Source organism: Ensifer sp. SL37, assembly GCF_026672675.1.
Taxonomy (GTDB): domain Bacteria; phylum Pseudomonadota; class Alphaproteobacteria; order Rhizobiales; family Rhizobiaceae; genus Ensifer; species Ensifer adhaerens.
On sequence record NZ_JAPPRN010000001.1, the window covers coordinates 1,412,501 to 1,527,843 of the forward strand.

The window sequence follows — 115,343 nt, forward strand, 5'->3', positions numbered from 1 at the left end:
GATAGCCCCTTACACGTAGAACACTCATTGTCCTTGAGTAAGGCGGGACACGTGAAATCCTGTCTGAACATGGGGAGACCACTCTCCAAGCCTAAGTACTCGTGCATGACCGATAGCGAACAAGTACCGTGAGGGAAAGGTGAAAAGCACCCCGACAAGGGGAGTGAAATAGAACCTGAAACCGGATGCCTACAAACAGTTGGAGCCCGCAAGGGTGACAGCGTACCTTTTGTATAATGGGTCAACGACTTAGTGTGACGAGCAAGCTTAAGCCGATAGGTGAAGGCGCAGCGAAAGCGAGTCTGAACAGGGCGTTCAGTTCGTCGCATTAGACCCGAAACCGAGTGATCTAGCCATGAGCAGGTTGAAGGTTGGGTAACACCAACTGGAGGACCGAACCCGCATCTGTTGCAATAGATTGGGATGACTTGTGGTTAGGGGTGAAAGGCCAATCAAACTCGGAAATAGCTGGTTCTCCGCGAAAACTATTTAGGTAGTGCGTCGACCGAATACCCTCGGGGGTAGAGCACTGGATGGGCTATGGGGACTCACCGTCTTACTGATCCTAACCAAACTCCGAATACCGAGGAGTACTAGTCGGCAGACACACGGCGGGTGCTAACGTCCGTCGTGAAAAGGGCAACAACCCTGACCTCCAGCTAAGGTCCCCAAGTCATGGCTAAGTGGGAAAGGATGTGAGGATCCCAAAACAACCAGGATGTTGGCTTAGAAGCAGCCATCATTTAAAGAAAGCGTAACAGCTCACTGGTCTAAATAAGGGTCTTTGCGCCGAAAATGTAACGGGGCTAAAGCCATGCACCGAAGCTGAGGATACGTCGCAAGACGTGTGGTAGCGGAGCGTTCCGTAAGCCTGTGAAGGGATACCCGTGAGGGGTCCTGGAGGTATCGGAAGTGCGAATGTTGACATGAGTAACGATAAAGAGGGTGAGAGACCCTCTCGCCGAAAGACCAAGGGTTCCTGCTTAAAGTTAATCTGAGCAGGGTTAGCCGGCCCCTAAGACGAGGCGGACACGCGTAGTCGATGGGAACCACGTTAATATTCGTGGGCCTGGTGGTAGTGACGGATCGCTTAACTTGTTCACACTTATTGGATTGTGTGGGCGGGGACGCGGTTCCAGGAAATAGCTCCACCGTATAGACCGTACCCGAAACCGACACAGGTGGTCAGGTAGAGTATACCAAGGCGCTTGAGAGAACTATGCTGAAGGAACTCGGCAAATTGCACGCGTAACTTCGGAAGAAGCGTGACCCCAAGGGACGCAAGTCTGTTGGGGTGGCACAGACCAGGGGGTAGCGACTGTTTATCAAAAACACAGGGCTCTGCGAAGTCGCAAGACGACGTATAGGGTCTGACGCCTGCCCGGTGCTGGAAGGTTAAGAGGAGGGGTGCAAGCTCTGAATCGAAGCCCCAGTAAACGGCGGCCGTAACTATAACGGTCCTAAGGTAGCGAAATTCCTTGTCGGGTAAGTTCCGACCTGCACGAATGGCGTAACGACTTCCCCGCTGTCTCCAGCATAGACTCAGTGAAATTGAATTCCCCGTGAAGATGCGGGGTTCCTGCGGTCAGACGGAAAGACCCCGTGCACCTTTACTATAGCTTTACACTGGCATTCGTGTCGGCATGTGTAGGATAGGTGGTAGGCTTTGAAGCAGGGACGCCAGTTCTTGTGGAGCCATCCTTGAAATACCACCCTTATCGTCATGGATGTCTAACCGCGGTCCGTTATCCGGATCCGGGACAGTGTATGGTGGGTAGTTTGACTGGGGCGGTCGCCTCCGAAAGAGTAACGGAGGCGCGCGATGGTGGGCTCAGACCGGTCGGAAATCGGTCGTCGAGTGCAATGGCATAAGCCCGCCTGACTGCGAGACTGACAAGTCGAGCAGAGACGAAAGTCGGTCATAGTGATCCGGTGGTCCCGCGTGGAAGGGCCATCGCTCAACGGATAAAAGGTACGCCGGGGATAACAGGCTGATGACCCCCAAGAGTCCATATCGACGGGGTTGTTTGGCACCTCGATGTCGGCTCATCGCATCCTGGGGCTGGAGCAGGTCCCAAGGGTTTGGCTGTTCGCCAATTAAAGCGGTACGTGAGCTGGGTTCAGAACGTCGTGAGACAGTTCGGTCCCTATCTGCCGTGGGTGTAGGAATATTGACAGGATCTGTCCCTAGTACGAGAGGACCGGGATGGACATATCTCTGGTGGACCTGTTGTCCTGCCAAGGGCATAGCAGGGTAGCTATATATGGAATGGATAACCGCTGAAGGCATCTAAGCGGGAAACCAACCTGAAAACGAGTATTCCCTTGAGAACCGTGGAAGACGACCACGTTGATAGGCTGGGTGTGGAAGTGCGGCAACGCATGAAGCTTACCAGTACTAATCGTTCGATTGGCTTGATCGTTCCCATTGCTCATGCTCATCTTCAGATGAGCGACGTGTTCAAAACAAAACGAGTGAAGGCGATAAACCGCAAGCGGTTTACGCCGACCTCACCAGCTTCTCATCCGGTTTGCGTCCGCTAGACGCAAATCTTGCGCTTTGCCGACCTGGTGGTTCTGGCGGGGTGGCTGCACCCGTTCCCATTCCGAACACGGCCGTGAAACGCCCCAGCGCCGATGGTACTTCGTCTTAAGACGCGGGAGAGTAGGTCGCTGCCAGGTCTGCAAAGCGCAAGAAAATCCGGAAAACAAAGATCACCTTCTCTTCATGCCTCGGCCCAGCCGAAACACGGGCCGCCACCAAGCGGCCCTTTTGTTTTGCTAAGCTCGGAACAGACAAACAACGGGATTTTGCCTCCGGCAAAACCCGGAATAAGCGGATAAACCGCAAAGCGGTTTACCGCGATGGCGCGGGGTGGAGCAGCCCGGTAGCTCGTCAGGCTCATAACCTGAAGGCCGCAGGTTCAAATCCTGCCCCCGCAACCAAATCAAAAAAAGCCCGCATGGAGAAATCCAGCGGGCTTTTTGACGTTTAAACGGCAGGGAAAAGAACCCAGACGGGCGCAAGCGGGCAGACCAGGCAACGGTCAAAGAGCCGATCAGACCCGTAAGGATCGCATTCAGCGCAAACGCACGCTCCAGTGGGACATAATGGCCGCAAGCCGGGAGGACGTGCACACGGCCATCGATCGCGGCTGCGGCCTGTGAGGCGCCCTCACTCCGGCGGCTGCAGGCGATCCTTGGGGACGATCAGGCGTATGATCAGGCCTTGCGAGTGCCACTCGCGAAGAATTTCGCCGCCGAACTGTCTTTCGATCGTCAGTTTGGCGAGCTTGGTGCCGAAGCCCTCGGTCTCGGTCCGGGTTACCTGAGGCCCGCCCTGTTCGGTCCAATTGAGTTCCAAGGTTTCGCCGCGATCGATGCATTCGATGTCGAGGGAACCGGTGGCGGTCGAGAGGGCGCCGTACTTGGCGGCGTTGGTGGCGAACTCGTGCACGACCAGCGAAAAGCCGGTAATCGCGGCGCGCGAGATGCCAAGATCGCAGCCTCGCGTCGTGACCCGGCGAAGGCCCTGTGGCGTTTCGCCGTCATAGGGCGAGAGCAATGTCGAAAGTAGCGCCTGTAGGTTCGCTCGGCCTTCGCCTGCGCCGTCACGATCCGCCGTCGGCAAGGTGAGCACGTGTGCGCGCGCCAGCGACCCCAACCGCGCGACGACGGCAGACGCCAGCTCTTCGGCAGATGCGGCGGCCTTGGCGCTCAGCGACACGACGCTGCTTGAAACCATAAACAGGTTCTTCACCCGGTGCGCCATCTCCTGGATCAGCAGGTCCTTCTGCTGCTCGGCCTGCCGGCGCTCGCTGATGTCGCGGGCGATCTTTGAGGCGCCGATGACCACGCCGGCATTGTCGCGGATCGGCGAGATCCGCAGCGAGATCGGGATGAGCCCGCCATCCTTGCGCTGTCTGAAAGTTTCGAAGTGATCGACGCGCTGGCCGGCGCGAACCTTTGCCAGGATCTCCAGTTCTTCGCCGAGGCGATCCTCCGGGATCAGCAGCGTGACCGGGCTTCCGACCGCTTCTTCGACCGTATAGCCGTAGAGGCGCTCGGCGCCGATGTTCCAACTGGTGATGATGCCGTTCAAATCCATCGACAGGATCGCATCTTCGGAGGATTCGACGATTGCCGCCAGTTGCTGGGCGGCGCGTTCCGTCGTGCGACGCACCATCAGTTCATGTTCGGCCGCCTTGAGCAGATGGGCGTTGTCGATGGCGATCGCGGCATGCGCGGCGATCGAGGTAACGGCTGCCTCGGTCTCGGCGGTAAAGACGCCGGGCAGATCATGGCCAAAGAAGAGCCCGCCGTGAACATCACCGGACCGTGAGACCACGGGAACCGCGAGGTAGCTTACCACCGGCAGGTGCCCCTTCGGCATGCCGAAATGTGGTGCGGACTGTCCGTAGCGCGGGTCGGTTCGGATGTCGTCGGAGCGTACGATGCCGAGACCGCGAAAGGTAGGCTCGAATACGGCGGTGTTGCGGGGCAACTGGAATTTTTCGAAGGCCGCGCGCGGTACGCCTGAGAGGGTGTAGAGCGTGTAGCGCTCGCCGTCCGGGTCGGCGAGATTGTAGAAGAACGCGCCGAACTTCGCCCCGGCAAGCTCGGTGGCGGCGTCGGTCACCGTCTGAACTATGTGATCGAGATCAAGGTTGCTGGCGATCGCCTTGGCTATGCGGTCAACCGCCTGCAGACGGCGCTCCGCGGCCTTGCGCTGGGAGATGTCGAGGATGCTGACATAGGTGCGTTCGCAGCGTGCGCCTTCAAAGGTGACGGTGAAGACCACATCCAGCCGCCGCCCACGCAGCGTCTGCACGACGGCTTCACTGCCGAAGCGCCTGTGGCCCTGCCAGAGCGCCATCAGTTCTTCTAAGAAGATCGGCGCCGTTTCCGGCAGAAAAACGTTCGAGAGCGAACGCAGCAACTCGTCCTTCTCGGTGGCCTCGAACAGTTCCACGGTGAAAGGATTGACGTCGACGATACGCACCTGCGCGATCGCTTCGTCCAGGCGGTTGGGGTGAGCCTTCAGGTGGGCGCGCAGATCCTCGACGCCCTCCGAGCGAAGCTGATCCAGCAGATCGCAGACTCCGGAGAAGTCTTGCTCCCACACCGCGACGCCGGCGTTTTCGAAGATCTCGCGGAACCGCGCCTCGCTCTCGCGATACGGCTGTTCGGAGGCGTTCGCGCTACTATTGTCGACCAGCATATTGATCGCTCCCACGAACCCGAAGTGGAACCGCATCGGTGATGGCCACACGTTGCGAAACGCCGCCGCTGCTTTGCGGGGCGTTCTGAAAAGCTACCGCAAGCGAGCCGAAATGCAACGGTGTCCGAAGGAAAGAAGGCTCGATCAAGCGCGCTCCCTCAGTGCCGGAAACGAAGGATGGCCTTGGGCTCGGTGACGAGCAGGGCCGCGGCCTCGAGCAATTGTCGAGGGTTGAACGGCTTTGCCAGCAGAGCGGTGTCGGCAAAGCCCGGGGGCAGTGCCTCGCGACCGTAGCCGGATACGAAGACGAAGGGGACTTTCTTGTCGGCCAATGCAGTGGCGATCGCGTCAACCGGCTGGCCGCGCAAATTGGCGTCGAGCAGGGCGGCATCCAGCGCCATCTCGTCGATCAGGCGTAGCGCATCGCCGGGTGTCGCCGCCGGTCCGGCGACCTCAGCATCCTCATCCTCGAGAATCGCGGCAATTTCGAAGGCGATCAGCGCTTCATCCTCCACCACCAATATTCGCTTTCCCTTCAGCTTCGTCGACGCGGCCGGGGCATCGGCCGCCGGTGCTTCTCTCACAGGCTCCTCCAAGTTGGACAGGGTACTCGGCGGAACATGGGCTTCGAGCGGCAGCCGCACTTCCCAGCGCATGCCATCTGCCTCGGTCGTCAGGCGGGCGCTTCCGCCGCCGCCCGTCGCGACCTTCTCGATCAGGCTGGTGCCGAAGCCTGAACCGAGCGGCGTCTTGAGTGGTGGTCCGCCCTGTTCTGTCCAGTTGAGACAAAGCGCATTGTCGCTCACGCTCCAATCGATCGACACCGTTCCATTGCTTAAGGAAAGCGCACCGTGTTTTGCTGCGTTGGTCCCGAGTTCGTGCAGGACCATCGCCATATGCGTTGCCGTCTGCGCATCGAAACGCACGGGTGGTCCGGAGGTCGTGACTCGGCGCTCGTCGGCAGTTCCCCACAAGAGCTGATCGCGAATGATGTCGCCGAGGTCAGCCCCTTCCCAAGCCGTTCGGGTCAGAAGCGAGTGCATGCGCGACATTGACTGCAGGCGTCCGCTGAAGCTGGCGGCAAAGTCGGCGGGGTTCTTGGCCGAGCGCAACGTATGCTGGGCGATCGCCTGGACGGACGCGAGCATGTTCTTGACCCGATGGCTGAGCTCGCTGAGCAGACGTTTCCGGGTCTCTTCAGCCCGCTTGCGGTCGGTGATGTCACGCGCCGCACCGAACCACTCGGCGATGTCCCCGTTGCTGTCGAGCATCGGTATGGCGCGCGAATGGGTCCATCCAAGGCCGCCGTCGCGGCGAATGACCCGGTGCTCCATTTCAAAAGCGGCCTTGTTGTCGATGGCATCGCCGATGCGCGCGAGCATCAGCGTCTGGTCTTCAGGCGGAATGTAAGTTTCGAGCCAACTGTCGCTTGGCTCGTCGGTGTCGGCAACGAAGTCCTTGCCTTGCAGAAACCGCATCTCGTGCCAGTCGGGACCCATGCGGTAGACGATATCCGAACTCGCGGTGACCAGAGCACGGAAACGCTCTTCGCTCGCGCGCAGGGTCTCCGCGGCTTCCATGCGATACTGCGACATCTTCAGGTGCGCCTCGATCCGGGCCAAAAGCTCGCGTGCGCTGAAGGGCTTGATCAAGTAATCGTCCGCGCCCGCCTGCATGCCCTCGATACGGCTCTCCTCACCGGCTCGCGCCGACAGAACGATGACCGGCACGGTGTTGGTACGCGCGTCCGTGCGCAGGCGCCTGAGCAGTTCGATCCCATCGAAGCCTGGCATCATGATGTCCGTGAGGATCAGGTCCGGCTTTTGCGACCCGACGGCGGCGAGCGCGTCTTCGCCGTTGCCAACGATCTTGAGATCGTATTGCGCGCCGAGAAGGCGGCGTAGGTAGTCGCGCATATCGGCGTTGTCATCGACGACCAGCAGGGTTCGGCGGCTGCCGTTTCGTTTTTCCGGCGGATGCGGCGCCGGGTCGACCTCAGGCAGACCCGCATCCGAGGACGGATGATCTGGCAGCCATCGCAGCGCCTCCTCCACGAACGGCGCGGCGCCGACGGTCGTCGACGAGCGATCCTCGCCATTGCCGTTGCGGTGATGCGCAGGAGCGCGACTGCCTTTGGGGATTGTCACGCTAATGGTCGTGCCTTCGTCGAGGCGACTTTCGGCCGAGACCGTTCCATCATGAAGTTTCACCAATTCCTGGACGAAGGCGAGCCCGATGCCTGAGCCCTCCTGGCTGCGACCCCTTGCGCCTTCGACGCGATGGAAGCGCTCGAAAAGGCGGGGCATCTCGTTGGCAGGAATGCCGATGCCGGTATCGCGGACCGTCAGGACGAAATTGTCGCCATCGTCCGCGAGTTTGACGGCGACATCGCCCCTGAGCGTGAATTTAAGGGCATTGGAGAGCAGGTTGAGGACGATTTTCTCCCACATCTCGCGATCGACATAGGCCGGTTCTGGCAGCGTCGGCGTATCGACGGTCAGGTTCAGCCCGGCCATTTCCATCGCCGATCGAAAGGCGCTGGCAAGCTCTGCCGTCGTCGTTGCAAGGTTCGTCGGCTCGAAGCGTGCTTGGAGGCGCCCGGCTTCGATGCGCGAGAATTCAAGCAACATGTTGACCAGCTTGAGCAGGCGCAGCGAGTTGCGATGGGCAATGAGCAGACGGTCGTGATCGTCCGGACGCTCTCCGCTACGGGCCAGCAGGTCCTCGATGTGACCGAGCATCAGCGTGATCGGCGTACGGAACTCATGGCTGACATTGGAAAAGAAGACGGTTTTCGCCCGGTCTATCTCCGCGAGTGCCTCGGAACGTTTACGCTCGTCCTCATAGGACTGGGCATTGGCGATGGCGCTGGCGATCTGCGCTCGCATGAGATGCAAGAAATCGTGGTAGTGCTCGTCGAGCTTCAGGCGAGGATTGATGCCGACCACGAGAAAACCGGCGGCATCGCGGGCATTGGCCGCGGGCAACGGAAGCACGGCCGCCGTATGCGGCAGGTTGGGATGGTTTTTGCTCGCGGAGGCCGGGAAACGGCGTCCGAGATCATCGACAAGGCTGGGTTTCAGGTCGGCACCGAAATGCCAACCTGCAGAACTGTCCTTTAGCGCCAACTCTACCTCTGCCGGGCACAGCGCGTGATTCGGCTTAAGGCCTGCCAATCCGGAAAGCCTTGCTCGTTTGCGGCCGGGCTCCACGAGGTAGAGAAGCGCGAAGGGCACGTCTCGTTCGTGCTTCTTGAATGTTTCCGTTGCGATCGCGCAGGCCTCGTCGGGCGATCGTGCATCGCCCGAGCGAGAAGCAAGATCCCGAAGGACGACGATACGGCGCTCGCCGATCACCTTCTCGGTAATTTCGGTCACAGTGGCGAGCACGCCGCCGATCCCGTTTTCTGCGGTTTCGTCCGGCACGGGGCTGTAGGCGATGGTGAAATGGGTTTCTTCCAGGAAGCCGTGCCGATTGATTTCGAGCTCGATGTCATCGTTCCAGGTGGCAGGACCGCCATTGAAGGGCGTGTCGATCAGCGGCTTCAGGACATGCCAGATCTCGCTCCAGCATTCGCTGACCGGTTTGCCGAGTGCCCAGGGGTGTTTGGCGCCGAGCACAGGGCGATAGGCCTCGTTGTAGATCGAGACATACTGTGGCCCCCACCACAGCAGGAGCGGAAACCGGTTGCGCAGGAGGAAGGGGATCATAATCTTCAGCGTCGGCGACCAATTCTCCATCGGTCCGAGAGGGGTCGGCGACCAGTCAAAGTTGTCGATCAACGACCGCATCTCGTCGTGAGATGCCGGCCACACATTTCCCTTGGCTACTACATCGCTGTCGGACGTGTTTTCGGCGTCTGACATTGCGTTGATCCCCGATAGATGACGCTCAAGCAACCTAAACGCCCGGTTTGGGGAAGGGTTCCGTGCGGTCGGCGCGTATGATGTCGAGACGTCTGGCAAAGCGGGGGAGGGCTGGCGGGCCAAAAGCATGACCGCCTCCCGCCGAGGGCGGCCATGCGTAGTGCGCGTGGTGGCGAAGCTAGCCGTTCAGCATCGCGCCGCCTCGCGGACCTGCGGGTTTCGTTATCAACCAGAACAGCAGGGTTATGAGGCTGAGTGCCGCTCCCATCAGGCAGACGCCATGCCATCCCCCATAGGCATAGGCGATGGTAGAAAAGGAAGATCCGAGCCCACTGCCGAGCGAATAAAAGAGCATGTAGGCGGCGGTGAGCCGGTTCTGGGCTTCCGGACGGACGCGATAGATCAGTGCCTGGTTCGTCACGTGCACCGCCTGAAGGCCGAAGTCGAGGACGAGGACGCCGGCAACGAGCCACAGGAGCGATTGGTCCAGCAGCGCAATCGGCAACCACGCGGCGAGCATCAACGCCAGCGAGATACCGGTCGTGCGCTGACCGAATCCGAGATCGGCCCAGTGTCCGGCGCGAGAGGCAGCAAGTGCTCCGGCAATCCCTGCCAGGCCAAAGAGGCCGACCTGGGTATGCGACAGTGAAAAGGGCGGCACGCTCAGCGGCAGGACAAGCGGGGTGAGCAGCGTCGTCACATTGGCGAAGATCAGCATTGCGATGATGCCACGGACGCGCAGAACCGGCTCCTGGGCGATTAGCGTGAAGGTGGAGGCGACGAGGCGGAGATAGCGGAGCTTGCTCGTTTCCCGCTGCTGATCCGGCAGCAGCTTGTAAAGCAACAGAGCGATCAAAAAGGTGAGCGCAGAGGATACAATATAGACCGCCCGCCAGCCGGCCAGATCGGTCAGAAATCCGGCGACGGCGCGAGCCGAAAGAATGCCGATGACGATGCCGCTGGTGACAAATCCGACCACCCGACCCCGTTCCGCCTGATGAGAGAGGCTGGCCGCATAGGCCACCAGCGCCTGCGTGAGGACAGCAAGCATGCCAACTGCGGCGATGGAGACCATGAGCATTTCGACGGTGGCTGAAAGGGCGACGAAGCCAAGGGCTGCGACCGACAGCAGCGACTGAAAGATGATGATCTTGCGGCGATCGAAAATGTCTCCGAGGGGGACAAGCAGGATCAGGCCGAGCGCGTAGCCGAGCTGGGTCGCGCCGACGATCAGGCCGGCGCGGGTTTCCGACAGATGGAGATCGGCGGCCATCACGTCGAGCAAGGGGTGGGCGAAATAGGCGTTGGCGACCGCGAGGCCGGCGGCGAAGGCAAAGAGCGTCATCATCGGACGCGTCAGCCGCGATGCCGGGCGGGCGCTGGCGACCGGGCACGGGACATCGTTCGCAGCGCCGGCCGGCGCCGCAGCAATTTTACCATCCATTGGACGTATTCCTTGTTATGGTTTAATAATGAAACCAAGGAATGGATATCATTTTGGTTTCATAATGCAACCAAAAATCCAAATGGAGATCATGCATGGTGGCCCGCAGACGGCTGAAGGAAGACTATTGCCCCAGCGCGCGATCACTGGATGCGATCGGTGACTGGTGGTCGCTGCTGATCGTGCGCGATGCGTTCGATGACGTCCGCCGCTTCAGCGATTTTCAGAAGAGCCTTGGCATTGCCAAGAACATCTTGACGGACCGCCTGAGAACGCTTGTCGAGCGCGGCATTCTCGAAACGGTTCCGGCAGGCGAGGCGAAAACGAGGGTCGAGTACCAGTTGACGGCGAAGGGCCGCGACCTCTTTCCGGTCATGGTCGCCTTGCGGCAGTTCGGCGAAAGGCACTTGTTCCAGCCCGGCGAGGAGCATTCTTTGCTGGTCGAGAAGGAAACGGGCCTGCCGGTTAAGCTCGATATCCGCACGCAGGATGGCCGGCCGATCGATGCGGCAGGGACGGTGCTGATCAAGGTTCCCGAGGCGTGACGTCGCTTCAGGCCGGCCCGCGCGCCCCGGGCAGTGAACCGTTCTAACTTTAGACGAATATTCAGCTTTCTCTGTTAGTCTGTAGCGAGTCTTTCCGCTGTTCGGGAAATAGGCGATGGGCGTTGTGACGCTAGACCAGGTAGAAGGCCAGATCGCGCGGGGCTTTCGCTATCTGCATTTTTCGCCCGAAATAGAAGAGCTCGTCCGCAAGGACTATGCGGCAGAGCGCGTGCGGCTCGCCGCAATCTGGGGCGTGATCGGTATCTTTATCTACGATCTCGTCTATTTCGGCGACCACACCATGTTGCCGGATGTCTTCACCGGGTTGTTCACCGTTCGCTTCCTGGTGTTCACGCCCTTCGTTATCGCCTGCATCCTGGCGGTGCGGCGCTGGCCGGATGCCCGTCTTTACGATGTCCTGGCGGTGGCGATCGCGGTGCTGGGCGTGACCCTGCCCATGGCCGTGGCCACGCAGAGCGCCAGCCCTTACCTTTTCGTCTACCAGAACGGCAATTCCGCTGCCTTCCTGTTCTTCGTCATCGCGCTCCGGCCGCGTTTCTTTGCCGTTCTTGCGGGGCTTGCGCTGATGTGCGGGTCGCACTTCACCACGACGCACCTGACCGGCGCCTTCGACGACGTAACCTATTCCGGCATCATCACCTTCTATCTGACGCTGTCGATCTTCCTGGCGGTGAGTGCCTATTTTCTGGAACAGAAGGACCGGCAGAATTTTCTCAATCAGTTGAGGGGCAGCCTCCTTTGCCAGCAACTCGAACGCAACGCCGAACGGGATGAACTGACGGGGCTATTGAACCGCCGGTCGCTGGCGCGGATCGGCGGCATGCTGTGGAACGAAGCGTCGGGGGAGACCGCAATTTCGGCGATTCTGCTCGATATCGATCACTTCAAGCGGTTCAACGACGTTCATGGCCACATTGAAGGTGACGCCTGCATCCGCGCAGTCTCGCAGTGCATCCGCGCCGCCGTCGACGAGGCCGCCTTCGTCTTCCGTTTCGGCGGCGAGGAGATACTGGTGCTGGCGCCCGGACGGGAGCCGCTGCAGGCTTTGGCGATGGCAGAGAGGATCAGGTCTGCAATCGAAGGGCTGCGCATACCGCATCGCGGCCTGACCGATGGCTGCGTGACCGCGAGCCTCGGGACAGCGTCGGCGATCGCCGCGGATACGACGCTTGAGCGACTGCTGCAGAAAGCAGACGACGCGCTTTATGAAGCCAAGCGCATGGGTAGGAATACGGTCGTGCTGGCCACGGACGCAGAGCCCGACGCGCAGGTTGCCTAAGCGGCAGCGGAGCCGGGAAAAGTACGGCCTCCCGGCCTCCAAATCAGCGAAAGGACCGGGGTGCCCTTCCATCAACATGGGACGGCGATGACCCGATCGGTCGAGCGTCGAATTCTCCATGATTTGGTTCGGCGGGCCACGGGCGATGAGCCGGCCGGTGCCCGGCGCTGGGCACCGGGATAGCGGGCCACAGAGCCAAGCGCAATAGTGGAGTTCAAATCTCATGTTATAGGCGTGCGCGGAGATAGGGATTGCGGCGCCAGCGGTGAGAAGGCTCGGCGAACGCGCGACGATCCTGACAGGTCTTGCCGGCGCGTGCGTTGGCTTGGTCGTCATGGCATTTGCGACGGAAGGCTGGATGATCTTCGCCATCATGCCGGTATTCGTTCTTGGCGGCATCGGCGCGCCGGCCTTGCAGTCCTTTGCAACCCGACAGGTCGATGAGACCCAGCAAGGCCAGTTTCAGGGCGTGCTGGCGTCGGCGGTAAGCCTGGCATCGATTGTCAGTCCGCTCGCATTCTCGAGCTTCTATTTCGTCTTCAGGCAGGAATGGCCAGGCGCCATCTGGCTGTCGGTCGTCGCCGTCTATCTGGTGGCCGTACCGCTCGCTCTCAGTCTGCGATTTGGGCGGCGCGCCGAGGGCTAGGCGCCTGCATCAGGCCGCTGGTCGCGCGCTACCGGCGGCCGCCTGCAGCCAGCCTGAAAGGTCCTGCTTCAGAAGCGCGCCGAGCCTTTCGGTTTCCGGCGCGTAGAATTCGACCAGCCGGTTGCGCAGGTCCGTCGGCAGCGGCACATAGTCGAGTTCGCGGGCGACCATCGAGCGCAGGCCCTTCACGATGGGGTTGCTGCGGAACGGTGCCGCGATCGGCTTTAGCGGCTGAAGAAGTCGGCGCAGCTTCGGCGGCACGACAGGCACCGTCTTGTCCTTGACTTTGTTGACGACCGGATAAAGCGGCGAGGACAGCTGCAGAAAGCCTCTGACCGCGTCGAGATGCGCCTGCGGGTTCTGGCGCATATGCTCATAGAGGAGAACCTGCAGGTTTTCGGCTGGAAACAGATCGAGATAGGCTTCGAGCTGGCGGCAATAGAGACCGCCGACCAGGAAACGTCCTCCCTTTGCCTGGCGTGGATCGAGATACCGGGTGATGTCGGTGCCGACTTCCCCGCGGCGATAAAGCATGCAGTAGTCGGAATAGGCGCGGTCGACGGGATTGCGCAGCTGCGCGATCAGCCGTGCGCGCGGCAGCGCCTTCTTGATGCGGGCAGCTGCTTCCGGCTCGTCGAGGTAGGAATTGGATTTCTCGCCGACGATGGTCTGTTCAGGTTTGGGCTCGAACTGCCCAAGATACCAGCCGTCGCCCTTTTCGAAGTTGCGGCTGAAGAAGTGGAGCTCGGGATCCGGCATGTAGACGGAAGGGTTCTGCTGCAGCGACTGCTGTAGCCAGGTGGTCGCGCTCTTGGCGGCGCCGATGATCAGGAAATCGATATCCGAGAGCTGCATGTCGTTCTCTTTCTTTCCGCTGTCGGTGTGCTCAGTGCGCGGCGTGTGCCGAGATGTCGGACGGCCGTCTTCCGAGAATTCGCTGATAAATGCTGACGATGCCGTCGACATGGGGCTTGATGCCATAGGCGGCGAGCGTCGATGTGCGTGCCGTTTCGCTGATGCGCTGCCACTCGTTACGGTCTTTCAGCAGGCGCTCCATCGGGGCGACGAAAGCCTCTGGGTTTTCCGGCTCGACGAGAAAACCGGTCACGTCGTTCTCGATCGCTTCGGGATTTCCGCCGTGATTGGTGGCGACGACCGGGGTGCCGTACATCATGGCTTCGATGAGCGTTCTGCCGAACGGCTCGCTCATAGCCGGCACGAGGAGAATGTCGACGGCGCACATATAGGGCGCGACCGGATGGCGAAATCCCATGAGGTGAATCTTGTCGGCGATCCCGAGCGCGCGCGCGCGTTCTGCTGTCTCAAGGTCGAGCCGCGGCCCTGCCTGTTCGGGTGCGCCGAAAAGCAGGCCGGCTATCGGGAAATCCGGATTGCTGCGGTGAAAGGCGTGCACCGCCTCGACGAAACGGAGAGGGCGCTTGCGTTCGTTGAGAAGCCCGAAGTAGCCGACGAACCGCGTCTCCTCCGGCAGGCCGAGTTCGCGCACCAGCGCGAGCCTGCTTTCCTCCCGATCGGGGACCTGATCCGGATGCCGGAAGGGGCTGTGCAGTACCGAGATACGCCCCTCAAGCGGGAGCAACGGCTTTGCCGGCTGCGCAAATCGCGAAACCGTGACCACGTGCTTGGCAAGAAGCGGCGCAAGCATGTTGACCGCCCGGGCGCGGGGGTCGCCACGGTGGTGCCACAGAAGTTTGGCGCCGGCCAAGTAAGTTGGAAGCGCCCAGGTGGTATGGATCGCGCCGTCGTTGGTGTGCACGATGTCGATCTTGTGCCGTCTCAGGAGTTTGATGATCTTCACAATCGAGATCGGATAGCGCAGCGCCGAGAAGGATTGCGTCGCGAAAGGACGATCCCGTTGCGGCGAGAGGATGTCGATGTCCTCGATCGTGACATAGTCGATCTTGTTTTCGTCCAGATATCTGGAAAGCGCCCTGCGCGGATGATGCACGAAGACGATGGGGTTTATCCGGTCCCTATCAAACGACGATATGAGGTTGAGCGCGGAAATATGGCTCCCCCCGATATCATCACCCGAAAATGGAAATCCGACGGTAATGGCTTTTTGAGACACGAAACGAGGTCCCGAAAGTAAACTAAATATCGCAAGACTGTAGCACCGTCTCAATGCTACTTCGAGAGGTCAAAAGCGCGAGTTATATACCTAATTCGGGTGATGCAAATAAATCGAATTGACGAACTATAACAAAAGTGGAAAGCTTCGCCCCGAATTGCGCGAAAAATATTCTTTTGATTGACGATATAGGGCGGAATGAATTGCCCTGCACGAGCGTTTTCAAGCTTCTGGAGCGGGGCCTCGCCAAAAGGCTTTGGGAGTAACTATATGCCGATTGAAATTTTCATGCCGCGCACATCGCCAGGTGCGCCGCAGCCGGCCGGCCATTTCGGTTCTCGGTCTTTCCAGCAACAGACTCGACGCGCAAAGGCTTTTCAGCATGGTGCGCGCACGCTTGCCCTGCTTTCCGCCTTCTTGGGTGTCGCGGCTTCCGCCAGCGAGCCACAGATGGTCGCGTTTCCCGGTGCCGAAGGGCACGGCAAGATGGCGCAGGGCGGCCGCGGCGGCCGCATCATCCAGGTGACGAGCCTTGAGGATTCTGGCCCGGGCACGCTGCGCGAATGCATCGAGGCGACTGGAGCTCGAAATTGCGTGTTTCGCGTGTCCGGCATCATCCGGCTCAAATCCTCGCTCGTGATCGGTGATGATGGCAACTCGGTCTCGATCCTCGGGCAGACAGCGCCGGGCGGTGGCATTTTGCTGACCATCGACCAGACGAATGACGAACTAAGGCATACCCCGCTTGTTGCCAAACAGACGCACGACGTGATCGTCCGGCATCTGCGCATTCGGCCGCGGCTGCCGAACTCCGTCAAAAACGTCCACGCGGCGGTGATCGAAAACAGCCAGCGCGTCTATTTCGACCATACGTCGATGTCCTGGGCGACCGACGAGAACGTCAGCACCTATTCCAACACGACCGACATCACCATCGCGAATTCGATCTTTGCCGAGGGGCTGAACAAGCACAGCAAGTGCACCCTTCTCGGCGCCGATCCCAGAGTCCCGCAGAACATTACCTTCTGGCGGAACGCCTGCATTTCCAACAATGACCGGAACCCCGACAACAACCACTACGGAAAATCCTGCATCGAGATTGTCAACAACGTGTTCTTCAATGCACGTTCCGAGTGGGGCGAGGTGTTCTCGCAGTATCCGGGCGGCACGCCGATTTCCTACGTCGGCAACTACTTCAAGGCGGGTCCGAGCACGGTCGAGAAAACCTACGCAATCAAATGGCAGAACGTCGAAAGCGCCGGCCAGCCTCAGATCTACGAGAGCGGCAATGTGTTGTGGGCGCCGCCATCCAAGTCGCTTCAATTGCTTTCGCCGGGAACAGACCAATTCGTGGTGAACCGTCCGCCTTGCCCCTTGGCGGTTGATACGCTCCTTGCAGCCGGTGAGGCATATGAAGAGGTTCGTGGCCAGTCCGGTGCGTTTCCCCGCGACGATCTCGATGTCGCCTGGATCAAGGATATGGGTGCACAAGGCGAGAGGGGAGCAGGGCGCATGGTGGTTGCGCCTGGCGAGATCCCCGCGATTAGAGAGGCACATGCGTATGGCGACGAGGACTTCGATGGAATGGCCGATAGCGTGGAGGAAAAATTTGGCGGCGTCGTCGGCGTGAATGACGCCTGGGAGCCTGCCTCGACCGATGGGAGCATGCGCTTCGATCAATTCATGGAATGGTTGTCGCAGGAGCGGATTGCCGGTCGCTACCCGAAGTAGAGGTGGCCCACGGGTTCTCTTCTGCGGCGGCCCGGAAGTGCCCGAGAATGTCTGTCAACCGTGCAGGTCAAATCGTTCCGTGGTTCGATAGCAACCAACTATTGCTCTTCCGGACGTCGTATAATATAGTTTTCTAAATTTGAATGTTATTTCTATGTCAGTATTTTACCTGCGTGGCGTTGTCGATTGCCGCGCGGTTTATGTGCGGGCGTGCTTATACTTCTTTCACGTCAGGTATTTCTATCAAATTTATATGTTAGGGCTCTCATGCTGACCATCGATCGCAAAGTCGAAGCGCCTCCAGGGCGAGGCCAAATGCCTGCGGTTCAGTATCGGGAGGCGCGCGTTGCGCCGCGCGGATATGGCATCCGCGATCTGTTCGAGCTTTTCCGCCGGTATCGCGTCGTCTTCTTCTCGCTGCTGGGATCTGCGTTGCTTGCGACGCTGTTAACGGCCGCATTGCTGCCGCGCTCCTATACCGCAGCTTCGGCCATCGTTTTCGACCGCAACGACGTCCGCCCCTACGAGGCGCAGGTCGAATTGCGCAAGCTCGAACGCGACCGGTCGGTGATGGAAACGGAGCTGGACGTGATCCGCTCGCGCGTCTTCGTGGGCGTCGTCGTCGATGCGCTCAACCTGGTCAACGATCCCGATTTCAACACTTACCTGCCTGAAATCCGCAGCGATCATGAGACGTTCCTGCAGTCGTTCTTCGCCAACATCTCCGAGCTCATTTTCGGCACGCCGGAAGAAAGTACCCAGAAGGAGCGGCTGATCTCGGAAAACGTGCAGCGCAACCGCGCCATCTCGACGCTGCTGAACTCCTATGTCGTCACCCGTACCGGGGAAAGCCTCGCGCTGACGATCCGCGTGGTGCAATCGAACCCCTTGAAAGCGGCCACGATCGCCGATGCGCTCGCCGAGCAATATCTCTCCTGGACGGCGAAAAAGACCGAAGAGGCCACGAACAACACGGTTGCGTACTTGCGCGGCGAGATGGCCAACAGCGCCACCCGAATTGCTGGCATGGAGCGCGATATCGCCGCCTTTGCCCGCGACAGCGACCTGACCTTCGATCCGCAGGATGATGTTCTAAGAGCCCGCATGCTACAGCTGAACGAGCAATATGTGACCTTGCGCGTCGAGGAAGCGGGCGCGGTTGCGAAATACAACGAGGCCAAGCAGTTGGTGTCTGCGGACGGCAAGGAATTGGCCGGCGGTGCGCTGATTTCGACGCAGCTTGATCAGTTGCGTGCTGAAGAGGCGCGGCTCGAGCGCACGCGTGCGCAGCTCGGCGCCAAGTTCGGCAAGAACCACCCGCTGGTCCTCGACGCCACAAACGAGCTTGAGTCCGTGCGCACCATGATCGGCAACGAGGCGCAGCGCCTCGTGCACGAACTGGCAAACAATGCCAAGGTGGCAACAGTGCGCGCCCAAAAATTCCAGACGGAACTGAGCGCGCTGCAGGACAAGGTCCAGGGGCGCAACCTTGCCGAAATCCGTCGGCGTGAACTTGCCCGCGACCTTCAGTCGGAACAGGCGATCTATGACCAGATCGTGCTCAGGCTGGGCGCACTCAACCCCGAAAGAGGCGAGTACAAGCCGACCGCACGGATCGCGTCCTATGCGGAAGTGCCGACGAAACCGACGTTCCCGAATAACACGCTAGTGATCGTCGCCGGCAGCATCGGGGCCGTTCTGCTCGCGGTCGTGGGGGTGATCATTTCGGACTCCCTGGAGAGCAGGCTGTACCTGCCGCGCGACGCCGAGCAACTGCTCAACCGTCCGAACCTTGCCAGTGTGCCCGATATGCGCAAGCGCTTGCGGAATGCGTCGGCCTTTTATCACTACATGCTGAACAATCCGGAGTCGCCGGCGGCGACCGCCATGCGCACGCTATGCATGGCCTGGCTTACGATCGACCATGAGGCGGGCGGCAAGGTGGTGATGTTGTGCTCGCCGGCGCTTGGAGACGGCAAGACTACGGTTGCGCTCGGCATGGCGACAATGGCAAAGGTCGACGGACTGCGCCCGATCGTCATCGACCTTGACATGTCGGCGCAGAGCGCGCCGAACATTGCCGGTGCCAACACCAAGGATACCGCCATCACGGCGCCGCTAGAAGGCAAAGTCGATATCAAGAGCCGGATCGCGACGTCGCCGGCCTATCCCCACCTTGAGTTCATTTCGGTGCGGCCCGGCCTGATGAACCTCGATGTCCTTTGTGCCGAACTGCGCGACAGCTACGATCTCATCATCGTCGACGCGCCGGCCGTCGAAGAAAACGAAGGCGTGATCTGGCTCGCGTCGCACGTCGATTCCGTCATTCTGGTCTGCCGCTCGGGCGGCACGACGGATCGCCAGCTCGCCAATGTTCAGCAACGGTTGTCACTGAACCATGCGGTTATTCTCGGCAGCGTCATGAACTACTGCGACCGGTCGGAGTAGGCGCCGCCGTCAGGCCGGGTGGGAAGGGCCCTCGCAACTGGCGAGCGCCGACGGCCAAAGCCGCCTAAGTCGGTCATTTAATCGGCCCATCGTCAAATTGCGAAAGTCATTATGTTCGACAGTCGCGTCCGTTGCCGGCTCGTTCGAGCGCGCGTTGGCCTGGCTTCGTGTCGAAGCAGCTTTCGGTGTGCGGTGATCGTCGCTAACGTCGGCGTCCGGTGCAGCCGCTTGGGCAATGTTCTTGTTTCCTCAGGTCGGCGTAAACTCGTCGAAGGTCAGTGCGACACATGAGTTCGCTCGCGTCGATAGGGGGCGGGTCAGGCTGACTGACGCTGAGCCCGGCAAACGGAAACCCGATTACCCAAGGTCACCGCTTAGTGTCCAGCTTGCGGCGATAGGCGATCGCCATCTGCACAAACCAGACGCCGGACATCACGATATGCGCAACGTTCGCGCCCACGGCACCGACACGTGGGATGAGGGCGATTGCCGTGAAGAGGAAGAGGACGCCCCCAAGAAGCGCGCTTTGCAGCAGGATCTTTTCGTGTCCCATAGCGAGAAGGGCCGAATAAAGGGTTCTGCCGCAAAGAAACATGATGACGGCGACGAACTGCACCATGACGAGAGTGGCGGCCGCCTCGAAACCCGGGCCGGCCGTCACGCGCAGCACCCATTCAATGGTCAGGTACGCGCCGACGAGGGCGCAGACGCCGAAGGCGAAGAGCAGCCATGCTGTCTGGCTGACGGTCTTTCTAAATTCGTCTATCCCCTCGGTTGCCCAGACGCGCGAAAGATCCGGATAGAGCACGGCCTGAACCTGCTCGCCCGCCTGCTGCGCGATTTTCGCCACCCGCTTGGCGATATGGTAGAGGCCGGCAGACCCGGGATCAGCGAGGTAACCGACAAGAAGCGTGTCGAATTCGAAGGCGCAGGCTTGGATGATAAGCGCCATGTTGGTCCACAGCGAGAAGCTCCAGAAACCGGGGAAGCGGGTCCGGATATCGCCGAGCGGAACCCACATGACGCCGGTCAGCCCCTGCTTGCGCAACTCGCGGAAAGCCCAGACGGTCCTGTTCAGGCTGCTGCAGATCTGCGACGCCATCCACAGCAGCATGAACTCGAACAGCCCCCATCCGAGATAGACGCCGGCAAGGCACAGGAGGGCCCTGAGGATGCTGGCCGCGACCTGCCCATAGGCGACAATCTTGAAGCGGCCATAAAGCCGCATCACCGCCGTCGGCATGCCGGTTACCTGGAATGGCAGGACCGCGCAGTAGATCAGCACGAAGCGGCTCATCTCTTCGGAAATGCCGAAAAGCGGTCCGGCAAATAGCACGATCAGCACCGCCAGCCCCCATCCCGCAAGGGCGGTGGCGAGATCGATCAGCAGGCCGAATTTGAACAATGCCTTGAGGTCGTCGGTCTCGCCGACCTGAAGGGCCTTCGCCCCGTATTTGATGAGCGGCTGCCAGGAACGGAAGCTGACGAAGCGCTCGATGCCGCGAGTGTAGGCGAAGGACAGGGCCAGGAGCCCATAGTCGGCAGGGCCGAGCGCACGCGCCGTCAGGGCAAAGCCGGCCAGTCCGATGAAGGCGCTGGCGAAGTTGCCGGTCAGCAGGTGCGCTATGTTCTTGAGCCGTCCGTGGAGGTCCGCCTCGGCTTGCCAGGCTAAACGATACTTTCTTGTCTTTTTTAGTAGTGATTCCAATAATATCACAAAATTACATCCTGCTTCGAGGTTGCAATTACGTCTGTTTCATGGAAGAATGCTAATATGTGTTTTAGTGTTCTCGCACTGCGAGGAAAATTTGTTTCCCTGTTTCTGGGAAAATTTAATTACTTATCCATATGCAATTAAAAATTGTGCAGTGGAACCTGTTTTTGAAGCATATCATAGTGACCGAAAGAAATTACAGAGGTCTCGTAAAATAAATTCATCCATTGTTGGAGTTTAATTTCCGCTTCTTTTGGTGCGGTTGAACCACCGTGAAGTTCGGATTTATTCATTAGAGGGAAGCATGAAGTTTCCGGCTCAGACAATCTTTCGCATCGTCAGTCATATCGCTTTCGTCGCGACGGCGACGTTGTTGCTGACGGGTCCCCTTCACGCTGCCGGCGCATCGACCGCCAGTACGCCCAGCGCCACCGCATCGGGCGCTGCAACAGCGAGCGCCGTGCCCACGACCCAGGCGGCGCCCGCCGCCTACCGGGTTTCGGTCGGGGACGTGCTGTCCTTCGACATATTGGATGATGCCGAGTTGCCGACGTCGCTGACGATTGCGACCGATGGAGCGGCCGCATTTCCCTTGATCGGCGCGTTCAAGATCGAGGGGCGAACCATTCCTGAGGCGGTTGACGCCTTGCGCAGCGAATATCTGTCCCGCCAGCTGCTGACCGATCCGAAGCTGTCGCTTTCTATCGTAACGGTTCGCCCTGTGCTGATCCTTGGCGAAGTGCGCACACCTGGCTCCTTCGCCTATTATCCGGGACTGACGGTAGAGCAGGCCGTCGGCCTTGCCGGTGGACCACAGACGGCGATGAGCAATCCGGCTGACCGCATCATCGCCCAGGCGAAGCTGCGCGGCACGATCGAGGAAACGGATGTTGAGATCGTGCGAGAGGCGGTCTACACCGCCCGGCTTTACGCGCAATTACGCGGTTCCGAGAAGGTCGACCTCAAGGATATTCCGGAAAGCGTCAAGATGTATGTCGATGAAGTTTCGGTCGGTCCCGTGGTCGCGATCGAGGAGAAGATCCTGAAGACGGACCTGCTGTCGACAAAGAACCAGATGGAGATCCTCAACCAGAGCATCATGCAGACGGAGGCGAGCCTCACGATCCTCGACAAGCTCAAGGAGCAGCAGGAGGAGGTCGTCGCCCTCAACGAACAGGTTGAGGCGAGGACGCTCGCGCTCAGGAAACGGGAGCTGAATACGGAATCGGAGCTTTCACGGGTGAAAATGGCGACTTCGAGCGAAAAATCGCGATTGCTGGAGCTTATCTCCGAGATCGGGCGCTCCAACCGCGAGCTCGCGAACCTGAAGCTGCAGCTCGAAACCTTGAAGGCAAACCGCGAGAAGGAGATCCTGACCTTGCTCCAGGAGCGCGAGGCCACGCTCAAGAAGCTCGAAACGCAGCGTCAGTCAACCAAGGAACAGATGGTCCTGATGGCTGCTGCCGAGGTCGATTCGAGCAAGAACGAACAGGTATCGTTTCTCTACAAGATCGATCGGGAGACCGGTCGCGGCGAGGCCAAGACCCGGCAGAGCATCGAGGCCACAAAAGTTACGGCTGTGCTGCCTGGCGATGTCATCTTCGTATCGATCGCCGGCCTGTAGCTTCGGAATAATAGGGGCTTCGGCCGTGCATAGATGGAGAGTTGCGTGAGGGGCGAGTTTGCATGTGGGCTGACGTCGGGCTTTGACGACGAGGATGACCGTCATTGTCGGGAAACAGTTCTGAGATCGGCGGCGATCGGGGTGTTGGCGAGGGCAGCAGGATGAGCCTGATGGAAACGCTCGGACGAACGCTGGTCATCGCACCGCATCCCGACGACGAGGTTCTGGGCGCCGGCGGAACGATGGCGCGGCTGGCGGCGCAAGGAAGCGACGTCTTCGTGGCTGTTGTCACAGAGGGAAAACCACCGGCCTATGATCGCGCCTCGGTGGAAGCCGTTCAAGCCGAAGCCCATGAGGCGCATCGGATTCTCGGGGTCAAGGAAACGCGCTGGCTGGGTTTCCCCGCCGCAGCCCTTTCCGAAACCTCCCATTCGGCGCTTAACGCCGCGCTGTTCGAGCTGGTGCGCTCCATCGCCCCGCAAACGCTGATCATCCCCTTTGTCGGCGACATGCATGTCGATCATCAGTTGATCTTCCTGTCGTCGATGGTGGCCGCAAGGCCGCATCAGCCCGGCTATCCCAAGGTGATCCTGGCTTACGAGACGTTGTCGGAGACAAACTGGAACGCGCCTTATGTGACGCCGGGCTTCGCACCGAATGTGTTTGTCGACATCAGCGACCATATCGATCGAAAGCTTGCGGCGATGAAGGCGTTCAAGTCCCAGGTTCGGGCGGCGCCGCATGAGCGCAGCCTCGAGACCTTGAACGCGCTCGCCACATTGCGCGGCGCAACCGTGCTGAAATCGGCCGCCGAGGCCTTCGTGATGGTGCGGCAGGTCATCTGATATTTCCGGAGTTTTCAGTTGAGCGAGGGAGCAAGCTGTGGCGACGTGGCCGGTATATGACGAGGAACAGATTGCGGATGTTGCCGCGGTGTTAAGGTCGGGCAAGGTGAATGCCTGGACCGGGCCGCACGTTGCAGCCTTCGAGGAAGCCTATGCCCGTGCACTCGGGCGCAAGCACGCCATCGCGCTTGCGAACGGTACGCTTGCGCTGGAGCTGGCGCTTTTCGCGCTCGGTCTCGAACCCGGCGACGAGGTGATCGTGACGCCGCGCAGTTTCGTCGCCTCGGCGTCGTGCGTTTCGTTTTGCGGCGGCGTTCCCGTCTTTGCCGATGTCGACGAGAACAGCCAGAACATCAGCGCCGCAACGATCGCACCGAAGATCACCAACCGGACAAAGGGCATCATCGCGGTCCACCTGGCAGGCTTTCCCTGCGACATGCAGGAAATCATGGCCCTCGCCAGACAGGCCGGACTTTGGGTGATCGAGGATTGCGCGCAGGCCCACGGCGCGGAGATTGACGGCAAGCCGGTCGGAAGTTTCGGCGATATCGCCGCGTTCTCCTTTTGCCAGGACAAGATCATCACGACCGGCGGCGAGGGTGGGCTGATCGCTCTTGACGACGAGGCACTGTGGAAGAAGGCCTGGAGCCGTAAGGACCACGGCAAATCCTATGACGCGGCGTTCCTGCGAGAGCATCCGCCGGGTTTCCGATGGCTGCATGAAACGATCGGCACGAACTGGCGCATGACATCGCTGTCGGCCGTTCTCGGCTCGAGGCAATTGGAGCGCCTTCCGGCATGGCACGCGACAAGGTCTCGCAACGCTGCGATCCTCGACGAGGTGGCCCTAGAGCTTGCAGCGTTGCGCGTACCGACGTTGCCGAAGGGATATCGCCACGCGTACTACCGCTACTACGCTTTCGTTCGGCCGGAGGCATTGAAGCCCGGGCACGATCGCGACTGGATTGTCGCGGCGATGAACGCGGCAGGTGTGCCGTGTTTTTCCGGAAGCTGCTCGGAGGTCTATCTGGAGAAGTGCTTTACCGATCTTGGGCTTTCGCCGTCCGAGCGGCTCCCGGTCGCACGAAGGCTGGGCGAAACCAGTATCGCGCTTCTCGTCGATCCGGCGCAGAGCGAAGAGGCGATGATCAAGGCCGCCCGCTTCCTGCATGCCGTCGTCACCGAAGCGTCTCTTCCCGCTCTGGGTCAACGCGCGCCGGTGCTTGAAATGGAAGCGCGGGCATAGAACCGCGATTTCGGAAACGGTCGAGCAGCCGCGACGCGGTTGCCCGGCCATGTGCCGACCGGTGCATGGGAGTTGAAGATGAAGCGGTGCTTTGACATCGTCTTTGCGTTGGTCGCGGGCCTCTTGAGCCTGCCGATCATGCTGGTGGTCGGGATTGCGGTCGCCATCTGGCTTGGGCGGCCCGTGTTGTTTTACCAGACCCGGGCGGGGCTCGACCGGCGTCCGTTTCGCATGATGAAGTTTCGGTCGATGTCGGATGCGCGAGACGCCGAAGGCCGCCCCCTCAGCGACGCCGAGCGCACGGGACGGTTCGGGCTTCTGCTTCGCCGGACGCGCCTGGACGAGTTGCCCGAGTTCTGGAACATCCTTATCGGCGACATGAGCCTCATCGGCCCGCGGCCGATCCTTCCGGAGACGATCGACGCGCTGGGCGAGCGCGGGGTTCGTCGCTGCAGCGTTCGGCCGGGGCTCACCGGCTGGGCTCAGATCAGCGGCAACGCCATTCTTTCGAACGACGACAAACTCGATCTTGATCTCTGGTACATTGCCAACCGATCAGCCTGGGTCGATCTCAAGATCATCGCCGAAACTGTTCTGGTGATGATCCTCGGGGATCGGATCAGCGAACGCCGGCTCAGCGCGGCACGCCAGAGCGTGCCTGAGCGATAAGATCCTTCTGCCGCAGTTCGGGTTGTGGCACCGGTTCGGGTTGGGCAAAGGCGTCCGACGTCGCTTTTGCCGAAGCTGAGAGCGCGATGTAGGCGCAGGCAAGGGCCACGGGCAAGACGAGCGGGAAGGGCCAGAAGCGGCTATAGGCGTGCGGCACGGCATTCGCGACCAACAGCAGCATGGAGACGTTGGCGACGATGCAGCCTGCAAACGGTCGCCCGCCGGGAAGCCGCGCCACGGCCAGCGCCGGACCGAAGGCCGAAAGCAGCATCACCAGAAGACCGACCGCCGAGATCAGCCCGCCTTCCGTCCACAGGAGCAGATAGAGATTATGAACCGGCTGGTGAATGGCGCTCGCGATCCGGTACTGGTCCGCGCCGACGCCGAGCAGCAAGGTGCTGTCGGTCATGTTCATCGCTTCATAGATCAGATCGACGCGATGATCGAACGTGCCGGCCTGGCCGATGTCGCCGCTTTCGAGCGCTCCGAGCACGCGTTTCTGGAATGCGGCCGGAAGATAGTCGCGGGCGGATGTGAAGACTGCGAGAACGATGCCGGCCAAAAGGACAACGTTGATGATCAGCCGCTTCCAGTTGACGCCGATGATAGCAAATACGCTCATGCCGAAGACAAGGGCGATGAGGCCAGTGTTGGAGCCGGTCAGCACGATCCCGTAGATCAGGATAAATAGGGCAAAGACGGCATAGATTCGGTTGAGCCGCTTCGTCGTGATCAACACAAGCAGGATCGGGACCGCGAGCGCTATCACCGCCGCGCACTCGTTTTCACGCTCCATAAGGCCGCTGAAGCGGCCGTTGCCGCTGACGAAGTTCGTGTTCGTGCGGCCATCAATATGGATGAGATAGATGCCCTGGAAACAAAGGACGAGGATCGAGAACACATAGGTCTTCGCGAGCAGCACCAGCTGATCGAGCGTACGACCGCTGAACAATAGCACTACAAAGAGATAAGCGTAGAGATATTGGGTGACGACGACGATGCCGCGCATCGGATCCGGGCCCGCGATGCTGCTTACCAGCAGGCCGGAGACCAGCATTGTCAGCCCCAGCCACCACAATCCGCTGCTAACACGCCCGAAGAGCTGAAGATCGATATTGCGGTTGAGTAGCGCAAAGCAGAAGCAAAGAAAGGCGAGGAAATCGGCGACCGTAAAGTTCGTATCGCCGTAGCGAAAATAGTTCATCGAGCAAAAAAAGACGGCGCCGACCAGCAGAAGGAACTCGATCTTTTTGGTGAGCACGATGCCTGGCGCATCGCGGCGAGCGGCTTCGCGGCGAGCAGCCAATCCGGCCGAAAGGGTATGGTTGAACATGTTCATGGCATGCCGTCACCTTCAACCAACACAAGGCCGTGCGCTCGAACGTCGTCTTCAGGCATTCTAGACTTTCTCCCTTTAGTCTGCTTCCTTTTCGCAGGCTTCCGGCCCGCAATCACGCCCCCAGCCGATGAACCCTGGATTGGCGAAATCGCAATCATTTGCCTGACGCCGCTTTCCGTAGCGGAACGGTTGCCCGTCAAGCGTCGTGACGCGCCCGCCGGCAGCGCGCAGCACGGCATCACCGGCGGCCGTATCCCATTCCATCGTGCGACCGAAACGGGGATAGACATCGGCGAGCCCCTCGGCCAGCAGGCAAAATTTGAGCGACGAGCCGACCGACGTGCAGTCGCGGATTGCGTTCTGCTCCAGAAAATCCGCCGTCTCGGCATCGCTGTGCGAACGGCTGGCAACCGCGGTCAGATTTTCAGGCCGTTCTCGACACCGTATTTCCGTGGTCCCGGTGATGGCAAAGTCGGCGGTCACCTGAAACTTCTTCGCCCGTCCCCCTTCTGCGACATAGCCAACGAGCCGAGCGGGCGCAAAGACGACGCCAGCCACCGGCTCGCCGTCGCTGATCAAGGCGATGTTGACGGTGAAGTCACTTCGCCGGTTGATAAATTCCTTCGTTCCGTCGAGCGGGTCGACGAGGAAGAAGCGCTGGCCCTCGATCTCGGGCACTGAGCCTGCCGCGACGGCTTCCTCGGCGACCACCGGGATATCGGGGAATGCTCGAGCCAAAATGGCAAGGATGATCTCTTCGGCACGCCGGTCCGCTTCGGTGACCGGCGAACGGTCGGCTTTTTCATCGACCGTGATATCACGCGCATAGACGTCTAGAATGGCCTTGCCAGCCTCTATCGCTGCGGCCGTGAGCGTATCGATCATTATCTTTCTCCGTACTGCCGCTGGGAGCGTCGTCTGCCGCGCCGGACTGGTCGTTATTGATTGTCCAGGTAGGCCTCGATTTCGCCTGCAAGCGCCGTGACTTCGCGGCCCACGGTGTGCAGGTGGATTTCCGGCCTCTCCGGGCGCTCGTAAGGCGAACTAATGCCCGTAAAGTTGCTGATCTCGCCGGCGAGCGCCTTCTTGTAGAGGCCCTTGGGATCGCGGCGCGCGCATTCCTCGATCGGGGTGTCGACAAAAATCTCGATGAATTCGCCCGGGCCGAACAATTCGCGGGCCATGCGGCGCTCCGAGCGGAACGGCGAGATGAACGAAACGAGCACGATTAGGCCCGCTTCGGTCATGAGTTTCGCGACTTCGGCCACGCGTCTGATGTTCTCGACGCGGTCTTCTTCGGTGAAGCCGAGATCGCGGTTGAGGCCGTGACGGACATTGTCGCCGTCAAGCAGGAACGTGTGCTTGCCCCGGGCGTGCAGCATTTTCTCGACAGTGTTGGCGATCGTCGATTTGCCCGAGCCGGAGAAACCGGTGAACCACAGCACGCGCGGCGTCTGATGATTGAGCGCGGAGCGGGCCTTCTTGTTGATGTCGAGGGCCTGCCAATGCACGTTGAGCGCGCGACGCAGCGGAAAGTCGATCATGCCAGCGCCGACCGTGGCGTTGGTGAAACGATCGATCAGCACGAAGTTGCCGGTGGTCCGGTTGTCCTTGTAGCTGTCGAAGACGATCGGCGCCTGGGTGGAGAGATTGCAAACGCCGATCTCGTTCATGCGCAGCGATTTTGCCGCTTCCTCGGCGAAGGTGTTGACGTCGATCTGGTGTTTGAGGCTGGTAATCGTCGCGCTGACGCTGTCGACTTCCGTGCGCAGGATGTAGCTGCGTCCGGGAAGCATCGCATCCGGATGAAGCCAGATCACGTGCGCCATAAACTGATCGGCGACATGCGGCCGATTTTCCGGCGGCACGAGCATGTTGCCGCGTGAGATATCAAGTTCGTCCTCCAGCACGAGCGTGACAGACTGGCCCTCGACCGCGCGCGCAAGCTTGCCGTCATAGGTGACGATTTCCTTGACCCGGGTGAGCTGGCCGGATTTTGCCACCGCGAGCGGATCGCCGACAGCTATGCTGCCCGATGCCACCTGGCCGGCAAAGCCGCGAAAGTCGAGATTTGGGCGAAGGACCAGTTGCACCGGGAAACGGAATTCCGCTTCGGCTGCCTCTTCCTCGATCGGCACCGTCTCGAGATGCTCCAGCAATGTTGGACCGCCATACCAGGGCATGTTTGGCGAACGGCTCGTCATGTTGTCGCCAAAGCGCGCCGAAATCGGGATCGGCGTGATCGTCGAGAAGCCGAGGTTCTCGGCAAAGGCCCTGTAGTCGGCGACGATCGTGTCGAAGACCCTGCGGTCAAAACCGACGAGGTCGATCTTGTTGACGGCAAGTACGACATGGCGCACCCCGAGCAAGGACGCGATGAAGGAATGGCGCCGCGTCTGCTGAAGAATACCCTTGCGGCTGTCGACGAGCACGACTGCAAGGGCCGCCGTGGACGCCGCAGTGACCATGTTGCGGGTATACTCCTCGTGCCCCGGCGCGTCGGCCACGATGAACTTGCGGCGCGAGGTAGCAAAGAAGCGATAGGCAACGTCGATGGTGATGCCCTGTTCTCTTTCTGCCTCCAGGCCGTCGATCAGGAGTGCGAAGTCGATGTCGCCGTTGTTTGCGCTGGTGCGTTTGGTCTCGCGCTTAAGTGCTGCGAGCTGGTCGTCGAAGAGCAGCTTGCTATCGTACAGCAGGCGGCCAATCAGCGTCGACTTGCCGTCGTCGACCGAACCACAGGTCATGAAACGCAGAAGCGATTTCTTCTCCTGTTTGGCCAGATATTCGAGCACGCTGCCCGGTGTTGCGGGAATGCTGGCGGTCATCAGAAGTACCCCTCCCGCTTCTTCTTCTCCATCGACGCGGTTTCGTCCGCGTCGATCAGGCGGCCGTGCCTTTCCGACGTGCGGGCGGTCAGCATTTCGCGGACGATGTCCTGGAGTGTCGTGGCGTTGGATTCGATCGCAGCGGTGAGCGGGTAGCAGCCAAGCGTGCGAAACCGCACCAGGCGCTGCTCAACCTTCTCGTCCGCATGGAGCGGCATGCGCTCGTCATCCACCATGATCAGCATGCCGTCCCGCTCGACGACCGGACGGCGTGCGGCGAAGTAAAGTGGCACGATCGGGATGTTTTCCTTGAGGATATATTGCCAGATGTCGAGTTCCGTCCAGTTGGACAGGGGAAAGACACGAATGGATTCGGATGGGCCGACGCGCGTGTTGTAGCTCTTCCAGAGCTCGGGCCGCTGGTTCTTCGGATCCCAGGCGTGCTGAGCGTTGCGGAAGGAGAAGATGCGCTCTTTTGCCCTGCTCTTTTCCTCGTCCCGCCGCGCCCCCCCGAAGGCCGCATCGAAGCCGTATTTGTCGAGTGCCTGGCGCAGCGCAATCGTCTTCATCACATGCGTATGCACGTTGGAGCCGTGGGTGAAGGGGTTAATCTGCTGCTCGAGGCCGTCGCGATTAATATGAACAAGCAGGTCGATGCCGAGTTCGGCCGCAGTCCGGTCGCGAAACTCGATCATTTCTCGGAATTTCCAGGTGGTGTCGACGTGGAGGAACGGGAAAGGCGGCTTGCCGGGATAAAATGCCTTCATCGCCAGATGCAGCATGACGGAGGAGTCCTTGCCCACCGAATAGAGCATGACCGGTTTCGCAAAGGTCGCGGCGACCTCTCGGAATATGTGGATCGCCTCGGCTTCCAGGCGCTGCAAATGAGTTAAGGACATCGGTGCTAATGCTCCAATATTGCAAAAAAACTTGAACCCTCAATTATATATTGCGTTCCGTTTGGAAGGTTATGTATTTTTTAAATTTAGATCTTAACTATACTTATTGTTCTAGGCGTTAGTTCTTGTGGTCGTAGTTGGCGCCTCTGAGCCGCGAAAGACCCACAATCGCGACGCCAGATAATTCCAGACAAAGACGATCGGGACGCTGATCACCTTGGCGACCGGTGCCGGGATCGTTAGGGCAAGGCCGGTGACGATCCCCGTCGATATCAAGAGACCCGTCAGGGTGGCAGCGACAAATTTCACCGCCTGCACATGGCTGTGGGCAGCGCGGAAGGTCCAGGTGCGATTGAGCATGTAGCTGACCGCGATGCCGCAGGAATAGGAAACGAGGTTGGACAGCGTTGGCCGAGCCCCCAGGAAATAGAGCGTGTTAAACAACACCATGTCGAGCAGGGTCGTCACGGCTCCCACAGCCGCAAACCGTGCAAGCGTTTCGCCGGCACGCTGCCGGGAGCTAGCGTCTTTTGTTGTCGGCAACGACATCGCCGTGCCTCCAATCCGGCATCGCCGGAGCCGGCCGCCGGTGTTCGTCGTCGTTGAGCGACGCTTCGATAATCGGGGCGGGCCGGCGTTTCGACTGCATGAAGATACGGCCCACATACTCACCCATGATGCCGAGAAAAATCGCGTTCAAGGTGATCGAAATCAGAAGCAGGATCGTTGTCGTTGCAAAGCCCGCCGGCCAGTCCTGGCCGAACAGAAGCTTGCCGACGAGGTAGCCGAACAGAAGCAGCAGCGTTGCTGTGCCCATCACCAGGCTTGCCATCGAGGCCAGTCGCAAGGGTGTCAACGAATGGTTGAGGATCCCATCGACCGCAAGCGACAGCATAGCCTTGAATGGGAACTTGCTTTCACCCGCGACACGGGCCTCACGGTCATACTCGAAGCCAACCTGCGAGAAACCCATCGCACTGATGAGTCCGCGCAGATAGGGCGAGGTGTCGTCGACCTTCCGCAGTTCGTCGAGGATGCGTCGGTCGACAAGGCGGAATTCGCCGGCGTTGAGCGGCAGGTCGTCCTCGCTGAGCGCATTGATACACCAGTAGAAGGCACGGCGGATGCGCGTCGTCAGCCATCCGTCCTTGAGCGTGCGACGGATGCCGTAAACCACCTGGTGTCCGTGGTGCCAAAGCTCCAGCATCCCCGGAATGAGATGGGGCGGATCCTGTAGGTCGCAGTCGATCTGGACCGAGCAGTCGCCCGTGGCAGACTTGTAAGCGACGAGAAGCGAGCGTTGATAGCCGATGTTGCGGCTGAAACGGATCACCCGGACGGTCGGATCCTCGCGGGAGATCTCGGTCAGAATGGGGAATGTGCGGTCGGTGGAATGGTTGTCCATGAAGATGATCTCGCGGTCGTAGCCAGGCAGGCTTCGAAACACGTCAACGATCGCCTCATGGGCGCGCCGAACATTGGACTCTTCGTTGAAAGCCGGCACCAGGATCGAGATTTTGGGTCTCTGCTTCATCGCCACCACCATCTTCACGCCGTTTCTCGAGACCAACGGCCGGCGTTCGAACTGGGCAGCGCGGGGGCCTGCCGGTGCCACTCGACCGTGCGGGTTATTCCCTCGCGCAAGGGGATGCGCGCACTCCAACCGAAGAGGTCCTTGGCGCGCGCCGTCGATGCGCGCAGCTCGTTTGCGCCCGCCGACATTCCTCCCAGACGATATTCGATGAGATCAGGGTCGGCGCCCGTCCGCTCGACGATGAGTTCAGCGACCTCCCGCATGGTTGGTGCGATGCCACTTGCGACATTGACAAGCCGCGTGCTGACCGGCGCGTCGGCGATGCGAAGCAGTGCGTCGACAACGTCGCTCACATGAAGCAGATCGCGACGGTCGCCGGAATGGTGGACAACGCAGGGCTGACCGGCAAGGCAACGTTCGATGAACAGAGGGATCATGAATTCGGTCGACTGCGTTGGGCCATAGACCAGAGCCAGCCTGGTGGTGATCACGGGGAAGGGCAAGCGTCTCTGCAATCCGCCGATGAGGTGGGTCGCAGCAGCGAGTTCGGCACCATAGGCGGTGGCAGGCATTTCCCGGCTCTCTTCCTCATAGGGTCTGGGCGCGGTGCCGTATTCGGCAATCGATCCGGTCCGGATGATTTTCAAGGGCGGATGGGGAACGCTGCTTGCGGCGCCGAGAAGGTTCAACAAAGCGGCGAGGTGTTCTTTGATGCCTGCCTTGGCGTCGCTCAATTCCGCTTCCTCGCGTCTCCTCGGGCGTGCGGCGAGATGGAAGACGAACTCAGGTGAGATCTTAGACAGGCAACACTTCATGGCGTCTTCCGACTGGAGGTCGAAGTTGTGTCGTTCAATCGACTGATCGAGCGCGTCCAGTCGGCTGTCGTCGGAGCCGGGCCGAACCACGACATGGACTTCGTGGCCGACATCAAGGCAGGTTCGCGTCAAATGCGAACCAATGAAGCCAGCAGCGCCCGTAATCAGAACCCTCGACATCGCCCATTCCTATTTGCGCAGGACAGTCGGATTGAAGCCCCGGTCGAGTGCGCTTCCACCGCGACGGGTGGAAACGCCTCACCTCCGTCGTTTTCAGTTGACCATGGCCGGGTACGGCAACGGCACGAGGAAGCGGCCGCCATGCGCGGCGAAGTCCGCCTGCTGCGCGCGGATCTCATCGAAGAAATTCCACGCGAGCACCAGAAGCACGCCGGGCGCATCCTCCCGCAACACGTCCGGGGAGCGAATTGGTATTTTCATGCCCGGCGAATATAGGCCCTGCTTCAAGGCATTCCGGTCAACCAGGTAATCGAGCCTGTCCGGGCCGATCCCAAAATAGTTGAGCAAGGTGTTTCCCTTGGCAGGTGCACCGTAACCTGCGACGGTGACGCCGTCTTTCTTGAGCTGGTCCAGCATGGCGATCAGATCGACGCCGATCTTCCGGATGCGCTCGGCAAAGGCAAGATAGGTATCCGCCTCGAGCATCCCTGCCTTGAGCTCTTCCGCAAGCATCTCGCTGACGATCGCAGTCGGGGGCGTGGCTGTGGCGGCGTGTTTGAGGAAAACGCGCATCGAGCCTCCATGCACGCCGAGACGATGAACATCGACGACGTCAAGGTCGAAGTACCCGCCGAGCTTGACGAGCGATAGTAGGCTGAACTCGGATACATGCTCGTGATAGATCGTGTCGAACTCGTTGTTTTCGAGAAGATTTTTCGCCCAGGGCACTTCGATGACGAAGACACCATCATCGGCCAGCCAGCCTTTGACGCCAGCCATGAAGTCATGAAGATCGCCGATGTGGTTGAACGTGTTTGTGGTGACGATCGCTTTTGCCGAACCGTACTCACTGATCAGTCGGCCTGAGCCGCTATGGGTAAAGTAGCCGACGTCGACGTCGACACCGCGCGAGCGGGCGATCTCGGCCAGGTTCGCCGCCGGGTCGACGCCGAGCGTCTTTCCACCCACCTTGTTGCACGCCGAAAGCAGGAGGCCGTCATTGCAGCCGATGTCGACGATGAGCCCGTCGCCGGCGGCCTTCTTCAAAATTCCGGCCAGTCCAGCAAAATGGTCATGCATGGATGTAGCGCTCGATGGGACGTAGAGATAGTGCTCAAAGAATCCGTCGGGAACCTGGTCGGAGACCTGGATCAATCCACAGGTCAGGCAGGCCTGCGAGTCTAGCGGATACATGGGCTGGTTCGCGGGCACATCTTCCGGGCGCACGAAGCTGTTTGCCGGTGGGTGATCGCCCATGCAGAGAAACGTCAGTGGGTCGGCTGCAAGGCAGGCGCGGCATCTCAAAAGGCGTGTCATTTTCAAGCTCCAGGTTGCTCAAAGGAGGCTGTTTGCTGCTGGCGGCGCTTGCTGGCGCCCGAGCTCGCGAATTGCGTGGCGAAATCGCTGAACGACTGGTGGATATGGTCCAGGTGCGCCTGTGTCAGGCCATGGTGGCAGGCGAGCAGAATGCCGCCGCGCATCACGTCGTCGGCGACCGGATAGCCGCGCGGCTCGACCTTGCTATGAACGCCGCTCATCGCCGGTTGGCGCAGGATGTTTCCGGTAAACACCGGTCGGGTCTGGATGTCGCGCTGTTCCAGGAAGATCTGCATCTCCCGGCGGGTGAATGGCGCATCCGCGCGCACAGTCATCGGGAATGCCAGCCATCCGGTTCGCGAAAGCGGCAATTGCTTCGGCAGGACGAACCAGTCCTCGTAGGCCTCGAAGAAGGCGCGCTGCTTGGCGAAGTTGCCCTCGCGCGCATCGATGTTTTGCTGCAGCCGATCGAGCTGGACAAGCCCGAACGCCGCGCCCATTTCGGACGGTTCGATGTTGAAACCCAGCACTTCGAACACGAACTTGGCGTCGTAGTCGAAGCCGTCGAGGTCGATGTTGAACCGGTTCTCGATGGTCTCGGACTCGACAAAGAGCGAGGATGTGCGGCCCCAGGAGCGATAGAGCATTGCCTTTCGCGCCAGTTCGTCGTCGTTGACGCAAACCATGCCGCCGTTGCCCGCCGCGGTGATGACATGCGAGCCATAGAAGCTGGTCGTGCTGATATCGGACCGCGCGCCGGTGCTTGTATCCCTGATCGTCGCGCCGAGCGTGTCGGCGCTGTCTTCGATCACCAGCAGTTTGTGCGCGTCGGCGATGGCGCGAATGCGATCCCAGTCGGGCAGGTTCCCGATCAGCGAAGGGATCATCACCGCCTTCGTCTTTCTGGTAATCATCCGCTCGATCGCATCGACATCGATATTGTAGGTACCTTCGACGACGTCGACGAAAGCCGGGATAAGACCGGCGCGCACGATCGGGGCGACGGTCGTCGCAAAGGTCAATGCGGGCGTGATGACCTCCGATCCCTTCGGAAGGTCGGCGATTTCGATGGCGAGATGGTTCGCGGACGAACCTGAATTCACCATGATGCCATGCCGTTTCGCAAAGAGCATCGCGACACGTTCCTGCATCGTCCTGACGGCCGTGCCCATCTGTGTCGATGAGCGCAGGACTGCCACGACGGCATCAATCTCTTCCTGACCGTAAACGGACTGTCCGTAATTAACTCGCATCTTTCCAATCTCCGATGTCGCGCAATGGCAATGGTCTTGCTTCGTGTTCGACTTCCTGTTTCCAGGCGGCGGTGTATTGCTCGATCTGATGCTCCGAGAACGACCGTATGTTCCTCGGATCCTCCCTATACTTGCGGTACCAGGCGACAGTCATGGTTACGGTGTCGCGCAGGCGCAGCACCGGCTTCCAGCCGAGTTCCGTGCGGGCCTTGGTGCTGTCGAGGCGCAGGATGGTCGATTCCACCGGTGCGTTTACCTGCGGCTCGACGATGTACTTCGGTGGCGCGTCACCCCATTGGGCAACGACCATGTCGGCAAGCGTTCCGACATTGACGGTCGCTTCCTGGTCGGGGCCGAAATTCCAGCCGCCGGCAAAGCGCGTTCTGCCTTGAAGTAAGTGCGCCGCCAGCATCATGTAGCCGCGAAGCGGCTCGAAGACATGCTGCCACGGCCGGATGCTCGACGGATTGCGCAGCCGCGCGGGGCTGCCGCCTTCCACCGAACGGACCAGATCGGGCACGAGCCTGTCGGCACCCCAGTCGCCGCCGCCGATGACGTTGCCGGCGCGCACGCTGACGAGCTGCGGCCCGTTGGGGTCATTGAAGAACGAGGATCGATAGGCCGCTGCGACGAGTTCGGCGCAGCCTTTCGACGAGCTGTAGGGATCGCGCCCGCCCATCGGATCGTTTTCCCGATAGCCCCAGACCCATTCGCGGTTCTCGTAGCACTTGTCGCTGGTGACGACGATTACGCCCTTCAGGGATTTCATGCGCCTTGCCGCATCGAGCACGATGGCGGTGCCGACGACATTGGTCGCATAGGTATCGACCGGATTCTCGAACGACGTCCGCACCACGGCCTGCGCGGCCATGTGAATGATGAGATCGAAATTCTGTCCTTCGATGGCCCCCGCCACGTCGGCGGTAGACCGGATGTCGCCCTCGTGGCCATCGACAACGTCGCCGAGGTCGGCCGCCAAGTAGAAGGACGGTATCGACGGTGGCAGCGAGAGGCCGACCACCGATGCGCCCAGTCGCCTTAGCCAAAGCGAGAGCCAGCCTCCCTTGAAGCCGGTGTGTCCCGTGATCAGGATCTTGCGACCACGGAACGCCTCGGCAAGGTCGGGCTCGCTGGTGATCAGAGCCATGTCCTACATCCGTACGTGATGGGTTGAGGGGGCGCCCGTCGCGGCGGCTAGGTGATCGCGTTCGAAGCGCAGCCACGGCGGATCTTCGCTTTCGCACAGCCCGTTCAGGTAATCGCGATCGCGGATCGTATCCATCGGATGCCAGAAGCCGTGATGCTTGTAGGCAAACAGTTGACCGGCCCTGGCGAGATTGGTCAGCGGCGACATTTCGAGCGGTTCGGAAAGGCTCGGAATGTAGTCGAGGACGCCGGGTTCAAAGACGAAGAAGCCGCCGTTGATCCAGGTTTCCTTCTTCTGCACCTTCTCGGTGAACTCGACGACCTGGTCACCTTCGATCTCGAGGTTGCCGAAACGGGCCGGTGGCTGCACGGCGGTAACTGTCGCAAGGCGCCCGTGCGAGCGGTGAAACGCCAGCAGCGCCTCTATGTCGATGTTTCCGACGCCGTCCGAATAGGTCACCATGAAAGGCTCGTTGTCGAGCCATTCGCGCAGCCGCAGGAGCCGCCCTCCAGTCATCGTCGACAGGCCGGTGTCCACGACAGAGACATTCCAGTCGAGCGGATGATTGGGGTGCAGCACCATCGAGCCGCTTCCGAGCGCAACGGTAAAGTCTGCGGTCGACAGATGGAAGTTATGGAAGAAGCTCTTGATCGACATGCACTTATAGCCGCCGGCGACGACAAAGTCGCGGTGCCCCCAGTGGCTGTAAATGTCCATGACGTGAAGAATGATGGGTTTGCCACCAATCTCGACCATCGGCTTGGGAATACGCGTGGTTTCCTCGGCCAGGCGCGAGCCAAGCCCTCCCGCAAAGAGAACGACTTTCATAGCGGTCTCCAAGAAGATATGTTTGGGATAGTGTTGACGTCTCAGGTTTTATTCATGAGCAATCGCGATCCAATGCGCGATTTGAGCGTTTTCAATAACTGATTAAAATGCACGTCAATAAAAGCAGGTGGTTACCTGCGCGCTACGGAATATGTCTGGATAAGTCCCAGGGTTTCCGTTATGTTAAGTAACTAATATACAAGAAATACCTTATATTCTGCTTGGCCGCAAGCCTTTTTACGTGTCAGGTTTATCCCTGCACGCTTGTCGGGGTTGTCCCGCTAGGCCATGCGCCGCTGCGCATTACGATCCTGTGTGATCTATTTGAAGCCGTGTGCGACTGCATCGTTCCCGTCGCCAGCCTGTATTTTATACTTCGTCTATTTTTGTTCGGAGTTTTTGCATGACCTATCCAGCAAGTGTTTCTTCGGAAAGACAGGAAACTGTTGAAGGAAAATCGGTCGGGATTTTCTATCAAGTCGCCGCGGCCCTGTTCTTCCTGTCCGTTTTCTATTTTCTGTTTCTTCGGATCATGAATTTCGAGATGCGGCGAGACGAGCAGCTGTATGTGCCGCCGGCCAGGCTCTTGAACGACCAGTCGCTCTACGCCGATTTCTTCTACAATCATCCGCCGGCCTCTGCGTGGTACTTCTACGGCATCAGCAAGCTGACCGGGTCCAGCGACCTGCTCTTAAGCGGTCGCCTCGGTGTCTTCCTGGCCTGGATCCTTATGGCAGTCGCTGTCGGCGGCGTGGTGTATGTGTTGACGCGTTCGGCTTGGGCAACTGTCTGTGTCGGCATCCTGTCGCTGGTGAACGAGTTGTTCCTGACGCAGACGGGTGTCGGCGCCACCAACAATTTCCTGCCGTGGCCCTTCGCCTTTCTCGGCCTCAGTCTTTTTCTTCTCGCCCTGCGTAATGAACAGCGCCGTTCGTTTTTGGTGGCGCTGGCCGGGTTTCTGCTGGCCTTGGCCGTGTGTTTCAAGCTGAGCGCCATCGCCTTCATCCCGGCCGTGGCCGTGGCCGCATTCCTTCTGCCGCGATCGCTGGCGCTGAAGGATCGTATTGCCAAGGTCGCGGCGCCGCTGCTGGTCGGCGGTCTTGCCGGCGGCGCGCCGATCCTTTTTTATCTCGTCAGGGATCCGCAGCTCTTCCTGGCGCATGTGGTGCGCTACCATACCGGTCCGCATCCGCAATACTGGCGGCTGATGAGCGGCGACGGGGAGGGCGGGGCGATGTCGCTCGCCCAGAAACTGGTCATGGCGCAGGATATATGGCTAGCGCCGGCCGTGGCCGTGGCGCTTGCGGCGATCATCGCCGTCGCGTTCATCGTTCTTGCCCGGCGCACCGACAACGTGGCGGTCGAACCACAGCTGCGCATGGGGGAGGTGCTCGTGCTTGCGGGCGTGCTCGTCTGCAGCTTTGTGCTGAGCTTCGTTCCGACGCCCGGGTTCCCCCAGTATTTTGCGCCGCCGCTCGTCTGCCTTCCGCTGGCGTTTGGCCTTTTGCTCGAGGCACTTGGTCCGCGCGCACTCCCCACGGTGCGGCCGATCCTGCTGTCGGCCGTACTTGTCGTCCTTGCGGTCAACGCGCCGCGCCTTGGTCAATACCTCGGCAAGGCGACCCATCCGCAGCAGTGGACGACGATGCGCGTGCATGAGGGAGGCGTGACGATTGCTGAGAGAATGCAGGCCGCCGGCGTCACCGGCAAGGTTGCGACGCTCGCGCCCATCTATCCGCTGGAAGGCGGCCTCGATGTCTATGCCGAGCTGGCGACAGGGCCGTTTGCCTACCGCACCGCCGACATGACGAGCCCCGAGCTGGCGAAGTACTACAAGATGACGTCACCATCGACGATCGAAGCGCTGTTCGAGAAAGACCCGCCGGCGGCGTTTCTGCTTGGCTTTGAAGACGAACTGGAAAAGCCGATGCGTGCCTATGCGGAAAGCCACGGCTACGTGCAGTCCGCGTCTCTCGGTTTCAAGGACAGATATGGGATCCCGACCCTCTACCTGAAGCCAGCAACGCCGCCCGGGTCGTGATCGGGTGATGCGGCGTCGCCTCCTGAGGCGGTGCCGTATCAGGTCGATACGCGCGCTGCCGGGTAAAGCGCGTGGGTCTCTTCAGGAGCGGCGATGACGTCATCCCACTGCTTTAGCACCGACTGGATAGCGTAGCGCGTGGCAACCGCGCGTGCGCCCATGGCGCCGATCTGGTGCCGGAGTGTCGCGTCGGCCGCCAGGCGGGCTATCGCGTCTGCCAGTCGGCGAGTGTCCTCCTTGGGGACGAGCATGCCAACCGCCGGCGTGTCGATGATTTCCGACGGCCCCCAAGGACAATCAAAGGCGATGCTGGCAAGGCCCGCGGACATCGCCTCCAGCAGCACATTTGGGAAGCCTTCGAAGCGCGAACTGAGGACGAAGATATCGCCGGCGTTGATCCACTCGACCGGTGATTTCGTGGTGCCCGGTAGACGAACGCGGTTTGAAAGGCCGAGGCGTCGGATCTGTTCCTCGAGCACGGGCCGTTCCGGGCCTTCGCCGAAGATTGTCAGCGTCATGTTCGGCGCGCGCCCCGCGATATCGGCAAAGGCGTCTATCAACAGATCGAAGCCCTTCTGCCTGTTCAGGCGGCCGACGGCTAGCACGCGGGTGTCAGTGCCTGACTGTTTTTCACGTACATGCTGAAGCGTGATCGGGTTGGGGATGATCACGGCCTTGGCTTTGAGGGGCGGCGGCAGCGAATTGACCGCTTCCGTCGTCTGCATCACCAGCCGCTCCGCCAGGCGAGCCGCCAGCGGCCGCGCCAATCGCCATAGCGGGTTCATGTCTTGCGTATTGAAGTTGTTTCGCTCGGAAAGGACGAGCCGCAGGCCGAGGCCGCGGCTGGCAAGCACGACTATGATGTTGACCTTCGTCAGAAAGGAGATGACGAGGTCCGGCGATAGGGCGCGCAGGCGCGCGCGCAATCGGGCGATACGCTCGACTGTCCTGAACACAGGCACCGACGAGCCGCCGCCCAGCGCCTCCACGCGGACGGACCTGTCATAGGCAAAGTAGGTCTCCGGGGTTTCCGCATTGAGCGCGAGCACGTGCACGTCATCACCGCGGGCCGAGCGATGGCGCGCGAGGATGTTGACGACCTTTTCAGCGCCGCCGGCACCAAGCCCCGAAAGCACAAACACAATTCGCAATGGCGGCTCCTGTCTCGATTAGGGGCAAGCTGACATCCCGCCTGCGCCCCGACCCGACCACGGCTTATACGGCGCTCATCCAGCCGTGGGTCAAGGCGAAATGGACAATCTGCGCCCGCGTGTGGAGCTGCAGCTTCTCCGTCGCGCGGGCCTTATATGTTTCGATCGATTTGACGCTGACATTGGCGCGCGCGCCAATTTCCTTGTTGGAATACCCAAGGGCTACGAGGCGTAGAACGTCTTGCTCGCGACGGGTCAGCCCCGGCACCCCCTCCGTCTTCATCGCGCGCGACCCGGGATTTGGTGCCGTGCGCGTCAGTTCCTGGGCAGTTGGCGGATCGAGGTAGAGCCCACCATGCGTGACGGAGCGAACGGCAAGTAGCAGGTGTTCTGGCGCAGAGCATTTCTGGAGGAAGCCCTTGACGCCGATCTGAAGCGCCTGCTGCGCGTAGGAGCGCTCCGGGTAAATCGTCATCACCACCACATAGGCCGAAAGCTGCTGCTTGAGTATTTGCTCCGCGAGCGTAAGGCCGCTCATGTCGGGAAGGGCAATATCGATGACCGAAACGTCCGGCTCTGTTTCCTTGATCAGCGCCAGCGCCTCCGCACCCGTTCCGGCCGAGCCGACGCAGACGATATCGTTGGTCGTCTCGATCGTCGCGCGGGCGCCGACGATGACGAGCGGATGGTCGTCGATGATGACTGTGCGTATCGGCTTCGTCATGCTGCCCGCCTGACTGTCGGCGCCAAGTCCCCCGGCATTCGCTTAGGTCGCGCCTCTTTGTTATTGTCGTTCATGTGTCGGTCCCCCTCTCCGAATTTTTTCCGCAGCTTGAGCCGTGCGGTGGCTGCTAGAAGTTCCTCAGGAAATTGGAGTAACGCCGTTCGATGTTGTGCAGCGTGTATTCGCTTTCGATACGATTGCGGGCGAGATGCGCGTACCGGGCATATTCCTCCGGCGATAGGTCGAGCACCTTGCGCATGGCGTCGGCAAAGGCCTCGGGATTGCGGGCGGGCACGACGATCCCGGCATTGCCGGCAACCTCTGCCGCGTCTCCCACGTCCGTTGCCACCACCATTTTTGCGTAGCTCATCGCCTCGGCAACGACGTTCGGAAAGCCTTCTGTTCTGGAGGACAGGGCGAGGATGTCGATGCTGCGGTAGAAATCCTCCATGTCCGCGACCTCGCCCCTGAGGTCGATGGCCTCGCTTGGCAATCCGGCATCGGAAATCAGCTGGACGACTTCGGGATTGTCCCAGGCTAGTCCCCGTCCGGCCGCGAGAAAGCGCGTGTCGGGATGGGTGCGCAACACCGAGGCGGCGGCGCGAAAGAAGGTGGCGTGATCCTTCTGCGGGTGGAAACGCGCGACGATCCCGATCCGCCGGGGCGGCGCTTCATGGCCTGCTGCCACTGCCGGAATTTCAAAGCCGTTCGGGATGACGACCGAATTCAGGTTGCGGTAGCCATAGGCGCGGTGCATTTCGCGCGCGCGCGACGAATTGTAAATGATGCCGGAGGCCGAGCCGGAGAGCACGCGGGCAGCGGCGATCGCCATATGCGAGCTTCGCGACAGCGAGGCGACATCATCCAGCGACTGGCGAACATTCCAGATGACCGGCGTTGCGCGGCGCGCAAGCTTGGCAGCGACCGTGCCGACCACCATGGCGTGGTACATCCAGCACAGCATGACACTCGGCTTTTCCTGGCGGATGATGTTGGCAAGCCGCATCGTGCCGTGCAGGATGGCCGGGAGCGAGTGTGCGCCGAGCGCCACATACTCGACGCGCGGATTGTCCGCGAGGTCACGGTTTCGCGCCGAGACATCGAGCAGCGATACGACCATAACGCGTTCGTCAGATGACGCCTTGAGCAGGCGCGCGAGCATCGTCTCAGCTCCGGCGCTTGCGCTGAAATTGGTGATCAAATGCAATATCATACCGTGGATCCGAAGTTGCGCCGCCGTTTGGGCCTTCGTCCGCATTCCCTGAGCCTGACGACAGGGCGCACCTGGGTGCTTCCCGGCGGGGGCACAAGCATTAAATTCCTGGACGCGCCCAGTGCACGCCAAGACATCAACTTCCTATTGCCTCGATTATGGACACTTCGGACGCGATTATTTCTGAAATAGGTTCGTACTCTAAATTGACCTTCCAGGGCGCGCCCTAGAATGCAGTGGTTTCAAGATACAACGGCAGACACTGTCATGCAATTATTCTCTTGCAGTATAGCCCGGCTCTGAAATAGCATCCCGTCATATCATACTTGAAATACATTAATATCGCCCGGATGGGTTATTTCTTCCCTTGGTTGTGATCCGAGTTGTATATTGCGCTCTGACACATTGTGCATTTGAGAACCAAAATGCGTTTTGCTCTGGTTGGTGCCGTCGAAGGATCCTTAATCGCGCTCAATGCCCTGTTGGCGAAGGGGATGCTGCCGTCCCTGGTGGTTACGCTGCCGCCGGAGGCTGCGGATCGCCATTCCGATTTCGCGGACTTGACGACGCCGGCGCGCGCGGCAGGCAGCGCGGTCTGCCATACGACCAATGTGAACGCCGAAGACACGCTCGCAGCCATCCGCGCGAGCGCCCCGGACCTCGTCCTGGTCCTCGGCTGGTCGCAGATCTGCCGCGAGGCCTTCCGTGCCATCCCGCGGCTGGGCGTGATCGGGTTTCACCCGTCGGCGCTGCCGCGTCTGAGAGGCAGGGGTGTTATCCCCTGGACCATCCTGCTTGACGAAAAGACCACGGGTTCGTCGCTCTTCTGGATCGACGAGGGCACGGATTCCGGCCCCATCATTCTGCAGCGTCTGTTTTCCGTCGCGCCGGATGAGACCGCGCGTAGTCTCTACGGTAAGCATGTGCGCAATCTGGCGGAGATGGTGCCGGAGGCCGTTGAATTGGCCGCAGCCGGCAAGGCGCCGCGGGTCGAGCAGGACCACAGCCTGGCGAACTATTGTGCAAAGCGTGTCGCCGAGGATGGCTTGATCGATTGGCAGCGCCCGGCAGCGGAGGTGCTGCGACTGATCAGGGCGGTCGGCGAGCCCTATCCCGGCGCCTTTTCGCGCCCGGACGGAAAGGTCGTCCATATCGATGCGGCGCGGCCCTTCGCGGACTCCTTCCGTTACATCGGCCTTGCCGCGCAAGTTCAGACTCATACGGCGGATGGCTTTACCGTCATGTGCGGAGACCGGCAGTGCATCGAGGTAACCGCGTGGCGCACGGCCGACGGCCGGCGCCCCCCGGTGCACAGCAAGTTGGGAGCGTCGCGCGGGCATTGCATCGGGTTCAGTCAGGCGGGGCCACAGTGATTGCCTTGGCCCCTCGTCCTAACAGTCAAGGAGAAGGCTTGTATGGCGTACCGATCGTTCAAGATCCTTGTCTCTTCCGCGGGAAGGCGTGTTGGCCTGATCGAGTGTTTTCGCCGGGCAGCGCGCGCGCTGGACATCGATCTCCAAATTCTGGCCTGCGATCTTGATCCTGACCTGAGCGCGGCCTGTGCAGTCGCCGACCGGGCTTTCGCGGTACCCGCCTATAATCACCCGGAGTTCACGGGCCGCCTGGCGGAGATCGCGCGGGCGCATGATGTGCGCCTGCTCGTACCAACGATCGATCCCGAACTGGTGCCGCTTGCGGCAGCGGCGAGGGATTTCGACCGCTTCGATTGCCGCGTGCATGTGAGCACTCCGCCGGTCATCGACGTTGTGCGCGACAAGCTCGAAACCATGCGCGTGCTCGACGCGGCCGGGGTGCCGGTCCCGCGAACCGGCATGCTGGAGGAGGTTCGCGGCGAACTCTCCCGCTGGGACTGGCCGCTGTTCCTCAAGCCCAATGCCGGGAGCGCAAGCCGCTCGATCAGCATGGTGCGCGCAATGGCCGATCTGCCTGAAACGACAGCAGAGCCGATGATCCTGCAGCAATATCTCGACGGCCCGGAGCATACGGTCAATGCGTTCGTCGATGACGGTGGCACATTGCAGTCGGTCATTTCGCATCGGCGCTTGCGCATAAGGGCAGGCGAAGTCGAAAAGGGGGTCACCGAGCGCCATCCGGCGCATCGGGCGATGGCTGAGGGTATCTTGCGGGCGTTGCCCGATTTGCGCGGTGCGTTCTGTTTCCAGGTCATGGACGATCGCCTGACCGGCCCTCGGGTGATCGAAATCAACGCCCGTTTCGGCGGCGGCTATCCGCTCGTGGATCATGCCGGCGCGACTTTTGCCCAATGGCTGCTGGAGGAAGTGGCAGGCTTGCCGAGAACGGTCCACGACGATTGGCGAGAAGGTGTGCTGATGCTGCGATACGATGCAGCGGTGTTCCGGGGATAGGCGGATGGGCGAGCAGGTGCTTGTCTTCGATCTCGACGATACGCTCTATCTGGAGCGGGATTTTGCCGCAAGCGGCTTCAGGGCCGTTGATGCCTGGCTGGCGAACCATCTGGGCGCGGAAGGCTTTGCCGGGCATTGCGAGGCAGCTGCTGCGAGCGGGCACAGCGGGCGCGTTTTCGATACGGCGCTGGCAGCGATCGGCATTGCCATCGACGAAGCGTTGGTCGGCCAGTTGGTTGCCGTCTACCGCGGACACCGGCCGGAAATAGCTCTCGCCGACGATGCTCGCCGCTATCTGGAGCGTGCGCGCGTCGGCCGAAGAGCGATCATCACCGACGGGCCGGCGGCCACGCAACAGGCCAAGGTCAAGGCGCTGGGGCTCGAAGCCTTGGTGGACCGGGTGATCTTCACTGATCTTTGGGGGAGAGAATTCTGGAAACCGCATGCACGGGCCTATGAGGCGATCGAGACCTGGGCGGACGTCAAGCAGGACAATCTCGTCTACATCGCCGACAATCCGCTCAAGGATTTCGTCACGCCACGCCGGCGCGGATGGCAAACTGTGATGGTCGCGCGCGAAGCGCGGGTTCACCGCACGGCGGCGCCGGACGAGGCGCACCAAGCCGATAGGCGGATCAGCGATCTAGACGAACTGGACGAGGCATTGCGGTCACTCGCCGCTGGTGAAGCGGTCTCTCGGTGAGCTTTTCGCGAACGGGACTGCCAGTAGAGGCAGGAACTGGCGGAAGTGGCGGCCGCGGAGCGCGTATTCAAACCCGCGGCCGCCGGTATTTTATGCGAAGGTGAAGTCCGCCGCGCTGAAGTTGGCCGCAGACAGGGTACCGTTCGGATCGTCGACGACGATCTGGAAGGCGTGGCCGGCCGAATCCTGTGCCTTCAGGATCACGTCGCCGCTGGCGTCGTCATAGGCATAGACCGTGCCGGGACCACCTGTGTTGGCGTAGCGGGTGATGCCGAGCTTTTCGAGCACGATGCGATCGAGACCATCCTGGTAGTCCATGATGGTATCCCGTCCATCGAGTGCGCCCGCGCCCTTGAGCACGAAGCGGTCGGCGTCGGCGCCGCCCCAGAGGAAGTCTGAGCCGGTGTCGCCGATCAGGGTATCCCTGCCGGCATCGCCGCGGATCGTGTCGTTGCCCGAGCCGCCATAGAACAGGTCATCGCCATCGCCACCATTCAGCGTGTCGTTGCCGTCTTCGCCGCTGATGCTGTCGTTGCCGCCATCACCGTAGACGAGGTCGTCGCCTGCGCCGACGCTGATCCGGTCGACGCCGGCACCGCCATGGGCCTCATCGCGACCGCTCTCGGAATCGAGAATGTCGTTGCCGTCGCCGCCGTCGAGATAGTTGTCGCCGTCGCCGCCGTCGACCCGGTCATCGCCGATGCCGCCATAGACGTGGTCATTGCCGGACTGGCCCTTGAGCGCGTCGTTGCCGCCTTCGCCATAGATGTAGTCGTCGCCGGCACCGCCACCGACGGCCTGCGTCGTTACCTGGCCGGTTGCCGGGTTGACGCGGTTGACGAAACCGTCATTACCGTCGCCGGCATAGATGATGTCATTGCCAGCGCCACCATCGATATATTCCTCGCCGGCGCCGCCGTAGAAGGTATCGTTGCCGGCACCGCCGAGCATGGTGTCGTGGCCATCGCCGCCGTCGAGGATGTCGTCGCCGTCCTCGCCGTCGAAGATGTCGTTGCCCAGGCCACCGACGAAGTGGTCGTTGCCAAGGCCGCCATCGAAGGAGTCGTTGCCGACGCCGCCTTCAGCATAATCGTCGCCTGGACCGGCCTTGAAGAAGTCGTTGCCGTCGCCACCGTACATGCGGTCGTTGCCGTCGCCACCGTCGAGATAGTCGTCTCCGGCATAGCCCCAAAGGCTATCGTCGCCGCCATATCCATAAATTGTGTCAGCTACGTTCGTGCCATAAAGCGTGTCAGCTACGGGTCTTCCCTTAACGATCATGTTTCCATCCTTTATTAGTGGGGCAGAATACGCGCCGTTGCTTTTACCGACCGCCGCGCAATGACAGCAAGCGACCTTAGCGTGTGAAAACTGTGATCTGTCGTGTTAAATGGTGGGGGTCTAAAATAGCATCTATAAGCAACCGCTACAACAGATGTATAGTACCTACTCAACCTCCGGCACGTTGACATCGGGGAACACTTCCATCGATACGGCCCCACTCAAATTCCTGGAAACGGTGTCGTTGCAGCATGGTAGACAACAGAATCACAAGCGGCAGTTTACGATCTGCGTTCCGGCGCAGCGTCATAGATCTCGGCTTGTTCTCGACGGTCGTCAACGTGTTGGCGCTGACCTCGCCGCTGTTCCTGATCCAGGTTTATGATCGGGTTTTGCCCTCTTCGAGCATCGAAACGCTCGTCTATCTCACGATTATCGCGTTCCTTGCCTTCGCGTTCCTCGGCCTGCTTGATGTGATCAGGGCGATCTATGCGGTGCGCATGGCGGCCAAGCTCGACAGCGAGCTCGGGGCGGCCGCCTTTGCGAACGTGGTCGCGGCAGCGGGCCGGGAACCGGGCGATATCCAGCCTTTGCGCGATCTTGCGACCGTTAGAGGCTTCGTCGCTTCACGCGGCACGCCGGTCCTCTTTGACCTGCCGTTCTCGCCGGTGTTCGCCGCACTCCTTTATCTCCTGCATCCGCTGCTCTTTCTGATGACGACGATCGGCGCGATCGTGATCCTGCTTATGGTTTTCCTCAATCAGTACATGAACAAGAAGGCGTCGCAGTTCGCGCAGGAGCGTATCACCAGCGCTAATCTCACGGCGCAGATGTTCAGCCGCAATGCCGAGACTGTGCGTGCGATGGGCATGACGAACAATGTCGGTGAGGTCTGGGGCCGCCAGTTTGCTGCCGCGACCGCGGCAGCCGACGGAAGCCTCGTCGTCAACGCAATCTTCGGCGGCATATCGCGATCGATCAGAATGATCCTGCAGATGGCGATCCTTGCTGTTGGCGCGACCCTTGTCTTAAAGGGGCAGATGACTGCCGGCATGATTTTCGCGTCGTCGATCCTATCGGGCCGCGCGCTGCAACCGCTCGATCAGCTGGTGGGGATCTGGAAGCAGGCAATGGATGCGCGCAGCGCCTGGTCGCGGTTCGAAAAGGTGATCGAGGCCGGCAGTGTCGATAGCCGCAAGCTTCTGTTGCCGAACCCCGCCGGCGATATCGCCGTGCGTGATTTGCTCTATGTTTCGCCCGACGCTGGAGCCGACCCTGAGCCGATCCTGAAGCGGCTGAATTTCACGATCGCTGCCGGCGAAAGCGTTGCAGTGGTCGGCCCGAGCCGGGCGGGCAAGTCGACGCTCGCGCGGCTTCTGACCGGCGCCATTGCCCCGACAGCGGGCTCGATCACCATCGACGGTGCGGACCTGAGAACCTGGGACGTGGCGCAGCTCGGCAGCCTCATCGGCTATCTCTCACAGGACGTGCAGCTGTTGCCGGGCACGATCGCCGCCAATATCTCCCGCTTCGAGCCGGATGCAGCCGACGAGGCGGTGGTGGCGGCCGCGCGCGCGGCTCATGCCAATGATCTCATCCTGTCCCAGACGAAGGGCTATCAGACCCCGATCGGGCCCGGTTCCAACAATCTCTCCGGCGGCGAGCGGCAGCGCATCGGGCTTGCGCGCGCCTTCTACGGCTCCCCGCGCCTTCTTGTTCTCGACGAGCCGAACGCCAACCTCGACAGCGAAGGGGAAGCGGCACTCGGACGGGCGCTGAGAGACGCGAAAGCGCGGGGCGTCACGGTCGTCATTGTCACGCACCGCATTTCGATTGCCACGACGTGTGACCGGATCCTGGTGATGAAGAATGGCAGGATTGATGACTTCGGTCCAACGGACGAGGTGGCGCGCCGCGCGCAGTCCGACCGGGCGGACCGGGCCGCGAAGGCAGCGACCGCCAAGCGGCCGTCGAACCTGCCGACTGCAAACATTTCCACCTTCCTACCTGGCAGAACCGGGGATCGGCCATGACGGCGGCGGGCACTCGGCGCTCCTGGCGGGAGACTATCGTGACCGATACCGGTATGGTCGCCCGGCTCGGCTATGGAACGCTTGTCCTCATCCTTGCCGGTTTCGGCTATTGGGCGGCAACGGCGCCGCTCTCCGGTGCCGCAGTCGCTTCCGGCACGATCACGGCCACGGGCCGTAATGTTCTCGTGCAGCATCTGGAAGGCGGGATCGTCAGTGAAATCGCGGTTCGCGAGGGCGATGCGGTCGCAAGGGGGCAGACGCTCGTGGTCCTCGACGACACCGTCGCCCGCACCCAGCTCAACCGCCTTGCCAAGCAATGGGTAGCGCTGAAGGCGCGGGAGGCGCGCCTTGCCGCCGAACGGGACGGCCGGCGGGACCTGACGATCGCGATCGGCAACGCGCCAGCCACGATGTCGGCCGCAAGCCGTGACCTGACCGAAGAGCAGGTCAAGGAGTTCCAGACCCGGCTTGCCCGCTTCACCTCCGAGACCGTTATTCTGCAGCAACGGGTCGAAAGCATCAACGATGCGCTCGATGGCTTGGCCGCGCAGAAGGCGGTCGTCGAGAAGCAGACGCAGATCGTGCGCAGTGAAGCCGAGCGAAAGTTCAATCTCCTGGAAAAGGGGCTGACGAACCGCACGGAGTACACGCAGCTTCTTCGCGTCGAAGCGGACCTGCTCGGCCAGGTCGGCATGCTGCAGGCAGAATCCTCATCGAGCCGCACCCAAGTCGCAGAAGCGCGTGAGCAGATCGAACGGCTGAAGACCCAGCGCGTCGAGCAGGCGGTGACCGCGATGAACGAGGTTAAGACCGGGCTTGCCGACGTGGAAGAACAAGTCGAAGCCGCGCGCCGTGTACTCGAGCGCACCGTCGTCAAAGCGCCGGTAGACGGCGTTGTCGTCGCCTCGGTCTACAATGCCGTCGGCAGTGTCGTCGGTCCCGGCGAGAAGATCATGGAGATCCTGCCGACAGGGGACTTGGTCGTCGATGCGCGTATTCATCCGCAGGACATCGACGTCGTCCATGTCGGTCAGCCGGCAAGGGTCCGCCTCTCGGCGCTCAATACCAGCTTGACGCCAGAGGTTTCTGCGACGGTTGCCCATGTCTCGGCCGACCGCCTCACCGATCCGGCGACGCGCGAGCCCTATTACAGGGCCGTGTTGCGCCTGGATACGCCGCTGCCGCCCGGCGTGCGCATGGAGCAGCTGCATCCGGGGATGCCGATCGACGCCTTTATCGAACTCGGCGACCGCACCTTCCTTGAGTATCTGATCCGGCCGATTTCCGACTCCTATCGACGCGCCTTCGCGGGGCAATGAACCCACAAGGTCCTTCCCGCGCAGAATTGCACTGGGCCGAGGTGTACGCTGATGTCGCAGGCTGGCCTGGTCGGCCGGCTGGTTCGTTTTCCGGCGGTCGGAGAGGTCCTGTCGAAGTTCCTCGATCTTCACCCGAGAGCAGTTCCGGGATGCGCGCTGCTGATATCGGGGCGCATTTTTCAGTCGCGCTAAGATTTAGTCGATTTGTATCTACAGGTATGCTTCATTTTTCTCTGTTATGTATTTTGGATATGCAAATATATTCCAAATTATACATAAAATTGTGTGGCAATGTTCCGGAAGTGAATCTTTATTTATTTCTTTTGGGCGGTCCATTTCGCCCCTTGGGAACTGTAGCGGTCGCTTGCTAACCCCAAAGGGTTATGGATTAAATTGTAGTAATACTATTGAGTTCTAATATAATTAGGTAAATTGCTTCCGATAGAACGAAAAGATAATTTACATACAGGTTTTGGCGTGCGAGAGTTTTGGCGAAGTTGGCGTATTTTATTGCGAAGACCAAAGTTTGTATCAGTGCATAGATAAAATAGATTTCAGGTAAATTTGTATGAGCTGATCGGTATCAGAAGTTTATTCCAAACAAATTCAACGAGACATGACGTCTCAAGGCGCATCATTCGTCCGTCCGTTCTCGGCGCGGCGGTTGAATGGCGTTCTATGGATCGAAGGGTGTCGCATGCATCGCAACGAGGCCGCTGCCCAGCCCACGCAAGCCGTCGCCCCGTCTCCGCCGTCTATGGCGAGATACTGGGCAAGGTTTCTTAATCTGTTCACCTGGTTTGCCGCCGTCGCCCGTGCGCTTTTGCGCCTGGCGGCAAGAACGGCCGTATCGTCGGTCAAGCAGGTTCGTCGATCGCGCGTGCTCTACGCGATGGACATAGCGTCTGCAGCCCTGGCGCTCGTGGCCGCCTTTTTCCTGCGCTACGGCTTCGACGCCATGTCGACGCGACCGGAGCTTATCTGGGCGCTGCTAGCCACCGGGCCGCAATATCTTCTGGCCTGTGCGATCGCCTTTCCGATCGCGGGATTGTACGCTCGCGACTGGCGCTACTGCTCCGTCTCTGACCTGCGCTCAATCCTTCAGGCCGTCTTGATCAGTTCAGCGGCGCTGGTGTTGATGTCGTTCTTTGCGAACCGCCTCCAGGATATGCCGCGAAGCGTTGTGCCACTCGAGGCGCTTCTTCTGACCGCATTCCTTTCGGCTTCGCGGCTGAGCTTCCGGCTCGACGAACTGGCGCTGCGCCCAACGCGACGGCAGCCGGTCGCCGAGGGCAATGCCGACCAAATCCCGACCTTGCTCGTCGGCAGCGGCCATGCGGCAGATCTCTATCTGAGAGCGCTCCGCCGCGATCCGCATTGCAGCCACAAGCCGGTCGGCTGTTTGGAAGTGACGCCGGAGCATACGGACATGACCTTGCGCGGCATTCCGATCCTTGGCGCGCTCACCGATTTCGAGACTGTGGTTTGCGCGCTCGCAGAAAGTGGACAGTTGCCGCGCCATGTTGTCTTTACCGAAGCGCTTTCGGCATTCGGGGAAGCCGCTGAGGATGTTATGCGGCGCGCCGAAGCGCGTGGCATGACCGTATCGCGCCTGACGCAGATCACCGAACTCAAGAGCGCCAAGCAGGAAAGCCGTTTCGAACTCCGCTCGATCGAGCTGACGGATCTTCTGGAGCGCCCGCAGGCAGCCCTCGACAACGAGGCAATTCTTCGCCTCGTCCGCGGTCGGCGCGTCCTGATCACCGGCGCCGGTGGTTCGATCGGCAGCGAGCTCACCTTGCAGGTGGCGGCGCGTGAACCGGCCGAACTCATCCTGGTTGAGAACTGCGAATACAATCTCTATGCGATCGACATGGAGCTCGGGGAGCGCTATCCGGCCGTCAAGCGGACGGCAAACCTTTGCAACGTCCGCCGGGCCAATCGCGTCAACGATGTCTTTGCCAAGTACCGGCCAGAACTCGTCTTCCATGCTGCCGCACTCAAGCATGTGCCGATGGTGGAGCTTAACCCTTGCGAGGGCGTACTGACCAATGTGATCGGCACGATGAACGTGGCGAATGCCGCCCGCCGCTTCAAGGTGCAGGCGATGGTGCAGGTGTCGACCGACAAGGTCGTCAACCCGACCAGCGTGATGGGCGGGACCAAGCGGCTGGCCGAACTCTATTGCCAGGCGCTTGACCTTCATTGCCTGAAGAAGGGTTCCGGCCCGCGCTTCATGACGGTTCGCTTCGGCAACGTGCTCGGATCGAGCGGCTCGCTGATCCCGCTGTTTAAGCGGCAGATCGCCAAGGGTGGCCCGCTGACGGTAACCGATCCGCGCATGACTCGCTTCTTCATGACCATTCGCGAAGCCGTCGAACTGACGCTGCAGGCTTCGGCCTATGGTCTGGAAGGCGAAATCGGCAAAGGCGAGATTTTCGTTCTGGACATGAATGAGCCGATCAAGATCATCGACATCGCCAAGCGGATGATCCGGCTTGCCGGCCTTACGCCGGGCAAGGACATCGATATCGAGATCATCGGTCTCAGGCCGGGCGAAAAGCTCTATGAGGAGCTGTTCGACAGCGGCGAGCAACGCATCAGTTCACCTATTCCCGGTGTGCTCGGCGCGATGCCGAACGCCGTGCCCCTGGCGACGCTCAAGGAGATGTTCGCGCGCCTGAAGCTCTTTGCTGAACTCGGGGATCAGGCGATGGTCTTTGCGATCATGAACAGCCTCATTCCCGGCTTCGACAAACATCCGGCTGAAGGCACGGCTGGCGCGCCATCGTCGGACGACGGGGAGGAAATGGCTGCCGACGCCGATGACGCGCATCTCACCGACGATGTCCTGCAAGCAGCGCTGGCGAACTTTAGGCGGGGCCCGCCCTCGACGCCGATGCCGACGTGATCTGTGCGATCTTTCGAACGTTTGTATGGAGAGCGCCCTGATGTTGATTGACGCGAGCGACTATTCTCCGGCCAGCCTGCCGCCACGGCGGGCGGCTGCCGCCGCGGGATCGGCGGTTGCCGGCGTGGTTCCGACACAACGGATCGCGGTACTTTCGAGCTACAGTCGCTCTCTCACCAATTTTCGCCTGGAGTTGCTGCGGCGCCTGGTGGAGGCGGGCCATTCCGTCTTGGCAGTTGGGCCGGAGCAGGACGAGGATGTCGTCCGGCAGCTTGCCGCAATCGGCGTGGAGTTCGTCCGCTCGCCGATGGCGCGCACTGGGCTCAATCCTCTGACGGATCTTGCGACGCTCTGGTCTTACTGGAGGCTGTTTCGTTCGCGGCAGATCGATGTCGTGATCCCTTATACGATGAAGCCGATTGTCTATGGCGGCATTGCCGCTCGCCTGGCCGGCGTCAAGCGGCGGTATTTTCTCGTGACCGGCCTTGGCCACGTCTATTCGGAAGCCGCAGGAAAGCGGTGGGTCGGGCGCCGCATCAAGCAACTGAGCGTGTTGCTCTACCGACTGGCGCTCAAGGGGGCAGGCGGGGTCTTTGCCTATAATCGCGCGGATTCGGCTGATATCGAGAGCTGTAGGCTGATTTCCGATCAGCGCGACTTGACGCTCGTGCCGGGCTCTGGCGTCGACCTCGACCACTATGCTTTTTCGAGCCCGCCCAGCGGGCGGCCGGTTTTTCTGCTCATCGCCCGCCTGCTGAAGGACAAAGGGATTGGCGAGTATGCCGAGGCCGCGCGCCTCGTCCGCCAGCAATTCCCGGACGCCGAATTTCGTCTTCTGGGGCAGTTCGATCCCAGTCCGGCCGCGATTGCCGCGGAAACCATTGATGGATGGGTCAAGGACGGCAGCCTGAACTATCTCGGCGAAACCACGGATGTGCGCCCGCATCTCAGCGATTGCAGCGTCTTCGTCCTTCCGTCCTACTATCGCGAGGGCATACCGCGCAGCATTCTTGAGGCGATGTCGACGGGGCGCGCGATCGTCACAACCGATCTGCCGGGCTGCGACGAGACTGTGGTCGACGGGCTCAATGGTTACCTGGTTGAGCCGCGCAACGCCAAGCAATTGGCCGAAGCCATGTGCCGTTTTCTCAGGGCGCCTTCGCTGATCACAGACATGGGGCTCAGGTCCCGTGAACTGGCCCAATCAAAGTTTGATGTGCATGCCGTGAACAAGCTGCTTCTCGAGCGCATGGCGTTGATCTGACAGGAATATTTCACCTATTTCAAAAATAGTCGCGAGTGTTCGACAAGAAAAAAAGATCCGCGACGATGCTCTGTCAGCAACTTCCCGGGTGCGTGCGTTTCAAACACGCCAATGACAGATTCATATTTTTTCATCTATACATTGCTAATTGTTGTTGAATTGATCTTTGCTATGCATAATCGCCTTTGCGGAATATTTGAGGCGATTTTCTTACGATGGCAGGCAGCGTCGTTCACATCATCAACGACCTTAACGGAAACGGCGGCGCCGAGCGCCTGGTCGTGGAACTGGCGCAGCGGCAGGCGCGGTTTTCGGCAACGGTGATCGTGTGGAAGGGGGCAAATCACGAGCTCCTGGAGGACAAGGCTTTCGCTGCCGTGACGATCATCGCGGTCAAGCTGACGAGCCCCAGTTCGATTGCCAGAGCATGGCGCGCGATGCGGGCCGCGGACGTCGTGCACGTCCACCTGTTTCCCTCCCTCTATTTTTGCGCTCTCCTGCCTTTTCGGAAAATCTACACCGAACACAACACTTGGAACCGCCGAAGGGCGAGGCGGTGGCTCCGGGGTATCGAAAGGTGGGTCTATGGCCGTTACGACGGCGTTGCGGCAATCAGCGCACCTGTCCGTGACCACCTCTCCGAATGGCTGGCGCCCATGGCCGCGAAAATCCACATCGTCGAAAACGGTGTCAGCCTGGACCGGTTTGCGTCGGCGCGCGACCGCAAGGCGAGAGAGGATGGCCTCTTTTACATAGGCATGGTCGGAAGCTTCACGGAGAAGAAGGACCAGGAAACCATCGTGCGGGCCCTGCAGCGGCTTCCGGACAAGGTCCATGCGGTCTTTGCCGGTGTGGGGGACCGCCGACCGATCGTGGAAGAACTGGCCGGAGCTCTGGGTCTGCGCGAGCGCGTCCACTTTTCCGGGCTGGTCCGGGATATCCCCGCGTTCCTCAGCCACATTGATCTCTATGTGCAATCCTCCCATTGGGAAGGCTTCGGGGTGGCGGTGGTCGAGGCGATGGCGTCGGACCTGCCGGTCCTGGTCAGCGATGTCGGCGGGCTGGCCGTGGTCGTTGACAACGACGACTACAGGTTCGCGGCGAAGAACCACGGGCAACTCGCCGACCGCATTCGCGAACTTACCAGCGATGATGAGAAGTATCGCAATGCGACGGCCTATGCGCGCCGCCGTGCGCAAGGGTTTTCGATCGACCGGACCGTCTCGTGCTACGAGGACCTTTACGATCTGATCAAGTCCGGTCCGCTGACATTGACGGCGGCCGGCGCAGATGCTGGCGCCCCTCGGCTCCGCCGTTCCTCGCGCCCTTCACAGGATCTGCGCTGAGCAGTCGTGGCGTCCGGCCGGAGGGAAGCAGAGAAGACAGAAGGCGGCAAGATCTGGCGAACAGGGGCAAGGCATGACGTAGCGGCTCATTTAAAAGCAACTGCTGAAATGTAACTTGGAATCTCCGGGGGAGTTGGTATTATCCCTGCATTGCTTTCGAGTATACTGAAATTAACTGTTGTCGTTTTCATGTTTTGGGAGCCGATGTCGGCCAATCTACCCTCGGGATCACTGTAGCGGGCGCTGAGCCCCTGTCTGGAAAGGCAGGCGGCAAAGTAATCGGTCGCTGCCAGATGCCCTCTGGGTTCGAGAGCCGCAGGCAATTTTTACAGGTTGTTCGACCATGGTGATGAGCGCCCGGCAATTTTATTCTGGAAACGACGGCTCGACGGACTGGGTCCGGGAGTCGGAGTTCTTCGCAAGACTGAAGATGCGAAACGGCACCTTCAAGCTCACGCAGCCGTCGCGCTTTCGCGAGCTGGAAACTGCATTCAGGCCCTTGCTTTCGCAGCGGGCGCCACAATTGCGGGAGGTGCTCGATGTCGGCGTTTCCACCGGCGTGACGACGGTCGAGCTGTTGCGGTATTTGGAGGCCTGCGGGGCGAAGCCGAAGATCACAGCCACCGACCTCTTCATCGACGCGCACATCGTTGAGTTGGCGCCGGGGGTACGCGTTCTTGCCGATCCGGAAGGCTGGCCGCTGCAATATGATGTCGCCGGTCTTGCGATCCGGCCCTGGATCCGACGGCTCGACTATGTCTCCCTTGCCTTCATCCCGCGCCATTTGGCGAAATCCATGCTGCAGCCGCGCCTGCGCGCGCTGATCCGCAGCGGAAGGAGCGAGCCGGTCCAGATGATCACCCGGTCGTTATCGCGTGACGATTCCATCGCGTTTGTCGAGGATGACATCATGCGGCGCTCACCGGATTTCGCCGGCCGCTTCGATCTCGTCAGAGCCGCGAACATTCTTAACAAGAGTTACTTCTCTACCGCGCAGATCCGGTCGGCAGTGTCCAACATTCGATCCTATTTGAGCGGCGCCGGAAGCCTGCTGATTGTGACCCGGACGAACGAGAAGGGCGAAAACGGGGGCACGCTTTTCGAAGTGGGCGCCGACGGCGCATTTACGGTGCTGATGCGCGTCGGCTCCGGATCCGAGGTTGAAGACCTGATCCTCGGCTGTCCAGCGCCCTGACGCTCTCCCGATAGCTCTTCTCAAGGGCAAGCCTTAGCCTTGTCTCTCATCAAGTCTCTGCGAAACGGTAAACCTGGCTGCGGGAGCCTTGACGCCGTCTTGGCGACAAGGAAGATTGCAACCCAGACGGAAGGTCCGGTCACGGACGCACTGGCCGAGTGCCGGTCGCGCTCCACGGTCGGCTCGGCGGCTCAGGAATCCACCTACACTTAAGATCCAGGCGCCTCCGATCGCGATGAGGTGTCGCGAGGGAAAACGGCTTGAAAAGGATACTGGTTACCGGTGGAGCCGGCTTCATTGGCGCACACCTCGCGCGTCGGCTGGTAAAGGCCGGCCATGACGTGACCGTCCTTGATGATCTGAGTTCGGGAAAGCGAGAAAACGTCCCGCAGGCTGCGACCTTCATCGAAGGGTCGGTGCTCGACCGCGACGCCGTGCGCCGCGCGCTCGCCAATGTGGACGCCTGCATCCATTTGGCGGCGATCTCGTCGGTCGAACGGTGCAAGCGGCAACTGACGTCATCGCACGCAATCAACATAACGGGGTTCCTCACGATCATCGAGGAACTTGCCCATTCTCGAGCTCAGCTTCCGCTTGTCTACGCCTCATCGGCTGCGGTCTACGGGGCAAGCCAGGAGCTGCCGCTTTCGGAAGACGGACGTTGCATTCCGTTGTCGCCTTATGGTGCGGACAAGCTTTCCTGCGAACTTCACGCGCGGTCTGCCTATGAGGTCTACGGCATAGCGAGCCTGGGACTGCGTTTCTTTAACGTGTACGGGCCGGGGCAGGATCCATCGTCTCCCTATTCCGGCGTGATCGCGAAGTTCGCCGAACGGCTGGAGCACGGTGAAAACATCACGATCCATGGGGATGGCCGTCAGACCCGTGATTTCGTCCATGTGGACGACGTTGTGGAGGCTTTGCTGCACGCGCTTGGCCGCTGGGACACGGGCGCGCGCATCGTCAATGTTTGCAGCGGTGTCGAGACATCGATCAGCGATCTTGCGCGGATCATGATCGAGGAAACCGGCAGCCGCTCGGATATCACTTATATCGACGGCCTTTCGGGTGAAGTCAGGCGCTCGCGGGGGTGCGTCGAAGCGCTTCACGCAAAACTCGACTATCGCTGCGTGACCGACCTTCGAGCCGGGCTCGCACGACTGCTGCAGTGATCTCCGCGGTGAGGCGGCCTGCGGATAACGACATTTTCCGGCTGCCAAGAGGGTCGATGACGCCACAGGCAAACGATTGCCGTTGGGCCAGCGCGCATTCTCGTCCGAACGTGTTGCGCTAAACTTCCATTCTTGGGACGCCGACGATGGCCCAGGCGGGACTTGTCAACGGCTCTACACCGCGGGCCCGCCACCCACCAGCGCAACCATCGGCTCCATGACATGGCGCGCGCTGAGCCGGCAGGTGGAGGAAGGAAGCGGCCCGGCCATGGCTTCCGGGGCTCCGCTATCGCGCCGAGTGCAAGTTGGGGAAGCGGCGCCCCGTGGCTTCATATGCCCGATTTGAGCTTGCCACTGATGTAGCGGAATTCCTGCGTCTTGCCGCCATAACCATAGGCGGCAGCCGCAACTTCGTGGACGAGAACGTAGCTCTCGTGGTGTACCCGTCCGAGCAATTGTTCAAAGCGCCCGAAGATGGCTTCGAGATAAGCAGCCATTTCCTGCTTGGTGTTGGTGCCGTCGACGACCTTGATGTCGAGCCAGAAGCTGTTGATATCCTGTTCGGCAAGCGACTTTCCGCCAGCGAACCAGTGTTCCGGATCCGCATAGGTGACGACGATTGCCGTGATCGTCGGATCCTTGCGCAGATGCGCTGCCGTCAATTCGCTGACCGAAGCGGCGATCCGTGACGAGAGTGCGGTGTCCGGCTTGCCGCTGACGGTGACGTTGATGATGGGCATTGGGTGGTTCCTTTCGGGTTTCCTGTTTCGTGTGTGGGCCCAATCTGCCACGTCTCTATCTTCGTAAAAATCGAATTGTTTAATATCATAACTTCGATTACATTGAAGTAATGCAAGCCTTCGATCCCGATCTACTTCGTACCTTTCTTGCTTTCGCCGAGAGTGGCTCTCTTGCGAATGCGGCCACGGCCGTTGGGCGGACGCCTTCGGCTGTGACCGCCCAGATGCAGCGCCTGGAAACGATGATCGGCGAGCCACTTCTCGCGCCCTCAGGCCGAGGGCGAATTCTCACGCCGGCCGGGGAGGAATTGGTCGTTCATGCACGCCGGATTCTCGAGGTTCACCGGGATGCATGGCTGAGCCTCAAGGGCGCGAGCACCGACGGCCGTCTGGCGCTCGGCTGCACCCAGGATTTTGCCGACAGCAACCTGCCGGATCTCCTGCGTCGTTTCGGGCGCAGCCACCCGCGTGTGCGGCTGGATTTGAGGATCGGCCGATCCCGCGAACTGACGTCGGCCTACGATCAGGGGCTGATCGAAGTGCTGATCGTCATGCGGGAGGGGCCGACGCCCGACGAACTTGCCATTCTGCGCGAACCGATGCTGTGGCTATCGTCATCGGATGCTCCGTCCACGGCTGACAGCGAGTTGCCGATCGCGGTACTAGATCCGCCCTGCGGTTTTCGCGCGGCCGCGACGGCAGCCCTCGATGAGTCCGGTCGTCGCTACCGCATCGCGGCGACAAGCCCCAGCCTTTCCGGTCTGCGCGCAGCCGTGCGAAGCGGGATTGCCGTTACGGCGCGCACAGCACGCTTCCTCGGAGAAGGGATCGCGGTCGCACCCCCGGCACTTTCGCTCCCGGCATTGCCGAATGCGGAATTCAGCTTGCGGCTGAAGGTAAAAGCCGACAAGCCGGCGTCGAACCTCGCCACACTGCTTGCCGAAGGCTTGGCGGCCGGTTCCGAGCGGTGGTGAAGACGATCACCCGGAAAGACTGCGGCGCTGCCGCGCCGATCTACGGGCATTCCGGATCCAAGCACATAGCGCCAAGGCGAATTCCGAAAGCAGCCGCTGCACCGGGAAACCTGTCTAGGATGACGTTTACATCTGCGCGGTCATGCCGCCGTCCACCGTCAAGGTGATGCCATTGACGAAGCTGGCGCCAGGCGAGGCCAGGAACACGGCGGCCGGTGCGATCTCCTCCGGTCGGCCCCAGCGTTTCAAGGGAATTCGGATATCGACGAAGGCCTGCAGTGCGGGATCGGAGGCGAGTGCGGCATTGGTCTCGGTTGCAAACCAGCCGGGTGCAATCGCGTTGACCGTCAGCGTCGCCGATCCAAGTTCCACCGCCAGTGAGCGGGTGAGGGCATCAAGACCGCCCTTTGCCGCGGTATAGGCGGGGTCGCCCGGCCGCGCGACGGAGGCGGCGATCGAGGTGACGAAGATCAGCCGGGCGGACGAGGAGCGGCGGAAATAGGGAAGTGCTGCCCGCGCCATCGCATAGGCTGCCGTCAGGTCCGTGTTGACGAGGGTGGCAAAGGCGGCGGGATCCATGACGTCGGTGCCGCGCCGGTCGCGCTCGCCGACGGCGTGAATGAGGATGTCGAGTTGGCCGGTCCTGCCGGCGGCGGCAGCGACGATCTTTTCCGCATCCGTCGAAACGTCGCCGGGAACGATGTCGAGTGCGGTGCCTTCCGATGCAGCCTGGGTACGGGCCGTTTCGAGTGCGGCGGAACCGCGGCCGTTGATCGCGACGGCTGCTCCTGCCCGTGCGAGCGCCTTTGCCATTTCAAAGCCGAGACCGCGGCCGCCACCCGTTACCAATGCCGTCATTCCGCTGAGGTCGAACATGTCGGTCTCCGATGCATTCCGCCGATTCCGGGCTGACGCTACACCAAATCCCGGCAGGAGAGCTTTAGCGCCTGTCATTGCAGCCGCCAATGGCGCAGGCGCACGGACCGCAGGGCCGTCCTGAAGCGGTTACCGTAAAGCGCTTGTTCCGTCCGGCCCGGCTGTCTAGTTCGTCGAATGCAATCGCCCGATCCGGGGCGCACAGGAAGAGAGGGTGCAAGATGACATTGTCCAACGCCGTGCGGCGGTCGGCTGAAGCCGGTCTGAAACGGGACGACCTTATCGTCTCAACTCTTTCTTCTGGCGGCAGGGATGGGATATCCCGCCGCAACAGGATTGCATTTTCATGTTTCTACTCGAACAAGCGGCCTATCCGGCTGCTCACGCCCTCTTAAAAGACTTTTCTTCCACCCACGTAGCCATTGCTGCCGTACTCGACGGCACCATAGACGGTGAAGTCTGGGTCGATCGTCCAGTCGAACCACGCGTCGCGCTGCTCGCCAATGGCGATGCCTATTATCTCGCGGGCCTGCCCGACGAGGCGGGCGATAGCTTTGCCGACCTGAAGGAACTGATCCCCGACTGGGCCTATTTCTTCGTCGAAGACCGCTGGTCCGATCGTCTCGGCGATATCTGGTCCAATGGCTTCGCCCGGCCGCATCCGCGCGTCAGAATGGGTTTGCCGGGAGCAAGTCATGGTCTTGCTGCGACGATGTTGCCTGACGGCTTCCGTCTCGTGCCGATCGACCAGCGCCTGCTGGATCTGGAACCCGGCAATATCGAGACGGTAACCGATCTCATGGAAGGCTGAGCTTCTCCCGAACTCTTCGTGGAAAACGCCATCGGCTTCTGTGTGCTTTACGACGGATCCGTCGTCAGCCATTGCGCAACCGACAGCGTAAGCGGTACCCGTTGCGTCGGGACCGAACCTGCCTATCGGCGCCTTGGGCTTGGCAACGCGGCAGCGGCTGCGACGATTACCGAGTGCATCAAGCGCGGACGTCCCGATATCGAGTGGCATACGCACGCCTCGAACAAGGGATCGATCGCGATTGCCAGGAGCATTGGCCTCATCGAAAGCGACCGGCACCTTGCCTATAGCGGTAACCTACCGGCAGAGAACGTCGGCGATCTCGATCTCGACACTTGGCGGGAATGGCGCTGCACTTGGAGCGGGCAAGCGATCACATCAACTGGTATCGCTTCCACGCAACCGGAGCCTGGATGCTTGCCGGCGACCGCACTCGGGCGCTTGCCAATCTCCGCCAGCTTGTTGATGGCGGTTGGGAAGGCGAGGCCGACTGGCTCGAAGGCTACTGGGCCGTGCAGTCGCTCGTCGACGATCCCGAATTCAAGGCGATCGTGGCGAAGCAGCGCGCGATAAGAGAAGAGTAAGAAAAGAGGATCCGGCCGCGCCCTTGGGGCGCGGCCGGATCTCAAATTGGGCTGTTCCGCCCGCCTTCACGCGTCACTTCATCGTATAGACGTCGATAGTGAAGTACTTGTCGTTGATCTTCTTGTAGGTGCCGTCGGCGCGGATTTCGTCCAGCGCCTTGTTCAGCCGTTCGCGCAGGTCGTTGTCCTCCTGGCGCACAGCAATGCCGACACCTTCGCCGACGAATTTCTTGTCGGTGATCGGCTCGCCGATCAGTTCGCAACATGCCTTTCCGTCGGCATTCTTCGTCACCCAGTCGAGCAGCGGCAGCATGTCGCCAACCTGAAGGTCGAGGCGGCCATTGACCATGTCGAGGTTCGCCTCGTCCTGGGTCGGGTAGAGCTTGATCTCCGCATCGGGGTATGTGGCGGTGATGTATTCGGCCTGGGTCGTGCCTGACTGTGCGCCGATCACCTTGCCCTTGAGCGCCTCATTGGTGAACTCGGTAAAGCCTGCACCCTTCGGGGCCGCATGCGTCATGGCTGCGAGGTAGTAGGGATTGGTGAAGGCGACCTGCTTCTTGCGTTCCTCGGTGATGAACATCGAAGCGATGATCAGGTCGTATTTCTTGGCGACCAAACCGGGAATGATGCCGTCCCAGTCCTGGGCGACGACTTCGCATTCGACCTTCATGCGCTCGCAAAGTGCTAATCCGATGTCGACGTCGAAGCCGCCGATCTTGCCGGCGGGGTCGATGAAGTTGAAGGGAGGGTAGGCTCCTTCCGTGCCGATCTTGATCTTTTCGGCGGCCTGGGCCGAAACGGCCGTTGCCGCCATGATGGCGAGCACTGCTGCTGCAATCCGCTTCTTCATTCGCGTTCCCCTTGTTGCGCATCATTCTTGATGCTTCCGGGGAAGACTAAGTCGCGCTTGTCTATAAGCGAAATAGATAGGCGCGATAATCGGTATTGTTTTGGTTGATCTGTCTGGCGGCCAGGTCCTACTTGTAGCGACCGTGGCGCTGCAGCAATTCGACCTTGTAACCGTCGGGATCGACCACGAAGAAGAACCGGGCAAGCAGCGCGCCGTCTCGGTTGAAGTCGACGATCTTTCCCGGGTTGAGGCCGGCTTCCGTGAGCCGCTGATGTTCGGCGTCGAGGTCGTCGACCGACAACGCCAGATGACCATAGCCATCACCGAGCGCATAGGGCTCGGTCCGGTCCTTGTTGACCGTCAGCTCCAGCTCGAATTCGCTTTCCCCGTTGCTGAGGTAGATCAGCACGAAGGTTTCGAACTCCAGCCGTTCAGCGATTTCGAGCCCGAAGGCCACACGATAGAAATCGATCGATCGCTTCTCTTCGAGAACACGGATCATCGAATGGATCGCTTTGGCCACGGACATCTCCTTCAAGCTTGGACCTCGGCGGCGTAGCAGAGTGTCGCCGATGAGGGAACCCCGCCGGGCGGCAGATCAGGCTTTTGCGTTTCGCTTCTTCAACTGCTGTTCGCGGAAGAAGATGAAGAGGCCCGAGGCGACGATCAATGCCGCGCCGACGAGCACGGTCGCACGCGGTGTGTCGCCGAAGAAGAACCAGCCGAAGACGACGGCCCAGAAGAGCAGCGTGTACTGCAGCGGAACGACGGTGGCTGCATCGGCGAGCTTGAGCGACCGATTGACGAGGATATGCGCGAGCATCGCGACGATGCCGAGCGCGCCGAGTTGCAACAGCGCTTCGCCATCGACCGGCGCCCAGCCGGAGGGATTGGCGGCAACGCCGACGAGCGAGAAGATGAGCGCGCCGACGATCTGCCAGAAGACCAGCGTCGTGTCAGGCGTGGAGCGGAGCGTGCGACCGAGCATGAGGGCAAAGGCGAAGGCGGTGCTGCCGGCAAGCGCAATCAAGGCCGGAAGGCCGAGGCTTTCCTTGGAGGGCTCGAGCGCGATCAAGACGCCGGCAAAGCCGATGAGGATCGCCGTCCAGCGCCGCCAGCCAACCTTTTCGCCAAGCAGGAACGGCGAGGCCGCCGCCACATAGATCGGCGCGGCCAGCCAGTAGGTCATGGTATCGGCGAGCGGCATGTAGGCGACCGCGAAATAAAAGGCGGAAGCGTCGATGGCAAAGAGCAGCGAGCGAAGGGCCTGGAGGCCGGGCCGTTCGACCTGGAACATAGAGCGCAGGCCGCGCCTGAAAATGAAGGGCGACAGGAACAGAAGTGCCGCAACGCTTCGGATCACCATCAACTGGCTGACCGAGTAGGTCGCCACCAGCCATTTGCCCATAACGTCGTTTAGCGAAAACATCAGCATGCCCAAGAGCATGATGAGCACGCCGGTACGAGCGGCGTTCGGGGCGGTTATGGGAGCGGTGATCACGGTCATGTAAGTGCCTTCGATAAGTTGCCCACGCCATGCCACATTCATCGCGGCCGATCCATTGCCGAGTGCATATGGAACCATAAGTTTTGCGAATGAATCGGTGGCGACGCTTGGTGCGGCAGCCGAACTAAGACAGGGCTTGGTAACAACCGTTTGGCGATCCACCAGCAAAGCGAGTGGCGGCCCCCTTGACGTTCCGCCCGACACTGCTAATTAGTCAAGCGTGCCCGCCGTCCAGACATCGGATCGCGGGTCGAACACTGGTGCCGGGCCCCTCTGGCGAGAGTTTTTACGGCGCTCTCGTGATGTCGGTACCGCCAGCAAATTAGCCGGCGGATTAGCTCTCATGAAAACTGATCTCATGCCTCACGCATGTGCCCCTTTGGCCGTGCGCATTTCTGTTTTGAAACCCCATCTTTTCACCGAATCCGGCGTCGTCCGCGCGAAGGAGGCACGTCGATGAACCAGCCTCAATCGCATTCGAGCGCGCTCGGCTATTTCACCTGGGCCTTCATCGTCACGGTGGTCGGCCTTGTGCTCGGCGCCTGGCTCGGCTGGCAGTCGACCGGCACCATCGGTGGCATGGCCTCCGTCTTCTTCATCTGCACCGTGCTTGCGGTGCTTGAAATCTCGCTGTCGTTCGATAACGCCATCGTCAATGCCAACAAGCTCAAGGACATGACGCCCGAGTGGCAGCATCGCTTTTTGACCTGGGGCATCATCATCGCCGTCTTCGGCATGCGTATTGTCTTTCCGCTCCTGATCGTCGTCATCGCGGCGAAGATCGGCCCGATCGAAGCGATCGTTCTGGCGGCAAGCAAGCCTGAGGAATATGCGCGCATCATGAACGACGCGCATCTGCCGATAGCGGCCTTCGGCGGCACCTTCCTGATGATGGTGGGCCTGACCTACTTCTTCGACCATGAAAAGGACGTGCACTGGATCAAGTGGATCGAAACCAAGATGGCGCGCTTTGCGACCATCAAGGGTATCGAGATTGCGTTCGTTCTCGCCCTCATTCTCAGCTTTTCGACGCTGCTCGAACCGGCAGAGGTCCACACATTCGTGTATTCGGCGATCTACGGCCTCTTGACGTTCCTCGTGGTTGAGGTGGTCGGCGGTCTGCTTGATGCCTCGCAGCAGACCATGAATGCGGCGGCAAAGGGCGGTTTCGGCGCCTTCCTCTACCTCGAAGTTCTCGATGCCAGCTTCTCGTTTGACGGCGTCATCGGCGCCTTTGCGTTGACGCAGAACCTCTTCGTCATTGCGATTGGCCTCGGCATCGGCGCCATGTATGTGCGCTCGATGACGATCATGCTGGTTGAGAAGGGAACGCTCAACGAGTATCGCTACCTGGAGCACGGCGCGTTCTACGCGATCCTGGTCCTCTCGGTGGTCATGTACTTTCAGACGCTGGTCCACATTCCGGAAGTCATCACCGGCCTTGGAGGTGCCGCGCTCATCGGGATCTCGCTCTGGTCGTCCATTCGCCACAATAGGCGCGAACGCGAAATGGAAGAGGTGCAAACGCGGGATTCGCAGGAGCAACTGCGAGCCTGATCGGATCTCTTGACTTGATAATGAGCCCGGCGGGCATGTCCGCCGGGCCTATTCTTTATCGAGAGCAACTTCTCGAGGGGGATCGGTGGTTTTGCTTTGAAATGGCAAAATGACGGCTGGCACAGGACCAAGAAAAGCGTCATCCAACAAAAAGGCCGGGTTAAACCCGACCTTTCCTGATCGCACCATGCCGATGCCAGTACATCCGTGGTCAACGGCAAAGGGTACCTGTGCTCTCAATTCAGCCGTCGATCGCAATTTAAGCAAATCGGAAATCCTGATCGCCGTCCCAGTGATGCCGCCTAATCCTGCCGTCTCCCCACGACGGCCATCTGAAGCGGTGCGCGGGTTCTACGCCTGGCCGGCCCAAGGTTAAATAAAAGCACCGTAGATCAATCTGCCGGATCGAGCCCGTACAAAGCGTGCTGTGTCCTTCCAAGGTCAGCCTTGCGGCGGCTTATTTCCCACGCCGGCTACCTTTGGCTGCCGCCGATGTCTCTTCCGTTGGCGAGGGCGCCGGCAACGGTAAGCGCCGTCTAAACCCAGAGGCGGGATCATCAAGTGTGCTCATTCCCGCTTCCGAGATCACAAGTCCTAACCGCCCACCGATAGCCAGAAAAACCGCCCTGCGAACTGAGGTGTATCCCAGTCGCCGAGGATGAAGGCCCGTGTTCGATCGACCCACGCCCATGAATGGGCGAAGCCATTGTGCGCGACAAGCGGCGCGTACACCGGTTCATCAGTACCGCTGACGGCGTGATGAGCGCGCTCTAGCCGGAGAGCGACACGGCGTTGCGCGTGGCCGTCGCGCCCCTCGAGTACCCTCAAAACGAACCGGCGCTCATGCAGCGAGGTCGGTGCCCACCGGGTGACATCGAACGGCCCGGTGAGGGGGAACGCCACGTTTCCAGGCTGTCTTAGTTCGTCAGCGACGGTCCTTTCGGAGAACCCGTAGAGAGTGAATCCGTGCCTTAGAAGCCGAACCAAAGCCGCCCCTGCACGGTGCCAAGACGTTCGAAAATGCGGCATCACCGCACGCTTGTAAACACATCCATGTGCTGACGTTGGAGGTCGCGTAGGGGACTATCGTCATCGAGGACTTTCGACAGGCCCGACCCGATCTTGTCGCCAGGGGTGTCTCCTCAAGCACTCTCCGCCAGACGAGGCCAGTTGATGTGGCGCAAGAGCCCGGACTTTTCGGGCGTCGATCATGATCGGCCTCTCCTTCAGCACGCCCGTCGAGACATGGCTCGGTTGTGGCAGACGCTGCCAGCCCATCAACCCTGTTCCGCACAAGCACCGAGAACAGGGTGTGACGGGCCGGCCTCCCGCGCCTGCCCCTGCCGCCTCGCCCTCGACGGAGGGGGCGAGCTAAAGGAGGCACCAATGACCAAAGATCGCAGACGCCAAACACAAGTCGATATCTACGAGCGCGTCACTAACCAGATTATCGCCGCCATCGAGGCCGGCGCCGGTGATTACCGGATGCCCTGGCATCACGACGGATCGGCCATCACCACGCCCGTCAACATCGCCTCAAGCAGGACTTATCGCGGCGTCAACATCCTCTCACTCTGGGCTGCGGCCCACGCGGCCGGCTATCCCACCGGGATCTGGGGCACTTACCACCAATGGCAAGCGCTCGGCGCTCAGGTTCGTAAGGGCGAGCACGGTCACCTTGTCGTGTTCTGGAAGACCCACGATCGCGACAAAACGGAGGACCAAGCCGACGACGCAAATCGTGACGAACCCGCCCGGTCCATGTTTGCTCGTGGCTACTCGGTTTTTAACTGCGCCCAGGTTGACGGCTACACACCGCCCGAGAGCCCGGTGTTGCCGGAGGCGAAGCGGATCGATCGGGCCGAACGGTTTTGCGCAGCTCTAGGGATTGACATCTGCCACGGCGGCTCGCAAGCCTATTACCGCCCGGCTATGGACCAGGTGCAGATCCCAAGGTTCGCGTGTTTCCGCGATGCGGTCGCCTACTATGCGGTGCTGCTCCACGAATGCGGCCACGCTTCTGGCGCCAGCCACCGTCTCGGCCGCGATCTCTCTGGACGCTTCGGCTCGGCCGCCTATGCGATGGAGGAATGCACGGTCGAGCTTCTGAGTGCTATGATTTGCGCCGACCTAGGTCTCAGTGTCGAGCCGCGTCCGGACCATGCTCGCTACATTCGGTCCTGGGTCGACGTGATGCATTCCGACAAGCGCGCCATCTTCACTGCTGCCAGCAAAGCGCAGGAGATTGCCGACTGGATGCATGCACAACAGGCCAAGCAAATTGAGGCAAGGGGCGCCGACTAGGCGTCCCTTTCAAGAGAAAATGCCATGGATCATCACCTCGCAAGTGAAAATGCGAGGTGATGAATGGGTGCGCCGAAGGCGGTGGCAGGGCGCGGTGTTTGGAATGGCCGGTTGCCGACGCCGCGGCAATCGGTCCCTTGAATTTTCTGAAGAAAGGGCGTCGGCAAATGAAGTTATGCTGGCTCGCCGCATGACGGCATCTCTGTCGCTTAGCACGCTCTACCGAATAAAAAGTTGCCGACAACAGAGGGAGCTGTGGCCCATGGCGAAGTGCGCTTACGCTGTCCGCAGAATCTGGATTTGTTCGTGAACTCTGCGAACCGTCCGTTTCCCTTTGCGCCTTCCTTCATCATCTAAAAGCTTGCCACCTTTGTCCGAGCAAAGGCAACGCAGCCGGCATTCTGACGATCACGGCAACTGCGGCATGTCTCCCTCGGCAATGTACCAAATCCAAGGCGTCATCTCCGGTCGTGCCTCGATCATTTCCGTCAATGCCCGCTGGTAGTTCCCACCTGCACCGGCCAACACGATAAACATCGCAACCGGGCAGGGTCGCTGTTCCGGCAGGGTGACCGACACGATTGGTTGCTCGTGTGAGAGGTTGAAGCGTAAGCCTTTGACGAACTTGCGTCGCAGCCCTGCCAGTCTGTTCAGAAGATGGCGCTCATGGACGTTTTCGAGTGGGATCCAGTTCTCGTTCACGACCATCATCGCGACTTCTTCGACGGCTGCAACCCCGGATGCCGAAATCCCAAACGTCGCGATCATGACGAGGTGCAATTCATCGTTCGAACGCCACAATTCAAGTTCCGTGTCGTATCTGGCGTTCAACCGCTTCCATGCTTGGTCTTCAAGCATGAAGGGAAAGGGCAGATGCCGAACCGCGATCCGGTGTCCGACGCGTGCGGGGATGAACTCCTTTACTTCCGCAACAGCGATCATCAGTTTGCGCGGTCCTGTCCCGGACGCTTGCGCACCGCAAAGCGCGGTTGCTCGGCGTGCGGCAATTGCTTCCTTGTCCTCCTGATGGAACGTCTCCGGCACAAACAGCACATCGCTGAGCTGTCCGCCGCGGGTCGTCATCTGCGACGCGGCATTCATGAGGCTCGTGCGAACCCGACCCCAGCCGCGCTTTCCAGCCCAGGAGGTATGCCATTCGGTCAATTCTCCCACTTCCCACAGATAGTGCAGCGTTGCGCGCAACGAGAGCTTCTCTGGCTCATTGCGAATGGCGGACTCTTGCGGACCCGCCGATCGAGATGCGGCCGCTCGTGGACCTTTCTTCGTCAGCGAAAAATCGATCTTCAAGCTTGCTCGCCCGTTCGCATCGACCTGGATTGCATTGCCGATCAAAGGCCCGAGGCCGGATAAATCATAGGGAGGTTCAAAGGATGGGCAAGCCGGGTCATGATTGCGCCCGGTAAGCGGCATGCGTTTGACGAGGTGTTGCTCATCGAGCCGCGCGATGTACATCGCAACCGGCGGTTCGTTGCACTGGCAATATGGCCGAAGCCCCTGTTCATAAGCAGGTGCAAGAATTGCCCGGAATTCGCTCGATTCCTCCTCGAATAGCCTGTCGCCGATCAGAAACCGCCGCACATTGAGCCTCCGCTTCCCATTCAATGGGCCCTAAGGGTCAATGACGATGTAGCATGGATTTTTCGGTTATACTATATTAAAAACGATAGTATACAATGGATGGGATGGCGCCACATGCTGTCGCCACGGAGATGAAGGCGGTGCCAAAAGTAAATTTCTCGCCGCAGCATTGGCAAGCGTCTTCATGGATGCGACGTCGATCCACCTTCACGTGGCGTTGGCTTTCATCCCATTCCCTGGAGCATGATAATTGTAAGGAAAGCTTTCGTCGCTACTGAAAACACAACGGTTTCTAGCGGTATCGGAGGTTCGGCGACTTGCCGGGTCGCCGAGGGCCCGTGCTTGCTAGATCGCGGTAACGCTCTTCAAACGCGCTGCAACCGGAGCGCATAGCGACCTTTGCGAATCGATGAGATTGGGCCGGGCCGAAGTCGCTCCAGCTCCGGGACATAATCGGGGAAGCAACCACAGAAATGGGCAATCGGCGATGTCACCGCGGCCGGCAGCGAATCCATCTGGCTCAGTCGATGTGGGCTATCCCGCTTCGTGCTGATTTCGAGGTTGCGAGCGAACATGGGTCGATGAGCAACCTCGACGCAAAGATGGTTTCCTCACGTGTCAAAAGAACAAGGAGAAATTTTTCGCCGGAGCGATCGGCTGCCTGGCGAACGCGAGGGGCGTGACCTCGAGCCGTAACTCCTGGCCGCGCGGTACGACGTCGGTCGCTCAGGACGATGGATGGCAATTGGCGCGCGTCTGACGCGGCAACGCAGCTAGGGGCAGCATCGTTGAAGTTCGTTTGTCGATCTCGGCGATGGCCGGGGCGGGGACTTGCAATCCAGTTTGCGGGCGTTGTGGTCACCGCGACCGCGCAATGTGCATCCGAGAGATCTGGCGGCAGTCCATGCTGCTCGCTGCTTGCAATGGCAGAGACCGGGACGCGCGTATCGTAGGGCGGCGTGCCCAGTTGAAATGTGCCGCGGTCTTATGAGGTGCCGGCGGGTGGCCGGAACGGTCTGTCGCCGGCGTCGGTTGCACTAGATCATTCCCTCTTCTACATCGCCCTTTAGCCGACCGCCTGCCTTTCCGGTCAACCCCTGAAGGGGTACGTCTCACCCAAATATTCTGCAAAATTCTATTTTTGGATCACTGCTGGGCACCGGATGCTTTCCTCCAGCAAGCATGACAAACGCGCACGCGTTTTTTTGAGTAGAACATGGAATTTAGCAGAATATTTGTGCGAGATGACCGCAGCAGATCGGCCGTCTCCTCGCGCGCTATCGGGAATGGTCCCGAGCAACCGAAGGAGACAATACCATGGCCACCACGATCGCAGCTCTCACGCAGAAGACCGATGGCACTCTCGAAGGCGTTTTCGCCACCATCCGAGTGAACGCGCCGATCGCTATCGTCCCCAACGCCAACAAAACGAGCGAAGAGGCCCCTGACTATCGCGTCATCCACCGAAAGACCGGGTTCGAAATCGGCGCGGCGTGGAACCGTATCGCCCGCCAGACCGGAGAAGAGTACCTCTCCGTGAAACTGGAGGCTCCAGAGATCGGCGTGATCTTCGGCAACCTCGCACAGGCTCCCGGCGGCGATCCGAACCGCAAGGTGATCATCTGGAATAACCCAAACTGAGCCACCAGCGCCGGTCCCGATCAATCGGGACCGGCACCCGCTCGTTCTGAATGCGACCGATCCCGAGCGGGATGCCCACGTTTGTACCCAGAAACAGGACGGGCATCGAGCCCGCACCTGTTCTTTTACCCTGCCACACGAGATGAAAAACTATCTGCTCAGATCGCCAAGTCTGCCGCGAGGAATCGTGCCGCCTAAAGGACGAGCGGTCCCCCCGAAATGCTCCGCATTCCGGCTCCCCCACTCGCCGGCTCGGCCGGTCGCATTCGCGATCGTTGACCCGGCCCAATTCTCGCGGCCGGCGGCGTCATCTTTCCCAACAGCCAAGGAGATGACGAAAATGACGGTTGCACTGGAAGCCCACATCGAGGAATTGCGCCGCGAGCTACCCGGCTGAACGCGCCCAGATCCAGGCCGAACTGGAACAGGCCTATGCGGAGCTTGAGGTCATCGTAGCCGAGGTCGAGGGCCGCGTCAGCAGCGAGCCTCCCTTCTAGGGAGGCTTTCGCCAGGCTCGCATTTACGGCAAATTCAAGAATATAGCAGATCGCCAACCCGCGCTCGGGTTCCTATGCGACGAGCGATTTTTCCCGGAAATCCGGGGACATCATCGCCCCCTGTCTTGGTCAGTAACGATCACCCAGGGCGACAAGCCGCGCTTGGTCCTCCTCAACATTAACGACTATGAGCCCTGATGCGCGTCCGAAGCGCGCTCGGTCGGAACCATCGAAACCAATTCCAACAGCCTCTTTGCGGACTTCGTAAGTGCCGTCGACGTCTTTTGGTCGAGGACGAGCGCTTGCCTGAATAATTCGACGCAGGCAAATAACGCAACCTTGCCGATGGTTCGCTCTTCAGGAAGCGGCAGGACGTCGGTTACGCGCTGAGATTCGGCTTAGTTTGCCATTAGTGAGCTTCGCTGGTGCAAGGCAGTGCCACACGTTACTATCCCGACGGTCCGTCTGTTATCAAATCGCATGCACCAAATGCCGGTTTCGGCGACAGTTCTCATTGACAGAACAAACATCGTGCCACGTGGCGTGTATTGAAGACAAAGTGTTCCGCTGACTCAGTGGCATAAGGGGACCACGGATTTCCACGTATTCTCCCAACTCGATCGATTACGCGGGGGTCTAGCCTCGGGATCATTGACTTCGATCCGGTTCTCGCCTTCGAGCCGTTCGCTGAAGATAGCAACATAGATGCCACTTGTATTCGCTATGCTGGGAAAAAATTGCCCGTAAGGCCGGCGCCGAGCACGGGAGGCCGCCCAGTACCCATGTCGGCGGCTCGACGTGAAGGTGGAATTTGAGGTGGCGCCAGTCCTCTCGCCAGCTATGCCAAGGGTCGTCCCACGGGTCGCCGCAGCTCACTTGCGCAAGGTCGACGAGGTTCATCAATGTCGCGGTATACGAGCAAACGGTGCAGGGCGGCAGAAACGGCGAGGTCTGCTGGTACTCCCGGAGGGCGGACCTCGTCCAACGCCAGGTATAGAGCTTCGACGCCCTCTCGATTGAACCGGCCGCCCTTGAGCGCCGCGTCCGCCCTGCTCCTTGGCAAGCTCGCCCATTCTGGCATATGCGCCCGATAGAGCAACGCGCCCGCGGGAAGGTGTTCGAGGATCACCCAAGATATCCCGAACTGATGGAATTCCAGGTAGTCGATCGCATCCTTTGTCCTGCCTTCTGTAACGAGTTGCGTCTTGTAGCGAAACGCCGGGATTGGAGCATTCTCGATAACAGTGCGCGCTCCTTGTCGGCTGCACTACGGATGCCGCGAACAGAACGCGCATCAAGTCGCGCAGCGCGGCCTGTAGCTTGGTGGAACTCGGATGGATCCTGATCGTGTACCGTGTTACGATGTTCCGCCGCGATCGCTGCGAGATCCTGAACAGGTCCGCAACACCAGTTGCCGAAAGATCGGACGTTCCGGGTTGGTGAACGGCTTCGAGAGCATCGGGTAGAGCAAGCGCGTTCAAGCGCAGCACACACCTCACCGCGATTGCTTTAAGCTAGATCCCGCTCGATTTTTCCACCGCGCTCGAACCCGATTTGGACCATTGCCAGATGGGGAACTTGTGCGTTGACCTTAAGATCCTTGCCAAGGGCGCGGGGTCGGCAAGGACACTACCGCTCGCGTCAGGAAGACAACTTCGGCTCGTATCGGCGGTGCTGACGTCACTCAAGCCGGATGTCGGACGGGGCAATAAGCACGGGTAATGGTTGGCTTGACGTGGAAGGTTAAATCCGGACAAAGCGGTTTGCCTTGGCTGCCTGATCCATGTCCTTCCGCCGAAAATATATCGCGCGCCCGCAGCGGATTGGGCTATGACCTTGCACGATAATGATCTGCTCGTCTTTGCGCATCGACTGCGTGATCTCGTGCGGCATGATCAGCGGTCGGCGCTGGAGATTGACGCTTTCGGATAGGCGCGATCCTGCGTTTTTTGGGCCCCAGCCAATGACGCGTGAGCCTCTCTTCACCTCGACCGTCATCTCGCCGCATTGGGCCGAGACGCTGCGGGCCGTGTCGAGCGCTTTAATCGCGGCATAGCTGGCAAAGGCGCAGCCGTCGATCCACGACGTCGCGCCATCCCTCCCGAAATGCCGCTCCAGTTGTCCGACCGATTGGTACATAAGCATCATGGAGATTCCGTACTTTCGGCCGCGATCACGCGCCTCTTCCAGCACCCGCATGTAGCCGAGCAGATCGACCTCATCGAGCATGAACAGCGCACGGCGCTTGAAGGTGCCATCGGCCTGCACCATTGCGTTGATCAGCGAGCCGATGATCACGCGGGCGATACCCGGATAGGAGCGCAGGATCGATGCCGGAATATTGATGAACACGTCATTCTTGCCCGCTACGATGTCGCTCGACCTGAACGCGTTCCCGCAGACAAGCGCCGCGTAGCTGTCGAGCGACAGCCATTGCGTGTCCTTAGAGGCCGTGGAATAGACGCCGCTGAAGGTCTGCTCAGTCATGTTGGTAAAGACGCCCAGCGTTTCGCGGATGAAGGCCGATCCCGAATGGTCCTGGATGTCGCGCAGCATGGCGAGCACAGAGGGTTCTGGCTCGGATACGATCTGCCGGAGACTGCGTAAGTTCCGTCGCCCATCATATTCGGGCGACAGCATGACATGGGCGAGCAGACCGGTCAGCAGATTGTGTGCCTGGTTCTGAAAGTAGGAGCCAGTCGAACTTTCAAAGCGCACGCTCTCCGACAAAAGCATGTGAGCAATGCCGACGATGTCCTCTTCCTTGTGCTTCGATTTCTCGATGCCGTCGAGTACGTTGAAGCCCATGATCGGGCTCGTCGGATCGAGCACCATCACCTCGCGGCTGAGCGCGCGGGTTCTATGCTCGACCACCATTGGCGCGACCTCGGTCGATGGATCGAGGCAAATCAGCGGCCCGGTGTAACGCAGCGCCGTGGGCACGACGTTGCTGGTGGTCTTGTATCCACCTGACCCGGCAAAGAAGAGCACGTGCGTTGAATCGAAATCCTGTTTGTAGGTCAGCAATGATGCCTTGCCGCCCTGGCCCCATGTTGCTGGATCGTTCGGATCGAAAGGTAATTGATGAACGACTTCCTTGTCGACCCGGTAACGCTCGCCAACGACGATCTCGCCATCTGGCGGAAACAGCTTTCCCGCCGCGGCCATCGACAGCCAGTTCGCGTCCCCGAAGATCCCGCGCTTGGCTCGCTTCACCGGTTCTGGAACAACCGTGGAGATGCGCGCGCCCACCGCCACCGCCAGGAAGCCGGCCACCAAGCCAATGACGGCGACGATGTCGAGATAGGAGAGTGCCCGGTCCCACGAGACCGCACCGCTCGCCACGTACGGCGCGAGCCGATCGAACTCGCGCAGGACATAGAAGCCGGCCACGAACAGAAAGCAGACAAGGTTCACTATCGCGATCGACCTTCGCCGGTGCAGCGGCAACGCACAAACAGTCAATAATCCGACGACCGGCCCAAGCAACAACGCGGGCAGGGGCGAGGCTCGTAGGAACCAGTATGATGTTTTTCCAGATAGCTCGCCGGCAAGCTTCGGCCAGTGCCAGCCGACGATGTAGACGGCAAAGGCGGTGACGGCAATTGGCACCAGAACGAGCAGCAGGCTGGGATGCAGTCTTTCCTTTAGTGCCACTTCGCCGCCTCCTCGATGTGAGATGATCCTCTATCATGCGAAGTCGCCTTGAAGGCTTGCTCACCGATATCGCGCAGCCGCCGATGCTCGTCGGTGCCTGGCACGACGCTTGCCAGTTCCGTTAGGCCGCCAAGCAGAAACGCTCGGTCGGCCCCCGCGAGACCCGCTCTGACGACGATGCCACCGAGCAGGAATTTCTCGCGGGCCACTCGTTTGCGATCATTCGTCATGAGAAACCTCCGCCGTCGTTCCAGACCCGCCACCTGGCTGTCGACGCGACGAAGCTGTTGCGCCAGCAGTCCCCTTCTTCTCCTCTTTGCGAAATCGCGCGGCAATCTGTTCGAAGACCGCGTCGAGTTCTTCCTCCGTGATCTCCATTTCCGCCAATCCCGTTTTTGTCGCGGCGCGCGCAAACCGCTCGGCGGATTTTACGATTAGCGTTCGTCTGCGCTCGCGCAGCTTCTCGATCTGGGCATCGATATCAGAGAGCGATGATTTTACGGCCATTCCAGCGTCCCTCGTGTCGGAGCAATCTCACGGCGATAGTTATACTATCTATTTCGTGATAGTAAAATAGGATAGGTTGCATCACCCCGAAAAAGCCGCAGCCGGAATTTCGGCATCGGCCGTCTTTACGGAAGAGCGGCATCGGCCCTCCGGTCCGATCGGTTTGAGGGCGCAATATACGTCGCTGGCGCGACGTGCTTGAAAGCTTCGGAGACACTCGTGGCGATCATGTTCGTTAGAGCGCAGGTGATCAGCAGGGGAGCGGGGCGCAGCATCGTCTCGGCCGCCGCCTACCGCCACCGCGCCCGGATGACGGACGAGCAGGCCGGGACGTCCTTCAGCTACCGTGGCGGCGCGTCGGAGCTGGTGCATGAGGAGCTGGCGCTGCCGGACCAGATACCTCTCTGGCTGAAGAGAACAGTCGACGACAAGACCGTCGCGGAGGCCAGCGAGGTGTTCTGGAATGCGGTAGATGCGTTCGAGACGCGGTTGGACGCGCAGCTTGCGCGGGAGTTGATCATCGCGCTGCCCGAGGAGCTGACGCGGGCGGAGAATATCGCGCTGGTGCGCGAGTTCGTCCGAGACAATTTGACGTGGAAGGGCATGGTCGCTGACTGGGTCTATCACGACAAGGACGGCAATCCGCATATCCACCTGATGACGACGCTCAGGCCTATTACGGAGGAGGGGTTTGGGCCGAAGAAGGTCCCAGTCCTGGGCGATGACGGAGAGCCGTTGCGTGTCGTTACGCCGAACAGGCCGAACGGCAAAATCGTTTACAAGCTCTGGGCCGGCGACAAAGAAACCATGAAGGCATGGAAGGTCGCGTGGGCGGAAACGGTCAACCGCCACCTGGCGCTGGCCGGCCATGAGCTCCGTCTCGACGGCCGCTCCTATGCTGAGCAAGGCCTCAATGGGATCGCGCAGAAACACCTCGGCCCGGAGAAGGCGGCGCTCGCGCGCAAGGGTGTCGAGATGTATTTCGCGCCCGCCGATCTAGCGCGGCGGCAGGCGATGGCCGACCGGCTACTCGCGGATCCTGCGCTTCTCCTCAAGCAGCTCGGCAACGAACGTTCCACCTTTGACGAGCGCGAAATCGCCAAGACGCTGCACCGCTATGTCGATGATCCAGTGGACTTCGCCAATATCCGCGCGCGGCTCATGGCTTCGGACGACCTCGTGCTGCTGAAGGCGCAGCAGATCGACACCCAAACGGGCAAGGTGACAGAGCCGGCGGTGTTCACAACGCGGGGGATCCTGCGCATCGAATATGACATGGCGCAGTCAGCCGAGGTTCTGTCGATGCGAAAGGGCTTCGGCGTCTCCGGTGCCAAGGCCGCCGCCGCCGTCCGAAGCGTCGAAACGGCCGATCCGAAAAAATCCTTCAGGCTCGATGCGGAACAGGTCGATGCGGTACGTCATGTCACGCGCGATAATTCCATTGCGGCGGTCGTGGGGCTTGCCGGCGCCGGTAAGTCGACACTGCTTTCGGCGGCCCGCGTCGCATGGGAAAGCGACGGCCGACGGGTGATCGGCGCGGCCCTAGCCGGCAAGGCTGCGGAAGGGCTGGAGGACAGTTCCGGGATCCGGTCGCGCACGCTGGCGTCCTGGGAGCTTGCCTGGGCCGGGGGGCGCGAAACAATGGAGCGCGGCGATGTGCTCGTCATCGATGAGGCCGGCATGGTGTCATCGCAGCAGATGGCGCGTATCCTCAGGGCTGTGGAGGACGCAGGCGCAAAAGCCGTGCTGGTCGGCGACGCAATGCAACTGCAGCCGATCCAGGCGGGTGCGGCGTTCCGGGCAATCACCGAACGGATCGGCTTCGCGGAACTTGCCGGCGTGCGGCGGCAGCGTGATGTCTGGGCGCGCGATGCTTCCCGTCTCCTTGCGCGCGGCAAGGTCGAAGAGGGCCTTGATGCCTACGCGCAGAGGGGCTGCATTGTCGAGACCGAAACCAGGGCCGAGATCATAGACCGCCTCGTTGCCGATTGGGCCGACGCCCGCCGGGACCTGCTTCAGAAATCTGCCGTGGGCGAGCATCCGGGACGTCTTCGCGGCGACGAACTGCTTGTGCTTGCTCACACCAACGATGACGTCAGAAAGCTGAATGAGGCCTTGCGCAAGGTCATGATCGACGAGGGCGCGCTGACAGGTGCGCGCCAATTCCGGACGGCACGTGGGCTTCGTGAGTTTGCCGCGGGCGACCGGGTGATCTTCCTCGAAAACGCCCGCTTCCTCGAACCACGGGCAAAGCGGCTTGGTCCCCAATATGTCAAGAACGGCATGCTTGGCACGGTCGTTTCATCCGGCGACGAACGCGCTGACGCACTGTTGACTGTACATCTCGACAATGGCCGGGACGTCGTGATCAGCGAGGATAGCTACAGCAATGTCGATCACGGCTACGCCGCGACCATCCACAAATCTCAAGGCTCGACCATCGACCGGACCTTCGTGCTCGCCACCGGAATGATGGACCAGCATCTGACCTATGTGGCGATGACCAGGCATCGTAACCACGCCGATCTCTACGTGGCGCGCGAGAACTTCGAACCGAAGCCGCAGTGGGCGCGTAGCGCACGTGTCGACCATGCAGCCGGCGTCACCGGTGAAATGATGGATACCGGGTTGGCCAAGTTCCGGCCGCAAGATGAAGATGCCAAGGAAAGCCCCTACGCCGATGTGAGGACGGACGACGGAACCGTTCATCGACTTTGGGGCGTGAGCCTGCCGAAGGCACTCGAGGAGGGCGGAATCAGGACCGGTGATACTGTGATGCTCCGCAAGGATGGCGTCGAAACGGTCACGGTAAGGGTGCCCGTCACTGATGAAAAGACCGGCAAGAAGCGTCTCGAGGAACGTCAGGTCGAGCGCAACGTCTGGACTGCAACCCAAATCGAAACTGTCGATGCGCGCAAGGCGAGGATCGAGCGGGAAAGCCGTCGGCCGCTTGTGTTCAGAAAGCTTGCTGAGCGCCTCGGACGATCCGGCGCCAAGACGACGACGCTCGATTTCGAAAGTAAGGAAGGCTATCGGGAGCATGTCCTTGATTTTGCCCAGCGGCGTGGCATCGACACGCTCGCCCGGGCCGCTGCGGAACTGGAGGAGGGTGCGGCGCGGCGGCTGGCGTGGCTTACGGAGAAGCGGTCGCGGTTGGCGAAGCTCTGGGAGCGAGCGAGCATAGCGCTCGATTTTGCAATCGACCGGGAACGGAGCGTCTCGTACAACGAGGAGCGCAGAGTATCCTTGGTTGCCGGCATCCCGTTAGCCGGAAACTATTTGCTTCCACCCGCCACCGAGTTCCCCCGCAGCGTTGAAGAGGATGCGCGTCTCGCGCAGCTCGCCTCGCAACAGTGGAAGGAGCGGGAGGAAATACTCCGGCCGGTGCTGCAGAAAATCTATCGCGACCCGGGTGGCGCGCTGTCGGCGCTCAACGCTCTGGTATCGGGCGGAGACGTCGAGCCGCGCAAGATTGCCGAAGATCTTGGCCTTGCACCCGAACGCCTTGGCCGATTACTCGGCTCTGACCGCATGGCCGATGGCCGCGCCGCTCGAAACGAGCGCAACGCAGCCATGGCCACCTTATCGGAGCTGCTGACTTTGGCGCGCGCGCATGCAACCGAGTTCCGCAGGCAGGCGGAGCGCTTCGCCAGCCGCGAGCAGCAGCGGCGCGCTCATATGGCATTGTCCATTCCCGCGCTTTCGAAAATGGCGATGGCGCGTCTCGTCGAAGTCGAGGCGGTCCGGGAGCGCGGCGGGGTCGATGCCTACAAGACGGCCTTCGCCTACGCCGCTGAGGACCGTTTGCTGGTGCAGGAGGTCAAGGCGGTCAACGAGGCGTTGACCTCACGCTTTGGCTGGTCTGCATTCACCGCCAGGGCCGATCCGATCGCCGAGCGAAATGTTGAAGAGCGGATGCCGGAAAATCTCGCCACTGAGCACCGTGAAAAACTGGTGCGCCTGTTCGAGGTGATCAGGCGTTTTAGCGACGAGCAGCATCGCGTAGAAAAGCAGGATCGCTCGAAAATCGTTGCCGGCGCAAGTATCGAGTTCGGAAAGGAAGCAGTGCACGTGTTGCCCATGCTTGCCGCCGTCACGGAGTTCAAGACATCCGTCGCCGATGAATCACGGGAAAGGGCGCTTGCCGATCCCTATTACAATCATCATCGCGCCGCGCTCATGGATGCAGCGACACGCATTTGGCGCGATCCGGCCGGCGCGGTCGCCAAGATCGAGGAGCTTGTCGCAAAGGGTTTTGCCGGCGAGCGGATTGCCGCAGCGGTCACCAAAGATCCGGCCGCCTATGGGGGGCTGCGCGGCTCCGGTCGCCTAATGGACAAGTTGCTTGCTCCCGGCCGGGAGCGGAAGGCTGCGCTTCAGGGCGTGTCGGAAGCAGCAAGCTGTGTCCGTTCTCTCGGAGCGTCTTATGCCGCGGCGTTTGAGGCCGAGACCAAGGCTATCGCCGCAGAGCGCCGGCGTATGGGGGTCGCCATTCCCGGCCTATCGCGGAAGGCTGAGGATACGCTGCGGCAGTTGAGGGCAAGAATGAAGAAGAAGAGTGGCGGGCTCGACGTTGCTGCGGGTTTGACCGATCCGACCGTCGCCCAAGAATTCGTCGCCGTCAGCCGGGCGCTCGACGAGCGCTTCGGCCGCAACGCGTTCCTGCGTGGGAACAGGGACGTTTTCAACTTTGTGTCGACAGCGCAACGGAATGCATTCGAGGCAATGCAGGAGAAGTTGAAGCTTCTTCAGCAGATCGTGCGGGCAGATAGCGGCCAGAAGATCGTTTCCGAGCGCCAACGACAGGCGGTCAATCGGGGTCCTGGTGTCGAGCGGTAGAGGCAATTCAAAGAGCTTCATTCACTCTCGGCAGCCGGTCCTTGCTGCACGGCGCGGCAGCGAGTTGCTCCGCAGACCGAACCGAAGAACGGGGTTGGAATCCGATGACGTTTCTCCTTTGGCATCAATCCGGTGCAAGTACACGCTCCGGTTTATCAATCAGGCGATAGAATTCTACGAAAAAAAACCTTTGACAGACACGGGAACCGGTCGGCCGGGTGCCACCCAACGTCTTTACCTGTAAATTCCGGTAGCGCGGCCAAGGCTACCTGCAAAAGCGTCCAGATACCGTAAAAGGCGAGGGTGTCCTGCGCGTCTATCCGAAAATGCAAGCCCTCGTCCGTCGGCCTCAGCGTCACGCGTGCGTCACCAAAGTCCAGCGACCGATCGACCCCCGTGGCGCCGATCGGGCTCCAGTATTCGCGGTAACGGGCGAAGACCTCGCTTACGCCCTGTTCCGCATTCTGGACTGCTACGAACGCTTCTGCGGTATGCTTGTACATCGGCACTCCTTGCTGCAAATCCTCGCGTGCATTGAATTATCAATTTCGGCTCTCGGCTGCTTCGCCACCTTGGTCCTGCACGCTCGTGGCACGGTTTTCGATACAGATCGCTGATGTATGACAACTCATGCGTGTCATACTCATGCACGCCTTGGTCGAGCGCTCGACTACTAATTCTATTAGTCGCCTAAGGGCGGAAACTCGTGTCCAGTGGTCTGAAGCACGTTTTCTTCGGAGAATGGAGATGGAGATACTAGCTGTGCCGGCTGCAGCGCGCGGAGAATTTGCTGACTTGATCGACTCGATGCATCGGCTGCGTGCGCGAGTCTTTGGCGACAGACTGGACTGGGATGTAGACATAAGGGACGATCGTGAGGCCGATGCTTACGATCAACTCAATCCCACCTATATCTTGGCCGTTTCTACCACAGGTGCAGTGGCGGGCTGCGCGAGGCTTCTCCCCGCTACCGGGCCGACGATGCTCGCCAATACGTTTCCGCAGCTCCTCTCATCGCGACGGCTCGACGCCCATGCAGGCATGGTCGAAAGCTCGCGCTTTTGCGTTGACACGGTGCTCGACGAGGGCAGGACAGGGGGAGTTCTCCATGGGATGACGCTTGAGATGTTCGCCGGCATCATCGAGTGGTCGATGGCGAACGGCTATTATGAAATCGTCACGGCAACGGACCTGCGGTTCGAGCGCATTTTGAAACGCGCCGGCTGGCCGATGCAACGTCTTGGTCAGCCGTGTCCCATCGGCAGCACGATGGCCGTAGCAGGCGTGCTTCCTGCCGACGCCGCGAGCCTTAATCGGATTCGCGCTGCTGCCTGTCGCCAGGAACACATGTGCACCACAACTTCGCTGCTTGAGGTGGCACGGCGTGGAACGGCGCCTTCTGCCGATTTAGCGCAAGCGGCCACACCCACAGAGGATGATGCAGGTCCTCACGAGGGATCAGATCACAACTGACGCTGCGCGATAGAGGAGAGGTCTTTGAATTCCGCGCGACCGCAGATCCTGATCGGTTCGACCGATGCGGATTACTATCTGCTACTCGTCCACATCCTGGAATCCGAGGGATATCAGGTCATTCTTGGTTCCGGGGTCGAGGAGATCGTCCATTTTGCAGGCGAGTACGATGTCGCAGCCATTCTTCTTGATTGTCGATCGGGAGAAAATTGGGTTCCCGCAGCCTGTGTAAAGCTGAAGCAGGAGCCGCGGACATTCGGGATTACGACGGTCGGGTTGATTGGCCCCGGTGCGGAAAGTCGGTTTATCGATCTGCTGAAAGCCGGGATTGACGAGAATTTCGTAAGACCGATCACTCCCTCTAAGCTGCTCAGCTTCCTGCGCGACCGTATCCTCCTTCCGCAAGTGTCGGATCCGATGGCGAACGACGGTCATATCCTCGTCTATGCAGGGATTGAACTGAATACCAACAGGCACAGCGTCAGGCGTCTCGGCATCAACGTCCACTTGGGACCGATCGAATTCCGGCTGCTGCAGTTTCTGATGGAGAACCACGAGCAGGCGTGCAGTCGCGCACAACTCATTGAAGCTGGTTGGCCGGAGCGCCGTTTCGTCGACGTCAAGACGGTGAATGTTCATATCGGTCGACTGCGCAAGGCGCTGAGCGTGACCTGCGGCCCTGATCTCATCCGCACGGTTCGATCGTCCGGCTACATGCTCGATGGTTCCAGTCAGGAACGATCGCAGTACAACCCGGCTCGGCCGGGCGAAGGGACTGGCGACTAGGACAGCCCCCTGGTTGACGAAAGGAACAGCTGTCATGGATCTGGTAATCCGAAATGGAGGTCTCATCACTGGCGACGGCAAGACGTTTCACAAGCGGGCTGCCGTATATGTCCGGAAGGGACGGATCATAGGTGTCGACGCCGCCGCAGGCGCTGAAATCGCGGCGCGAGAAACCATCGATGCGGCCGGCGGCATCGTTATGCCAGGTCTCATCAATGCACATGCGCACGGCTGTATTCGGGGGCCTTCCATGCCGAGCGGCTCGAAGCCATTTGCAGGCGATGATGTTGCCTATTTCCGGAACCGTCATCTTCTTCAGGGAACAACCACCCTTTTGAACGTCTGCGGTCTGGCCATGGCCGACGAAATAGATGTCGACAACGTAGAACGTCATGCCATGGATATCCGCGTTTCCACGGCTCACACTCCGAAAAACATCGCGGCGGCGCTTGTGGTCGACGGCAAGGGACTTTCAGCACGACACCTGAGCGCGACGACAGATGACCTGTTGGCCTGCGGCGCGGTCGCCCTTGGCGAGGCAGGTGGTGGGCAGACACTGGGTGGCGGCGCGCAAGAATACAGGTTCATCCCGCAAGCCTTTCTGCAAGAGTTCGGGGTCGAAGTGACACCCGCAGCCGCGAGGCGCTTGAAGAACGCGGTTCTTGGCCGCTATCTCGATCCGGCGGAAGGCCTGTCGAATTTAAAACTGACTAACGAGTTGGAGTGTTGCGGTCTTTCCGGGCTCGCCGATGCGGATCGCGTTCGCGATATCATTACGCGATCGGTGATGCCTTCGGTTGCCCTCTCGTTGGCCGGATTCGATGAAATCGCACGCGAAGCCGAGCGGTTAGGATATCCCGCGATCTTCCACAATGCGGCACCATCTGCGAAGCGTCTGATTGCCGCGGTCGAGAAGCACCCGAAAGCACGTCTCGTCGCCGGTCATAGCAATCACCCGAGCTTTCTCCCGGAGGAGGCAGTCTCGAACGCCCAGAACCTGAGAGGGAAAGGGGCCATCATCGATGTTTCGACACTGGATTGTATAGGGACGCGCTGGCGCAACGATCCATCCAACCTTGACGCACTGATCGATGCGGGCTGTGTCGATACGATTTCGACCGATTTTGCCGGCGGGCATTGGGATGGAATTCTTGAAGCGATCCAGCGAATGGTCAGAAAGAAGCAATTGTCTGCGGCCGAAGCGGTGGCCCTTGCGACCGGGAATGTCGCGCGTGTCTTCACTCAAATGGCCGGTGACCGCGGACTGATTGAAAAAGGCAAGCGCGCAGACCTGATCGTTGTCGACCACGTTAATCTGAGCCGGGTCAGGCATGTCGTGATCGCAGGCCGTATAGTCGTCAGGAATGGCCGGCTTATCTGACCGCGGCTGCAGTTGCGAGATGTCGGCGCCGGATACGATCCGATTGACACAAAGTGCAGTAGCGGTCGAGGTCAGTCGATCAATCGCATCCTTAGGCGCTGGAGGAGGGGGACCGCATCTCCATTTTTAAGCGTCTCAAAAGCCTCCAGGACAGTATTTTGCGCCCTGGGAGAAAGCTTGCCCCGCGTCGCTGCCGAGAACTTATTGATGAGATCCTCCCAGTCTAAGGGACGCGCCTTGTCCCCGCGTGGCGAGGTCACCTTGGATGTGATCGATTTGCCATCGGTCATTCGCAGGCATATCTGCGCAAGGGTCTCACCCGGAAAACGGGCGTCGATCTCAGGATTAACCGAGAGACGAACCTTGCGGGCGAATTCGATGAGGTCCGGCCTGCCCAGCTGCGCACCACCGACCGGCGCCAGCGCCGCAGCTCCATCGACAACAGCAATCGCTATGCAATAAGGCAGACTGTATTGGATCTCCGTCAATGTATTGGGAGACACGGTGTTTGAAAGTCGGAGAGCCCATTGAAAGGTCTGTACTTCGATTGATGCGATTTGTTCGGTCCTGATGTCACCACCTGACGAAAGCGCCGCGAAGGCATCAAGAGCGGGATGGATGTAGCGGCAGCAGGAATAGGGTTTGAAATAGACCCTCGAGATCTCAGTTGGATCACCCAAGTCCGCTATGATGCTCGGCCGGTCGAAGTGCGACGCATGATCGAGCAGATCCTGCGGCCCGGTAAATCCCCGCTCCGCAAGACGCAAGGCGGTCAGGCCCGTCAGGACACTCCAGGGAATACCCTCCTTGACGTCGTTCCCGGTGAGATTGGCATAGCCGGAGCTGCCGTTTGCCTCCTGGTTTGGCGCGAGGACCCCGGCTACAGCGAGTGCGTGTGCGAGTGCCGGGGGATCGGTTCTGTAGAGGCGGCCGGCCGTGGCCGCGGCAGCATAGCCGGTCCAACGTCCCGATTGTCGGCTTTTGATAGCTTGCGGGTTCTGCGCCACCGCGATGCGAATTCCGGTCTCGTATCCGAGAGCGATTGCGGTCAGGAGATCATCGGCGGATGAACCATTCGTAGATGCCACGGAGAGTGCTACGGGTATCACAGCCGCACCGGGATGACCGCGCGCGGCGCGATGGCCGTCGTCGAAATCGAGTGCGGAGGCTGACGCGGCGTTACAGACTGCCGCAGCAGTGACCCCGAGACATTCACCCGTAAACCAGACTGAAGCCCGGCCGCTTCCAAAATCTTGCCGGGCGACCGCGCGCATTGCGCGGGCACTCGGAACATCGCAGCCGACGACGTAAGCGGTGACTGCATCCACAATACAGCAGGCGGCACCTAGCCTCAGTTCGGGCGGCAGAGCATCGGAAGGATAATTCGCCAGATAATCTGCAAGGATCTCGGTGACATACATCAGCCTTCTCCGTAAAGCTTCGGCTGCCTGGCGTCAGTTCCTGCTAGATGAGTGGACGGATGACCCCGCGCCCCCCTCTGGCGAGAACCAGGTTTCGTAAACATGAGCGGCGACGTAAAGGTCCAGCATAGGCAGGCCAACGCACGTGATGAGGATCGGGAATTCCGATCCGCCGCCCGCGTCACAGAAATCCGTTAAGTTCATGACACCGAGCGCTGGGCCAAGCTGCTCCAATGTCGATCCCTTGCGCGAGAAATAGAGCGCCAGGCTTTGCGAGTTTCGCCGCGACACCATCGAAACGTCATCACAGAGCGCCAGTCCGGACCGAAGAACTTTTTGGATATGGCCGGACGGCGTCTCGTCTCCCCCAAGATGTAGGACAACGGCATTTGGGCAAATTTCCGCGCTGTCAAACACCGGTGCGCTGGCATTGGTAGCGGTGATGACAAACCCGCAACCACGCAGCCTCTTATTATCCGCGACAGCCTCAAGCCGAATTCGAGGTGACTGTCTGTGGCTTTTAACGAGTTGGCGCGCGGAAGCGCCTGAGCGGCTGCGCACGAATATCTTCGAGACGATGCCGGCTCCGAAATGATCGAGCACTCTGATGATCTGCTCGGCAATGGGGCCTGCTCCAAAGAGGAAAACAGAGAGTTCTTCTGATTTGGGGAAGAAAAGTTCAAGCGCCATTGAGGCATAGGTTGCCGTTCTTGCAGCAGAGATATCGGTTCCGTCCATCACGCAAAGCGGGCGCAGCGTGAAGCTGTCTAGCAGCAGGATCGTCGACGTCGAACGCGGCTGACCCAGTCGACGGTTTATCGCATTGGCACCGACCACCTTCACGGCCGCATATCTGGCCCCGACGCTGGAAAGCGCAGAGAGCTTCCAGCCCAATCGCTCGCCTTGCAACGTATCGCGGTAAGCTTCAAACTGGGGTTGGTTCCATAAGGCGGCTTCGGGAAAGGACAAAACAGATTTCAGGCCATGGGCTTGGCCCAAGCGGATGTCGGACCAAGCTGCCCTGGCGGCATCGTGGAGCGCGGAGGCCTCGAGACGGACGCCGAGGCGCTTCATTTCCGCAAGTGAAATGTATCTGGGTGTGCTCTCCATCACCGTTCTCCGTGGAATTGCCGACGTCATGCGACCGGGAGCAATTTCGCATCTGGAACGGAGGGATTAAAGGAAAGGTTCGGATACATTTTTGTCGTCTTTAAATGAACGACTTCCGCCGCTGAGGCGCTACTGAGTAGCAACTTAGGCTCAAAGAAGATAAGCCGATGAGTGTGAAATCGTCGATCTCGTTGACCGAGCAGCAGGATTCGTTTGCCCGTTCCATTTCGGGATCCGGTTTCTACGGCGGGACAAGGCGGCTATTTGGTTTCTACCGGTGGACATAGCCGCGGAATCGTTGTCGCGGCAATTTTCTACGGCGCGCAGGACCACATCAGAAAATATGCTCGCACGTATGCTGGCGGGGTAAGATTCTTACAGCCCCGAGGCCCTCGTCGGATTGACCCTAAATCAGTCGCGTCGGCGGTGGTAGCTGCGGTTCTGCACGTGGGGCTCGTCGACTTCGGCTGAGGAGGGCAAGCCGGCGCGCAGCTGTCAGGCGACATGTAAAACTGGTCCGGTAGCGACACCTAAAACTGGTCCCCCTTTCAGACCTTAGGAGGGACTAATGGACGTTGAGACAGGTACGAAGATCTCCGCGAGATTGGCGCGGAGAGAAGCGATGCTCGAACCGGACGAGGTGACTGCGATGCTGCGGCTCAAGAAGCTGGGGTGGGGCACGCGGCGGATCGCGGCGGAGCTGGGATGCTCGCGCACGACGGTACAGCGATACATCGAGACGGGTGGCTGGCGCGGGTATCGGCGAGCCCGCCGGGAAACGCAGCTCTCGAAGCATGAAGCGTGGGTCCGTGAGCGGTTCTTTCGCCATGGCGGCAATGCTGATGTCGTGCGGCAGGATCTGGCTCGAGAACTCGGCATTGAGGTCAGTCTGCGCACGGTTGAGCGAGCGGTCGCGGGGTATCGGCAGCAGTTGGCGGCATCGGCTTTAGCGACGATGCGCTTCGAGACACCGCCAGGCCATCAGATACAGATCGATTTTGGCGAGAAGCGAATGGAGATCGGAGGCGAGAAAGTCCGCGTCTACATCTTCGTGGCAACGCTTGGCTATTCGCGTCGCACATACGCGACGGCGTTTCTCCACGACCGTCAGTCTGCCTGGTTCGATGGGATGGAGGCAGCCTTCAGGCATTTTGGCGGTGTCACAAGCGAGGTCCTTCTCGATAATGCTGCGGCATTGGTAACACGGCACGACGCGGTGACCCGCGAGGTCGTGTTCAACGATCGGCTGCATGCCTTCTCCCGCTATTGGGACTTCCGTCCTCGCGCATGTGCACCATACCGGGCTCGTACCAAAGGCAAGGACGAGCGAGGCGTCGGGTATGTGAAGCACAACGCACTTGCCGGACACAGCTTTGACAGCATGGAAGGCCTTCACCTGCACCTTGCGTGGTGGATGCGCACGGTTGCCGATCTTCGATGCCATGGCACGACAGGCGAACCACCACTTGAGCGCTTTGTCCGCGACGAAGCTATGACGCTACACCCACTAAATGGCAGGCCGCCATTTCGTCAGATCCGAGAACTGCTGCGCAAGGTCCACGCCGATTGCGCCGTTGAGGTCGACACCAACGCCTACTCAGTCCCGTGGCGGCTCATCGGCGAGATTGTCGAGGTGAGGATCAGCGGTGGCCAGGTCCGCGTATTCCATGCTGGTCAGCTTGTCGCGAGCCACGCCGAGTCACACGGGCGTCATCGTCGCCTGACGGATCCCGCCCATTTTGTCGGCGTCAGCGGCTTCGGCATGCCTGTCAAGCAAGCCGCGCAGGCCGATCCGCCCGCTCCCAAGCTGCCCGAACTTCTTCGCCCACTGTCGGAATATGAGCGGTTGATCGGAGGGCAATGGTGATGGCAGTTGATCACGACACGCTGATCGGCTGGCTGAGCCGGCTGAAGCTCACCGCCATCCGCGACCAGCTCGACAACCTTCTTGACGAAGCCTCGCGCGCGGATCTCACCATTCGCGAGACGCTCGCATTCCTGTGCGAACGCGAGATTGCAAGGAAGGACGAGAGACGCATCATCATGGCGATGAAGATCGCGCATTTCCCGCATGCACGAGATCTCGAGGGATTTGATTTCGAGGCGCAGCCCAGTGTCGATCCGCAACAGATACGAGAACTCGCCACCGCCCGTTGGGTGGCAAATGGTGATGCCTTGCTGCTGCTCGGTCCACCTGGCGTTGGGAAGTCCCATCTCGCGATTGCGCTTGGAAGAGAGGTCATCCGTCAAAACTACACGGTGTTGTTCACAACGGCGCAGGCATTGGTCGCAACGCTCGTGAGAGCACATGGCGAAGGACGCCTGGAAGAACGACTTGGGTTTCTCGCCAAGCCCAAGCTGCTCATCATCGACGAGCTTGGCTATCTTCCACTCGAGCCCAATGCAGCCCACTTATTTTTCCAGCTCGTATCGAGGCGCTACGAGCGGGGTGCAATGCTCGTCACCTCCAACCGCAGTGTCGGAGAATGGGGAACAGTGTTCGGCGACCCCGTCGTGGCAACTGCTATCCTTGATCGGTTGCTGCATCACAGCCACGTCATCACAATCCGTGGCGACAGCTACAGGCTACGAGAAAAGCGCCGTAGCGGGCTTCTACAGAAGTCCACGACGGCAGCCGGTATGGAGAGTAACTAAACACCCTTGGCGGACCAGATTTGCGTGTCGCCTAAGGACCAGTTCACGATGACGCTTGATAGCAGCGAATGACTAGAGAATTTGGCTGCCCGCATTCTTCGCTGAGGTCGCTATGCAGGCCAGGGGGAAGGACCGTGGGGACTCCCGTCCCCAAGGCGTTGATTTGCGGTTGCAGGCTTAGCTTGCGAACAAAATGTGTCATGTCGGTATATGCCGGTATCAGCTGACCAATACGCGAAGGAGCGTCCGGAGCGATCCCGCCTTATCCAGCGCGTACACCTTATCAATGGCTTCGCAAGCACCGCTGTCTCCCACGACCGGGCTCGCAAGTCGCAAGAACTTACCCTCGAGAGCTGATTTCGGCATGGGGTTACTTGCCTCTCCCTCCGCAACGTCCACGTGCCTTTCGAAGATTTGTCCGTCGCGCAACTGTAACCAAGCGCTTGCGGCGTGAGCGCCTCGAGGCGAGGCGTGGCTGGTATGTGGCCTGAGCTCGATACTGTCTTGAAACCGCCCGGCGATCTCGTCATGAAGCCAATCATCCACGAACCAGTCGGGACCGGGCTCGACGCCGAATACGGCCATGGCTATGGCGTGCGGTGCGCTGAACTGTGCTGCCCACATGTCCCGTGGACGCACTTTGCAAAATGGCGGTTCGCACACGATCGGAGGCGCGGTCACGATCAGCTTGGCATGCAAGCCGTCGGCAGGATCAATGCCGGCCATACGGATGACGTCGCGGCTGGCCTGGACACTGCTTAGGATGAGTCGGCAGCAACTGAATGGCTTGAAGCCAACCCGAAGAATTTCGTAGGCGTCCCCCAAACCTTTGGTCAGTTTATCGAAACGGCACTCGTCGGCGCCCGCCATCCGCCAGAAACCTGTCTCACCCTCGAAGACATCCAAAGGCCCCTCGTAGCCGGCAGCGGCAAGGCGTGCGGCCAAGACTCCCATTTGCGCGGCCATGCCGAAGTTGTTCTTCGCCATCGAAGGCGCGTCTCCGTAGACGGTCTTCATGACGGACGCTACTGGCGCATTCGCAGCAGCGATCGCGATGGCATGCGCCGCTCGTCCGGCGTCGAGACGCATGAGTCTCGCGGCCGCGGCTGCTGCACCGAATATCTGCCAAGTCCCATGGCCGTGAATCGCCTTTCTGGGCTGGACGTGAGCCAGTGAGATGCCAACGCGGCAACTCACCTCATAGCCGATGATCACGGCCGCGAGGAATTCTGTGCCTGAAGACTTCGTGTGCTCAGCGACCGATAAGGCTGCCGCAATCACCGTGGCTCCGGGATGGCCCTTCTCGTAGATGTCGTCGAAGTCGAGCGCATTGATCAAAGTGGCCTTGACGAAGGCGGCCGCCGCCGGTTCGGCACAGCCACTGACAGGTCCGCCGGAGGAGGGTGCGACCTGGCTGTCCCCCCGTAGGTTTCTCAGCATTCCAGCCGTGGGCAGCTGGCGCCCACCGAACAAGCAGCCAAGGGAGTCCAGAAGGCAAAGCTTGCTCCTGTCGAAAACGTCGCTCGGAACACGAGCGAGTGCTTCCTCGGCGATGTAGCTGCCGAACGTTTGCGTGATGAAAGCGGTCATATCTGTGTCCGATTACCCGACGATGGCGATTGGCGGTCCATTTTCAGGTGCGCGTTGTCTACGTGCTACTAGAAGAAATTGGTGCCCCGAAGGTCTGCGCAGAGGAGCTGCAGGAGGAATTGCAACGATCACTGCGCCTGCAACCTCGGTCGACGCGTGCCTGATCGACAAACGAAACCTTGTGTGACGCGGCGGGAATGAGCTTGCGGACTACCCCCACACGGTCGAGATCGAGGTGTGCGGAAACCACACCGACCTGATCGACGGCGCGGGCTACAACCTGTCCCCAGGGGTCGCAGACGAGAGAGTTGCCGTAGGTGAAACGGCGATCTCCGTCCGCTGCAGTGTAGCCTCCCCACTGACCACAGGCGACGAAATAGACTTGGTGCTCGATCGCGCGTGCACGGCAGAGCACTTCCCAGTGGTCCTTTCCCGTCTGTAACGTGAAGGCCGCGGGCAGAATGACCACATCGACGCCGGCGTCTGCAAGCGCATCAAAGAGCCGGGGGAAGCGAAGGTCGTAGCAAATCGCACAGCCGATCCTGAAACCGCCGGATTCGTAGACGAACAGGCTTTCTCCGGGCGCAACGGTGGCGGATTCTCGATACATCTTGCCATCTGGCGCCTCGATGTCGAACAGGTGAACTTTGCGGTAGCGGCCGACCTCGTTACCTTCTGGGTTAAAGACGACCGTTGTGTTGTAGATCTTCGAACTCCCATCGACCCTTTCGAGCAAGCTGCCGCCGTGGATCCAGACCTTTTGCCGGGCGGCGAACGTCTGCAACATGCGATAGGCGTCGCCGCCCGGCATATGATCAGCCGCCGCCAGTTTCTCCGCCACCGTGCCGCCGGACCAGTCGAAATGTTCCGGGAGAACGATGAGATCTGGTGTATCGCGTGTGATTGCCTGCAGCATCAGGCTCTCGGCCGCGCGTAAATTGCTGTCGCGGTCGGGTTGGGAGTTCATCTGGACGAGGGAAATCTTCATTATACGATCCGATCCAGTTCGAAGATGGAATGGCCGGCCTCAAGGTAGGGCCGGAGCTTAAGGGAACGCTGTTGGCGCTCGAGGGCGACGTCCGCGATGCAGCGCATATCGGACGGATCGGCAACGAAGACACCCTCCGTATCTGCTAAGACCGCATAGCCGGGCAGCACGGCCGCCCCGCCGCATGCGATCGGGACGTTGATCGCGCCACCAATCTGGTGCCGGCGGCTGGTCGTCTTGGACGAGACTCCGCGACACCACACCGGGAAGCGGCTGGCGCGGATCTCGTCGATGTCGGTGCAAGGACCATCGACGATAATGGCGACAGCGCCACGCGCTCGGGCAGCAGCAACGACACCGCCGCCGACGCAGGCGACGTCGTCCCGGTCGACCCGGGAGATGACGAGAACATCTCCCGGGCGGAGCAGATCGATTGCCGTGTAGATGACGGCTCCATCACGGCCGGGCGCGGCGACCGTGACTGCCGTTCCAATTGCCTTGACCGGAAAGACCGGCGCAATTCCTGCCCCAACAAATCCAAGATATTCGAAGTGGCCGATGGTTGCGGTTTCGACTCCCTCAAGCAGGGTTCGCAATGCGTCCGGAATCGCTTGCAGCTGTTTTTCGATCTTGTAAGGCTGGGACATCGATGAACTCCGATCTGCCCTGTGGTTCACAAATCAGACCGGGCGCTCGCCGGATGTCGTCGTCCGATGCATAATCCGGATCGTGTTCGGGTCGAATGAATCGCGCCGGTGCATCGTGCAACGGTTGTCCCACATCACTATGTCGCCCACGCTCCATTTCTGGACGAAGACTTCCGGCGTGTTGGTGGTGTGCTCCCAAAGCCTTGAGATCAGGTCGTTGCTTTCATCGAGCGGCAAGCCGACGATCCACGCCCCTTCCGACGTCCCGCCAAGATAAAGCGCTTTGCGGCCCGTCTCGCCGTGGCTCCTGACCAGCGGATGAACGACGCCGCTCCACTCGCGAAAATCCGCGCTCGTCGGTTCGCCTTTCCCGAGGCGCAATTTTCCCGTTTTGTCGTAGACGTTCTGGAAGAAGATCTGCCGCCCCTCAACAGCACTGCGTAGCTCCTCGGGGAGCGTTTCAAAAGCCTGGTAGGTCGACAGGAAATACGTGTCTCCGCCGGAAGCGGGAACCTCGATCGCCCTGAGGATGGCGCCGGCGGGCGGGCGTTCGTAGAACCATGTGTCCGTGTGCCACGTCGCCTCGCTGTTGCCGAGCGCGCCGCCCGGCTTGCCGTCCTTCATCACATTGCTGATCACCAGAATTTCGCGATGGATCGGGTGTCCGCCTTCCTGTAATTGCTTGGGATGGATGACGAAATCTCCGAAGTGACGGGAGAAGTCGACCTGCTGCTGGTCTGTGATATCGGTCGCCCGAAAGCGAATGACGCCGTATTGCAGCCAGTAGGATCGAACTGCCGCAATGTCCGCGTCGTTGTAGTCGGAGAAATCGAACCCGACGATATCTGCGCAGACGTTGCTGTCATTCTGGATTGCCGAAACTCTTGTTTTCATGTGTGTCTTCGCCTCTGTGTGGGAAGATCCCGGGCTCGGGATCACATAGAGCTTAGCGGAGTGATAAGTCGGCATTCCAATATCAATTCGTTTGCATTAATATTGGAATACAATGAATGTCACTATTGCTCCAGCAGTTGGACAGCGGAATGGGCGATGGCGAGGTCTACGCGGCAGCCGGCCGAGAGCTTCTCGAGACGGGTCGAGCGGATCATGGACTTCAATGTGATCCCGCCATCGACGAGCATCCAGGCCTCGAGATAGGCGCCCAGATTGACGACCTTTTGGACGGTTCCCGTCAGGCGGTTTGCCGGTTCGTCGAGGGCCCCTGCCGCATCTGCGAGCCTAACGGCCTCCGGTCTGATACAGCAGAAGCGCACATCGTCAGGATCAACGTCCTCTGCCGGCTCGGCGGTGAGCACCGCCTTTCCCGCGCCGAGGGAAACCTTCAGCTTCCGATCGGCCCCGGTCTCTGCGGATGCCGGGAGGATATTGGACTTGCCTATGAAATCTGCCACGAAGGAAGTTCTCGGGCGGCCGTAGATATCCGCGGGCGCTCCTTCCTGCGCGACCACTCCGCCATGCATGACTATGATCCGATCGGACATGGCCATCGCCTCTTCCTGGTCGTGTGTGACATAGATGAAGGTCATGCCGAGATCTTCCTGGATCTCTTTCAGCTCGACGCGCATCGCTTCCCGGAGTTTAAGGTCAAGGTTTGAGAGCGGCTCATCGAGAAGCAGCACCGACGGCGAGGGCGCAATCGCCCGGGCGACCGCGACCCGTTGCTGTTGCCCCCCTGAAAGTTCCTTCGGATAGCGATCCTCAAAGCCCTCAAGATGGACACTCTTCAAGGCTCGTGAGACACCGTCGGCGATTTGCTCGCGGGGCCGGCCCTGCATCCTTAGGCCAAAGCCGACATTCTGGGCGACCGTCATATGCGGGAAGAGTGCGTAGTTCTGGAAGACCAGTCCGATTTTCCGGGCTTCCGGCGGGACGCCTTGCTGATCGCGGCCGCGAATTCGGATTTGTCCGCTCGAGGGCGCTTCAAATCCGGCGATCATATTGAGGGTCGTCGTCTTACCACATCCGGACGGACCAAGAATGCTGACGAATTTTCCCTTAGGGATGGCAAGGCTGATATCGTCGACGATGCGGTTTGCACCGAACTGCTTGCTGACGGAAAGGAGTTCAATATCGATGGTGGTCATTTGCTACCCCCGTGGAATTGGGCGGAGAAGCCGCCGATCTTTTCGAAAAGGATGATTACGCCAAGGATGAAGAGGAGTGATGTGACATTCACGGCCGCAAGCACCGGATCCAGGCTGTATTCGAGATGATTGATGACGGTAATCGGAAGTGTCGTCTGACCGGGTCTGACCAGGAAGACGGAGAGCGGGATGTTGTTGAAGGAAATGATGAAGGCGAAGGTCATCCCCGAGAAGAGGCCGGAGCGGATCAGCGGTAACAGCACGTATCGGATCCTCTGCGTGACGCTAGCGCCCAATACGCGTGCCGCGCGGTCCAGCCGCTTGTCGAAACCAAACATCGCCGTGGCCGCCATGCGCACGACGTAGGGCAACGTCAGAATGATGTGAGCCATGACAAGGCCGGGTGTCCCTAGCAGGTCGTAAAGTCCAACCGAGGACAGGAACAGGACGACGGCCACGCCCTTGACGATTTGCGGGACCGACATGGGTGACAAGAGGAACGCCATGATGGCGGTATGCCCCGGACATTTTGCGTAGGCGACGCTGTAAGCTCCAAGGACGCCGAGCAGTCCGCTAGCGAGCGATACGATGACGGCAAGTTCGACGCTGAGTAGAAACGGATCGAGCCAGCGGCTAGTCCATAGTGCCGCGTACCATTGAAAGGTCCATTCGCTTGGGATGAACGTCACAGCCGAAGTTGGACTGAAAGAGGCCGCAACGACGACCACCAGCGGAAGAGTGATAAAGGCAAGGATGGCGACAAGCGCCATCCTGAACAGATATGTGAGCAGTCGGTTCATCGGAGCCTCCCGAAATTAAAGGTGAAGTTTTTGGTGGAGGCGCGACTCCAGCTTGGATCCGACGAAGCCGGCGGCCAGCATCAGGATGAGAAGAACGTTCGCCATGACCGCCGCGAAGGGCCAATCGAGATAGAACAGCACCTGCTCGTAGACCATTGTGGCCATGACTTTGAAACCAGCGCCGCCAAGGAGGGCCGGGGTCGCATAGGCGCTTGCGGCCATGGTGAAGCCAATCAAGAAGGAGCTTACGATTCCTGGCACGGAGAGCGGCAGGATGATGTGCCGGATTACAGCAAGACGTGACGCGCCAAGAATTTGCGCAGATTTTTCCAGACTGGGGTTGATACCCTGGAGGCTCGTCAGAAGCGACAGCACGCCAAATGGCAGGATGACGTGAGTAAGCCCAACCACGACGCCGAGAAGGTTTTTCGACAAAGGCAAGGGTTCCGTGATCAATCCGGTCCACATCAGCGCGGAATTGATAAACCCGCGATCTTCAAGAATGATGAGCCAGCCATAGGTGCGAAGCACGACCCCCGCCAATTCGGGCGCAATGGCAAGCGCGAAGATGACCGTTCGCCAGCGCGACGTGGCGCGAGCCAGATAGTAGGCGAGGGGATAGGCTAAGACGGTCACGCAGAGCGCAACGAGGCTGGACATCACGACGGTGCGGGCCAGGCCAGCAAGGACAAGGTCGTTGCTGAAGAAGCGGCTGTAGCTCGCAAGTGTCGGGCCGCCCTCCGTTTGACTTTGAAAGCTGATCCCGATCATCATGCCCATCGGTATCGCGAAGAAGAGCACCAGGACGAGCGACGGCGCGACCATCGGCAGAAGTCCCTTGGCAGGGGCTCCGGCGGGCGGGGGCTTTGTCGGAGTGGAGCAAACAATGACGGCCATGATCTACCTCACTTGGCCGCCGCGACGACATCACGTTCCCATCGTTCGCCCCAGGCGGAGAGCCGTGTTGCGACCGCCGCGAGATCGGGCAACAGAAGGGCCTTGAGATCGGCTTCGGTGGTGATCTGCTTGGCGCGGATATCGGCGGGCACCTCGATGTCGATTCTGCCGCTGCCGACCTTGTAGCCGGTGACCCATGCCTCCTGGCTGGTCTTTTCGAGAAAGAAGTTCACGAACTTGAGAGCTGCGTCTCGGTTCGCCGCGTGCTTCGGGACGTTCAGGGTTGCGACCAAGGGGATAGAGCCTTCCTTCGGCAGAACATAGTCGACCGGCAAACCGCTATCGACGAGCAGCTGCGCGCGCCCGTTCCAGAATGGCATCGCCCAGACGTCGCCCCCTTTGAGGTACGTTTCCATGACTGAGGATGACTGCTCAAAGCCGATCGACTGTCCGGCGAGCTTGGCCATGGCGGCAAAGCCGGGATCGACGTTCTCGAGCAGATCTCCACCATGGGCGACCGAGAAGATCTCCATCAGGTAGGCGGCCATCACGTTTTGGAATGTCGGCAGAATGATTTTGCCCTTGAGGCCATCATCCAAGAGCGCGTTCCAGGAATTTGGACGCTCTGCCAGCTTGTCCGTCCGATAAAGAAGCGAGAGATACTGTACTTCGTGAACCGCGCCGCAGGGGCCAGCAACGCCGGCAATCACCGACGACAGACGCTCAAGATTAGGAACCTCCTCTGGTGAAAATTCCTCAAGCAGGCCCTCCTTGCATCCTTCGAGCGATTGGGAAGCGGTCATTACGACGACGTCGAAGCCAGGGCGGCCATTGGTGGCCTTGATCTTGGCGTAATCCTGGGAGGCGGAACCGACGGCGTCGTAGATTACCTTTATCCCGAACCTGGCCTCGAAAGGCTCAATGATCCGCTCCCGAATGATGGTTTCGTACGGCCCGCCATAGCTGTTGACGATGAGCGTTTCGGCGTGGCCGTTCGCAGCCAAAACCATTGATACGATCGCGGGCGCGCACAGCGCAGTGTACCTCATGACGATCCCCTTTGTTGGTGTTGTCGGTACGGTGACATTGCGCCAGCCAGTCTTGCGATCTCCAATATTGATTTCCCGGTATTGATACGGAAATCATATCAATCGTGTTGCATTCGCTGAGCTGGCGGACGGCGTGAAGCGGATTCGGTCTTGAGGGCCTCAAGCTCTATGAATCCGCGCTTGGGTTTATACGCGCTGCCACAGGCAGCCGCTCTGTCACCCCGGCTGGCAGATTTCGTTGATTAGGCGTGGATTGGCTTTCAGGGATTTGAAGATATGAAGCCAGAACCGGTAATGGCTTTCGCGATTGAGATCCCTGGCCTCGAATGCGCGCTTGGCCGCAGCGGTCACGGCGTCGCAGCCGTAAAACTCCATCGCAAGTTCCACAGCCGCCGCCACCGCGACGTCATTTTGCGGACCCGCCTCGTTTGACGGTTCCAGTACATTCTTCAAAGGCTTCGACATGGCGACTCTCCTGTGAGAGTCCGGCGAGGAAATGTGGCCGGACGGTCTCACAGCGAAGATCGCGTCGTCCGGAAGCACACGGTGCCGCTCATATCGAACAGGTTGAATCTTAGCTTACTTCCCGCCCTGGGAGAAGTCCAAAACTCTGCGCTGAAATCTTTGGTCGAGCTTCTTTGAAGTTTTCGGGCTGACGCCCGAGATGATCTGGCTCCTGTGCAAGCTGTTAAGCGGCACCGGCATTGCGGATGCTGGAGCCTTGCCTAACTTGATCATCTCTCAGTTGGAGGCACCCCTAAGTTGCTTTGAGGTCGCGTCCAGCCAGTTTTCAACCCGAAGGTTGGGAATGCGCGTGAACTCACGGGCATTGGCTGTGACGAGGACTGCTCCTGCGGCACAGGCATGAGCAGCGATCAATAGGTCATTTGGGCCGATTGGTTTGCCTGCAGCTTCCAACTCAGTGCGGATGTTGCCGTACTTGGCATCGGCGGGCACGTCGAGCGCGAGCACCAGAATGCTTTCTAGAAGGGCTTCGATTTGGGCCAGCAGCTTCGGGGAACCCTTCTTGGCGCATCCATAACGCAATTCTGCCGCCGTTATGATGCTGACGCAGATTGCCTCCGACCCGACCGCCGCAATACGTTCAGCGACCTGCCCTCTCGGGTTCCGAGCCAACTCGGACACGATATTTGTGTCCAGCATGAAAAGGTTGCTCACAGGTCGATTTCCTTGGCGGGCAACAAAGTCTCGTCAATATCTGGGAACTGATCTTCAGGCCCAAGAGGATCCAGACCTGCCAAGACTTCCAGCAGGTTCTTGCGACGCAGCGGCTCTATTATAAGCCGATCCCCGTCGCGATGGATCATCACTCGATCGCCGGGAAGCTCAAAGTCAGCCGGGATGCGAACAGCCTGGCTCTTGTTATTCCGGAAGAGCTTAGCTTCCCTCGCAGGAGGTTCGTTGTGTCTAATCTGCGGCATAAAACTCTCCTCTGCATATACATTTTGCATATACACACTGACAAGCGAGATTTCAAGTGAGAGCTTGACTGTCGGTGAAAGGAAGGTTTCCTGCAAACAGGATCAAGGCCGTGATAGCAGCCAAACTCGATCTCATGCGACCGGGGCAAGGTGGCAAAGTGTTGTGGCGTTCTGGTGCGGGAACAGATCGGTCTTCCGGTCGCGATCGAGGGATTTCGGAAAGCACTGCTGCAGCGCAAAGCCACGCTCGGCGACATTGCCAACCAGGCCGAACGTCGTGGTGTTGGCATCGTGATCTGCCCTATCTGGAGGCGCAGGCCGCCGATGTTTAGGAAAGTCAAAGATGTTGGCGCTTCGGTGCGCGGGTGCATGTGCATATCAAAACGCTTGCATTGGCACAATGTGACGGCGGTTGATGGTCGCGGGACGGCCCTTAATGGACAGAGTCGTATCGCGCTTTTCGCGTTCTGCCACGACCTTGCCCTTTGCGACGACACAAAGCCGCTCGGCACGCAGGCGAACCGCCTCGATGGGGTTGCCCGCATGGAGTACGACGAGGCTTGCGGATTTGCCCACGGCTAGACCGAGATGATCGAGGCCCATAATCTCGGCATTGATCTTGGTGACCATGTCGAAGCAGGTGCGCATGTCTGTGGGCGAGGACATCTGGGCGACGTGCATTCCCATGAAGGCGACGTCGAGCATATCGGCTGTACCGAGGGAATACCAGGGATCGAGCACGCAATCCTGACCCCAACCGGTGCGGATGCCGGCCTTCAGCATCTCGGGCACTCGCGTCAGGCCACGGCGCTTAGGGTAGGTGTCGTGGCGCCCCTGAAGCATGATGTTTATGAGTGGATTGGGGATCACTGAGATGTCGGCTTCCGCAATCAGCGGCAGTAGCTTCGAGACGTAGTAGTTATCCATCGAATGCATCGATGTAAGGTGCGAGGCAGCTACCCGGCCTTGCAGGCCGAGCCTCTGGGTCTCATAGGCAAGCTGCTCGATATGGCGCGATAACGGGTCGTCCGTCTCGTCACAATGCAGGTCGACCATCAGGCCGCGCTTTACCGCGATCTCGCATAGTTCGGTAACGGAACGCGTGCCGTCGGACATGGTCCGCTCAAAATGCGGAATGCCACCGACGATGTCGACGCCCATGTCGAGGGCGCGGATGGTGTTTTCGCGAGCATTCGGCGAGCGATAGAACCCGTCCTGCGGGAAGGCGACAAGCTGGAGGTCGATATAGGGGGCGATCTCCTTCTTGACCTCTAGCAGTGCTTCCACCGCAAGAAGGCGGTCATCGCATGTATCGACATGGGTGCGGATAGCGAGGAGACCCATCGAGACCGCCCAGTCGCAATAAGCTAGCGCCCGCTGCTTGACGGCCTCGTGGGTCAGGAGCAGCTTGAGTTCGCCCCACAGCGCGATGCCTTCGAGCAGCGTACCTGAGGCATTGATACGTGGCAGGCCGTAGGACAACGTTGCGTCCATATGGAAATGCGGATCGACAAAGGGCTGACTGACGAGGTCGCCCGAGGCGTCGACGACACGACCAGCCTCGGCATCGATGCGTGGCTCGATCGCGGCGATCCTATCGCCCTTGATGCCGATGTCGGCGACGTTGCCATCGGGTAGCGTGCCACCTTTTACGATCAGGTCAAAACTCATCTTTCGCCTTTCTGGTACGGGATCATCAAAGCTTTAGGGTATGCGGCACGACGTGCGACCAGGATCAGCGCCAGGATCGACAGCGCATACGGCATCATCAGGAAAACCTGATAGGGCACGATGCCGCCCGAAATTTGCTGCAGACGAACCTGATAGGCATCGAAGGCGGCGAAGAGGATGGCGCCGATCAGTGCCTTTCCTGGCCGCCAGGAGCCAAAGACGACGAGTGCGATGCAAATCCAGCCGCGTCCATTGATCATCTGGAAGAAGAACGAGTTGAAAGCCGAGGTGGTGAGAAAGGCACCGCCGACCGCCATTAACGCGCTACCGACGACAACGGCGCCCATGCGGATGCCCGTGACCGAAATGCCCTGCGCTTCGACCGCTGACGGATTTTCGCCGGCAGCACGAACGGCGAGACCGATGGGCGTGCGATAGAGGATCCAGGCAACGGCTGCAACCGAGATGAATGCGAGATAGGTCAATGGCGTCTGGGTAAACAGCGCCTCGCCAACGACCGGGATGCTGGATAAGCCCGGGATCGGCAGGGGCTGGAACGGCTCGATTTTGGGCGGCGACGTCACTTCGGGCAGCGCAAGGCGATAGACGAAATAGGTAAGGCTTGTGGCAAGTAGCGTAACACCGATGCCGACGACGTGCTGCGACAGTCCGAGTGGTACCGTAAGCGTCGCATGCAGCAGGCCGAACATGGCACCGAAAAGGGCAGCGACCAGCAAGCCGGCCCAAAGATCGCCGCCGGAATATGCGGTAAACCAGCCGGCGAAAGCGCCTACCGTCATGATCCCCTCGATGCCGAGGTTAAGAACGCCCGCGCGCTCGCAGATCAACTCGCCCATCGTCGCGAAAATCAGCGGAGATGCTATGCGGATTGCGGCAACCCAGAAAGAAGCGGTGAAGAGGATTTCGAGCGCGTCCATGTCACCTCCACCTGATTCGGAATCGCGTCAGAAGGATCGCGACAACCATCGTCAGTAACGAGGTGGCGACCATGACGTCGGCTATGTAACTCGGTACCTTGGCCACTCGGCTCATGGCATCTGCGCCGACGAAGATGCCGGCGACGAAGATGGCAGAGGCGATGACGCCGAGCGGATTCAGCATGGCCAGCATAGCGACGACGATGCCCGCGTAGCCGTAGCCTGGCGACAGGTCGAGCGTCAGGTTGCCTTTGAGCCCGGAGACTTCGGAAAAACCCGCGAGAGCGGCCAATCCTCCCGAAAGCAACGCCGTCTTCATCAGAGTGCGGTCGACCAGAATTCCGACAAAACGTGCGCCCTCGGGATTGATGCCGACGGCGCGCATTTCGTAACCGAGAACCGTCTTTTTCATGACGATCCAGATGAGGACGGCCGAAGCAAGGGCGATGATGAAGCCATAGTGCAGGCGCTTGCCCTGGATAAGGCGCGGCAGTTGTGCTTCGGCAATGACCTTCTGCGATTGCGGCCAGCCGAGCCCCATCGGATCCTTGAGCACACCTTCGAGCAGCATCGACACGAACAGCAGGACGATGAAGTTAAGCAGCAACGTTGTGACCACCTCGTCGACGCCGAAACGCGTCTTCAGCACGGCTGGGCCGAGCAGAAGCAACGCGCCTGCGGCCATGACGGCGACCATAATTACCGGGATTAGAACAACCGAAGGCAGGGGCAGTGCGCCCGTTCCCAGCGCCACGGTGACGACGCCACCGATGTAGAGTTGGGCTTCTGCGCCGATGTTCCAGAGCTTTGCCCGAAAGGCGACGGCGATCGCCAAACCCGTGAAGATCAGTGGCGTCGCCCGGGTCAAGGTCTCTAGGAATGCGAACTGTGAGCCGGCCGCCCCCTTCGCCACAAGATAGAAGACGGACAGTGGGGAAGCGCCGGCGGCGAGAACCAGTACCGACGTCAGCACCAGTGTGGTGCCTATGGCAGCCAGCGGAAACAGCAAGGTGATCGCCAGGGACAGCGCGGGTTTCGGTTCAAGCCGCATGATCGCCGCGCTCCCCGCTGTGGCCCGCCATCAGTTCCCCCAGTTCCCGAATGCTGCGTTCGCCCCTTGCAGAGGGTGTGGAAAGGCGCCCCTTGAACATTACGAAGATGCGGTCGGACAATGCCAGGACTTCTTCGAGATCTTCCGAAATGAGCAATATCGCGGCGCCCCGATCTCGCGCTAAGAGCAGCATGCGATGAACATAGGCGACGGCGCCGACATCGAGGCCGCGTGTCGGCTGACTTGCCAGGATGACCGCGGGGTCGGCATCAAGGGCCCGGCCGAGAATGAGCTTCTGCATGTTGCCGCCTGAGAGTAGGCGTATGCGTGCTTCGGGCGAAGGGCATTTGACGTCGTAGTCGGCAATGAGTTTCTCTGCGAAACGCCCGGCGGCTTTCCAATTCAGGAAGCCCATGCGGCTGAACCGAGGGCTTCGGTAGCGTTCGGCGATGACATTTTCCGTCACGCTCATGTCGCCGATGCTGCCGATAGCGTGGCGGTCTTCCGGAATGCGGGCCACGCCATGTGCGAGCGCGGCGCGCGGCGACCAGTCGGCGACGTCCCGTCCAGCGATGGAAATGCTGCCGCTGGTGGGACGCCGGATGCCGGCTATAAGGGCAGCAAGGACAGCCTGACCATTGCCGGCGACGCCGGCAATTCCGGTGATTTCACCGGCTGTAAGGGTGAGCGATACTTTGTCGAGGCCCGCCCCGTTGTAGGCCGTTGCGGAGACCTGTTCGAGTGCGAGCAGCGGTGCTCCGAGCTTCAGCGGACTGACGTTGGCTGGCTTGACCTCTTTTCCAACCATGAGCGCTGCCAGTTCTTTGCGATCGGTCGAACCTGTTTCGCGCTCACCGACGAGCTGGCCGGAACGCAGAACCAGCACACGATCGCTCACAGCCATCACTTCGTGTAATTTATGAGAGATAAAGATGATCGACAGGCCTTTGGCGACGAGCAGCTTCAGCGTCCGGAACAGTGCCTCAGTCTCGGCGGGGGTTAAGACAGCCGTCGGCTCGTCCATGATTAGGATTCGGGCTTCGCGATAAAGAGCCTTTAGAATCTCGACGCGCTGTCGCTCGCCGACTGAAAGGCTGGAGACGGTAGCTGTGGGGTCGACGGCGAGGCCGAAATCGGCGGACAATCGCTCGATGCGCCGTCGCGCGGCGGCCCGGTCGAGCCGCAGGCGCCAAATGCTCTGCGTGCCAAGCGCAATGTTTTCCTGCACCGTCATGTTGTCAGCGAGGGTGAAGTGCTGGTGAACCATGCCGACGCCGGCATCTATGGCAGCGCGCGGATCTCCCGGCGGCAGCGGCTTGCCAAATGCCTCGACGGTTCCTTCGTCGGCGACGTAGTGGCCGAACAGAATGTTCATCAGAGTCGTCTTGCCGGCGCCGTTCTCCCCGAGAAGTGCTATGACTTCGCCCTGCTTGAGTTCAAACGAAATGGCGTCGTTAGCCCTGAGTGGGCCGAAGCGCTTGCTGATGCGGGAAAGACGAAGGGCGGTTTTGCTAGACACGTCGGCGACCGGAAGAGGAGTTGTGGGGACTTCCTTTCCCGTCCAAGGAGAGAATGGTCGCTGTTGGCGAAGTGTAATTCCTGGTCCGCCACAGCCGACCACTTCTCCCATGAACGCGAGGAAGGAAGGCTAGGTCGACTTCGGCTCGGCGTCGTTGATCTCGACGGCGAACGAACCGTCCTTGATCATCTTTTCCTTTTCCGCGACCTTGACCTTGATGGCGTCCGGAACCTTGCTCTCAAAGGTGCCGAAAGGCGCCAGTGAACAGCCGCCGTTTTTCATGAAGGAATAGATGCCATAGTCGTCAGCCTTGAACGCGCCGGCCTTCACTTCGCTGATCGCCTTGTCTAGCGTCGGTTCGAAATGCCACAGTGCGGATGCGACAACGGTGTCCGGATAGTCCGCCTGGGTATCGATGACATTGCCGATGGCCAAGACCTTCTTCTCCTTGGCGGCGTCGGACACACCAAAACGTTCAGCATATAGCAAGTCCGCACCCCCATCGATCTGGGCGAAAGCGGTCTCTTTGGCCTTTGGCGGATCGAACCATGAGCCGATGAAGGCGACCTGGAATTTGGTGTCCGGGGCCACTTCCTTCACGCCGGTCATGAATGCATTCATCAGCCGGTTAACCTCTGGGATCGGATAGCCTCCCACCATGCCGATGTTCTTGGACTTCGTCATTGCGCCGGCGACAAGGCCGGACAGATAGGATGCGTCCTGGATATAGTTGTCGAAAACTGAGAAGTTCGGAATAGCGGCGTCGGGCTTGAAGCTCGAGCCCATCAGAAAGGCGACATCCGGGTAGTCTTTGGCAACCGTGCGGGCCGCATCCTCGACGCCGAAGACCTCGCCAAGGATCAACTTGTGACCCGCCTCGCAATACTCACGCATGACGCGCTCGTAATCGTTGTTCGCGGTGTTTTCCGAATAGACATATTCGATGTCGCCGCGCTCCTTGGCTGCATTCGCTGCCTTGTGGATACGACTGACCCACTGCTGCTCGACCGGAACGGTGTAGATGGCCGCCACCTTTATCGGATCCGCAGCGAGCAGACGGCCCGGCAGACCCGTCGCCGCCACCACGGCGGAAGCGCCAGCAGCTTTGATCAGGGTTCTTCTGGAAATGGCAAAATTGAAGGAATCGCTTTGCATTAAGTTCCCCTCTGATTGATTGCGCGTTTGGCGCGCGTCTTTTTTACCACTTGGTCAATGTAGGGGAAGTTGGAGTTTGCAGCAATTGGGGTGTGGTACGCCATTCAACCGGATATGACGCAGCTTGCGCGACAAGCTCTGTGCAGTCTGAAGAAAGACGTGTCGCGTCTGAAGCCGCTAACCGATCATTCAACGCGACAAGTTGGAGGCCTCACTTGAAGACCGAGAGCCGTGCGTACTTTGGGCGCAGTTTCGAGCAACCGGTTTCTTGGTTGCGACCTGGGCGAACAAGTTCCAGTGCGACCGGCAAAGCAAGTGTGAGATCGGGCTGAAGTCGATCCACTGCAGCTGTGTCCAACGACGTCTTTCGCGCTTCTCTTTCAATAGCGAAGATGGTCTAAGGTCGTGGCTGGGAGACTTTTGAAGGGGCCAGGTCACCAGGATCATGCGTTGTCCAGAGGCATGAGCAGTGGAGCCGGAAACTGGAGCTTCTATCCTGATAAAGAAGCGGAGGCGCGTGAATGTTTCTGATCGACCGTGAACTTGAGGCGCTCACCGTTTTTCGGCGCGAGCTGCACCGGCGGCCGGAAGTCTCGGGCGAGGAGTGGGAGACGGCGGGTACGATCGTAAAGGGTCTGGCCGAGACGAAACCGGATGCGGTGATTACAGGTCTTGGCGGGCACGGAGTGGCGGCGATCTATGAGGGCCGAGAGCCAGGGCCGACGGTGATGGTGCGTTCCGAGCTCGACGGGTTGCCGATCGAGGAGATCTCGGAGATCGGCCATCGCTCGAAGATCAAGGGCAAGGGGCATCTCTGCGGCCATGACGGACATATGACGATCCTGATGGCGCTGGCCAAAGGGCTTGGACGCGAGCGCCCGGCGAGAGGCCGCGCGATCCTGATGTTCCAGCCGGCGGAGGAGAACGGCGCGGGTGCCGCGGCCGTGCTTGCCGATCCGAAATTTGCTGACATCAAGCCGGATCTGGTCTTCTCGCTGCACAATTTTCCGGGATTACGCTTTGGCCATGCGGCGCTGCGCTCAGGACCGGTCAATTGCGCCTCGCGCGGCATGCGGATTTCGCTTTCCGGCAAGACCGCGCATGCCTCGACGCCGGAGGACGGCATTGCGCCGACCTTTGCGATGGCCGCGTTGCTTTCCGGGCTGACGGCGCTTGGCAACAACGGGCCGCTTAACGAGGATTACACGCTGGTCACGGTGACACATGCGCGGCTTGGCGAGGCGGCCTTCGGCATCAGCCCGGGCTATGCGGAGATCTGGGCGACGCTGCGCACACTGACCGACGAGCGCATGGCCGATCTTGTGGCCCGTGCCGAGGCGCTGGTTGCGAAAGAGGCCCGTGCTGCCGGGCTGAAGGTCACGATCGGCTACGAGGACGTGTTCCACCAGTGCAGCAATGCGGAACGCGCCGTGACGGCGCTTGGACGGGCCATGGACGAGGAGGGCGTCAGCCGTGACCGCGGCGAGGGCGTGCTGCCAATGAAGGGTTCGGAGGATTTCGGGCTTTTCGGGCGCGTGGCGCCAGCGGCGATGTTCTTCCTCGGCGCTGGCGAAAACCACGCGCGGCTGCACAATCCTGATTATGATTTTCCCGATGGCCTGATCGGTATCGGCGCCAAGGTGTTCATGCGGGCGATCCGCAACGAACTGGGGTGAGGGCGCCGGACGGTCGCTTGCACGGCGGGCGCCGTGACGGCACTCTCTCACAGTGCGCAGTTTCGGCCGAGAGCCGTTTCACGTCGCGCCGGATGTACGCTGAGAAGGAGCAGGGGATGAGGCAGTTCAACATTCGTGTCGCGCTTTGCCTGGCGCTTGCCATCGCGGGGATGACCGCCGCTCAGGCGGCGGATACGCCGGCTGCCGATGCTGTTCCTGAGCCGCAGCAGACCGAGAATGCCAGCCTGCAAGACTTCATCAAGGCCAATCCGGATTGCCTGGAATTCACCGATCAATGCTCGCACTGCGTTATCGTTAATGGCATTGCCGAATGCTCGACGGCGGAGATTGCCTGCATCAAAGGAGAGAACCAGTGCACCAGGCGCATCGCTAATTGATGCATCCTGCAAACAGGACGACTATCAGGACCTCGTTGGGCGAAGCCTTGAAGCGCGGCAACATAGACACTGCACAAAGATGGGGCGCCGACGGCAGGGACGTCTCGGGCATGGTCGAGGGCGCCTTCGGACGGCACGATCCCGAGGTTGATCGCGCCCTGATCTCATTTCAACGCATGCCGTGCCGAGCTGTAGGTATGTGGGAGCTGGGCTGAGCCCTATTCCAATTCCGCCAGCCGCTCCTGACAGATCATCTCGACGAGGCGGAGGAGATGCTCCGTCCGCTCGAGAAGCCAGCCGAGCCCTTCCTCGGTGATCTCGAAGTGCTTCGAATAACGTGCTTTCACATAGGCTTCGTTGAGAACGTTGTACCAGGCGGTAAAGCGATGCTGGTCCCGCGGCCAAGCCTCGACGAGCCGCTGGTCGCGATCCTCGGCGAGACCGCGGAGAAATTTGAGGTTGTGCGACGGCGGGCTGTAGTTGGTGAGGACCAAGAGAACCGCCGCGTACGATTGTTCGATCGCTTGGTGCAGTAGAAAAGCCGCTTCTTTGAGGTCGTGTTCCCTGACGCAGAACGTTGCGGTCTTTAAGAAGACCCTCGCGTGAGGTATCCGGTCATCGAAATACTCCTTGGCAAATCGAAACGCATCAGCTGGGGAGAGCCGTTTCGGCTCGGCCAGCGGCCGGTCGTCGAGTTCGTAGAGCACGATGCCCTCGCGCAGAATATCGACGAAGAAATATTGTCCGTCCGCAAGGAAGTTGTTCACCTCCCGGGCGCCATGGACGATCAGCCCAACCGGCGTCGAGACCCCCTTGTCCCACATCAGACGGTCGGTAGCCTTATCCCAGTATTGCGGTTCTGCGAGCTTCTTCGAATTGACAATGACGAGGATATCGTAATCGGAGCGATAGCCCTTCATCGTATGCGGTTCGTCAACAAAGGTGCCGCGGGCGTAGGAGCCGAAGAGGATGATTTTCAGGATCCGACCGCGCTTCTTGAAGTCGGCCGAGCCCCCCTCGAGTGCATCGGCAAACTCCTCGTGAATGATCTCCACGACGCGCGCAAGCTCGCGCTGCTTCTTCTCGGGAAGATGTTCCAGGCTCGTTTTCATACTCAACCGATAGGATAAAGACGATTCGCCGTCTACTGCAGCAATTTATGGGTTTCGTGTTATTAAAAAATAACAGATTGATCTAACTCCGCGATTAATGGATGATATGTGTCCTTGTAGACTGGCTTGCGTGGATGCAGAGGACAGGCGAATGGAATTCCGTCAAATGAGATGTTTTGCAACCCTGGCCGAGGAGTTGCATTTCGGGCGCGCCGCGGCGACGCTCTCCATGGCGCAGCCCGCCCTTAGCGTGCAGATACAAACGCTGGAAAAGGAGCTCGGCGTTCAGCTTCTCATCCGCTCTACGCGTCGTGTTCAACTGACAAAAGCCGGCGAAGTTTTTTACGAGCGGTGCATCAATGTTCTGCGGGAGATCGAAAACAGTTCCGCTATCGTCCGGGCCGTTGCGGGCAAGAATGTCGATCGGATCACCATCGGAACCATATATCCCGCGACCTTCGGTGTCTTGCCGCTTTTTCTGAACAAGCTCGGCAAGCGATTTCGCGATATTCAGATCCACGTGAGCAGTGGTTCCACCGATGCAATCATCCGCGACCTGGAGAAGGGCCGTATCAACCTTGGCTTCATCCGGCCGGTCGAAAACATCGGATCGCTCCGTTGGCAGAGCATCGCCAACGAACGATATCTTCTGGCGGTGCCACTTGGCAGCCGGCTTGAGACGGCGGAGACCGTCACAATGAGCGATCTGAAACGGGAACGGATCATCTCCTTTTCCCGCTCAAATCTATCTTACACGGAAAAGTACTTCTTCGAGCAGTTCAGAAAATTTGGCCTTCTCGATCAGGTTGCCTGTAGTTGCGACGACACGCTCTCGTTGGTTTCGCTGGTTGCGGCCGGGATGGGCGTAGGTTTCGTGCCGGAATGGACCAGAGATTTGCCCCACCAGTCGTTCCGGCTTCGGGAAGTGGAGGGGCTGGATTTTACGATCGGCATGGGGCTTGCTTGGAACAAAGAGGACCCGACCGCGAACCGTGAAGAGATCGTAGAAATTGCCCGCACGCTGGCGGCGGCATCAAGATCCCTTAAAGCTGTGGGCGACGACACCGGAAGAAACAACACCAAGCGCCCTCTGCCGGCGCACGGCGAGTAGATAGGTAGGTGGCAGCGTAGGCCGCCAGAGTTTGGCGACGACGGTGCTTGGACCTTCAAGGCGAGTTGTGACAAGCACAAACTCGCCGACTGCTTCCCAAAAGGTCCAGAATATCGCTGGTCCGAGTATTGTTTCAGTAAGACGAGAGGGCAAAAAAGGAGGAGAAGGTGAAGAGCTGGTTCCAGAAGCTAACTGATGTTTCCACCGTGGCGCGCACCAAGGAGATGTTCAATGAAGCGCTCACCGAGCTCGCGGAAGAACTCGGCTTCGAGTATTACGCCTACCTTAATCTTCAACCAATCGGAACATTCGCCGTTTCGAATTATCATCCCGAATGGCAGGACTGGTACTTCGCCAACAGCTTCAACGAGATCGATCCCGTAATCCAGATTGCAAGGGCGACAATGAAGGCGTTCACCTGGTCTTCTGAAAATTCAAGGACTGTCAGATCGAGGCGCGTTCGGCAGTTTTATTTGGATGCCGCCGGTTTCGGTATTCGGTCGGGGATCACCATTCCAGTCGCGACTGCGTTCAGGCGTATAGCAATGCTGACCATGGCCTCACACAAGCCTTCCCTCTCGCTGAAAGGGGATGTCGATCCGGTAGCGGCCGCCATGGCGGTCGCCCAGCTTCATGTGCGGATCGAGCAAACGAACATTGAGCCTACAGCAAAACCGAGCATTGCCTTGACCACCAGACAGGCGCTTATGCTCAAGTGGGCGTCCGAGGGCAAATCCATGAGAGTAATCGCCGACATCGAGAACATGAGCTACTGGAACGTAAACTTCCACATGAATAATGCGCGCAGGAAGCTCAATGCCTACTCGCTTCCGCAGGCGACGGCTCTGGCGACGAAGCTAAAGCTGATTTGAAGCTCAGGCGCATCGCTGCCAAGCATCTGAAGTCGAGGTTTTGAGGACTGCAGATGGAACAGCACTGGCGCAAGCACAAGCTGCGACCGCTACTGGAAGAGCTGCGGCGCACGGCCAAGTGAATAAAGTACCTCTTGGGAACTTTCCTGTAAGTGAAAATCGCGATGCAGGCATTCGCCCGACGACCGGCGAAGAGCAGATCTGGATGCCGAGTTGAACTTTCGGCCCCAAACTAACGCCTTCTTGGAAGGTCGCGAAGGCGCTCGAAGTTGCTGCGCCGAGTGGTCAGCGTGCCGGCCGGTTCAACGCCGCCGTCGCATGCCGTCGTTAGTGTCGTAAAAGAATCACTAAGTTCCAGGTTTTTGCTGCTCGGGACTTAACCTCAGGCGATCGAAAACGTCCGGGCAGAACTCAAACTGCCTCGCAGTTCCTCGTCCCATCGAGTTCTTCACAATCGTTTCGGTCAATATGCCCCGCTCAATGAGAGGATCGATTGATTCCGCCACAGCATTGCGCGTCAAACCGGTAATTTGGCTTATATTCGAGAGCGTTAGCTTTTCATGGTTTTGATGCATCATATAGAGCACCGTCATCATTCCGACCTGCTTCAAACGCGATTGCGGCGTCTCTCCCTCAACCGGTTTGTCGAAAACTTCCTGCAGAGCGTAAGCCGAAAACAGCTGGCTCTGCCAATGGGCATTGAGTGCGCTTGTCATTTTTTATACTGTCATATATATGATGGTAAAACGCGTCGCGAAATTGCGCCGCTGTTAGGATTGCGCACAATCGCTTCAGTGAAGGTGGTGGTCATGAATAAGTCTCTTGCACGGGCATTTGTCGCTGCAGCCAGTCTAGCGCCATTCTGTCTTGTTTTCGAGAGTAAAGCGCGAGCGGCTGAATGGGGGTGCCAGGTTATCCTGTGCCTTTCCAATCCGAGCGGTCCTACGCAATACGCGGAGTGCCGGGCGCCAATCCACAGGCTCTGGCGTGCGCTTGCAAGAGGGCGCTCCTTTCCCACCTGCAGCGGCGTTGGGTTTCAGACCTCGCGGCCGCGATACGACCCCTACTACTGCAATGACGGTTATCGCCTGACAACGCGGTATGGAGACCACGGGCTCGAAACGAGTTGTATCTCGACTACGCCACAGACCGTCTCGAACGCTGAATGCTACTCCAACGATGATCGGATGAACTCGTCGGCAGCGTGGCGGCGGAGAGACGGCCGTACACAGTGTCAGCGCTATGTGACGACTCGACCGAACATCCGCCCCCAACCCCATTACATCGACGTGATCATCGACGGGGTTGGCAAGCAACGAGTGTGGTACTGAGCATGCCTGTTGCTTTCCTCGATTTGGCGCAAACGTGCGCACCCACAATTGCAAGCGAGACGCTCGCCGCCATCGTCAGCCTTGAAAGCCGGTTCGAACCCTTCGCCATCCGGGTCAACAGCGGCGCGACACTCTCGGTGCAGCCCACAACCAAGGTGAAGGCGATCGCAATCGCCACGTCATTGGCAGCCGAGCGGCACGACATACAGCTCGGCCTCGGCGGCATCGGCATGGAAGAACTCCGCAAGCTCAATCTTTCGATTTCAGATGCCTTCGACCCATGCCGCAACCTTCGGGCCACGGCGACCCTTCTCGATGGGTACTACCGGCTGGCGGTGAAAGCGGGCGCGGACCCGAGCCGGGCCGAACAGGTGATGCTGCACTCCTACTACGGACGAAACGATCCATCTGTCGGCGCGATGGTCAGGTACGATGAGCAGGTCCGCCAGGAAGAAAGCCGGCTCGCCAGCACCATCACGACGCTCATGATCGAAGATGATGGACGGGAGAGGGAGCTCAACGAAGCGCCTCTTGTCGAGGCGATCGGCGATGCACGCAAGGACGAGGCCCTTGCCGATCAAACGGCGTCGGTGCCGTCCTGGGACGTTTTCAGATCGAGACGGAGGTCCTCCGTCCTCGTGTTTCAGAACAGTCATATGGAGGAGAGTGAATGACTTTCAGCGCCCGTATCCGCCCGATCGCCGCATCCGCCGTAATGGCAACGGCCATCTTGGCATCCACGGTCGAACCTGCCTTCGCGCAGGCGGCCGGCATCGAAACCGTGCTGCAGAACATCGTCGAAATGCTTACAGGCAACATCGCCAAGCTTCTGGCCGTCATCGCGATCATCGTGATCTGCATAGCCTGGATGTTCGGCTACATGGATCTGAGGCGCGCAGGGTTCTGGATCATCGGCATTGGCGGCATCTTCGGCGCTACCGAACTTGTGAACACCATCGTCGGAAGCTGACGCCATGGCGAGTTTTCGGCCAATCCTTGAGGAAGACACGCTGTTCATCGCTTGCACCCGGCCGGCGATGATCGCCGGCGTGACGATGGAAGCCATGGGCATGAACATCATGCTGACGACCATTCTTTACATCGTCGCCGGCTCGATCGCCTACTTGGCTGTTGGCGTCGTCTTTCACCTCATTTTCCGCGCGCTCGTCAAGCACGACCACAACATGTTCCGCATCTTGCTGGCTTGGGTGGACACACGCGGCCGGTCGCGCAACAGCGCCTTTTGGGGCGGAGCGACGCTTAGTCCCCTGAAGCTCGCCCGGAAATACGATGAAAGGGACCTCGGATTTGCCTAGCCTGACCACACTTAGATCTCGCGAACTCGGTCCGGAGACCTTCATCCCCTATGTCCGCCATGTCGACGTGTCGACGATCGCGCTCGATTCCCGGGCGCTGATGGTAATGATCGCGCTCGAAGGCGTCTCTTTCGAGACCGCGGATGTTCTCGACCTGAATGCTCTCCATAGGGACCTCAACACGCTCTATCGGAACATCGCCGACGAGCGGCTTGCCTTGTGGACACATCTCATCCGCCGTCGCGACAACAGCTATCCGGAAGGCACGTTCACCACACCTTTCTCGGCGGCGCTCAATGATAAGTATCGCGCGCGCATGGTTGGGGAGGACCTGTTTCGCAACGACCTCTATCTGACGATCCTGTGGTCTCCGGCCCGCGATCCGTCCGACAAGGCGGCAAGGCTGCTGGCGCGCTTGCGTCGGGCACGTCAGGCCGGGGCCGAACTCGACGAGGAAGCCCTCAAGCAGCTCCGCGACAAGGTCATCGATGTCACAGCGGCGTTGAAACGCTTCGAACCGCGCGTGCTGTGCCTCTACGAACGTAACGGCCTGTTGTTCTCGGAGCCGAGCGAAGTGCTGCATCAGTTCGTCGGCGGCCGTCGGGAGCCGGTCCCGCTGACGGAGGGGCGTATCGCCTCGGCGATCTACTCGGATCGTGTCATTGTCGGCCGCGAGACAGTCGAGATCCGGCACGAGGCCGAAAGCCGCTTTGCCGGCATGCTGAGTTTTAAGGAATATCCGGCCAGAACTCGGACCGGCATGCTCGACGGTGTGCTCACTAGTCCCTTCGAACTGATCCTGACGCAATCCTTCTCCTTCGTCTCGAAGGCGGACGCCCGCGTGATCATGGGCCGCAAGCAAAACCAGATGGTTAGCAGTGGGGACAAGGCGGCCTCACAGATCGAGGAACTTGATGGGGCGATGGACGATCTGGAGTCCAATCGGTTCGTGCTAGGCGAGCACCACCTGACGCTTTCCGTCTTTGCCCCATCGGTGAAGGAACTGACCGACAATCTCTCCAAGGCGCGCGCCGGCCTGACCAGTGGAGCCGCCGTCGTCGCTCGCGAGGATCTCGGCCTCGAGGCGGCCTGGTGGGCGCAACTGCCAGGAAACTTCCGCTATCGCGCCCGGTCCGGCGCGATCACGTCGCGCAACTTCGCGGCGCTCGCACCATTCCACTCCTACCCGATCGGTCGGAAGCACGGCAATGAATGGGGACCTGCCGTCGCTCTTCTCAAGACGGCGTCGGGGTCACCGTACTACTTCAATTTCCATTATGGCGATCTCGGCAACACTTTCGTGTGCGGACCGTCCGGTGCCGGCAAGACCGTGCTTTTGAACTTCATGCTGTCGCAGCTGGAGAAACATGACCCGCATGTTGTGTTTTTCGATAAGGACAGGGGATCTGATCTCTACGTGCGCGCCGCCGGCGGCACCTATCTGCCGCTGAAGAATGGTGCCCCGACCGGGTGCGCTCCCCTGAAGGCACTGGAACCGACGCCGGACAACAAGGTGTTTCTGACGCGCTGGGTCGGCAGGCTTGTCGGCTCGGCAACACGGGAACTGACGGTGACCGAACTCCGCGATATCGCCGTCGCCATCGACGGCCTTGCCGACTTGCCGGTGGAGCG

92 protein-coding genes, 1 tRNA gene, 2 rRNA genes and 6 pseudogenes (2 of these 101 running past the window's edge) are annotated in these 115,343 nt (G+C 60.1%); 49 read left to right on the forward strand and 52 right to left on the reverse strand.

Annotated features, from left to right (window positions below):
* The 3 genes from OVA00_RS06400 to OVA00_RS06410 form a co-directional block, all read left to right on the forward strand.
* Positions 1-2,423, forward strand: a 23S ribosomal RNA gene (locus tag OVA00_RS06400) (it extends 373 nt beyond the left edge of the window).
* A gap of 144 nt (positions 2,424-2,567) precedes the next feature.
* Positions 2,568-2,682 (forward strand): 5S ribosomal RNA (gene rrf, locus OVA00_RS06405).
* Positions 2,683-2,869: 187 nt separating this feature from the next.
* Positions 2,870-2,946, forward strand: a tRNA-Met gene (locus OVA00_RS06410).
* 229 nt (positions 2,947-3,175) lie between these two features.
* Here OVA00_RS06410 and OVA00_RS06415 read toward each other — a convergent pair.
* The 3 genes from OVA00_RS06415 to OVA00_RS06425 all read right to left on the reverse strand — a co-directional run bounded on the left by OVA00_RS06415 (position 3,176) and on the right by OVA00_RS06425 (position 10,531).
* A complete protein-coding gene (locus OVA00_RS06415; RefSeq protein WP_162741151.1) occupies positions 3,176-5,221 on the reverse strand; it encodes a PAS domain S-box protein in 2,046 nt (681 codons plus the stop codon).
* A gap of 158 nt (positions 5,222-5,379) precedes the next feature.
* Positions 5,380-9,012, reverse strand: a complete 3,633-nt coding sequence (locus OVA00_RS06420) for a response regulator (protein ID WP_442780465.1) — start codon at positions 9,010-9,012, stop codon at positions 5,380-5,382.
* A 253-nt stretch (positions 9,013-9,265) separates the two neighbouring features.
* Complete coding sequence (locus OVA00_RS06425) at positions 9,266-10,531, reverse strand: MFS transporter (RefSeq protein ID WP_268088371.1); 1,266 nt, start codon at positions 10,529-10,531, stop codon at positions 9,266-9,268.
* A gap of 95 nt (positions 10,532-10,626) precedes the next feature.
* Here OVA00_RS06425 and OVA00_RS06430 point away from each other — a divergent pair, with 95 nt between their 5' ends.
* From OVA00_RS06430 to OVA00_RS06440, 3 genes and pseudogenes are all read left to right on the forward strand, one after another.
* Entirely contained in the window at positions 10,627-11,076 is a 450-nt protein-coding gene (locus tag OVA00_RS06430; protein ID WP_089045712.1) for a winged helix-turn-helix transcriptional regulator, read from the forward strand.
* A gap of 115 nt (positions 11,077-11,191) precedes the next feature.
* Positions 11,192-12,376: a GGDEF domain-containing protein gene (locus OVA00_RS06435; protein ID WP_268088372.1), complete on the forward strand. Its 1,185-nt coding sequence runs from the start codon at positions 11,192-11,194 to the stop codon at positions 12,374-12,376.
* 256 nt (positions 12,377-12,632) lie between these two features.
* Positions 12,633-13,022 (forward strand): annotated as a pseudogene (locus OVA00_RS06440) (MFS transporter); the annotation flags it as partial.
* 9 nt (positions 13,023-13,031) lie between these two features.
* Here the strand turns inward: OVA00_RS06440 and OVA00_RS06445 are convergent.
* Entirely contained in the window at positions 13,032-13,877 is an 846-nt protein-coding gene (locus OVA00_RS06445; RefSeq protein WP_112976837.1) for a sulfotransferase family protein, read from the reverse strand.
* Positions 13,878-13,908: 31 nt separating this feature from the next.
* Entirely contained in the window at positions 13,909-14,991 is a 1,083-nt protein-coding gene (locus OVA00_RS06450; protein WP_326494116.1) for a glycosyltransferase family 4 protein, read from the reverse strand.
* 393 nt (positions 14,992-15,384) lie between these two features.
* On the opposite strand from OVA00_RS06450, the gene OVA00_RS06455 reads away from it, so the two are divergent.
* Entirely contained in the window at positions 15,385-16,845 is a 1,461-nt protein-coding gene (locus OVA00_RS06455) for a pectate lyase family protein (RefSeq protein WP_268088374.1), read from the forward strand.
* Positions 16,846-17,160: 315 nt separating this feature from the next.
* On the forward strand, positions 17,161-19,293 hold the full coding sequence (locus tag OVA00_RS06460; RefSeq protein ID WP_192372658.1) for a GumC family protein: 2,133 nt from the start codon (positions 17,161-17,163) through the stop codon (positions 19,291-19,293).
* A gap of 367 nt (positions 19,294-19,660) precedes the next feature.
* Here the strand turns inward: OVA00_RS06460 and OVA00_RS06465 are convergent, their stop codons facing one another.
* Positions 19,661-21,010: a lipopolysaccharide biosynthesis protein gene (locus OVA00_RS06465; protein ID WP_234824584.1), complete on the reverse strand. Its 1,350-nt coding sequence runs from the start codon at positions 21,008-21,010 to the stop codon at positions 19,661-19,663.
* Between the two features lie 301 nt (positions 21,011-21,311).
* Here OVA00_RS06465 and OVA00_RS06470 point away from each other — a divergent pair, with 301 nt between their 5' ends.
* The 4 genes from OVA00_RS06470 to OVA00_RS06485 all read left to right on the forward strand — a co-directional run bounded on the left by OVA00_RS06470 (position 21,312) and on the right by OVA00_RS06485 (position 25,391).
* The gene (locus OVA00_RS06470) at positions 21,312-22,631 is read left to right on the forward strand and encodes a polysaccharide biosynthesis/export family protein (RefSeq protein WP_090427291.1); all 1,320 of its coding nucleotides are present in this window, start codon (positions 21,312-21,314) and stop codon (positions 22,629-22,631) included.
* Between the two features lie 170 nt (positions 22,632-22,801).
* On the forward strand, positions 22,802-23,476 hold the full coding sequence (locus OVA00_RS06475; protein ID WP_371273607.1) for a PIG-L deacetylase family protein: 675 nt from the start codon (positions 22,802-22,804) through the stop codon (positions 23,474-23,476).
* A 37-nt stretch (positions 23,477-23,513) separates the two neighbouring features.
* A complete protein-coding gene (locus OVA00_RS06480; protein WP_268088375.1) occupies positions 23,514-24,722 on the forward strand; it encodes a DegT/DnrJ/EryC1/StrS family aminotransferase in 1,209 nt (402 codons plus the stop codon).
* A 78-nt stretch (positions 24,723-24,800) separates the two neighbouring features.
* Entirely contained in the window at positions 24,801-25,391 is a 591-nt protein-coding gene (locus OVA00_RS06485) for a sugar transferase (RefSeq protein WP_060520987.1), read from the forward strand.
* Here the strand turns inward: OVA00_RS06485 and OVA00_RS06490 are convergent.
* From OVA00_RS06490 to rfbF, 11 genes are all read right to left on the reverse strand, one after another.
* A complete protein-coding gene (locus tag OVA00_RS06490; RefSeq protein ID WP_112772862.1) occupies positions 25,357-26,730 on the reverse strand; it encodes an O-antigen ligase family protein in 1,374 nt (457 codons plus the stop codon). The genes OVA00_RS06485 and OVA00_RS06490 overlap by 35 nt on opposite strands.
* Positions 26,731-26,805: 75 nt before the next feature.
* Complete coding sequence (gene cysQ / locus OVA00_RS06495) at positions 26,806-27,615, reverse strand: 3'(2'),5'-bisphosphate nucleotidase CysQ (RefSeq protein WP_112772861.1); 810 nt, start codon at positions 27,613-27,615, stop codon at positions 26,806-26,808.
* A gap of 53 nt (positions 27,616-27,668) precedes the next feature.
* Positions 27,669-29,558 (reverse strand): sulfate adenylyltransferase subunit CysN, encoded by a 1,890-nt coding sequence (gene cysN / locus OVA00_RS06500; RefSeq protein ID WP_112772860.1) that lies wholly within the window; start codon positions 29,556-29,558, stop codon positions 27,669-27,671.
* Complete coding sequence (cysD, locus tag OVA00_RS06505) at positions 29,558-30,457, reverse strand: sulfate adenylyltransferase subunit CysD (protein ID WP_112772859.1); 900 nt, start codon at positions 30,455-30,457, stop codon at positions 29,558-29,560. The genes cysN and cysD overlap by 1 nt, the downstream gene beginning before the upstream one ends.
* Positions 30,458-30,568: 111 nt before the next feature.
* Entirely contained in the window at positions 30,569-31,006 is a 438-nt protein-coding gene (locus tag OVA00_RS06510; RefSeq protein ID WP_162731905.1) for a GtrA family protein, read from the reverse strand.
* Positions 30,978-31,991 carry a glycosyltransferase family 2 protein gene (locus tag OVA00_RS06515; protein ID WP_112772870.1) on the reverse strand — a complete coding sequence of 338 codons (1,014 nt, stop codon included), beginning with the start codon at positions 31,989-31,991 and terminating at the stop codon, positions 30,978-30,980. The genes OVA00_RS06510 and OVA00_RS06515 overlap by 29 nt, the downstream gene beginning before the upstream one ends.
* 14 nt (positions 31,992-32,005) lie before the next feature.
* Entirely contained in the window at positions 32,006-32,986 is a 981-nt protein-coding gene (locus tag OVA00_RS06520) for an NAD-dependent epimerase/dehydratase family protein (protein WP_112772857.1), read from the reverse strand.
* Positions 32,987-33,079: 93 nt separating this feature from the next.
* Positions 33,080-34,303 carry a class I SAM-dependent methyltransferase gene (locus OVA00_RS06525; protein WP_268088376.1) on the reverse strand — a complete coding sequence of 408 codons (1,224 nt, stop codon included), beginning with the start codon at positions 34,301-34,303 and terminating at the stop codon, positions 33,080-33,082.
* A gap of 2 nt (positions 34,304-34,305) precedes the next feature.
* Positions 34,306-35,556, reverse strand: a complete 1,251-nt coding sequence (locus OVA00_RS06530) for a DegT/DnrJ/EryC1/StrS family aminotransferase (protein WP_112976843.1) — start codon at positions 35,554-35,556, stop codon at positions 34,306-34,308.
* Entirely contained in the window at positions 35,546-36,703 is a 1,158-nt protein-coding gene (gene rfbG, locus OVA00_RS06535; protein ID WP_252160689.1) for a CDP-glucose 4,6-dehydratase, read from the reverse strand. The genes OVA00_RS06530 and rfbG overlap by 11 nt, the downstream gene beginning before the upstream one ends.
* A gap of 3 nt (positions 36,704-36,706) precedes the next feature.
* On the reverse strand, positions 36,707-37,531 hold the full coding sequence (rfbF, locus tag OVA00_RS06540) for a glucose-1-phosphate cytidylyltransferase (RefSeq protein ID WP_113136146.1): 825 nt from the start codon (positions 37,529-37,531) through the stop codon (positions 36,707-36,709).
* Positions 37,532-37,934: 403 nt separating this feature from the next.
* Here rfbF and OVA00_RS06545 point away from each other — a divergent pair, with 403 nt between their 5' ends.
* Positions 37,935-39,572 carry a glycosyltransferase family 39 protein gene (locus OVA00_RS06545; RefSeq protein ID WP_113136147.1) on the forward strand — a complete coding sequence of 546 codons (1,638 nt, stop codon included), beginning with the start codon at positions 37,935-37,937 and terminating at the stop codon, positions 39,570-39,572.
* A 38-nt stretch (positions 39,573-39,610) separates the two neighbouring features.
* Here OVA00_RS06545 and OVA00_RS06550 read toward each other — a convergent pair whose 3' ends face one another.
* The 3 genes from OVA00_RS06550 to OVA00_RS06560 all read right to left on the reverse strand — a co-directional run bounded on the left by OVA00_RS06550 (position 39,611) and on the right by OVA00_RS06560 (position 42,660).
* On the reverse strand, positions 39,611-40,714 hold the full coding sequence (locus tag OVA00_RS06550) for a glycosyltransferase family 4 protein (RefSeq protein WP_234798809.1): 1,104 nt from the start codon (positions 40,712-40,714) through the stop codon (positions 39,611-39,613).
* A gap of 73 nt (positions 40,715-40,787) precedes the next feature.
* A complete protein-coding gene (locus OVA00_RS06555) occupies positions 40,788-41,447 on the reverse strand; it encodes a response regulator transcription factor (protein ID WP_089045695.1) in 660 nt (219 codons plus the stop codon).
* A gap of 127 nt (positions 41,448-41,574) precedes the next feature.
* Positions 41,575-42,660, reverse strand: coding sequence for a glycosyltransferase (locus OVA00_RS06560; protein ID WP_112772869.1), 1,086 nt, complete (start codon positions 42,658-42,660; stop codon positions 41,575-41,577).
* A gap of 425 nt (positions 42,661-43,085) precedes the next feature.
* Here OVA00_RS06560 and OVA00_RS06565 point away from each other — a divergent pair, with 425 nt between their 5' ends.
* The 3 genes from OVA00_RS06565 to OVA00_RS06575 are packed head-to-tail and all read left to right on the forward strand — an operon-like array spanning position 43,086 to position 45,750.
* On the forward strand, positions 43,086-44,033 hold the full coding sequence (locus OVA00_RS06565; protein WP_268088377.1) for a methionyl-tRNA formyltransferase: 948 nt from the start codon (positions 43,086-43,088) through the stop codon (positions 44,031-44,033).
* A 42-nt stretch (positions 44,034-44,075) separates the two neighbouring features.
* Positions 44,076-45,047, forward strand: coding sequence for an ATP-grasp domain-containing protein (locus tag OVA00_RS06570; protein ID WP_113136148.1), 972 nt, complete (start codon positions 44,076-44,078; stop codon positions 45,045-45,047).
* Positions 45,048-45,051: 4 nt separating this feature from the next.
* On the forward strand, positions 45,052-45,750 hold the full coding sequence (locus OVA00_RS06575; RefSeq protein ID WP_162733079.1) for an HAD family hydrolase: 699 nt from the start codon (positions 45,052-45,054) through the stop codon (positions 45,748-45,750).
* Positions 45,751-45,840: 90 nt separating this feature from the next.
* On the opposite strand, the gene OVA00_RS06580 is transcribed toward OVA00_RS06575, so the two are convergent.
* Positions 45,841-47,031, reverse strand: a complete 1,191-nt coding sequence (locus tag OVA00_RS06580) for a calcium-binding protein (protein WP_113136150.1) — start codon at positions 47,029-47,031, stop codon at positions 45,841-45,843.
* 251 nt (positions 47,032-47,282) lie between these two features.
* Between OVA00_RS06580 and OVA00_RS06585 the strand changes: the two genes are divergently transcribed.
* The 7 genes from OVA00_RS06585 (at position 47,283) to OVA00_RS06615 (ending at position 58,271) form a co-directional block, all read left to right on the forward strand.
* Complete coding sequence (locus OVA00_RS06585) at positions 47,283-49,064, forward strand: type I secretion system permease/ATPase (RefSeq protein ID WP_112976852.1); 1,782 nt, start codon at positions 47,283-47,285, stop codon at positions 49,062-49,064.
* Positions 49,065-49,102: 38 nt separating this feature from the next.
* Complete coding sequence (locus tag OVA00_RS06590) at positions 49,103-50,383, forward strand: HlyD family type I secretion periplasmic adaptor subunit (RefSeq protein ID WP_268088378.1); 1,281 nt, start codon at positions 49,103-49,105, stop codon at positions 50,381-50,383.
* Between the two features lie 757 nt (positions 50,384-51,140).
* A complete protein-coding gene (locus tag OVA00_RS06595; protein WP_112772868.1) occupies positions 51,141-53,294 on the forward strand; it encodes a polysaccharide biosynthesis protein in 2,154 nt (717 codons plus the stop codon).
* Positions 53,295-53,334: 40 nt separating this feature from the next.
* The gene (locus tag OVA00_RS06600; RefSeq protein WP_268088379.1) at positions 53,335-54,558 is read left to right on the forward strand and encodes a glycosyltransferase family 4 protein; all 1,224 of its coding nucleotides are present in this window, start codon (positions 53,335-53,337) and stop codon (positions 54,556-54,558) included.
* A 215-nt stretch (positions 54,559-54,773) separates the two neighbouring features.
* Positions 54,774-55,904, forward strand: a complete 1,131-nt coding sequence (locus OVA00_RS06605) for a glycosyltransferase (RefSeq protein ID WP_268088380.1) — start codon at positions 54,774-54,776, stop codon at positions 55,902-55,904.
* A 343-nt stretch (positions 55,905-56,247) separates the two neighbouring features.
* On the forward strand, positions 56,248-57,099 hold the full coding sequence (locus OVA00_RS06610) for an ATP-binding protein (protein ID WP_112772844.1): 852 nt from the start codon (positions 56,248-56,250) through the stop codon (positions 57,097-57,099).
* 260 nt (positions 57,100-57,359) lie between these two features.
* Positions 57,360-58,271, forward strand: coding sequence for an NAD-dependent epimerase/dehydratase family protein (locus tag OVA00_RS06615; protein WP_268088381.1), 912 nt, complete (start codon positions 57,360-57,362; stop codon positions 58,269-58,271).
* A gap of 329 nt (positions 58,272-58,600) precedes the next feature.
* On the opposite strand, the gene OVA00_RS06620 is transcribed toward OVA00_RS06615, so the two are convergent.
* Positions 58,601-59,011 carry a tautomerase family protein gene (locus OVA00_RS06620; RefSeq protein ID WP_060610274.1) on the reverse strand — a complete coding sequence of 137 codons (411 nt, stop codon included), beginning with the start codon at positions 59,009-59,011 and terminating at the stop codon, positions 58,601-58,603.
* A 110-nt stretch (positions 59,012-59,121) separates the two neighbouring features.
* Here OVA00_RS06620 and OVA00_RS06625 point away from each other — a divergent pair, with 110 nt between their 5' ends.
* Entirely contained in the window at positions 59,122-59,985 is an 864-nt protein-coding gene (locus tag OVA00_RS06625; RefSeq protein WP_112772584.1) for a LysR substrate-binding domain-containing protein, read from the forward strand.
* A 126-nt stretch (positions 59,986-60,111) separates the two neighbouring features.
* Here the strand turns inward: OVA00_RS06625 and OVA00_RS06630 are convergent, their stop codons facing one another.
* Positions 60,112-60,861, reverse strand: a complete 750-nt coding sequence (locus OVA00_RS06630) for an SDR family oxidoreductase (RefSeq protein ID WP_112772583.1) — start codon at positions 60,859-60,861, stop codon at positions 60,112-60,114.
* Between the two features lie 346 nt (positions 60,862-61,207).
* Between OVA00_RS06630 and OVA00_RS06635 the strand changes: the two genes are divergently transcribed.
* The 3 genes and pseudogenes from OVA00_RS06635 (at position 61,208) to OVA00_RS06640 (ending at position 62,256) form a co-directional block, all read left to right on the forward strand.
* The gene (locus OVA00_RS06635; protein WP_113136156.1) at positions 61,208-61,672 is read left to right on the forward strand and encodes a hypothetical protein; all 465 of its coding nucleotides are present in this window, start codon (positions 61,208-61,210) and stop codon (positions 61,670-61,672) included.
* Positions 61,673-61,687: 15 nt separating this feature from the next.
* Positions 61,688-61,936: pseudogene (locus OVA00_RS39920) on the forward strand (GNAT family N-acetyltransferase); the annotation flags it as partial.
* An 80-nt stretch (positions 61,937-62,016) separates the two neighbouring features.
* The gene (locus OVA00_RS06640; RefSeq protein ID WP_234824539.1) at positions 62,017-62,256 is read left to right on the forward strand and encodes a hypothetical protein; all 240 of its coding nucleotides are present in this window, start codon (positions 62,017-62,019) and stop codon (positions 62,254-62,256) included.
* A 73-nt stretch (positions 62,257-62,329) separates the two neighbouring features.
* Here OVA00_RS06640 and OVA00_RS06645 read toward each other — a convergent pair whose 3' ends face one another.
* From OVA00_RS06645 to OVA00_RS06655, 3 genes are all read right to left on the reverse strand, one after another.
* Positions 62,330-63,109 (reverse strand): ABC transporter substrate-binding protein, encoded by a 780-nt coding sequence (locus OVA00_RS06645; protein WP_060521016.1) that lies wholly within the window; start codon positions 63,107-63,109, stop codon positions 62,330-62,332.
* 127 nt (positions 63,110-63,236) lie between these two features.
* On the reverse strand, positions 63,237-63,632 hold the full coding sequence (locus OVA00_RS06650; RefSeq protein WP_112772590.1) for a VOC family protein: 396 nt from the start codon (positions 63,630-63,632) through the stop codon (positions 63,237-63,239).
* A 75-nt stretch (positions 63,633-63,707) separates the two neighbouring features.
* Positions 63,708-64,616: a DMT family transporter gene (locus tag OVA00_RS06655; RefSeq protein WP_112772589.1), complete on the reverse strand. Its 909-nt coding sequence runs from the start codon at positions 64,614-64,616 to the stop codon at positions 63,708-63,710.
* Positions 64,617-65,072: 456 nt separating this feature from the next.
* Between OVA00_RS06655 and OVA00_RS06660 the strand changes: the two genes are divergently transcribed.
* Together OVA00_RS06660 and OVA00_RS06665 are read left to right on the forward strand one after the other, a co-directional pair.
* On the forward strand, positions 65,073-66,173 hold the full coding sequence (locus OVA00_RS06660; protein ID WP_034800249.1) for a DUF475 domain-containing protein: 1,101 nt from the start codon (positions 65,073-65,075) through the stop codon (positions 66,171-66,173).
* 1,386 nt (positions 66,174-67,559) lie between these two features.
* Positions 67,560-68,477 (forward strand): ArdC family protein, encoded by a 918-nt coding sequence (locus OVA00_RS06665; RefSeq protein ID WP_112772580.1) that lies wholly within the window; start codon positions 67,560-67,562, stop codon positions 68,475-68,477.
* Between the two features lie 408 nt (positions 68,478-68,885).
* Here OVA00_RS06665 and OVA00_RS06670 read toward each other — a convergent pair whose 3' ends face one another.
* Entirely contained in the window at positions 68,886-70,076 is a 1,191-nt protein-coding gene (locus OVA00_RS06670) for a DUF1173 domain-containing protein (protein WP_113136159.1), read from the reverse strand.
* Between the two features lie 1,317 nt (positions 70,077-71,393).
* On the opposite strand from OVA00_RS06670, the gene OVA00_RS06675 reads away from it, so the two are divergent.
* The 3 genes and pseudogenes from OVA00_RS06675 to OVA00_RS06685 all read left to right on the forward strand — a co-directional run bounded on the left by OVA00_RS06675 (position 71,394) and on the right by OVA00_RS06685 (position 72,604).
* Entirely contained in the window at positions 71,394-71,717 is a 324-nt protein-coding gene (locus OVA00_RS06675) for a DUF736 domain-containing protein (protein ID WP_034800240.1), read from the forward strand.
* Positions 71,718-72,064: 347 nt separating this feature from the next.
* Positions 72,065-72,214 carry a hypothetical protein gene (locus OVA00_RS06680; protein WP_268088515.1) on the forward strand — a complete coding sequence of 50 codons (150 nt, stop codon included), beginning with the start codon at positions 72,065-72,067 and terminating at the stop codon, positions 72,212-72,214.
* Positions 72,215-72,263: 49 nt separating this feature from the next.
* Positions 72,264-72,604, forward strand: a pseudogene (locus tag OVA00_RS06685) (type II toxin-antitoxin system prevent-host-death family antitoxin).
* A gap of 448 nt (positions 72,605-73,052) precedes the next feature.
* Here the strand turns inward: OVA00_RS06685 and OVA00_RS06690 are convergent.
* The 4 genes from OVA00_RS06690 to OVA00_RS06705 all read right to left on the reverse strand — a co-directional run bounded on the left by OVA00_RS06690 (position 73,053) and on the right by OVA00_RS06705 (position 76,378).
* Entirely contained in the window at positions 73,053-73,343 is a 291-nt protein-coding gene (locus tag OVA00_RS06690; protein ID WP_268088382.1) for an RES domain-containing protein, read from the reverse strand.
* A gap of 614 nt (positions 73,344-73,957) precedes the next feature.
* Positions 73,958-75,871, reverse strand: a complete 1,914-nt coding sequence (traG, locus tag OVA00_RS06695; protein ID WP_112984701.1) for a Ti-type conjugative transfer system protein TraG — start codon at positions 75,869-75,871, stop codon at positions 73,958-73,960.
* Positions 75,862-76,101 carry a conjugal transfer protein TraD gene (locus OVA00_RS06700; RefSeq protein WP_113136161.1) on the reverse strand — a complete coding sequence of 80 codons (240 nt, stop codon included), beginning with the start codon at positions 76,099-76,101 and terminating at the stop codon, positions 75,862-75,864. The genes traG and OVA00_RS06700 overlap by 10 nt, the downstream gene beginning before the upstream one ends.
* Entirely contained in the window at positions 76,091-76,378 is a 288-nt protein-coding gene (locus OVA00_RS06705; RefSeq protein WP_034800234.1) for a TraC family protein, read from the reverse strand. The genes OVA00_RS06700 and OVA00_RS06705 overlap by 11 nt, the downstream gene beginning before the upstream one ends.
* A 219-nt stretch (positions 76,379-76,597) precedes the next feature.
* Between OVA00_RS06705 and traA the strand changes: the two genes are divergently transcribed.
* The gene (gene traA / locus OVA00_RS06710; protein ID WP_268088384.1) at positions 76,598-81,217 is read left to right on the forward strand and encodes a Ti-type conjugative transfer relaxase TraA; all 4,620 of its coding nucleotides are present in this window, start codon (positions 76,598-76,600) and stop codon (positions 81,215-81,217) included.
* 155 nt (positions 81,218-81,372) lie between these two features.
* Here traA and rctB read toward each other — a convergent pair whose 3' ends face one another.
* A complete protein-coding gene (gene rctB, locus OVA00_RS06715; RefSeq protein WP_060529699.1) occupies positions 81,373-81,720 on the reverse strand; it encodes an SMa0974 family conjugal transfer regulator in 348 nt (115 codons plus the stop codon).
* 244 nt (positions 81,721-81,964) lie between these two features.
* Between rctB and traI the strand changes: the two are divergent.
* From traI to OVA00_RS06730, 3 genes and pseudogenes are all read left to right on the forward strand, one after another.
* A pseudogene (gene traI, locus OVA00_RS06720) lies at positions 81,965-82,555 on the forward strand (acyl-homoserine-lactone synthase TraI); the annotation flags it as partial.
* 159 nt (positions 82,556-82,714) lie between these two features.
* Complete coding sequence (locus tag OVA00_RS06725) at positions 82,715-83,476, forward strand: winged helix-turn-helix transcriptional regulator (RefSeq protein WP_268088387.1); 762 nt, start codon at positions 82,715-82,717, stop codon at positions 83,474-83,476.
* 34 nt (positions 83,477-83,510) lie between these two features.
* A complete protein-coding gene (locus tag OVA00_RS06730; protein ID WP_113136164.1) occupies positions 83,511-84,857 on the forward strand; it encodes an amidohydrolase family protein in 1,347 nt (448 codons plus the stop codon).
* Between the two features lie 71 nt (positions 84,858-84,928).
* Here OVA00_RS06730 and OVA00_RS06735 read toward each other — a convergent pair whose 3' ends face one another.
* Both OVA00_RS06735 and OVA00_RS06740 read right to left on the reverse strand, forming a co-directional pair.
* The gene (locus OVA00_RS06735; protein ID WP_268088388.1) at positions 84,929-86,278 is read right to left on the reverse strand and encodes an MmgE/PrpD family protein; all 1,350 of its coding nucleotides are present in this window, start codon (positions 86,276-86,278) and stop codon (positions 84,929-84,931) included.
* Positions 86,279-86,311: 33 nt separating this feature from the next.
* Positions 86,312-87,388: an ornithine cyclodeaminase gene (locus OVA00_RS06740; RefSeq protein ID WP_162733080.1), complete on the reverse strand. Its 1,077-nt coding sequence runs from the start codon at positions 87,386-87,388 to the stop codon at positions 86,312-86,314.
* A 167-nt stretch (positions 87,389-87,555) separates the two neighbouring features.
* Between OVA00_RS06740 and OVA00_RS06745 the strand changes: the two are divergent.
* The 4 genes and pseudogenes from OVA00_RS06745 to istB all read left to right on the forward strand — a co-directional run.
* Positions 87,556-87,633: pseudogene (locus OVA00_RS06745) on the forward strand (type II toxin-antitoxin system ParD family antitoxin); the annotation flags it as partial.
* Positions 87,612-87,758 (forward strand): annotated as a pseudogene (locus OVA00_RS06750) (type II toxin-antitoxin system RelE/ParE family toxin); the annotation flags it as partial. The pseudogenes OVA00_RS06745 and OVA00_RS06750, both read left to right, overlap by 22 nt.
* A 198-nt stretch (positions 87,759-87,956) precedes the next feature.
* Positions 87,957-89,255: an IS21 family transposase gene (gene istA, locus OVA00_RS06755; protein WP_268088390.1), complete on the forward strand. Its 1,299-nt coding sequence runs from the start codon at positions 87,957-87,959 to the stop codon at positions 89,253-89,255.
* Positions 89,252-90,043: an IS21-like element helper ATPase IstB gene (istB, locus tag OVA00_RS06760; protein WP_089046329.1), complete on the forward strand. Its 792-nt coding sequence runs from the start codon at positions 89,252-89,254 to the stop codon at positions 90,041-90,043. The genes istA and istB overlap by 4 nt, the downstream gene beginning before the upstream one ends.
* A 219-nt stretch (positions 90,044-90,262) precedes the next feature.
* Here the strand turns inward: istB and OVA00_RS06765 are convergent, their stop codons facing one another.
* The 16 genes from OVA00_RS06765 to OVA00_RS06845 form a co-directional block, all read right to left on the reverse strand.
* On the reverse strand, positions 90,263-91,633 hold the full coding sequence (locus OVA00_RS06765) for an MmgE/PrpD family protein (RefSeq protein ID WP_113136166.1): 1,371 nt from the start codon (positions 91,631-91,633) through the stop codon (positions 90,263-90,265).
* Between the two features lie 58 nt (positions 91,634-91,691).
* Positions 91,692-92,621, reverse strand: coding sequence for a carbon-nitrogen hydrolase family protein (locus tag OVA00_RS06770; RefSeq protein WP_082584583.1), 930 nt, complete (start codon positions 92,619-92,621; stop codon positions 91,692-91,694).
* Complete coding sequence (locus OVA00_RS06775) at positions 92,621-93,268, reverse strand: RraA family protein (protein WP_268088392.1); 648 nt, start codon at positions 93,266-93,268, stop codon at positions 92,621-92,623. The genes OVA00_RS06770 and OVA00_RS06775 overlap by 1 nt, the downstream gene beginning before the upstream one ends.
* Before the next feature lie 33 nt (positions 93,269-93,301).
* Positions 93,302-94,162 carry a TauD/TfdA dioxygenase family protein gene (locus OVA00_RS06780; protein WP_060643750.1) on the reverse strand — a complete coding sequence of 287 codons (861 nt, stop codon included), beginning with the start codon at positions 94,160-94,162 and terminating at the stop codon, positions 93,302-93,304.
* Positions 94,163-94,284: 122 nt separating this feature from the next.
* The gene (locus OVA00_RS06785; RefSeq protein WP_089045655.1) at positions 94,285-95,373 is read right to left on the reverse strand and encodes an ABC transporter ATP-binding protein; all 1,089 of its coding nucleotides are present in this window, start codon (positions 95,371-95,373) and stop codon (positions 94,285-94,287) included.
* Entirely contained in the window at positions 95,370-96,173 is an 804-nt protein-coding gene (locus OVA00_RS06790; RefSeq protein ID WP_113136167.1) for an ABC transporter permease, read from the reverse strand. The genes OVA00_RS06785 and OVA00_RS06790 overlap by 4 nt, the downstream gene beginning before the upstream one ends.
* 15 nt (positions 96,174-96,188) lie before the next feature.
* Positions 96,189-96,998 carry an ABC transporter permease gene (locus OVA00_RS06795; RefSeq protein ID WP_246802053.1) on the reverse strand — a complete coding sequence of 270 codons (810 nt, stop codon included), beginning with the start codon at positions 96,996-96,998 and terminating at the stop codon, positions 96,189-96,191.
* Between the two features lie 80 nt (positions 96,999-97,078).
* Entirely contained in the window at positions 97,079-98,119 is a 1,041-nt protein-coding gene (locus OVA00_RS06800; protein WP_060643746.1) for an ABC transporter substrate-binding protein, read from the reverse strand.
* A gap of 216 nt (positions 98,120-98,335) precedes the next feature.
* Positions 98,336-98,584, reverse strand: a complete 249-nt coding sequence (locus OVA00_RS06805; protein ID WP_268088394.1) for a hypothetical protein — start codon at positions 98,582-98,584, stop codon at positions 98,336-98,338.
* Between the two features lie 276 nt (positions 98,585-98,860).
* A complete protein-coding gene (locus tag OVA00_RS06810) occupies positions 98,861-99,298 on the reverse strand; it encodes a type II toxin-antitoxin system VapC family toxin (protein ID WP_034800191.1) in 438 nt (145 codons plus the stop codon).
* Entirely contained in the window at positions 99,295-99,561 is a 267-nt protein-coding gene (locus OVA00_RS06815) for an AbrB/MazE/SpoVT family DNA-binding domain-containing protein (RefSeq protein ID WP_034800189.1), read from the reverse strand. The genes OVA00_RS06810 and OVA00_RS06815 overlap by 4 nt, the downstream gene beginning before the upstream one ends.
* A 378-nt stretch (positions 99,562-99,939) precedes the next feature.
* On the reverse strand, positions 99,940-101,232 hold the full coding sequence (locus OVA00_RS06825) for an amidohydrolase family protein (RefSeq protein ID WP_268088395.1): 1,293 nt from the start codon (positions 101,230-101,232) through the stop codon (positions 99,940-99,942).
* Positions 101,229-102,170 (reverse strand): ABC transporter permease, encoded by a 942-nt coding sequence (locus OVA00_RS06830; RefSeq protein ID WP_268088396.1) that lies wholly within the window; start codon positions 102,168-102,170, stop codon positions 101,229-101,231. The genes OVA00_RS06825 and OVA00_RS06830 overlap by 4 nt, the downstream gene beginning before the upstream one ends.
* 1 nt (position 102,171) lies before the next feature.
* Entirely contained in the window at positions 102,172-103,221 is a 1,050-nt protein-coding gene (locus OVA00_RS06835; protein ID WP_060529687.1) for an ABC transporter permease, read from the reverse strand.
* Entirely contained in the window at positions 103,211-104,851 is a 1,641-nt protein-coding gene (locus tag OVA00_RS06840) for an ABC transporter ATP-binding protein (RefSeq protein ID WP_210339701.1), read from the reverse strand. Before OVA00_RS06840 ends, OVA00_RS06835 begins: the two co-directional genes overlap by 11 nt.
* 18 nt (positions 104,852-104,869) lie before the next feature.
* On the reverse strand, positions 104,870-105,895 hold the full coding sequence (locus tag OVA00_RS06845; protein ID WP_268088397.1) for a BMP family protein: 1,026 nt from the start codon (positions 105,893-105,895) through the stop codon (positions 104,870-104,872).
* A 521-nt stretch (positions 105,896-106,416) separates the two neighbouring features.
* On the opposite strand from OVA00_RS06845, the gene OVA00_RS06850 reads away from it, so the two are divergent.
* Positions 106,417-107,571, forward strand: a complete 1,155-nt coding sequence (locus tag OVA00_RS06850; RefSeq protein ID WP_268088398.1) for an amidohydrolase — start codon at positions 106,417-106,419, stop codon at positions 107,569-107,571.
* 116 nt (positions 107,572-107,687) lie between these two features.
* The gene (locus tag OVA00_RS06855; RefSeq protein ID WP_063979503.1) at positions 107,688-107,969 is read left to right on the forward strand and encodes a hypothetical protein; all 282 of its coding nucleotides are present in this window, start codon (positions 107,688-107,690) and stop codon (positions 107,967-107,969) included.
* 218 nt (positions 107,970-108,187) lie between these two features.
* On the opposite strand, the gene OVA00_RS06860 is transcribed toward OVA00_RS06855, so the two are convergent.
* The gene (locus OVA00_RS06860) at positions 108,188-109,081 is read right to left on the reverse strand and encodes a nucleotidyltransferase and HEPN domain-containing protein (protein ID WP_060643738.1); all 894 of its coding nucleotides are present in this window, start codon (positions 109,079-109,081) and stop codon (positions 108,188-108,190) included.
* Between the two features lie 151 nt (positions 109,082-109,232).
* On the opposite strand from OVA00_RS06860, the gene OVA00_RS06865 reads away from it, so the two are divergent.
* Both OVA00_RS06865 and OVA00_RS06870 read left to right on the forward strand, forming a co-directional pair.
* Positions 109,233-110,192, forward strand: coding sequence for a LysR family transcriptional regulator (locus tag OVA00_RS06865; RefSeq protein WP_268088399.1), 960 nt, complete (start codon positions 109,233-109,235; stop codon positions 110,190-110,192).
* A 167-nt stretch (positions 110,193-110,359) separates the two neighbouring features.
* Positions 110,360-111,064, forward strand: a complete 705-nt coding sequence (locus OVA00_RS06870) for an autoinducer binding domain-containing protein (RefSeq protein ID WP_246713211.1) — start codon at positions 110,360-110,362, stop codon at positions 111,062-111,064.
* 347 nt (positions 111,065-111,411) lie between these two features.
* Here the strand turns inward: OVA00_RS06870 and OVA00_RS06875 are convergent, their stop codons facing one another.
* Entirely contained in the window at positions 111,412-111,780 is a 369-nt protein-coding gene (locus tag OVA00_RS06875; RefSeq protein ID WP_060529683.1) for a hypothetical protein, read from the reverse strand.
* Positions 111,781-111,873: 93 nt separating this feature from the next.
* Between OVA00_RS06875 and OVA00_RS06880 the strand changes: the two genes are divergently transcribed.
* The 5 genes in view from OVA00_RS06880 to OVA00_RS06900 are tightly spaced (at most 4 nt apart) and all read left to right on the forward strand, a layout consistent with a single transcriptional unit that may run on beyond the window.
* The gene (locus OVA00_RS06880) at positions 111,874-112,395 is read left to right on the forward strand and encodes a hypothetical protein (protein ID WP_112984679.1); all 522 of its coding nucleotides are present in this window, start codon (positions 111,874-111,876) and stop codon (positions 112,393-112,395) included.
* A 2-nt stretch (positions 112,396-112,397) separates the two neighbouring features.
* Positions 112,398-113,069 carry a lytic transglycosylase domain-containing protein gene (locus OVA00_RS06885; protein ID WP_268088400.1) on the forward strand — a complete coding sequence of 224 codons (672 nt, stop codon included), beginning with the start codon at positions 112,398-112,400 and terminating at the stop codon, positions 113,067-113,069.
* Positions 113,066-113,365 carry a TrbC/VirB2 family protein gene (locus tag OVA00_RS06890; protein ID WP_268088401.1) on the forward strand — a complete coding sequence of 100 codons (300 nt, stop codon included), beginning with the start codon at positions 113,066-113,068 and terminating at the stop codon, positions 113,363-113,365. Before OVA00_RS06885 ends, OVA00_RS06890 begins: the two co-directional genes overlap by 4 nt.
* A gap of 4 nt (positions 113,366-113,369) precedes the next feature.
* Positions 113,370-113,711 (forward strand): type IV secretion system protein VirB3, encoded by a 342-nt coding sequence (locus tag OVA00_RS06895; protein WP_060529680.1) that lies wholly within the window; start codon positions 113,370-113,372, stop codon positions 113,709-113,711.
* On the forward strand, positions 113,686-115,343 hold the 5' portion of the coding sequence (locus OVA00_RS06900) for a VirB4 family type IV secretion/conjugal transfer ATPase (protein WP_268088402.1). Its footprint extends 727 nt past the window's final position; only the first 1,658 of its 2,385 coding nucleotides appear in the window; the start codon lies at positions 113,686-113,688; the stop codon falls past the right edge of the window. The genes OVA00_RS06895 and OVA00_RS06900 overlap by 26 nt, the downstream gene beginning before the upstream one ends.

What these genes read in the sequence shown, in the direction of transcription:
- OVA00_RS06575 (WP_162733079.1), top strand. Translation starts at nt 45,052, where the DNA reads ATGGGCGAGCAGGTGCTTGTCTTCGATCTCGACGATACGCTCTATCTG.
- OVA00_RS06515 (WP_112772870.1), bottom strand. Translation starts at nt 31,991, where the DNA reads ATGAAGCAGAGACCCAAAATCTCGATCCTGGTGCCGGCTTTCAACGAA.
- OVA00_RS06420 (WP_442780465.1), bottom strand. Translation starts at nt 9,012, where the DNA reads ATGCGGTCGTTGATCGACAACTTTGACTGGTCGCCGACCCCTCTCGGA.
- OVA00_RS06605 (WP_268088380.1), top strand. Translation starts at nt 54,774, where the DNA reads ATGGCAGGCAGCGTCGTTCACATCATCAACGACCTTAACGGAAACGGC.
- OVA00_RS06895 (WP_060529680.1), top strand. Translation starts at nt 113,370, where the DNA reads ATGGCGAGTTTTCGGCCAATCCTTGAGGAAGACACGCTGTTCATCGCT.
- istA (WP_268088390.1), top strand. Translation starts at nt 87,957, where the DNA reads ATGGACGTTGAGACAGGTACGAAGATCTCCGCGAGATTGGCGCGGAGA.
- OVA00_RS06455 (WP_268088374.1), top strand. Translation starts at nt 15,385, where the DNA reads ATGCCGATTGAAATTTTCATGCCGCGCACATCGCCAGGTGCGCCGCAG.
- OVA00_RS06780 (WP_060643750.1), bottom strand. Translation starts at nt 94,162, where the DNA reads ATGAAAACAAGAGTTTCGGCAATCCAGAATGACAGCAACGTCTGCGCA.
- OVA00_RS06675 (WP_034800240.1), top strand. Translation starts at nt 71,394, where the DNA reads ATGGCCACCACGATCGCAGCTCTCACGCAGAAGACCGATGGCACTCTC.
- rfbF (WP_113136146.1), bottom strand. Translation starts at nt 37,531, where the DNA reads ATGAAAGTCGTTCTCTTTGCGGGAGGGCTTGGCTCGCGCCTGGCCGAG.
- cysN (WP_112772860.1), bottom strand. Translation starts at nt 29,558, where the DNA reads ATGACCGCCAGCATTCCCGCAACACCGGGCAGCGTGCTCGAATATCTG.
- cysD (WP_112772859.1), bottom strand. Translation starts at nt 30,457, where the DNA reads ATGTCCTTAACTCATTTGCAGCGCCTGGAAGCCGAGGCGATCCACATA.
- OVA00_RS06730 (WP_113136164.1), top strand. Translation starts at nt 83,511, where the DNA reads ATGGATCTGGTAATCCGAAATGGAGGTCTCATCACTGGCGACGGCAAG.
- OVA00_RS06520 (WP_112772857.1), bottom strand. Translation starts at nt 32,986, where the DNA reads ATGTCGAGGGTTCTGATTACGGGCGCTGCTGGCTTCATTGGTTCGCAT.
- OVA00_RS06545 (WP_113136147.1), top strand. Translation starts at nt 37,935, where the DNA reads ATGACCTATCCAGCAAGTGTTTCTTCGGAAAGACAGGAAACTGTTGAA.
- OVA00_RS06665 (WP_112772580.1), top strand. Translation starts at nt 67,560, where the DNA reads ATGACCAAAGATCGCAGACGCCAAACACAAGTCGATATCTACGAGCGC.
- OVA00_RS06785 (WP_089045655.1), bottom strand. Translation starts at nt 95,373, where the DNA reads ATGACCACCATCGATATTGAACTCCTTTCCGTCAGCAAGCAGTTCGGT.
- OVA00_RS06865 (WP_268088399.1), top strand. Translation starts at nt 109,233, where the DNA reads ATGGAATTCCGTCAAATGAGATGTTTTGCAACCCTGGCCGAGGAGTTG.
- OVA00_RS06880 (WP_112984679.1), top strand. Translation starts at nt 111,874, where the DNA reads ATGAATAAGTCTCTTGCACGGGCATTTGTCGCTGCAGCCAGTCTAGCG.
- OVA00_RS06875 (WP_060529683.1), bottom strand. Translation starts at nt 111,780, where the DNA reads ATGACAAGCGCACTCAATGCCCATTGGCAGAGCCAGCTGTTTTCGGCT.
- OVA00_RS06510 (WP_162731905.1), bottom strand. Translation starts at nt 31,006, where the DNA reads ATGTCGTTGCCGACAACAAAAGACGCTAGCTCCCGGCAGCGTGCCGGC.
- OVA00_RS06775 (WP_268088392.1), bottom strand. Translation starts at nt 93,268, where the DNA reads ATGTCCCAGCCTTACAAGATCGAAAAACAGCTGCAAGCGATTCCGGAC.
- OVA00_RS06890 (WP_268088401.1), top strand. Translation starts at nt 113,066, where the DNA reads ATGACTTTCAGCGCCCGTATCCGCCCGATCGCCGCATCCGCCGTAATG.
- OVA00_RS06705 (WP_034800234.1), bottom strand. Translation starts at nt 76,378, where the DNA reads ATGGCCGTAAAATCATCGCTCTCTGATATCGATGCCCAGATCGAGAAG.
- OVA00_RS06630 (WP_112772583.1), bottom strand. Translation starts at nt 60,861, where the DNA reads ATGTTCGACCTCAGCGGAATGACGGCATTGGTAACGGGTGGCGGCCGC.
- OVA00_RS06885 (WP_268088400.1), top strand. Translation starts at nt 112,398, where the DNA reads ATGCCTGTTGCTTTCCTCGATTTGGCGCAAACGTGCGCACCCACAATT.
- OVA00_RS06580 (WP_113136150.1), bottom strand. Translation starts at nt 47,031, where the DNA reads ATGATCGTTAAGGGAAGACCCGTAGCTGACACGCTTTATGGCACGAAC.
- OVA00_RS06805 (WP_268088394.1), bottom strand. Translation starts at nt 98,584, where the DNA reads ATGTCGAAGCCTTTGAAGAATGTACTGGAACCGTCAAACGAGGCGGGT.
- OVA00_RS06735 (WP_268088388.1), bottom strand. Translation starts at nt 86,278, where the DNA reads ATGTATGTCACCGAGATCCTTGCAGATTATCTGGCGAATTATCCTTCC.
- OVA00_RS06595 (WP_112772868.1), top strand. Translation starts at nt 51,141, where the DNA reads ATGGCGAGATACTGGGCAAGGTTTCTTAATCTGTTCACCTGGTTTGCC.
- OVA00_RS06655 (WP_112772589.1), bottom strand. Translation starts at nt 64,616, where the DNA reads ATGACCGTGATCACCGCTCCCATAACCGCCCCGAACGCCGCTCGTACC.
- OVA00_RS06800 (WP_060643746.1), bottom strand. Translation starts at nt 98,119, where the DNA reads ATGAGGTACACTGCGCTGTGCGCGCCCGCGATCGTATCAATGGTTTTG.
- OVA00_RS06740 (WP_162733080.1), bottom strand. Translation starts at nt 87,388, where the DNA reads ATGGAGAGCACACCCAGATACATTTCACTTGCGGAAATGAAGCGCCTC.
- OVA00_RS06600 (WP_268088379.1), top strand. Translation starts at nt 53,335, where the DNA reads ATGTTGATTGACGCGAGCGACTATTCTCCGGCCAGCCTGCCGCCACGG.
- OVA00_RS06640 (WP_234824539.1), top strand. Translation starts at nt 62,017, where the DNA reads ATGGCGCTGCACTTGGAGCGGGCAAGCGATCACATCAACTGGTATCGC.
- OVA00_RS06460 (WP_192372658.1), top strand. Translation starts at nt 17,161, where the DNA reads ATGCCTGCGGTTCAGTATCGGGAGGCGCGCGTTGCGCCGCGCGGATAT.
- OVA00_RS06485 (WP_060520987.1), top strand. Translation starts at nt 24,801, where the DNA reads ATGAAGCGGTGCTTTGACATCGTCTTTGCGTTGGTCGCGGGCCTCTTG.
- OVA00_RS06845 (WP_268088397.1), bottom strand. Translation starts at nt 105,895, where the DNA reads ATGCAAAGCGATTCCTTCAATTTTGCCATTTCCAGAAGAACCCTGATC.
- OVA00_RS06830 (WP_268088396.1), bottom strand. Translation starts at nt 102,170, where the DNA reads ATGGACGCGCTCGAAATCCTCTTCACCGCTTCTTTCTGGGTTGCCGCA.
- OVA00_RS06835 (WP_060529687.1), bottom strand. Translation starts at nt 103,221, where the DNA reads ATGCGGCTTGAACCGAAACCCGCGCTGTCCCTGGCGATCACCTTGCTG.
- OVA00_RS06860 (WP_060643738.1), bottom strand. Translation starts at nt 109,081, where the DNA reads ATGAAAACGAGCCTGGAACATCTTCCCGAGAAGAAGCAGCGCGAGCTT.
- OVA00_RS06790 (WP_113136167.1), bottom strand. Translation starts at nt 96,173, where the DNA reads ATGAACCGACTGCTCACATATCTGTTCAGGATGGCGCTTGTCGCCATC.
- cysQ (WP_112772861.1), bottom strand. Translation starts at nt 27,615, where the DNA reads ATGATCGATACGCTCACGGCCGCAGCGATAGAGGCTGGCAAGGCCATT.
- OVA00_RS06525 (WP_268088376.1), bottom strand. Translation starts at nt 34,303, where the DNA reads ATGACACGCCTTTTGAGATGCCGCGCCTGCCTTGCAGCCGACCCACTG.
- rfbG (WP_252160689.1), bottom strand. Translation starts at nt 36,703, where the DNA reads ATGGCTCTGATCACCAGCGAGCCCGACCTTGCCGAGGCGTTCCGTGGT.
- OVA00_RS06700 (WP_113136161.1), bottom strand. Translation starts at nt 76,101, where the DNA reads ATGACGAATGATCGCAAACGAGTGGCCCGCGAGAAATTCCTGCTCGGT.
- OVA00_RS06620 (WP_060610274.1), bottom strand. Translation starts at nt 59,011, where the DNA reads ATGCCCATCATCAACGTCACCGTCAGCGGCAAGCCGGACACCGCACTC.
- OVA00_RS06770 (WP_082584583.1), bottom strand. Translation starts at nt 92,621, where the DNA reads ATGAAGATTTCCCTCGTCCAGATGAACTCCCAACCCGACCGCGACAGC.
- OVA00_RS06570 (WP_113136148.1), top strand. Translation starts at nt 44,076, where the DNA reads ATGGCGTACCGATCGTTCAAGATCCTTGTCTCTTCCGCGGGAAGGCGT.
- OVA00_RS06555 (WP_089045695.1), bottom strand. Translation starts at nt 41,447, where the DNA reads ATGACGAAGCCGATACGCACAGTCATCATCGACGACCATCCGCTCGTC.
- OVA00_RS06445 (WP_112976837.1), bottom strand. Translation starts at nt 13,877, where the DNA reads ATGCAGCTCTCGGATATCGATTTCCTGATCATCGGCGCCGCCAAGAGC.
- OVA00_RS06855 (WP_063979503.1), top strand. Translation starts at nt 107,688, where the DNA reads ATGAGGCAGTTCAACATTCGTGTCGCGCTTTGCCTGGCGCTTGCCATC.
- OVA00_RS06765 (WP_113136166.1), bottom strand. Translation starts at nt 91,633, where the DNA reads ATGACCGCTTTCATCACGCAAACGTTCGGCAGCTACATCGCCGAGGAA.
- OVA00_RS06430 (WP_089045712.1), top strand. Translation starts at nt 10,627, where the DNA reads ATGGTGGCCCGCAGACGGCTGAAGGAAGACTATTGCCCCAGCGCGCGA.
- OVA00_RS06475 (WP_371273607.1), top strand. Translation starts at nt 22,802, where the DNA reads ATGGAAACGCTCGGACGAACGCTGGTCATCGCACCGCATCCCGACGAC.
- OVA00_RS06645 (WP_060521016.1), bottom strand. Translation starts at nt 63,109, where the DNA reads ATGAAGAAGCGGATTGCAGCAGCAGTGCTCGCCATCATGGCGGCAACG.
- OVA00_RS06610 (WP_112772844.1), top strand. Translation starts at nt 56,248, where the DNA reads ATGGTGATGAGCGCCCGGCAATTTTATTCTGGAAACGACGGCTCGACG.
- OVA00_RS06635 (WP_113136156.1), top strand. Translation starts at nt 61,208, where the DNA reads ATGTTTCTACTCGAACAAGCGGCCTATCCGGCTGCTCACGCCCTCTTA.
- OVA00_RS06585 (WP_112976852.1), top strand. Translation starts at nt 47,283, where the DNA reads ATGGTAGACAACAGAATCACAAGCGGCAGTTTACGATCTGCGTTCCGG.
- OVA00_RS06470 (WP_090427291.1), top strand. Translation starts at nt 21,312, where the DNA reads ATGAAGTTTCCGGCTCAGACAATCTTTCGCATCGTCAGTCATATCGCT.
- OVA00_RS06560 (WP_112772869.1), bottom strand. Translation starts at nt 42,660, where the DNA reads ATGATATTGCATTTGATCACCAATTTCAGCGCAAGCGCCGGAGCTGAG.
- OVA00_RS06850 (WP_268088398.1), top strand. Translation starts at nt 106,417, where the DNA reads ATGTTTCTGATCGACCGTGAACTTGAGGCGCTCACCGTTTTTCGGCGC.
- OVA00_RS06435 (WP_268088372.1), top strand. Translation starts at nt 11,192, where the DNA reads ATGGGCGTTGTGACGCTAGACCAGGTAGAAGGCCAGATCGCGCGGGGC.
- OVA00_RS06425 (WP_268088371.1), bottom strand. Translation starts at nt 10,531, where the DNA reads ATGGATGGTAAAATTGCTGCGGCGCCGGCCGGCGCTGCGAACGATGTC.
- OVA00_RS06625 (WP_112772584.1), top strand. Translation starts at nt 59,122, where the DNA reads ATGCAAGCCTTCGATCCCGATCTACTTCGTACCTTTCTTGCTTTCGCC.
- OVA00_RS06815 (WP_034800189.1), bottom strand. Translation starts at nt 99,561, where the DNA reads ATGCCGCAGATTAGACACAACGAACCTCCTGCGAGGGAAGCTAAGCTC.
- OVA00_RS06825 (WP_268088395.1), bottom strand. Translation starts at nt 101,232, where the DNA reads ATGAGTTTTGACCTGATCGTAAAAGGTGGCACGCTACCCGATGGCAAC.
- OVA00_RS06840 (WP_210339701.1), bottom strand. Translation starts at nt 104,851, where the DNA reads ATGGGAGAAGTGGTCGGCTGTGGCGGACCAGGAATTACACTTCGCCAA.
- OVA00_RS06415 (WP_162741151.1), bottom strand. Translation starts at nt 5,221, where the DNA reads ATGCTGGTCGACAATAGTAGCGCGAACGCCTCCGAACAGCCGTATCGC.
- OVA00_RS06565 (WP_268088377.1), top strand. Translation starts at nt 43,086, where the DNA reads ATGCGTTTTGCTCTGGTTGGTGCCGTCGAAGGATCCTTAATCGCGCTC.
- OVA00_RS06660 (WP_034800249.1), top strand. Translation starts at nt 65,073, where the DNA reads ATGAACCAGCCTCAATCGCATTCGAGCGCGCTCGGCTATTTCACCTGG.
- OVA00_RS06530 (WP_112976843.1), bottom strand. Translation starts at nt 35,556, where the DNA reads ATGCGAGTTAATTACGGACAGTCCGTTTACGGTCAGGAAGAGATTGAT.
- OVA00_RS06795 (WP_246802053.1), bottom strand. Translation starts at nt 96,998, where the DNA reads ATGGTCGCGCCGTCGCTCGTCCTGGTGCTCTTCTTCGCGATACCGATG.
- OVA00_RS06490 (WP_112772862.1), bottom strand. Translation starts at nt 26,730, where the DNA reads ATGAACATGTTCAACCATACCCTTTCGGCCGGATTGGCTGCTCGCCGC.
- rctB (WP_060529699.1), bottom strand. Translation starts at nt 81,720, where the DNA reads ATGTACAAGCATACCGCAGAAGCGTTCGTAGCAGTCCAGAATGCGGAA.